Consider the following 115343-nt stretch of genomic DNA (forward strand, 5'->3'; position numbering starts at 1 on the left):
TCACGATATTGTAGACAGCTGGTGGGGGCTCAGTTATTCCACCCCATCTATCGCCTCGGCTGACTGGGTCACCGTGGCTCTGCTGGTGCTGGTGATGATCCCCTTCATTGTGGTAATGGGACTTAAGCACGCACGTCCTCTGGCGCTGCAGTTCAGCTGTCTTCGTGATGCGGCCAAAGATGTGGCCGATGGACAGTTTGGCCGACAGGCAGAGCTGGTGAAAGATGCGCCCGCAGAAATGATCAGCTTTGCGGCTGACTTTAATACCATGACCGGACAACTGGCTCGCTATGAAAAGGAGCTGCGCGCCTCGCACGTTGCCATGGCACATGAGCTGCGCTCTCCCCTGACGGCAGCCATTGGGCGTTTGCAGGGTATGATGGACGGCGTGTTTGACGCCACCCCGGAGCAGTTGGGGATGGTGATGAAACAGCTCCAGCACCTCAACCGGCTGACCGATGAATTGCACCTTCTCTCTTTGGCTGATGCGGGAAATCTTGTGCTTGAAGACAGGCAATTCCGTCTGGATGAGCTGATTCAGGAGCGGGCAGACTGGATAACCCCGCAGGCCGATGCGCATAATTTTACGATAACGTTGCGTAACCCGCGCGCATGCCCCTTCAGAGGCGATGCGTTCCGTATGGGACAGGTATTTACGATCCTCATGGAGAATTCACTCCGCTACGGATGCGAGGGAGGCCATCTGGAGGTGGCCCTGCATTATGCCCAGGGGCAGTACACCCTCGAATTCGCCGATGACGGTCCGGGTGTATCAAAGCACTTTTTACCGGACATGTTTAAGCGATTTAGCCGCGAGGAACAATCACGCGCCCGGCACTCCGGTGGCAGCGGCCTCGGTTTATCAATTGCGCAGGCGATTTGTCAGGCGCATGGGGGAAGTATTAGCGCGTCATTACCAGAAACCGGAGGGCTTCTGGTGCGCATCCAACTGCCCTGGCGCGCTTGTGACGAGGAAAATTCCCGCTCTTGATAAACCCTTGACACAACATCGAATCTTTCTCGATGAACAGCCGATTAAATAACGCCATCCCTTTTCTGGAGCGGCGTTATGTCAGACGAATTCATTCTCTCCCTCCGCCACAGCCTGCATCATGTATACAGCGTGGCGCGCACCCTTTCCTGGCTACACTTTATTCCCCTGGTGATACTTGCCCTGGCTATCTTCCCGCTAACCGGTTGCGGCGATAAACACGAAAACACGCCGCCCCCCGTGCGGGCGGTACGCTACAGTGTGGTGGGTTCAGCGAAAACGCTGCCAGCACTGGAAAGAACCGGTGAGATCCATGCCCATGATGAGACGACGCTGAGTTTCCGTACCGGGGGCAGGATCCTCACGCGCGTCGTCGATATTGGCGATCGGGTTACCGCCGGGCAACTGCTGGCGACCCTCGACAATACCACCGGACAAAATCAGCTCGACGCGGCCACCGCTGACTATGAGGGTGCCAAAGCCTCAGCGCAGATTGCCGCGCTCAACGTCAACAGAATGCAAACGCTGATGTCCACCGGCGCTATAGCCCGCACACAACTCGACACAGCCCGTGCAGACTGGCTTGTCGCCAGCGCGCGTCTGAAAAGTAGCGAGGCGGCACTGCGCAACGCCCGGGAAAGCCTGGGCTGGACCCGCCTTCTCTCGCCGAAGGAAGGCATCATTACCGCGGTCAGCGCCTCTGCGGGCCAGATTGTCAGCGCAGGCCAGTCGGTGCTGACGCTGGCGACCGGTGAAGCCCGCGATGTGGTGTTTGATGTTGCCGCGCCTGATGAGATCCCCTCACCGGATAAGGCCGAATTCCGCGTCGCCTTGCTCAGCGACCCGACGGTCAATGCTTCAGCTCTGTTACGCGATATCACGCCTCAGGCCGATCCCCTGACCCGTACCTGGCGGGTCAGAGCCACCCTGAACAACTCGCCCGCCGCCATGGCACTGGGTGCCAGCGTCACCGTAACCCTGCCCTCCAGTGCCGCGTGCGGTTACGTCCTTCCTGCGTCGGCACTGAGTCGTTACGCAGTCAAGCCCGCTGTGTTTGTAATCAACCGGCAATCTCAGGCGCAACTGCGCGTGGTTGTGCCTGCACGTTACACGGCCTCCTCCGTCATCATCGCCTCCGGTCTTGCGCCCGGTGACAGGGTGATTACGGCTGGCGTGAGCAAATTACGCTCAGGAGAACAGGTGATTGCCGGGGAGGAGCAGCCATGAACATGAGAAGCACAAAAGAGACATTTAACCTCTCCGCCTGGGCGCTTAAAAATCAGCAGATGGTCAGTTTCTTTATGCTGCTAGTGATGGCGATGGGCGTGTTCTGTTACGAGCGCCTGCCGCGCAACGAAGATCCGGCGTTTACCATCAAAACGGCCGTGGTCTCCGCGCAATGGCCGGGGGCATCGGTAGCGGACACGACTCGCCTACTGACGGATACGCTTGAGAAAAAGTTACAGGAGATCCCCTGGCTTGATTATATCGAAAGCGAAACCCGGGCAGGACGCACCGTTATTCATGTCAACCTGCGCGATGATACGCCGCCGCAAACGGTGCCGGATATCTGGTACCAGGTGCGGAAGAAAATGCAGGATATCGCCCCGTCCCTGCCAGAAGGCGTTCAGGGCCCTGATGTCAACGACGAATTTGACGACACGTTCGGCACAATTTATGGCTTCATCCCCGAAGGCTATACCCTGCGGGAGGTTCGGGATCGGGTGGAGACACTGCGTCGGGAGCTGATGTCCCTGCCGGATATCGGCAAAACCACCCTGCTGGGTGAACAGCAGGAACAGATGGTTCTGACCTTTTCCCCGGCCCGTCTGGCGGGGATGGGTCTGGATATTCAGCAGGTGGCGGAGGCGCTCAGGGCGCAGAATGCAGTCGTCCCGGCGGGCATCATACGCACGGGGCAGGAGAACATCGCACTCCACGTCAGCGGTGCGCTCAGCTCAGAGGAGAGTTTACGCGCGGTCACGCTGCATATTAACAATCGTTATATCCCCCTGACTGACATTGCCACCCTCACCCGGAAAAGCGCCGAACCGCCCTCACCGGCGTTCCGGGTTAACGGAAAACCGGCTATCGGGCTGGCGATTTCAATGGCGCCGACAGGCAATATGCTGCGCTTTGGCGCCGCGTTGAATCAAAGAGTGGCCGCCCTCAGCGCCGGGCTGCCGCACGGTATCGAGATGGTGAAGGTCGCCGATCAATCCGCGGTAGTCAGCGACGCGGTGAGTGGTTTTATCAGGGTTCTTATTGAAGCGGTGGTTATCGTCCTGGCCGTTTCATTTGTCTCTCTGGGGCTACGGGCGGGGCTGGTTGTGGCTGCGGCAATCCCGCTGGTTCTGGCCATGACCTTCGCCGGAATGATGCTGGCCGGGATTGGCTTGCAGCGCATCTCGCTCGGGGCACTGATTATTGCGCTGGGTCTGCTGGTGGATGACGCCATGATCACCGTGGAAACCATGGTTTCTCGTCTGGAAGCTGGCGATTCCCGTCGGCAAGCGGCAACCCGGGCGTTCACCACGACGGCATTCCCGATGCTCACCGGCACACTGGTGATGATCGCCGGATTTATTCCGGTCGGCTTTGCGGCATCCAGCGCGGGTGAATACTGCTTTTCTCTGTTTGCGGTCGTGCTGATTGCCCTGCTGTGTTCATGGGTGGTCGCGATCCTGTTTTCACCGCTGACCGGAACATGGCTGCTGCCGGAGAACGTCAGGCATCATGCCTCCGGCCCGGGGCGGCTCGCACGCGGGTATCACTGGCTGCTGCGTAAGGTATTGCGCCACCGACTCACCACCGTGCTTTGTGCCCTTGCCGCACTGGGTTTGTCCCTGTACGGGACGACGTTTATGCAAGGCGAGTTTTTTCCCGCTTCCGACAGACCAGAGCTGCTGGTGAGCCTGACGCTTCCGGCCAACGCCTCACAGTCGGAAACGCAAAGAGAGGCCGAAAAGCTGGAGAAGGCGCTGGCAGGCAATAGCAATATCGATCATTACTCAACATACGTGGGATCGGGCGCCATCCGTTTTTATCTGCCAATGGATGTGCTGCTGGAGAATGAAAACAGTGCCCAGTTGGTGGTGGTCGCGAAAAACCTCGCCGCCCGCGACCGTCTGCACGCACAGCTGAACAAGATACTGGCGACGCAATTTAGCGACATCATCACACGCGTATCGCCCCTGGAGCTCGGCCCCCCGGTCGGCTGGCCAATCAAATACCGGGTTAGCGGGCCGGACTATGTGAAGGTTCGGGCGCTGGCGAATCACCTGACGGAAGTGATTGGCCAGTCACCGCTCTCCCGTGAAGTCAACCAGACCGCCGGTGAACCGGAGAGAGTGATTACCCTTGAGGTGAATCAGACGGCAGCCCGGGCTGCGGGCGTGTCGTCAGAAAGTCTGGCCCGGACGCTGAATACGGTCTGGTCCGGCAGCGTCGTGACCTCAATACGGGATAATGACCGGCTGGTGGATGTGGTGCTCCGCGCCAGAGACAGTGAACGTCTTAATCTGGCCACACTGTCGTCACTGACCGTTGAGGGGAACGATGGCAAAAAAATTCCGCTCAGTGCTGTCGCAACGCCGGTCTGGGGTGTGGACGATCCGGTTGTCTGGCGTCGTCAGCGCCTGCCGTTTATCACCGTGCAAACTGACCTTGCGCCGGGACTCAGAGCTGAGGTCGTCTCCGCCGCGCTGCGCCCGGCAGTGGATAAACTGCGTGCCCGCTTGCCTGCGGGCTACAGTATTGAGGAAGGCGGCGCGGTTGCGGAATCCGATAAAGGAAACCGCTCTGTCTTTACCGTTCTTCCGGTGACGCTGGTTATTATGTTGTTATTGCTGATGCTTCAGCTACGCCGCTATTCCCGGATGTTTCTGGCCCTGTTCATGGCCCCGTTTGGCTTACCGGGCATCGTTCTGGCGATGCTGCCGGGCGGAACACCGATGGGGTTCGTCGCCCTGCTGGGCGTGATCGCGCTGGCGGGCATGATCATTCGTAACGCGGTGATCCTGATTGGCGAAGCTGACAGCAATCTGGCTCAGGGGATGACGAACGATGCCGCCATTATCGCAGCCGCAGAGCACCGGGCCAGACCTATCTGTCTGACCGCCTGTGCCGCCATTCTGGGCATGATCCCCATCTCGCACCAGGTATTCTGGGGACCTATGGCGTATGCCATTATCGGGGGGTTGCTGGTCGCGACGCTGGTCACACTCACGGTACTGCCCGCGTCGTTCAGTCTGTTATTACAGTGGGGGGACGGTTTACGCAACCGGCACAGCGTATAAAACCCGGTCTGTGCTGTAAGCGAAATTGTCCCCCGATCCGTTACGCGGCCGTCAGCGCAAAATGGGTTCTCAGGACCTCAGCAATATCCTCTTCCGCCAGTTGCTGTGTCTTTGTGCCATTTGCGGTGATGGTCTTCAGCATATTGCCCAGCAGGATCTGGTGTCCTCCTTCGTTGCCAGGAGGCCGAAGGTCTGATCAATGCGCTGGATGTGCATCGTCGCGATTTATCACGGGCTGGCGGGTACCGCGTTCAGAGCGTCGATGCGTTAATGGTTAGTGACTGGCTGGATCGTCTCTGAATGCCGCATGGTGGCATTCAGAAATTGAAAACGGAAAGATCTTTAATATCGGCGTGTGGATTGGCGTTTTTTACCGCTATCAAAAAAGCAGAGAAATTATGATTAAACATCGTTACGTTCGGGTAAAACTGCACCTGTTTTTCCCTTCCGTTTTCAACATAGCTTACTGACCAGATCCGACGATTATTGACCATCGTCGATCCCGGCTTAATATTTACTATCCTGGCCAGTTCAATCTGAGTGGTTCTATCCTTCTGAATTTCATAAAAATATCGCTCATCATAAAAATAAACCTTGCGGGAAAAACAATCAAAAAACCACGGGTTAGTGGATATTTTCTTCTTGCCCTGGGCATCTGAAACGATGCGTTTTGGCTGGCGAAATGACCTCACTCCATTCCTTATCACCAGATATAACCCAATAACCGGCAGAGCCATTAATAAAACGCTGATTGCTTCCCGCATATTCACCAATCCCGTTGATCACAGTCATGAGCGAGTATAACGGGTTCGTTCCTGAGAACAACATCCCCCTGTCAGGGAATAATGTGTGCCGCCCTGAACTGTGCGAACAGGCTGAAAAACATCTCGTCGGTGGCCCGCATGGCGGTGAATCCGGCCCGACGCAGCTTGCTGCCATCGCCAAACATATCGTAATCCCAGCTAAACACGAAGTCGGCAAACTGGCCGTCGTTCAGCTGCAAAATATCGCTTTCCACCAGCCCGCGAGCTGCGGCGAGTTCATGCCATACCGTGCGGTAGTCCGTAAACAACTGCTTAAATGAGAGCCGGACCGGGGGGGCAGACTCCAGTTCAAACCAGTGTGCAATGCGTGGCCACAGCTCGCTCCAGCGCCAGATGTCACCGTTATTCACATTGAATGCCTGGTTCTCTGCTACCGGCGACGTGGCGGCCCACACGGTCGCCTCTGCCAGCAATTCACCGTCTGTATGATCAACAATGCTGTGCCAGGTCTGTTCGGCGCCGGGAAAACGCAGCGGTAAATTCAGCGCCTTACACAGCGATGCGTACAGCGCGATGCTCAGGGCAAGATTCATGGCGTTACCCGGCACCGTGCTGCCCACCACGCCCGGCCGGATGGCGCTCCAGTGCCACGCTTTTCCCCGCTGAAAATCGCTAAGCCACCTGAGCTGGGCCGCGTTAAACTCCGCGCCCGGTACGCCGGGATCGCTTTCACGTGCCGGGGTTTTGAACGGGCCAAGATGCGCGCCGTAGACTTTGTAGCCCTGCATCAGGCTGACCGTCTCAAGGGGCGCCGTGTTTTCGAGGTTACTGACCAGATGGCGCAGCATGGTGACGTTCGGTTCAACCATCTCTGTCCAGTTCGCGGCATTGACCCAGGCGCTGTAAAATACATGAGTGATCCCGCTGAGCGATGACAGTGCCCGCGCGCTGTCCTGTGCATCCAGTAAATCAACATTAACCATCGCAATGCCTTCAGGGTGAGATACCGCCTGGCGGCTCAGGCCAATGACCTCCCACTGATGGCGCAAAAGCGTTTTGACCAGCTGGTTGCCAACAATCCCGCTGGCGCCAGCGACCAGCGCGACCCTGTGTTGCTGCGTCGTATTCATGGTGTTTCTCCGAAAGGGGTGACAGACACAGTGTGATCTATTATTTTTTTCTGATATATCCCCCAAATCCGATGGCATTTATAAGCAGAATCACGAAATGAATAATAAGCTCAACGCCATTTCCACCTTTCTGCGCGTCGCCGAAGCGGGCTCCTTTTCCGCTGCCGCCCGCCTGGCCGGGATCAAGCAGTCCGCCGTCAGCCAGCAGATCGCCGCCCTTGAGGAAGAGCTCGGTGTGGTGTTGCTGCATCGTACAACGCGCAGGATGAAGCTCACCGCGCAGGGTGAGCGTTACCGGCGGGATATGCAGCTTGTGCTGGAGGCCATGCAGGAAGCAGAGCGACGCCTGAACCCGGTTGAGCATCAATATCAGGGGGCCGTACATGTGCAGTTGCCGAGCGGCCTGGGCCAGCTCGTGTTGCCGCGCCTGCTGACGCTACAGCGCATGAATCCTGAATTACATCTGCAGGTTTCGCTTGATGACCGCATCGCCGATCTGGTCACCGAAGGGGTGGATGTGGCGCTTCGGCTGAGCGCGGAGCCTCCACAAGCCCATGCCGCACGCGTACTGGCACGCATTGAAACGCCGCTCTTTGCCGCCCCGTCATTCCCGCCGGTAGAGTCCGTGTACGCGCTGGCGGCGCTTCCCCACGTACGATTCAGCGGCATCCCGCTGGACGCACCTCTTCGCCTGGTTTCTGATGACGAAACGATTGATATTGCAGTGAATACCGTTTTCCGCGCCAATACCAGCGACGCCCTGTTACAGGCGCTGGAGGCAGGCATGGGTATTGGCGGTATGCAACTACCGCTCGCGGCACGGGCGTTGCAAACCGGCACGCTGGTGCAGGTACTCCCCGCGTGGCGGTTACCCGACCGCTTTCTCTATGCGGTTTATCCGGACGCTCGCTTTATTCCACACAGGGTCAGAAGCGTTGTGAGGGCCATAGAACAGCTACTGCATGAAATAATTAAGAAAAATTAAACTTTCCAGGATGCATACTCGCCAGCGCGCCTTGTTGAACTAAAAATTTTCGACTTTCAACGAGTTCCGGAAAATTCCCCTCCCGTCTCTTGATCGTTCTGGTTAATCATGAATACTGTATATAAACACAGTAATATGAGTTAACCATTATGCAGTTGATCTCTCCTTTGGGGCCTGATGCCACGCTATTGCTTCCGTTGTTTATGGAGCGGGTGCCCTGTGGCTTCCCCAGCCCTGCTCAGGATTATGTCGAGGATAGCCTTGATCTGAACAAGCTGGTGATCAAACACCCCAGCGCGACCTATTTTGTCAGGGTGAGCGGTGATTCGATGATCGGCGCAGGCATCAGCCATGGTGACCTGCTGGTGGTTGACCGTTCGTTAACCGCCGTTCATGGCGATATTGTGATTGCGGCGGTCGCGGGCGAATTTACCGTGAAGGAGTTGCAAACGCATCCGCGTCTTCAGCTCATCCCCCATAATCCTGATTACGCGCCGGTCTTTTTTGCCGCAGAAGACGAACTGGAGATCTTCGGCGTTGTGACGTTTACCCTGAAAGCTAACCGCCATGTTCGCGCTCGTTGACGTAAACAGTTTTTACACCTCCTGCGAGACGGCGTTTCGGCCCGACCTTAAGGGGAAACCCGTGGTGGTCGTTTCAAACAACGATGGCTGTATCATTTCACGTTCAGCAGAAGCAAAAGCATTGGGGATCGGCATGGCCGGTCCCTACTTCAAGCTGAAGGATGAGCTGAGACGCCAGAAGGTACACGTCTTTAGCTCCAATTATGCGCTGTATGCGGATATGAGCCGCCGGGTGATGACCATTCTCGAAGAGATGGCCCCGAGAGTGGAGATCTACTCGATTGATGAAGCCTTTCTGGATCTGACGGGCGTCAGCCAGTGTATGTCTCTGGAGGCGTTCGGTCAGGCTATCCGCCAGCGCCTGTACAAAGAGACCGGCCTGCTGGTCGGGGTCGGTATCGCGCCCACCAAAACCTTAGCCAAGCTGGCTAACCATGCCGCCAAAACCTGGAAGAAAACCAACGGTGTGGTGGATTTATCGAATATCGATCGTCAGCGTAAATTGCTGTCACTGGTACCGGTCAGCGAAGTGTGGGGCGTCGGGCGCAGGATTAGCAAAAAACTGAATCTGATGGGGATCGAGACTGCCCTGCATCTGGCGGAATGTTCAAGCTGGGTGATCCGTAAACACTTTAATGTCGTGCTGGAAAGAACCGCCCGCGAGTTACGCGGTGAACCGTGTCTGGCGCTGGAAGAGTTTTCGCCAACAAAGCAACAAATCATCTGTAGCCGCTCCTTCGGCAGCCGTATCACCCGGTATGACGATATGCACCAGGCGATCTGCGCCTATGCCGAACGCGCCGCCGAGAAGCTGCGCGAAGAGAAACAGTTTTGCTGTTATATCAGCGTCTTTATTCGCACCAGCCCGCATGCAGAGGACGAGGTTTTTTATGGTAACCAGGCCTCCGGCAAGCTGACGATCCCCACCAACGATACGCGGGATATTATCAGGGTAGCTATCGAGTCATTGAACCGAATCTGGAAAGAGGGACATCGCTATATGAAAGCGGGCGTCATGCTCAGTGACTTTTTCAGTCAGGGCGTGGCGCAACTTAGCCTGTTCGATGAACACCCACCGCGGCCAGACAGTACAGCCCTGATGCAGGTTATCGACCGCCTTAACCGTTCAGGCCGGGGGGCTGTGTGGTTTGCGGGCCAGGGGGCGGTGAAATCCTGGGCGATGAAGCGGGATATGCTGTCGCCCTGCTACACCACGCGCTATTCCGATCTGCCGATCGTTAAATAACAAAGCCCGGATCCCTCCGGGCTCTGTTTATACGTGATTACACCAGCGCATTCAGCGTAGCCAGCGCGTCAGGCGGTAACACCAGCTCCCCTGCCGCGAGGTTTTGCCGCAGATGCGCCACGGAAGAGGTTCCCGGGATCAGCAGAATGTTCGGAGAACGTTGCAGCAGCCAGGCCAGCGCAACCTGCATCGGTGTCGCCCCCAGGTCGTCCGCCACCGCCTGCAGCCCGGAAGATTGCAGCGGCGTAAAACCGCCCAGCGGGAAGAACGGCACATAAGCAATCCCCTGCTGCGCAAGCGAATCCACCAGCGCATCGTCACTACGGTTCACGATGTTGTACATGTTTTGCACACACACCACGGGCACCATCTTCTGCGCCTCGGCAACCTGCGTGGCGGTGACATTGCTCAGACCAATATGTCGCACCAGCCCTTGCTGCTGTAGCTCTGCCAGGGTGGACAGCGGTTCAGCGATCGAGCCTTCCGCCGGTCCGTGTGCGCTAAACATAATCCGCAGGTTCACCACGTCCAGCACATCCAGCTGCAGATTGCGCAGGTTGTCGTGTACCGCCTGGGTCAGCTCCTGGGCGGAAAAGGCCGGCAACCAGGCGCCTTTATCATCGCGTCGCGCACCGATTTTGGTGACGAGGGTAAGATCGTCCCGGTACGGATGCAGCGCCTCGCGGATCAGCTGGTTAGTCACATGCGGACCATAAAAATCGCTGGTATCGATATGATTCACGCCCGCCGCCACGGCTTCCCGGAGCACCTCCAGCGCGGCATTTTTGTCCTTCGGTGGCCCAAAAACGCCCGGCCCGGCCAGCTGCATTGCGCCGTAACCCAGCCGTTTAACCGTGCGTGTGCCCAGCGCGTATGTCCCGCTTTTATCGATGCTGCTCATGTTCACCTTCCTCATAAAAAAGATCCGGATTTACAACAGGTTCCCGACCAGAACCCATAGTTAAGCGCGAGTTAAATTAAAGTTTAAATTTTAGACGACGATAGTATTTGTGTACCCCTGCACTTTCTTACGGACGACCGCTATGCTGAAAAATCTGCACGTGATTACCGGTATTATCTTTGCTCTCACCATATTCTGCCTGCTACAAGTTGTCACGGGAGGGTTGTTCTACTCTGCCGTCAGCAACGATCGCCATAACTTCCAGAACTCCGGGGTGCTTAATGCCCAGCAGGAGAGCCTGAGCGACAGCGTTAACACCCTCATCAAAACGCGCGTTACCGTGACGCGCGTGGCCATCCGCTATCTGAAAAATCAGCGCGATCCGGCGTCCCTTGAGGCGATCAACAAACTGCTTGGCACCGCGGGTAACTCTCTGGCTAAAGCAGAAGCCTATAACAAACAGTGGCAGGCCCTGCCGCAGGTTAACGGCCAGAGTGCGGCGCTAACCGACGAGATGCTGAAATCCTGGAACCAGATGCACGAAGTGATGCGTCTGTCGATTGAGTATCTGCGTGCCGACAACTATCAGGCCTATGGCGATCTGGATGCGCAGCAGGCACAGGACGATATGGAAGCGGTCTATAACCGCTGGCGCGCCGAAAACAACACGCTGCTGAAAGCCGCGGCCGAAGAGAACCAGAGCAGCTTTACCCAGATGCAATGGACGCTGGCGGCTATATTCCTGGCCGTTATCGCCGTGCTGGTGGTGATCTGGCAGGGATTACAGCACCTGCTGTTAAAACCGCTGCAAACCATTATGAACCATATTCGCACCATTGCGGCGGGCGACCTGACGCAGGATATTACCCTCTCTGGCCGCAATGAGATGGGCCAGCTGGCGGCCGGTCTGCATGAGATGCAGCAATCTCTGGTCACCACGGTCAGCGCCGTACGCGGCAGTACCGACTCCATCTACACCGGCGCAGGCGAAATTGCCGCCGGGAGCAACGATCTTTCCGCCCGTACGGAAGAACAGGCCGCCTCGCTGGAAGAGACCGCGGCCAGCATGGAAGAGCTGACCGCCACGGTGAAACAGAACTCCGACAACGCCCGTCAGGCGACCCTGCTGGCGAAGAACGCGTCTGAAACAGCGGCGCGCGGCGGTCATGTGGTGGATAACGTTGTCCGCACGATGACGGAAATTGCCGACAGTTCGCAGCAAATCGCCCACATCACCGGCGTGATTGACAGCATTGCCTTCCAGACCAACATTCTGGCACTGAATGCCGCGGTAGAAGCCGCACGCGCCGGGGAACAGGGCCGTGGCTTTGCGGTGGTTGCCGGGGAAGTACGTACCCTGGCGAGCCGCAGCGCGCAGGCGGCAAAAGAGATCAAGGGCCTTATCGAGAACTCTGTCAGCCGCGTGAATACCGGCTCTGAGCAGGTCAGCGAAGCCGGTGCAACGATGAAGGAAATTGTGGCGGCGGTCACCCGCGTGACCGATATCATGGGCGAGATTTCATCTGCGTCCGATGAGCAGAGTCGCGGTATTGAACAGGTGAGCCTGGCCGTTTCGCAGATGGACAGCGTCACCCAGCAAAACGCCGCGCTGGTGCAGCAGTCCGCCACGGCGGCAGCGGCGCTGGAAGATCAGTCCGAACAGCTGCGCCAGGCGGTGGCGGCATTTCGTCTGAACGGTAAACAACAGGCCACCGCGCCCCGTACAACGCATGTGAAAACACCACAGCTGTTGCGCCCGGCCACGGCAGGCACCGCCACCGACAGCAACTGGGAAACCTTCTGAGTTCAGCGCGGGCGAGCACCTCGCCCGCGCTAATCCCGTTAACGGCTGCGCTTGGCGTGCCGTTCCCAGTTCTCCTGTTTCGCGTCGTTGGATTTTCGCAGTGAAACATAACAGGCCCCGCTGCCGCCGTGATGCGGCAGCGCCACGCAGAAGGCCTGCACTTCCTCAAACTCTGTTAACCAGCGCGCCAGATAGCTACGTATCACGTTAGGATGAGCATTCTGTTCGCGCCCTTTTCCATGAATGATAATCAGATTGCGTAATCCGTCGCGTCCGGCCTGACGAATAAAGGCGTACAGCATCTGGCGGCAACGCTCGGCGGGCTGACGTAACAGGTTCAGGCTGGCCTCGCGGGAGTATTTCCCCGAGCGCAGTTTATCCATTACGCCCTGTTGTATCCCTTCACGCTGAAATGCCAGCGGCTCATCCAGGGGCAGAAGTTCCAGAAAGCCCAGGGTGAGGAAGTTATCCAGCTGCTCGGTATCAATCTCCTGGCGCGCCCGCGTGTTGCGGCTCGGCTGCCAGTGAATATCTGCGCAGCGCTTCAGGGGCTGGACATCCTCCATGGCGTCAAGAAACAGTGATTTGTCGTCAGGGTTCATGGAAATCCTCCGGCTACATCTGAGCCTGTACTATACCTTCGCGGGGGGTGTGCCTCAACAGCCGTTCCCCCGGGTAGGGTGGCGCTGAAAGCAAGCTGATGAATATCAATCGACAGCCGGGGAAAAATTAAACATTACTTAACTCAAACTTCAGCGTAAATAAAACACGAAATTTGGCTTAAACATCCATAAAATCAAACACTCAACCGCCTTTCATTTTGAGAGAAAGCTGTTATAACTTAATTAACCTGCCTCATGGATATAACATCCAGGATATGCGAAGGGATGCACTGCTGTGTGTACTGAAGGGTCTGTCTGATGTCGGACAGGCCCTGTTTTTTATGGATGATGTTTCACGCAGAGACGATTGCCCGCGCCTCTCGTCTGAATTGCGTAATTAACGACTCCGTAAGCGGGGTCTGGCGCGAATCCCGACGCTGAATTAAATAATACGTCGCTTTTGGAAGTGATTCGACAACCGGCAGCATAACCAGACGCCCCGCCAACAGGGGGTCACAACCCAGCTCCTGCGGCAATATGCTTAAAAAATCGCTTTGTGCGACAAGGCTGATACACGACGAAAATGTTTCGCAGACCACGCCAATGCGGGGTATTTGCGAGCGATGGCTAAATACATCCTCTAACTGCTTATAATAACTTCCCCGGGGCGTTGGCATGGTCCAGTTATAATGCAGCAGATCGTTAATGGAGGTTGTTCCCGTCGCCGGATGTCCCTCCCGGCAAAATACGGCAAACGGTTTTTCTAATAGCTTTTCAAACGTAAATTCATGATCGTAAGGACCCTGATAATAGGTATTGATGGTGAAGTCCAGTTCGCCCTGGCGTAATTCATTGATCATTGATACCAGCTGCCCTTCCATAATTCGCACCTTAACCTGCGGATGCTGCGCATGAAAGCGGGTGATAACCGCAGGCATAAGGCTTCGCGAAATACTCGCCCCCATCCCGATATTGATCTGCCCGGCCAGCTCGCCCTGCCGCTGGCGAATGTCATCCTGCGCCGCGCGCAGCTCTTCCAGAATCAGCCTGGCGCGCTGATAGAAGCCTTCACCACACTCGGTTAACGCCACGCCTTTGCTTCGGCGCACAAAGAGCTGCGCCGCCATGCCCTCTTCCAGCTCTTTGATCGATTTGGTCAACGCCGGTTGCGAAAGATTCAGCGTCCTGCTGGCGCCGCGAATGCTGCCCTGACGCGCCACTTCAACGAACGCCCGAATTTGATGAAATTTAATCTGAAATGACATAGCCCGACCGATAACCGTTGTTTATCAGAGTAAAGAAACTGTCATCTACTTTAATGGAAAGGGATGTGAGAGGGTAATTCCTGAACGGTTAAAACTGTGAAAAATCGGTTAGTGATAAGTAAAAACTATCACAGCGTGAAGCAGTTCACATATTTTAATGATGACAGGAACAGATATGGACTCACTGGCACAGTACATCCAAACCTTAGCCCCGCAACTGAGCGCATGGCGTCGCGATTTTCACCATTTTGCCGAATCCGGCTGGGTGGAATTTCGGACTGCCGCGAAGGTCGCGGAGATCCTGGATAGCCTGGGTTATGACCTGGCGATGGGCCGCGACGTGGTGGATGCCGAAAGCCGTATGGGGTTGCCGGATAACGCTACCCTGACGCGAGAATTTGCCCGCGCCCGTGCGCAGGGCGCGCCCGAAAAATGGCTCGCGCCGTTTGAAGGCGGCTTCACCGGCCTGGTTGCCACGCTTAACACCGGCCGTCCCGGCCCGACGCTGGCGTTTCGCGTGGACATGGACGCTCTCGACCTGAGCGAAGCGCTCGACGACAGCCACCGCCCGTTCCGCGACGGCTTTGCCTCCTGCAATCCGGGCATGATGCACGCCTGCGCGCACGACGGCCACACCACGATTGGCCTTGGGCTGGCGCACGTGCTCATGCACAACAAAGCGCAGCTGAACGGCACCATCAGGCTGATCTTCCAGCCTGCCGAAGAAGGCACTCGCGGCGCACGCGCCATGGTGGCCGCCGGGGCACTGGACGGGGTGGACTATTTCACCGCCATTCACATTGGTACCGGGGTGCCTGCCGGGACGGTGATCTGCGGCAGCGATAACTTTATGGCGACAACCAAGTTTGACGCGACGTTTACCGGCGTTGCCGCACACGCAGGCGGTAAACCGGAAGAAGGCCGTAACGCCCTGCTCGCCGCCGCCCAGGCCGCGCTCGCGCTGCACAGCATTGCGCCACACAGCGAAGGGGCTTCCCGGGTGAATGTGGGAGTAATGCAGGCCGGCAGCGGACGCAATGTGGTACCTGCCCATGCCCTGCTTAAGGTCGAAACCCGCGGCGAGAGCGAGGCGATCAATCAGTATGTGTTCGAACGCGCGCAATCCGTCATTACCGGTGCCGCCGCGCTGTACGGCGTGACGGCTGAGATGCGCCTGATGGGGGCTGCCACCGCCAGCGCTCCGACACCTGCCTGGGTGGATTATCTGCGCCAGCAGGCAAGCCAGGTGCCCGGTGTGGAACAGGCCATTGATAAGGTTAAAGCCCCGGCCGGTTCCGAAGACGCCACGCTGATGATGGCCCGGGTGCAAGAAAACGGCGGCATGGCCTCCTATATGGTGTTTGGCACAGATTTGAGCGCCGGACATCACAATGAAAAATTCGACTTTGATGAGCGCGTCATGACCGTCGCTATCGAAACGCTGGCGCGCACTGCGCTGAATTTTCCCTGGACGCGAGGTGTGTAATGCAGGAGAACTACGCTTTTATTGCCGATGCAATCGACACGCGATGTCAGACGTTCACCGACATTGCCGACGAAATCTGGGATCACCCGGAAACCCGCTTTGAAGAGTTCTGGTCCGCAGAGCGGCTGGCCGGCGCACTGGAAGCGGAAGGCTTCACCCTGACCCGTGAGGCTGGCGGCATTCCGAATGCCTTTATCGCCAGCTTCGGTAGCGGTAAACCGGTGATTGCCCTGCTCGGCGAATATGACGCGCTGGCCGGATTAAGCCAGCAGGCACACTGCGCGACGGCACACGCCACCACGCCCGGTGCTAACGGCCACGGCTGCGGGCATAACCTGCTCGGCACCGCGGCGTTTGCAGGTGCCGTTGCGGTGAAAAGCTGGCTGGAGCAGCACGGCGGGAGTGGAACCGTGCGTTTTTACGGTTGTCCCGGCGAAGAAGGCGGTTCCGGTAAAACGTTTATGGTCCGTGAGGGCTTGTTTGACGACGTTGATGCCGCGGTCACCTGGCACCCGGAAGCGTTTGCCGGCATGTTTAACGTCAGTACGCTGGCCAATATCCAGGCCGCCTGGCGCTTTAAGGGCGTGGCGGCGCACGCGGCAAACTCGCCGCATCTGGGGCGCAGCGCGCTGGATGCGGTGACGCTGATGACCACCGGCACCAACTTCCTCAACGAACATATCATCGAGAAAGCACGCGTCCATTACGCCATAACCGATACCGGCGGCATCTCCCCCAACGTGGTGCAGGCGCAGGCCGAAGTGCTGTACCTGATCCGCGCCCCGGAGATGGCCGACGCGCAGCAAATCTACGCGCGCATTGAGAAGATCGCGCAGGGTGCGGCGTTGATGACCGAAACCACCGTCGAGTGTCGCTTTGATAAAGCCTGCTCCAGCTACCTGCCAAACCGCACGCTCGAAGCGGCGATGTATCGCGCCCTGCAACATTACGGCACGCCAGCCTGGACGGAGGAAGAACGCGCCTTTGCCCGGGAGATCCGCGCCACCCTGACGGCAAACGATCTGCAAAACAGCCTCAGAAACATTGCTGCAACCGGGGGGAACGAAGGAAAAGCCTTTGCCCGCCGCCACCAGGAGACCCTGCTGGTGGACGAGGTCGCGCCTTACGCTATCACCGATAACGTGCTGGCTGGCTCCACGGACGTGGGTGATGTTAGCTGGAAGATGCCCGTCGCCCAGTGTTTCAGCCCCTGCTTTACCGTCGGCACGCCGCTGCACACCTGGCAACTGGTGGCTCAGGGGCGAACGTCCATTGCCCATAAAGGCATGCTGCTGGCCGGGAAAGTGATGGGCGCCACCGCGCTACATCTACTGCAGGACGCAGACCTGCTGAAAAAATGTCGTGAAGAGTTCGAACAACAAACACAAGAAAAACCGTACGTGTGTCCGATCCCTGCGGGCGTGACACCGTCACCTTTAAAATAAAAAACACAACACAACAACACAACAGTCCCGAGGAACGCCCATGAGTATGTCATCCATACCTTCGCATTCCCCATCCGGTAAGCTCTATGGCTGGGTTGAAAGGATCGGCAATAAAGTGCCACACCCTTTCCTGCTTTTTATCTGGTTGATCGTGGTTTTGATGGTGGCGACAGCCGTGCTGTCCGCCTTAGGGGTGAGCGTGCGCAGCCCGGCCGATGGCAGCATGGTAAGCGTAAAGAACCTGCTGAGCATTGAAGGGTTGCACTGGTTTTTACCGAATGTGATTAAAAACTTCAGCGGTTTTGCGCCGCTGGGCGCCATTCTGGCGCTGGTGCTGGGGGCCGGACTGGCTGAGCGCGTTGGCCTGCTCCCCGCGCTGATGGTGAAAATGGCTTCTCACGTCAGCGCACGCTACGCCAGCTATATGGTGCTGTTTATTGCGTTTTTCAGCCACATCTCTTCCGATGCCGCGCTGGTAATCATGCCGCCGATGGGGGCGCTGATCTTCCTTGCCGTCGGGCGTCACCCCGTGGCGGGTCTGTTGTCGGCAATTGCCGGTGTGGGATGCGGTTTCACTGCCAATCTGCTGATCGTCACCACCGATGTCCTGCTTTCGGGGATTAGCACCGAGGCGGCGAAAACAATCGATGCGGCCATGCACGTCAGCGTGATCGACAACTGGTACTTTATGGCCAGTTCGGTCATCGTCCTGACGCTTGTTGGCGGGCTGATTACCGATAAGATCATCGAGCCGCGGTTAGGGAAATGGGAAGGCCGTAGTGACGAAAAGCTGGAAACGCTGAGCAAAGAGCAACGCTTTGGCCTGCGCGTCGCCGGGATAGTCTCGCTGGTATTTATCGCGATGGTGGCGCTGATGGTAGTGCCGGAGAACGGTATCCTGCGCGACCAGGTGAAACATACCGTCCTGCCCTCGCCGTTTATTCAGGGCATTGTGCCGCTGATCATTCTGTTTTTCTTTGTCGTGTCGCTCGCATATGGCATCGCCACCGGCAAAATCCGCCGCCAGGCCGATCTGCCGCAGCTGATGATTGAGCCGATGAAGGAGATGGCGGGCTTTATCGTGATGGTCTTCCCGCTGGCCCAGTTCGTCGCCATGTTTAACTGGAGCAACATGGGCAAATTTATGGCCGTTGGCCTGACCGATGCGCTGGAAGCCGCCGGGTTAAGCGGCGTCCCGGCGTTTGTGGGTCTGGCGCTGTTGTCGTCACTGCTGTGCATGTTTATCGCCAGCGGATCCGCCATCTGGTCGATTCTGGCCCCCATTTTCGTGCCGATGTTTATGATGCTGGGCTTCCATCCGGCCTTTGCGCAGATCCTGTTCCGTATCGCCGACTCCTCGGTGATCCCGCTGGCGCCGGTTTCGCCATTCGTACCGCTGTTTTTGGGCTTCCTGCAGCGCTATAAACCGGAGGCGAAGCTGGGTACCTACTATTCGCTGGTTTTACCCTATCCGCTTATCTTTTTAGGGGTATGGCTGGTGATGCTGGTGGCATGGTATCTTGTCGGCCTGCCGATAGGACCGGGTATCTACCCGAGGCTGAATTAAAGGAAAGAGGATGCTGAGATTACTCGAAGATAAAATTGCAACGCCACTTGGGCCGCTGTGGGTTATCGCCGACGAGCAGTTCCATCTGCGTGCCGTGGAATGGGAAGAGCACAGCGATCGCATGGAAGAGCTGCTCAACATCCATTACCGCGCCCAGGGTTTTGAGCGTATCAGTGCCACCAATCCAGGTGGGCTGAGCGACAAGCTGGCGGCGTACTTCGAGGGCGATCTCAGCATCATCAATGACCTGCCAACCGCCACGGCCGGTACGCCATTCCAGCGTGAAGTCTGGCAGGCGCTACGCGATATTCCGTGTGGTCAGGTTATGCACTACGGCCAGCTCGCAGAACAGTTAGGCCGCGCGGGCGCGGCGCGGGCGGTGGGTGCCGCGAACGGTTCTAACCCCGTGAGTATCGTGGTGCCCTGCCATCGTGTGATCGGCCGCAACGGCACCATGACCGGCTATGCCGGCGGTGTGCAGCGCAAGGAGTGGTTACTGCGTCACGAAGGGTATCTTTTGCTGTAGTTCCCAGGCTTTTTGTGCTTAATTTTCTACCGGTTAGGCTAAAAATCCATAATCAAGCTGTGGAATTTCAAGAAGATGGCAACACGTTGCCGTCTCTTGTCCTTATTGATGGTTTGCCAGGCTTACGTACTTACCAAAAAGATGTTAAAATTGACCAATATCAATTAAGGCTTGAGCAAACCTATGATCCCAGAAAAGCGAATTATACGACGCATTCAGTCTGGCGGTTGTGCTATCCATTGCCAGGATTGCAGCATCAGCCAGCTCTGTATCCCGTTTACCCTGAATGAGCATGAGCTTGACCAGCTTGATAACATCATCGAGCGCAAAAAGCCTATTCAGAAAGGGCAGACGCTGTTTAAAGCGGGAGACGAACTGAAATCGCTCTATGCTATCCGTTCTGGCACCATCAAAAGCTATACCATCACCGAACAGGGTGATGAGCAGATCACCGGCTTCCATCTGGCAGGCGATCTGGTCGGCTTTGACGCCATCGGTACTGGCCATCACCCGAGCTTTGCGCAGGCGCTGGAAACCTCAATGGTCTGCGAAATCCCGTTTGAAACGCTGGACGATCTGTCAGGCAAAATGCCAAACCTGCGTCAGCAGATGATGCGTCTGATGAGCGGTGAGATCAAAGGCGATCAGGACATGATCCTGCTGCTGTCCAAAAAGAATGCGGAAGAGCGCCTGGCTGCATTTATCTATAACCTCTCCCGCCGTTTCGCCGAACGTGGTTTCTCTCCACGTGAGTTCCGTCTCACCATGACCCGTGGCGATATTGGTAACTACCTGGGCCTGACCGTGGAAACCATCAGCCGTCTGCTGGGCCGTTTCCAGAAAAGCGGCATGCTGGCCGTTAAAGGTAAATATATCACCATCGAAAACGGTGAAGCGCTGGCTGTTCTTGCCGGCCACGCCCGCAACGTGGCATAAACTCCACGAATGATTGATGCCAGGCCGATAAATTTTTATGATTTATTGGTCTGGCAGGTAAGCACACCACTTCCCGCCCCTGCGACAGACATCCCCCGCTCCTGAAAGGTTCTCGTTGAGGTTAAATTGAGAGAAAGTTTATTTTTCGTTTCAGTTGTTATTGCCTCCGTGACCTTCCTTTTCATCTGGATCATGCTTGTCGGCCCAATGAAGGGAGAGGAAAAAACCTACGTTCAGGACTCCACCACGTTTGCCATCGTGGTGATGGTGCTGTTGTTGATTGCGTTTATCGCGGTGACAACGACGGTGCTATTCTTCTGAGATATTTTCATGAATTATTGATCTGGCAAAACCTTACCTCTGTTTCATTCAGGATATATAGGTTACTCTTTTAATTACAGACTGTGGTGACAGTAGTAAGGAGACCTGTATGGCAAAGTATCAAAACATGCTGGTAGCTATCGATCCTAATCAGGACGATCAGCCGGCATTACGACGTGCTGTGTATTTACATCAACGGATTGGTGGCAAAATCAAAGCGTTTTTGCCGATCTATGACTTCTCGTATGAGATGACCACCCTTCTGTCGCCTGACGAGCGTACCGCTATGCGTCAGGGAGTGATCAGCCAACGTACCGCGTGGATCCGCGAACAGGCGAAGTACTACCTTGAAGCGGGTGTGCCTATCGATATTAAAGTGGTCTGGCATAACCGCCCCTTTGAAGCGATTATCCAGGAGGTGGTCGCCGGTGGGCACGATCTGCTGCTGAAAATGGCGCACCAGCACGACAAACTGGAATCCGTGATCTTCACGCCGACAGACTGGCACTTGCTGCGTAAATGCCCTTGCCCGGTCTGGATGGTGAAAGATCAGCCGTGGCCTGAAGGCGGCAAAGCCGTCGTGGCAGTAAACCTGGCAAGCGAAGAGGATTATCACAATTCGCTGAATGAAAAGCTGGTCAAAGAGACGCTGCTGCTTGCCGAGCAGGTTAACCACACCGAAGTGCATCTGGTCGGCGCTTACCCGGTTACCCCTATCAATATTGCCATCGAACTGCCTGAATTTGACCCGAGCGTATATAACGACGCGATCCGCGGACAGCACCTGCTGGCCATGAAAGCGTTGCGCCAGAAGTTCAGCATTGATGAGAACATGACGCATGTCGAGAAAGGGTTGCCTGAAGAGGTGATCCCGGATTTAGCCGAACATCTGCAGGCAGGGATTGTGGTGCTGGGCACCATCGGACGGACCGGTATTTCTGCCGCGTTCCTGGGCAATACCGCGGAACAGGTGATTGACCATCTGCGCTGCGACCTGCTGGTCATTAAGCCGGATGAGTACCAGACACCGGTTGAGCTGGATGACCCGGAAGACGATTAACGTCAGTCTATTCGCCCGCCTCCCCGGCGGGCTTTTCTTATCAGCTCTCGATCGCTGTCTGTGTCTCTTCAGTTGATCGATCCTGCATCCACGGTGCGTGCAACACCATGCTGGGCAGCGCCAGCTTAATCTCCTGGGCGTTCAGCCCTTCGAGAATACGGATATTGATCTCCTGCTGGATATCCATGTATTTGTTGTAATCCGCCGTATTGACAATATGAACCACTTCAAACGTCAGGCGGTCACGGTCAAACCCGAGGAAATGGGCGCGATCGAACTTTGTCTCACCCACATCGGTGATGATCTGCCTGACCATATCCCCCACATAGCGCAGCTTTTCAGGCGGCGTGTCGCTGGCGACGCCAAACGTGAAGACGATGCGACGGGTCTGCATACGTTTATAGTTGTGGAGCGTCTGCTGAAGCAAAATGGCGTTACCGCAAACGATCTGCTCCCCACTCAGGCTACGAATACGGGTCGTTTTTAAGCCTATGTGTTCCACCGTTCCCGCCACGTCGTTGAACACCACGAAATCACCAATTTCAAACGGTTTATCAAAGCCGATAGAAAGCGAAGCGAAGACGTCGCTCAGAATGGTTTGTACGGCGAGGGCGATAGCAATACCCCCTACCCCCAGGCTTGCTACCAGCGCGGTGATGTTGACGCCCGCGTTAGCGAGAATCGACAGCAGCATCACAGACCAGACGATAGCGCGAAGGATAAGGCCGGTGATCACCAGGGTAACCGGATTTTTATGACTGCCGGGGGCCAGCATAACGTGTCGCAGCCACGACACCACGCCCTGATCCAGCCAGAGCGCCACCTGTATCGCGAAGACAAGGAACCAGGCGTGGCTTACGGTGCTAAAGAGCCGGTCGGGTAAATCAACAAAACGCAGGCTGATGAGCAACGCCACGACAAAAAGCAGGAAGCGACTGGTGCGGTTAAGCATATCGGTCAGGATAAAACGCATCCTGTTTGTGGTTGGGTGCTTATCTCCCCAGGTTGTGATCCCTCTCTTAACGAATGCGATCAGGCGCGTCAGAAGCCAGTAGACCAGCAGCGTCACGACGATAACCGTGGCGACGCTTACCCAGAATGTCGGCGTCATCATCAGCTCCAGGATGTCGAAGCGGGACAAAAATTGCATTTCACCTCCTCGTAGTACACAAAGGGTAAAGTATAGACAGAGGAGAAACGCTGACCGCAGAAATAAGAAAACCGCCCCGAAGAGCGGTTTTTGAGGAGAACGCGAATTACAGTGCTTTCAGGATCGCATCCACGCTGGCTTTGGCATCGCCAAACAGCATGTGGGTGTTCTCTTTGAAGAACAGCGGGTTCTGAACGCCAGCGTAGCCGGTGTTCATGGAACGTTTGAAGACAATCACGTTCTGCGCCTTCCACACTTCCAGAACCGGCATCCCGGCGATTGGGCTGCGTGGATCGTCCTGCGCCGCCGGGTTAACGGTGTCGTTGGCGCCAATGACCAGCACGGTGTCGGTGTCGGCGAAATCATCGTTGATCTCGTCCATCTCCAGCACGATGTCGTAAGGCACTTTCGCTTCTGCCAGCAGCACGTTCATGTGGCCTGGCAGACGCCCCGCTACCGGGTGGATGCCAAAGCGCACCTTGATGCCGCGCGCGCGCAGCTTCTCGGTGATTTCAGCAACCGGATACTGCGCCTGCGCCACCGCCATGCCATAGCCTGGGGTGATGATGACCGAGTGCGAGTTTTTCAGCATCTCTGCCGTATCTTCTGCGCTGATCTCACGGTGCTCGCCGACTTCTTCGTCAGAACCGGTCGAGGAGCCGTCAGAGCCAAAACCACCGGCGATAACGCTGATGAATGAGCGGTTCATCGCCTTACACATGATGTAAGACAGAATCGCACCGGAAGAGCCCACCAGCGCACCGGTGACAATCAACAGGTCGTTGCTCAGCATAAAGCCAGCCGCTGCCGCCGCCCAACCGGAGTAGGAGTTCAGCATCGACACCACAACCGGCATATCTGCCCCACCGATGGAGGCCACCAGGTGCCAGCCGAACGCCAGCGCAATGATGGTCATCACCAGTAACGCCAGCACCTGCAGACCTACGCTTTCGGTACGCACAAAGACCACCAGCAGCACAAAGGAGACCACCAGCGCCGCCAGATTCAGCTTATGACGATTTGGCAGCATCAGCGGTTTGGAGGAGATCTTACCGCGCAGCTTACCGAACGCCACAATCGAGCCGGTGAAGGTCACTGCACCGATGAAGATGCCCAGGAACACTTCGGTCAGATGAATGTTGACCAGAATCGGCTCCATGCCCGGTTCGTGGTACAGATAGCTGTTGAAGCCCACCAGCACCGCCGCCAGACCGACGAAGCTGTGCAGGATCGCCACCAGTTCCGGCATTTCGGTCATTTCAACGCGTTTTGCCAGACGAATACCTATCGCCCCGCCGATGATCATCGCCACCAGGATCCAGGCAACGTTGCCGGTATCGGGTCCGAAAATAGTGGCAATCAGCGCAATCGCCATCCCGGCGATACCAAAGTTATTACCCTGCTGAGACGTTTCGTGTTTGGAAAGTCCCGCCAGACTGAAAATAAACAGGATTGCAGCAACAATGTATGCGGCTGTCACTAATCCTCCAGACATATGCTACCCCTTAGCCTTTACGAAACATTTTCAGCATGCGCTGAGTCACGGTGAAGCCACCGAAAATATTGATACTGGCAATCAGCACCGCGATAAAGCTCAGGAAGCTAATCCAGCCGCCGTGACCAATCTGCAGTAACGCCCCGACCACGATGATCCCGGAGATGGCGTTAGTGACCGACATCAATGGCGTGTGTAGTGCATGGGAGACATTCCAGACCACGTAGTAACCCACCACGCAGGAGAGCGCGAAGACGGTAAAGTGGCCGAGGAACTCTTTTGGCGCGACATCGGCCAGCCAGCCAAACAGAATAATCGCCAGCGCCATGAGCGCATATTTACGCCACGGAGACGCCGGTTTAGCAGGCTCTGTGGGTTCTGGCGCCGCTTTCGGTGCAGCCTGAGGCTGGGCGGAAACCTGAATTGGTGGCGCAGGCCAGGTGATTTCGCCTTCACGCACCACGGTCACGCCGCGCACAACCACATCGTCAAAATCAACGGTGATGTTGCCATCTTTCTCTTTGCAGAGCAGTTTCAGCAGGTTAACGAGGTTAGTACCGTACAGCTGGGACGACTGCGTGGGCAGACGGCCAGGCAGATCCGTATAACCAATCACCTTCACGCCGTTGGCGGTCGTGGATACCTGGTTCGGCACGGTATATTCACAGTTGCCGCCGTTTTGCGCGGCCAGGTCGACAATCACGCTGCCCGGCTTCATGGTGTCCACCATCTCACGGGTGATCAGCTTCGGTGCTGGTTTACCCGGGATCAGCGCGGTGGTGACAATAATGTCCACCTCTTTTGCCTGCGCGGCAAAGAGTTCCATTTCCGCTTTGATAAAAGCTTCGGACATCACCTTCGCATAACCATCACCGCTGCCCGCTTCTTCCTTGAAGTCCAGCTCAAGGAACTCGGCGCCCATACTCTGCACCTGCTCCTTCACTTCCGGGCGGGTGTCAAACGCGCGGACGATAGCGCCCAGGCTGTTTGCCGCACCGATAGCCGCCAGGCCTGCCACACCGGCACCAATCACCATCACTTTTGCCGGAGGCACTTTGCCTGCCGCCGTGATCTGACCGGTGAAGAAACGGCCGAATTCGTGGGCGGCTTCGACGATTGCACGGTAACCGGCGATGTTCGCCATTGAACTCAGGGCATCCAGAGACTGCGCGCGCGAAATACGCGGCACGGAGTCCATCGCCATTACCGTCACGCCACGTGCCGCCAGCTTCTCCATCAGCTCTGGGTTTTGGGCAGGCCAGATAAAACTCACCAGCGTGGTGCCCGGGTTCAGCAGCTCAATCTCGCTCTCTTGCGGCGCATTCACCTTCAGAATAACGGGTGATTGCCAGACTTCAGCACCGTCCACCACGTCCGCACCAGCCTGAATAAAGGCCTCGTCCTCGAAACTCGCCAGTTTGCCCGCGCCGCTTTCAATGGCGACGGTAAAACCCAGTTTAAGCAGTTGCTCCACCGTTTTTGGTGTCGCCGCTACGCGGGTTTCATTGGCAAACCGTTCTTTTGGTACCCCAATACGCATAGTTTTCCCTTCCATCGGTTTTTGATGATGGTTTATCGATAAATGCCCGCAGTTGCATCAAATTTCGCCATCCTTAGAGCGGCGGCAAATGAGTAACCCCGGAAAATAAAACAGTAACAAACTTTCTATAACCTACTGAAAATAGCGCCTGCGATCTACCGCCTGAAAACACTATTTCTTACATTATCTGTGAAAAATAAGCGAACGGCCTCGCTGACAGAGATATTTACCTTAAATTCATCCTCAGAACCGATAAATCGCGCAAGCGAAGCGGTAAAAACATGATATAGCGCCATATGAGATCAACTTATTAACATTAAATTAACTTGTAAAAGTCATATGCTTTATCACTTTTGCTTGTCAAACGCCTGTTTTTTCAACATATCACTAAATGTTATCGAATCAGATCCTTCGGTGAGCACAGGCTGTGAAAAATGGCGCAGACAGCAACAGGTTTTAAATGCCATAATCGGGACCGTCTCAAATTAACAACAATACCAGTACATGGTTTGCGCAAGGCGAAGGATTATTTTTATGAAGCTTAAGAACACACTCCTGGCGTCCGCACTTCTTTCCGCGACCGCCCTGTCTGCGAATGCCGCGACAGAGTTAACGCCGGAGCAAGCGGCAGCGTTAAAACCTTTTGACCATACGGTCATTGTGGGTCGTTACAACTCTATTGGCGATGCCGTCACCGCTGCATCAAAAGCCGCTGATAAAAACGGCGCAGCGTCGTTTTACGTGCTTGACCAGTCCGATCAAGGCAATAGCGGCAACCAGCGCGTGACCATTGCGCTGTACAAAGAGAATGCGCCAAAAGCTGACGCGCCGAAAAACCGCGTGATCAACGGCGTCGTTGAACTGCCTAAAGATCAGGCGATTGAGCTGGAACCGTATGACACCGTTACCGTTCAGGGCTTCTACCGCAGCCAGCCAGAAGTGAACGATGCCATCACCAAAGCCGCGAAACAGAAAGGGGCTTACTCGTTCTACATCGTGCGTCAGGTAGATGCTAACCAGGGTGGCAACCAGCGTATTACCGCGTTCATCTATAAAGAAGATGCGAAAAAACGCGTTCTGCAAAGCCCGGATGCCATCCCTGCTGATTCAGAAGCCGGTCGCGCAGCGTTAGCGAAAGGCGGCGAAGAAGCGAAAAAAGTCGAAATTCCAGGCGTAGCAACCTCCGCAGCGCCAAGCGCTGAAGTGGGCCGTTTCTTTGAGACGCAATCCACGAAAGGTGGCCGTTACTCCGTTACCCTGCCAGACGGCACCAAAGTTGAAGAGCTGAACAACGCCACGGCTGCGCAGATGGTGCCGTTCGATAGCATCAAGTTTACCGGCAACTATGGCAACGGTACGGAAGTCTCTTATCAGGTCGCGAAGCGTGCGGCGAAGAAAGGGGCGAAGTACTACCACATCACCCGCCAGTGGCAGGAACGTGGTAACAACATGACCATCAGCGCCGATCTGTACAAGTAACAAAACCCTTCATTAAAGGCGGCTCAGTGCCGCCTTTTTTTGTTACTTTTTTTGAATTTCTGCTACACATCATTGCATGCGTTCGTGACACTCCGTAAAATCCCGCGCCTTAGTGTGATCCACCATTTTTATGCGCCTGTGCGAAATAATTATTCTGGATTTGGACCTTTCATAACAGGAAGCCAATGGAAAAGAAACTTGGCCTGAGTGCTTTAACTGCACTCGTTTTAAGCTCAATGCTGGGTGCGGGGGTATTCAGTTTACCGCAGAATATGGCGGCCGTCGCAAGCCCTGCCGCGCTACTGATTGGCTGGGGGATTACCGGCGTTGGCATTTTGCTGCTGGCCTTCGCCATGCTGCTGCTGACCCGTATTCGTCCCGATCTCGATGGCGGTATTTTCACCTACGCGCGGGCCGGTTTTGGGGAACTGATTGGCTTCTGTTCCGCGTGGGGTTACTGGCTGTGTGCGGTGATCGCTAACGTCTCCTATCTGGTTATTGTCTTCTCGGCGCTCAGTTTCTTTACCGATACGCCCGAGCTGCGTCTCTTTGGTGACGGCAACACCTGGCAGTCGATTGTCGGGGCGTCGGTGCTGCTGTGGGTCGTACACTGGCTCATTTTGCGCGGCGTCCAGACAGCGGCAAGCATTAACCTGGTGGCGACGCTGGCCAAACTGGTTCCGCTCGGGCTGTTTATCGTGCTGGCGTTTATGGCATTCCGTCTGGATGTATTTAAACTCGATTTCACTGGCCTTGCGCTGGGCGTCCCCGTCTGGGAGCAGGTGAAAAACACCATGCTGATCACCCTGTGGGTTTTCATTGGTGTTGAAGGTGCGGTGGTGGTCTCTGCCCGCGCGCGCAATAAGCGCGACGTCGGACGCGCCACGCTGCTGGCGGTGCTGGCGGCCCTCGGTGTCTATCTGCTGGTGACGCTGCTGTCGCTGGGTGTGGTGGCTCGTCCTGAACTGGCCGAAATGCGTAACCCATCCATGGCCGGTCTGATGGTCAAAATGCTCGGTAGCTGGGGCGATGTGGTCATTGCCGCGGGGCTGATTATCTCCGTCTGCGGGGCTTATCTGAGCTGGACCATCATGGCGGCAGAAGTGCCTTTCCTGGCTGCCACGCACAAAGCGTTTCCGCGTCTGTTTGCCCGGCAGAATAAAAACAGTGCGCCGTCAGCGTCACTCTGGCTGACGAATATCAGCGTTCAGGTCTGCCTGGTGCTGATCTGGCTCACAGGTTCGGACTATAACACCCTGCTGACCATCGCCTCGGAGATGATTCTGGTACCCTATTTCTTAGTGGGTGCGTATCTGTTAAAAATCGCCACCCGCCCGGCGCATTATGCGGTAGGGATCGGCGCCTGTATTTACGGTTTGTGGTTGTTGTATGCTTCCGGGCCTATGCATCTGCTGCTGTCGGTGGTGTTGTATGCGCCGGGCCTGCTGGTGTTTATCTATGCCCGCCGTACTCATCAGCTGGAGAACGCGCTTAAACGCCGTGAAATGGCCCTCATCGGGCTGTTACTGGTTGCTGCCGTACCGGCAACCTGGATGTTAATGGGATAACCCTGCGTTTCCCATTGTTGAACTGAAAAGGAGAATACGATGGGAACTGCGCAGCATCGCCCAATACTGATCACCGGCGGAGGCCGTCGTATCGGCCTCGCCCTCGCCCATCACTTTCTCAACCTTCGCCACCCGGTCATTGTCAGTTACCGCACGGAATACCCCTCGATAGACGGGCTACGAAAAGCGGGGGCAACCTGTATACAGGCTGATTTCTCCACCGACGATGGCATTCTTGCCTTTGCGGATAAGGTCAAATCAACGACCCACGGTCTGCGGGCGATTATCCATAACGCCAGCGCATGGCTTGCAGAAAAACCCGGTACGTCGCTCAGCGAAACGCTCGCCTGTATGCTGCAGATCCACGTCAATGCCCCCTATTTGCTTAACCATGCCCTGCAGGATCTGCTGCGCGGCCACGGCCATGCCGCGGGTGACATTATTCATTTCACCGATTATGTGGTGGAGCGCGGGAGCGACAAACACATCGCTTATGCGGCGAGTAAAGCCGCACTGGATAACATGACGCGTTCATTTGCCCGTAAGCTGGCACCAGAGGTCAAGGTGAACGCCATCGCCCCGGCGATGATTTTATTCAACGAGGGCGATGATGCCGAGTATCGTCAGCAGGCGCTGAATAAATCCCTGATGAAAATCGCCCCTGGCGAGAAAGAGGTGATCGACCTTATCGATTATCTGCTCACCAGCTGTTACGTCACCGGCAGAACCTTTGCCGTGGACGGCGGGCGACCGCTGCGCTAGTGATAGCGGCTCCAGAAGAAAATCAGCACCCAGGCGCTGAGCCCCCAGCAGACCACCGCCCCGCCCAGCGCCAGGGGAAGCCGCAGAAAGCCCGTGAAATACCACAAGGACAACAGGTAGAGAAAGTAAGGGATGATTGACCACATGCCAAACACAATGGTGGTGCGCAGCGCCTCAGTGCCGCGTTCCGAGGCGACAATGTAGTGTGCAATGAGCGCAAACGTCGGGAAGAGCGGAATCAGCCCGGCAATGTAGTAATTTTTGGTTTTTGCCAGTACGCCAATCAATAACACCACCAGCGCGCCCAGCGCGGCTTTTATCGCCAGCCCCATGCTTTTTCCTATAACAATCAAGTAACAATAACAGCCAGAATAACGGAACTGACGTTAATTTTGAAAGATTAATGGAAGGTTAAGGTTACGCGGAGTATGTTGGCATTTTTCGCGATAACAGACGTTGTATGAATAAGATTGTTTATGTAGAAGATGAGCCCGAAGTGGGGCAATTGATCGCCGCTTATCTGGGTAAACATGATATGGACGTTATTGTTGAGCCACGTGGCGATCGCGCCGAAGAGGTCGTGGTGCGTGAAAACCCGGATCTGGTGCTGCTGGATATCATGTTGCCCGGCAAAGACGGGATGACGCTGTGCCGCGACCTGCGCGCTCAGTGGGATGGCCCTATCGTGCTGCTGACCTCACTGGACAGCGACATGAACCATATTCTGTCGCTGGAGATGGGGGCCAATGACTACATTCTTAAAACCACGCCGCCTGCCGTTCTGCTCGCCCGTCTGCGCCTGCATTTGCGCCAGCATGCCAGCAGTGAACGCGAGGTGCCGGCGCAGTCCCTGATGCCGCATAAAGCGATGCGGTTTGGCACGTTATCCATCGATCCGGTTAACCGCCAGGTCCTGCTCTCCGGTGAGCTTATCGCGCTCTCTACCGCCGATTTTGACCTGCTCTGGGAGCTGGCCACCCATGCGGGGCAAATTATGGACCGTGACGCGTTGCTGAAAAACCTGCGCGGCGTAAGTTACGATGGAATGGATCGCAGTGTTGACGTGGCTATTTCGCGACTGCGTAAGAAACTGCAGGACAACGCCACCGAGCCGTACCGCATCAAAACCGTGCGTAACAAGGGTTATCTGTTCGCCCCGCACGCCTGGGAAACCTGATCGCGTTAGCAAAATAGCATAGCCTGCGCGAAATGAAGGCATTACATGACAATGCCCTTTCTTTCGCGCGTTAATTTGCCCGTTGGCGCAACAATTAACTTGCTAAGCCAGCGAACTCATCCATAATTACTTTTCCTGCATTCCTTCTTGAGCTCGCACCGGGCCCGCCACATAAACGTTTTTATCGCGACGCTTTCGCTACCTCTCTCCCATAAAATCTTGAAATGAGGATTTAAGCCTATGACATATGTATAGCTACCATGACGTAGAAGCCATCAAAACCAATCTTGAATGGATTGTTAATCAGGCAACGCTTAACCAAGCCTCCCCCACGCGTGCCGACCAAAAAGCCCTCTTTGATCTTCTGGAACTGATTCAGTCTTACGAAATATTGTTGGATTTAATTAACGAATTCGGAAGCGCCGTGATTGATGCGGAGAACGCGGAAGGCCTGAGCGTGACAGAAAAACTCATCGCCAAAATCAAAAGAAGTACTCACGCCATGTAACAAACCTCGGCACGGCTCAGATAATACGTTTGTCGTGCATGATGGTGGTGAAAACACCGGAAGGTTTTTCATGTATATTCTGCATGTATCGTTTTTTCGGTGAGATTTAATGAAAAAGCTTTTTGTGCAGTTTTATCTTTTGCTGTTTGTCTGCTTCCTGGTGATGACCATGCTGGTCGGGCTGGTCTATAAGTTCACTGCCGAACGAGCGGGCAGGCAGTCGCTGGACGATCTGATGAAAAGCTCTCTTTATCTGATGCGCAGCGAACTGCGTGAAATTCCGCCACATGACTGGGCAAGAACCTTAAAAGAGCTGGATTTGAACCTGTCGTTCGATCTGCGCATTGAACCGCTGAAGGATTTCGATTTAGATCCGCCTGCCATGCAGCGCCTGCGTGACGGGGATATCGTGGCACTGGATGAGAAATACACGTTTATCCAGCGCATTCCGCGCAGTCATTATGTGCTGGCCGTAGGGCCGGTGCCTTATCTCTATTATCTGCACCAGATGCGCCTGCTGGATATGGCCCTGATGGCCTTTATCGCCATTTCACTCGCCTTCCCGGTCTTTATCTGGATGCGCCCACACTGGCAGGACATGCTCAAACTGGAATCCGCCGCACAGCGCTTTGGCGAGGGGCATCTTACCGAGCGTATTCACTTTGACAGCGGGTCCAGCTTTGAACGTCTGGGGGTGGCATTTAACCAGATGGCCGATAACATCAACGCCCTGATTGCCAGTAAAAAACAACTGATCGACGGGATTGCTCATGAGCTGCGCACGCCGCTGGTGCGTCTGCGCTATCGGCTGGAGATGAGCGAAAACCTTACGGCGGCAGAGTCTCAGGCGTTAAACCGCGACATCGGCCAGCTTGAAGCGCTCATTGAGGAGCTGCTCACCTATGCTCGTCTTGACCGTCCACAAAATGAACTGCACCTCAGTACCCCGGATCTGCCGACGTGGATCCAAACCCATATTGATGACGTCCAGAGCGTCAATCCGCAACGCACCCTGTTAACGCGCGTCACGCCGGGTGATTACGGCGCGCTGGACATGCGCCTGATGGAACGCGTGCTGGATAATCTGATGAACAACGCCATGCGCTACAGCGAGAGCACGCTGCGGATTGGCCTGGACTTGCAGGACAATCAGGCCCGTCTGACGGTGGAAGACGATGGCCCCGGCATCGCCCCGGATGCGCGTGAAACCGTGTTCGAGCCGTTTGTGCGTCTCGACCCGAGCCGCGACCGTGCGACGGGAGGGTGTGGTCTGGGGCTGGCGATTGTCCACTCTATCGCGCAGGCGATGGGCGGCACGGTGCAGTGCGGGGAGAGTGAACTCGGCGGCGCATGCTTCTGCTTTAGCTGGCCGGTGTACCATAACATCGCCCTTCCCGTTCCTGCCTGACCTTAACCGCACGCTGGCCTGACCCGGCGTGCTGTGCTATACCATGAGTATGTTGTAACTAATGGGGATTCACATGGCGACATACGATCTTATCGAAAGGCTGAACAGCACCTTTCGGGAGATGGAGCATGAGCTGTTAACGCTGACCGAGCGCCTGCAGGCCTGCCGCCTGTTGGCTGCGCGGGTCTTTACCCTGCCGGAGGTGGCAAAAGGCGCAGAGCACGATCCGCTGCAAACCATCGACGTCAAACAGCATATCGGCCAATCCGCGCGGGATCTGGCGCTACAGCACTATCGTCGCCTGTTTATTCAGCAGCAGTCAGAAAACCGCAGCAGCAAGGCGGCCGTTCGCCTGCCGGGGGTGATCTGTCTGCAAACGGACGCCGAAACCCGTGAGGCGCTGGAAACCCAGATTACGCACATCAATACCCTGAAAGCGGCATTTGAAAAGATCATTACCGAAGAGTCAGGCCTGGCGCCAGCCGCCCGCTTTGAGTGGGTGCACCGCCAGCTTCCGGGTTTAATCACCCTGAATGCCTACCGTACGCTGACGGTACTGCGTCAGCCCGCCACGCTGCGCTTCGGCTGGGCCAACAAGCACATTATCAAAAACTTTACCCGGGATGAGATCCTGGCCCAGCTGGAAAAGAGCCTGAAAGCGCCGCGCACCGTGGCTCCGTGGTCGCGCGAGCAGTGGATTGAGCGCCTGGAGCAGGAGTATCACAGCATCGCGTCATTGCCCGTTGAAACGCGCCTTAAGATTAAACGCCCGGTGAAGGTGCAGCCTATCGCCCGCGTCTGGTATTCAGGCCAGCAAAAGCAAATCCAGTACGCCTGCCCAACGCCGTTGATTGCGCTCTATGATGCCGATCAGGGCGCTGTGGTACCGGACATTGGCGAACTGCTGAATTACGATGCGGAAAACGTTCAGCATCGCTATAAACCTCAGGCGCAGCCGCTGCAGCTGATTATTCCCCGGCTGCACCTGTATGTGGCGACGTGACTATTTCAGGCTGCCGACCATCGCTTCAGGGCGGACCCAGGCATCAAACTCGTCTTCCGTGAGGTAGCCAAGCGCCAGCGCAGAGGCTTTCAGCGTCAGCCCCTCTTTATGCGCCTTTTTGGCGATCTCAGCGGCTTTGTCGTAGCCGATATGGGTATTGAGGGCGGTCACCAGCATCAGCGACTCATTGAGCAACTGACTGATTCGCTCGCGGTTCGGCTCAATGCCGGAGGCGCAATGCGCGTTGAAACTCTCCATGCCGTCCGCCAGCAGACGTACAGACTGAAGCACATTGTGGATAACCATCGGACGATAGACGTTCAGCTCGAAATTGCCTGACGCACCGCCCATATTGACGGCCACGTCATTTCCCAGCACCTGACAGCAGAGCATAGTCATGGCTTCACACTGCGTCGGGTTCACTTTGCCCGGCATAATGGAGCTACCCGGTTCATTTTCCGGGATGCTGATTTCACCAATGCCGCAGCGCGGGCCAGAGGCCAGCCAGCGCACATCGTTGGCGATTTTCATCAGTGATGCCGCCAGCCCTTTCAGCGCACCATGGGTGTGAACCAGCGCGTCGCAGGTTGCCAGCGCCTCAAACTTATTGGGCGCGGTAACAAACGGTTGCCCGGTAATCGCGGCCAGCTCTTCCGCCACGCGCACCGCGTACTCCGGATGGGTATTTAACCCCGTCCCCACCGCCGTGCCGCCCAGCGCCAGCTCAGAGAGATGCGGCAGGCTGTACTCAATGTGTTTGAGATTGTGTTCCAGCATCGCCACCCAGCCGGATATCTCCTGTCCAAGGGTCAGCGGCGTGGCATCCTGCAGGTGGGTACGCCCGATTTTGACGATATCACTGAAGGCCTGGGCTTTCTCGTTAAGGGTGCTTTTAAGCACATTTAGCTGCGGGATCAGCTGTTCACGGATGGCAATCACCGCCGCCACGTGCATTGCCGTCGGGAAGACATCGTTGGAGCTCTGGCTCTTGTTAACGTCATCGTTCGGGTGAACCTTACGCTCCATACCGCGCACGCCGCCCAGCAACTCGCTTGCACGGTTGGCCAGCACTTCATTCATGTTCATGTTGCTCTGCGTGCCAGAGCCGGTCTGCCAGATGGCCAGGGGGAATTCGTCGGGATGCTTGCCCGCCAGCACTTCGTCGGCGGCACTGATGATGGCGTTGGCTTTGTCAGCCGCCAGCAGGCCCAGATCCAGATTCACTTTGGCGGCGGCACGTTTGGTTAGCGCCAGCGCCTGAATCAGCGAAACGGGCATTTTCTCTGTCGAGATACGGAAATGTTCCAGCGAGCGCTGGGTTTGCGCCCCCCAGAGTTTGTCGGCCGGAACGTCGATCGCGCCCATCGAATCTTTCTCACGGCGATGCGTTGTCATTACTTTCTCCTTGATAATTAAAGATGGGATTGCTCACATGCTTAAGAGATAAGTATTGATGACTTCTGAGAAACGTTATGGCGCTTTGTGCGCTCTTTTTGGTGTCGGGTGGCGTAGCCGCCACCCGGCTTTTTAGCTTACTTCACACATGCCGAACACTGAGAGGACTGGATCTGCTTGAAGAAGTCATTGCCTTTGTCATCCACCAGGATAAACGCCGGGAAATCTTCCACTTCAATTTTCCAGATCGCTTCCATACCCAGTTCCGGGTATTCCACGCACTCCAGGCTCTTGATGCTGCCCTGCGCCAGTACGGCCGCCGGACCACCGATACTGCCCAGGTAGAACCCACCGTGCTTGTGGCACGCGTCCGTCACCTGCTGGCTGCGGTTGCCTTTCGCCAGCATGATCATGCTGCCGCCGTTGGCCTGGAGCTGGTCTACATAGGAGTCCATGCGGCCTGCGGTGGTTGGGCCTAATGAGCCGGAGGCATAACCCTCTGGCGTTTTCGCCGGGCCCGCGTAGTAGATCGGATGATCTTTGATGTACTGCGGCAACCCTTCGCCGTTGTCCAGGCGCTCTTTCAGCTTCGCATGGGCGATGTCGCGGCCGACGATGATCGTGCCGTTCAGGGAGAGACGCGTCGAGACCGGGTACTGAGACAGCTGCGCCAGAATCTCTTTCATCGGACGGTTCAGATCAACGCGAACCGCTTCACCTTCACCGGCTTTACGCAGCGCTTCCGGAATGTATTTACCCGGATTGTTCTCCAGTTTTTCGATCCACACGCCTTCACGGTTGATCTTCGCTTTGATATTACGATCCGCCGAGCATGAGACGCCCATACCCACCGGGCAGGATGCGCCGTGGCGCGGCAGACGGATCACACGCACGTCGTGAGCAAAGTATTTACCGCCGAACTGTGCGCCGAGCCCCAGATTACGCGCTTCTTCCAGCAGCTCCTGCTCAAGCTGAACATCACGGAACGCCTGGCCGTGTTCGTTCCCTTCGGTTGGCAGGCCGTCGTAGTATTTGGTCGATGCCAGCTTCACGGTTTTCAGCGTCGCTTCCGCCGACGTGCCGCCAATGACAAAGGCGATATGGTATGGCGGGCAGGCTGCAGTCCCCAGAGTACGCATTTTTTCCACCAGGTAGTTCTTCAGCTTGCCCGGTGTGAGCAGCGCTTTCGTTTCCTGGTAGAGGTAGGTTTTATTGGCTGAACCGCCGCCTTTCGCGATGCAAAGGAATTTGTACTCATCGCCGTCCACGCTGTAGAGGTCAATTTGCGCAGGCAGGTTGGTGCCGGTGTTGACCTCTTTATACATATCCAGCGCCGCGTTTTGCGAGTAGCGCAGGTTGTCTTCGGTGTAAGTGTTGTAGACACCGTGCGCCAGCGCGGCTTCATCGCCGCCTCCGGTCCAGACACGCTGGCCTTTTTTACCCACGATGATGGCCGTACCGGTGTCCTGGCAGGTCGGCAGAATGCCTTTTGCCGCGATATCGGAGTTACGCAGGAACTGCAGCGCGACATACTTATCGTTTTCGCTGGCCTCCGGGTCGCTGAGAATATCGGCCACCTGCTGCTGATGCGCAGGACGGAGCATAAACGAGGCGTCGTGGAAGGCGTGCTGCGCCAGCAAGGTCAGCGCCTGCGGATCGACCTTGAGGATCTCCTGCCCTTCAAACTCAGAGACAGAGACGTGATCGCGGGTTAACAGGTAATATTCGGTCTGATCCTTACCGAGCGGGAAAGGATCCTGGTAATGAAAGGGTTTGTTCGACATTGTTCTCTCACTTACTGCGTCGGTCTGATTATTCAGGGCAGATGTTCCGCTGCCCGGCTTAAAAGCGAGTCAGCTTATCCTACACAATTTTTTAACAAAAACTGAGACTAGTACGACTTTTTACATCCGCAGGTTACTTCCAGGTGGTTTATTGCTTTAATACCCGGAGTTTATTCCACATTTGAATCAGGGCTTGATAATGCAAAAACTCATCAACTCAGTGCAAAACTACGCCTGGGGAAGTAAAACTGCGTTAACGGAACTCTACGGTATCGCGAACCCGGACAACCTGCCGATGGCAGAACTGTGGATGGGTGCCCACCCGAAGAGCAGCTCAAAAGTTGAAGATGCCAGCGGCCAGGTGCGCGCGCTGCGCGACGTAATTGATGCCGATAAAGCCACGCTGCTGGGTAACAGCGTGGCCAACCGTTTTGGCGAGCTGCCGTTCCTGTTTAAGGTGCTGTGTGCCGATCAACCTCTCTCCATCCAGGTTCACCCGAACAAGAAAGCCTCTGAAATTGGCTTTGCAAAAGAGAATGCGGCCGGTATCCCGTTAGATGCCGCCGAGCGTAACTATAAAGATCCGAACCACAAGCCGGAGCTGGTCTTTGCGCTGACCCCTTTCCTGGCGATGAACGCGTTTCGCGAGTTCTCCGAGATCATCTCTCTGCTGCAGCCGGTCGCAGGAGCGCATAACGCTATCGCACATTTCCTGGCAAATCCGAACGCGGAAAGCCTGAGCCAGCTGTTCGCCAGCCTGCTCAACATGCAGGGCGACGAGAAATCCCACGCCCTGGCGGTGCTGAAAGCGGCGCTGGACGGCCAGCAGGGCGAACCATGGGACACCATCCGTCTGATTTCTGCGTTTTACCCGGACGACAGCGGCCTGTTCTCCCCGCTGCTGCTGAACGTGGTGAAGCTAAACCCGGGCGAAGCCATGTTCCTGTTCGCAGAAACGCCGCATGCCTATCTGCAGGGTGTGGCGCTGGAGGTAATGGCCAACTCCGACAACGTGCTGCGCGCGGGTCTGACGCCGAAATATATCGACATCCCTGAACTGGTGGCTAACGTGAAGTTTGTGGCAAAACCTGCTGCCGAGCTGCTTACTCAGCCCGTCAAAAATGGCGCAGAGCTGGACTTCCCTATTCCGGTTGACGATTTTGCTTTCTCCCTGCACGACCTCAGCCAGACCGAAACGACCATCGCGCAGGAGAGCGCGGCGATCCTGTTCTGCGTTGAGGGTGAAGCGACACTGCATAAAGGCGAACAGCGTCTGGTGCTTAAGCCGGGTGAGTCAGCATTCGTTGCTGCTAATGAGTCCCCGGTCAGCGTGAGCGGTACCGGTCGCCTGGCGCGCGTATTTAATAAGCTTTAGACAATACTGAATTTTTTAACAACTCTTGCTAAGCTAGTGGCAGGCTTTATATCTCCGGGCGGTTTCTACCGCCTGGTTTCATTTTAGGGATAGTCGCAATGAAAAAATCGGTCGTAGCGGTAGGCGTGATTGTAGCGTTAGGCGTAGTCTGGACGGGAGCATCCTGGTTTACCGGGAAGCAGCTGGAGAGCCGTCTGGCTGAGATGGTGGCACAGGCTAACAGCCAAATTAAGCGTGGCGCACCGGAAGCGGGTGTAGAGCTGAGCTATCAGAATTATGAGCGCGGGGTATTCACCAGCCATATGCAGCTTGTGGTGAAGCCCGTTGCCGGAAATGAAAATGGCTGGCTGAAGCCGGGCCAGACGGTGGTGCTGGATGAGGTGGTAAGTCACGGTCCGTTCCCGCTGGCGCAGCTGAAGTCCTTTAACCTGATCCCATCAATGGCGTCCGTTCACACCGTGCTGGTGAATAACGACTTAACTAAGCCGCTGTTCGATCTGGCAAAAAATGAATCTCCTTTCGCGGTTGATACCCGCATCAGCTATGCCGGTGACACCCGCTCGAATATCGCGCTGAAGGCGCTGAACTACGAGAAAGAGAACGAGAAAGTCACCTTCAGCGGTGGCAACTTCACCGTAGATGCTGACCGCGAAGGGAACGTGCTTTCCCTGACAGGGGAAGCGCAAAGCGGTCTGGTCAACGCCGTTAACGAATACGATCAGAAGGTACAGATTACCTTCAACAATTTGAAAGCAGACGGCAACAGCCGCATGACCGACTTCAAAGAGCGTATCGGCGATCAGAAACTCTCGATTGATAAGATTGCCATTGCGATTGAAGGTAAAGAGATGGCCGTGCTGGAAGGCATGGACGTTGATGGTAAATCGGATGTCTCCAAAGACGGTAAGAGCATCAATACTCAGCTGGATTACACCCTGAAGAGCCTGAAAGTGCAGAATCAGGACCTGGGTACCGGCAAGCTTTCGCTGAAGATCGGCAATATTGACGGTCAGGCGTGGCATGAATTCAGCCAGAAATACAGCAAAGAGAGCCAGGCGCTGCTGACCGATGCCGCGCTGCAGCAGAACCCGGAAGTGTATCAGCAGCAGGCGATGGCCGTGCTGTTCAACAACCTGCCTATTCTGCTCAAAGGTGAACCGGTGATCACCGTCGCTCCGCTGAGCTGGAAAAACAGCAAAGGCGAAACCAGCTTTAACCTGTCTCTGTTCCTGAAAGATCCGGCAACCGCAACGGGCGAACCGCAAACGCTGGCGCAGGAAGTGGATCGCAGCGTGAAGTCTCTGGACAGCAAGCTGACGATCCCAATGGATATGGCAACCGAGTTTATGACTCAGATTGCGAAGCTTGAAGGGTACGGCGATGACGATGCCGGCAAGCTGGCAAACCAGCAGGTGAAAGGCCTGGCGGCGATGGGCCAGATGTTCCGCATCACAAAGGTGGACGACAACACGATTTCCACCAGCCTGCAGTATGCCAACGGCCAGGTGACGCTCAACGGTGACAAAATGCCGCTGGAGGACTTTGTCGGCATGTTTGGTATGCCTGCCCTGGGCATGCCGGAACCGGCTGAACCAGCAGCGCCAGCCGAACCTGCGGCGCCGCAGCAGTAAACGACAAAACCCCTCGCATGAGGGGTTTTTTATTGCCGGGGGGCGGCGATGCCTTATCTGGCCTACGCTCCGCAACGTGCTCTGGATTATTTCACCGTTACCAAACGCGCCGCCACAATCTGGTGCCCGGCCTGCACGTCTGTTTTTTCGATGCGCTGCATGATCCTGTCCGCCAGCGTGTAGCCCATCTCCCGTGCGGGCGTGGTGGCCCAGACGATGGGCAGATCGTCCAGCGCATTTTCGCCAACGTCGGCAAATGCCCCTAACGCCACCTGATGGCCGAAGAAGGTTTCAACGCTCCCCTCACCGCTCTGACGCCCGGCGCGGATCAGACCAAACCAGGCCCCCATCGCAATCACATCGTTGTAGCAAATCACGGCGCTTATCGTCGGGCTGCTGCTTAACAGCGCACCGATAGCTTCTGCGGCTTTTTTCTGACTGGATTCACACTCTACCACCCACTCGCTGTGGAACGGTAAACCGTATTTAATCAGCGTCGCGCAATAACCGCCCACCCGTTCGGCGCGGGTCAGCGACGAGCTTTTTCCGCCGAGCCAGGCAATCCGCTGATGTCCGCGACGAATAAGATGCTCGGTCAACATTTGAGCCGCCTGCATGTTGTCTGGCCGCAGGGTATCGGCTTCATCCAGATAACTGGCGCGCGACGCAAAGACCAGCGGCACCCCTTTAGCGGCCGCGCGCTCGCATAATTCACTGCTCACGCCCGATGCTCCGGCAACAATCACACCGTCAACGCCCTGGGTGAGCAGCATGTCGAGCCGGGAAAGAAGCTGGTCCGGCTCGCGTCCACCGTGGAGCAGAAACACCATTCGTCCCTGCGCCTCCAGCGCTTCGGTTAACCCGGCGGTCAGTTCGGCGTAAAAGGGTGAAGTCAGGTCACGCACGATCAGGCCAATCACGCCGCTTTGTCCCCCGCGCAGGGCCGACGCCTGACGGTTACGCACAAAACCCAGTTGTTCAACGGCGTCGTTAACCCGCTGACCGGTCGCGGGAGAGATGCGCCCTTTTCCACTCAGGACCAGTGAAACGGTGCTGACGGAAACCCCCGCCGCCAGCGCGACATCGTTGATGGTGATCTTTTTCGCTACAGCCATGTGTTGGCGTGACTCCCTGATAATGAGATCGGTAAAACGTTTTATCAATACGTTATCTTTATACTACCAGTGAAAGGCTGAGAATGTGATTCAGCGCGCACTAAACTTTGATAAAACGTTTTATCTTCTCGCAGCATTGAAGCAGACAAACTGATTTTAACAATAAAGGAGTCGTTTTATGACGGCGAAAACAGCACAAAAAATATCGCTGTGGGAATTTTTCCAGCAACTGGGTAAAACCTTTATGCTGCCCGTGGCGCTTCTCTCGTTCTGCGGGATCATGCTCGGGATCGGCAGCTCGCTCAGCAGTAAGGACGTCATTACGCTGATCCCGTTCCTCGGTACCCCTGTGCTGCAGGCGATCTTTATCTGGATGAGTAAGGTCGGCTCCTTTGCCTTCAGCTTCCTGCCCGTGATGTTCTGTATCGCCATCCCGCTGGGCCTGGCGCGTGAGAATAAAGGCGTGGCGGCGTTCGCCGGTTTTGTGGGCTACGCGGTGATGAACCTTGCGGTGAACTTCTGGCTGACCGCCAAAGGCATCCTGCCCACTACCGATGCTGCGGTGCTGAAAGCCAACAACATTCAGAGCGTGATTGGTATTCAGTCCATCGACACTGGGATCCTCGGCGCGGTGATCGCGGGGGTCATTATCTGGATGCTGCATGAGCGCTTCCACAATATCCGCCTCCCCGATGCCCTGGCATTCTTCGGCGGCACCCGCTTCGTGCCAATTATTACTCTCGTGGTCATGGGGCTGTTTGGTCTGGTCATCCCGCTGATCTGGCCGGTCTTTGCTCTTGGTATCAACGGTATTGGCCGTATCATTAACGGCGCGGGCGATTTCGGACCGATGATCTTCGGTACCGGCGAACGTCTGCTGCTGCCGTTTGGCCTGCAACATATCCTGGTGGCACTGATTCGCTTCACCGAAGCAGGCGGCACCATGGAAGTGTGCGGTCATGATGTAAGCGGTGCGCTGACCATCTTCCAGGCGCAGCTGAGCTGCCCAACCACTCATGGCTTCTCTGAGAGTGCGACCCGCTTCCTGTCACAGGGTAAAATGCCGGCCTTCCTCGGCGGTCTGCCAGGCGCGGCGCTGGCGATGTACCACTGCGCCCGACCTGAAAATCGTCACAAAATTAAAGGGCTGTTGATTTCCGGGGTAATCGCCTGCGTTGTAGGCGGTACGACTGAGCCTATCGAATTCCTGTTCCTGTTTGTCGCGCCGGTGCTGTATTTCATCCACGCGGTGCTGACCGGTCTGGGCTTTACCGTGATGGCGGTGCTGGGCGTCACCATCGGTAACACTAAAGTAAAATACACCTCATTAAGAATTGAGGCGTAAAAACAGCTATACCTGTCGCCCCAATGGATTACCAAGGAGGTGATGACCAATGTCTGCACATGTTACAATCTTAAGAAATACAGTACTTCCAGTGAAATTCAATACCATGAATCGTCCACGCTTATATTCATATATCCGTTACTCCAGCGAACGACAAGGTAAAGGTAGTTCGATTGAGCGTCAGAAGAGCTACATTGCTGAAATGGCAAAACAGATTGCTACTGAGTACGATCTGGAGATTTTCGAGGAATACCAAGATTTAGGGGTATCCGCGTACAAGGGTAAAAACGTTCAGGAAGGAGCTTTATCGGATTTCATAGACCAAGTTGAATCCGGTTTGATCCCAAAGGGGTCTTTCCTCTTGATTGAATCCCTTGATCGCTTCTCACGCCAGAACGCCATGCAAGCGGTTAACCTTTTCACCAGCTTATTACTTAATGGCATCACGGTAATTACCGGGATTGATAAACAGGTTTACAGACAGACTGAAGTAAACACCGAGACATTGCAGCAACTGATGTTTAGCGTGATGTTGTTCAGCCGTGCAAACGAAGAAAGTTCAACCAAATCACACCGCACCATTGCAAGTGCTCTGTCCAAGATCAGACGTCACCAGGAACGGAAACCAGGTGATCCTGTAGTCGCAATTAAAGAGTTAGGCTCGGATAAATGGTGGACAGATTCAAGTACTGGATATGTCAATCCGCATCCAGTCCTGTTCCCCATAGCAAAAAAAATTATCCAGTTAAAACAAGACGGTTGGTCAAATCGGATGATCCTTCAACATCTGAAAAACAACTACGATGGACCGGTTATTGGCAACAAAAAATCAAAAGGTATATGGAATATGCAGCATTGTTCCAGAATCCTTGAACCTGCCATTTATGGACGAAAAGTAATCACTGTAAACAATGCAGAATACGTTCTGGATGATTATTACCCTGCGATCATCAGCAAAGATGAATATGAAGCGTTAAAGCTCCAAGTTGGAAACAAAGGATTTGCCCCGAATCGCGAGAGTAATCCAGAAATACCATTACTTTCCGGTATTGGTATTTTGCACTGTGCGCACTGCTCATGTTACATGGTTAAGGCTAAATCAACCCTTAAAAACCATCCACATGCTTACCGTTACCAATGTGCATCCAGAGATTTACATCAAGATTGTAATAAGTGGGGATTCAGGGCAAGCACCCTTGAAAGGACGATTTTACAACTAATAGCCGATAGAATATTCTTACAGACGAAATATCAACCATCTGGTTTAGAAGGGAAAATAGCGGACATACAATCGCAAATTGAGAACTATGTATTGGCTATAGGTTCAGCTAAAAGCCCTGAGATCATTAATAGCCTCACTTCGCAAATTGATCAACTAGAACAAGAAAAACAAAGTCTGATAGTGGAAAAAAGACTATACGATGAATCAATCGTGCAAATGAACACTGAAGGTTGGGACAAGTTCAGGAAGTTTGACATTGATGACGCACTTAACCCTTTACGCACAAAAATAAGAGCAAACATTAAGACCGTTATTATGCGCGTAGATTGCTCCAGAATAGATAAGAAACACAACTTGTTTACCATCACATACCGCGATCAGCATAAACAGCGTATCGTTATCGAAAACAACTCAGGCTGGAAGAAGGGTAAGATTTATGTTGAAGCGCAGACTATCAACGATATTCAAATTCTTGAATCTGAAGGTTTGATACTGCATGACCATATTGACATATTGATCAACCGAGACAAGTTCATGACGGAAGCGAAAAAACGACTAGATCATCCCCGAACACTGATCGATGAACTGACGGAATAAAGGTAAGTGTTAGTGCCATTGTAAAATTGCCCCACAGAAATGTTAGCGTAATCCATCGCTATATAGCCATGAATCGCTCTGTATCTTGTCAGAGCGATTAAAGCAGACTTCTGAAGTGGTCAACAAAAACTGGCCACCGCGTTAGAGTTTTTCCAGTATCGGTTTTCTGATTCGTTTGGCGGTAACCCACCATTATATTCGTGCGGTCTTAGTGCGCTGTAATATCCAACGATATAGTCCGTTATTGCGTGAGCTGCATCGCTGAAGCTTACATAGCCCGTCGCCGGCACCCATTCGTTCTTCAGACTCCTGAAGAAGCGCTCCATTGGGCTGTTATCCCAGCAGTTTCCACGCCGACTCATACTCTGCCTGATCCGGTATCGCCACAGTAACTGCCGGAACTGCCTGCTCGTATAATGGCTGCCTTGATCGCTGTGGAACATCACCCCGACGGGCTTACCACGGGTTTCCCATGCCATTTCCAGTGCTTTCATGGTGAGCCTGCTGTCCGGCGAGAACGACATGGCCCAGCCCACTGGTTTTCTTGCGAACAGGTCGAGAACAACGGCGAGGTACGCCCAGCGCTTACCCGTCCAGATATAGGTCACATCACCGCACCACACCTGATTTGGTTCCGTTACGGCGAACTGTCGCTCAAGATGATTCGGGATAGCAACGTGCTCATGACCGCCACGCTTATACCGGTGAGTCGGCTGCTGGCAACTGACCAGCCCCAGCTCTTTCATGAGTCTGCCAGCAAGCCAGCGCCCCATCTGGTAACCTCTCTGGGTTGCCATTGTGGCGATGCTTCTTGCTCCGGCAGAGCCGTGGCTGATGCCATGCAGTTCAAGTACCTGACTGCGTAATACAGCCCGTCTGCCGTCTGGCTTTTCAGGACGGTTTTTCCAGTATTTGTAGCTGCTGCGATGAACCCCGAACACATGGCAGAGAGTGGCCACAGGATAACGCGCCCTGAGTTTCCCGATTATCGAGAACTGTTCAGGGAGTCTGACATCAAGAGCGCGGTAGCCTTTTTTAATATTTCATTTTCCATTTCAATACGTTGTAGCTTTTTCCTGAGCTCACGGATTTCAATTTGTTCCGGGGTAATGGGGGAGGCTTTTGGTGTTTTGCCCTGCCGTTCATCACGTAATTGTTTCACCCATCGCGTCATTGTGGAAAGGCCGACATCCATAGCGCTGGCTGCATCTGCCACGGTGTAGTTCTGGTCAACGACCAGTTGAGCGGATTCGCGTTTAAACTCTGCGCTGAAATTTCTTTTTTTCATTATGACACCTGTGTTGTTCTGAGGTGAGCATATCACCTCTGTTCAGGTGGCCAAATTCAGTAAACCACTTCACTTCAGGCATCGTTCAATATAAAACCCCCGTAAAACTTGATACAGAGCGTTGTAGAGCAAGGGTTCAAAATTACATCGTATTCATTCTGTCTACGAACTGTACTTATTGCACCGCTCCTTATCGAAACACCTCTATGGTTGCCGGAAACCCCGCACAAAGTAGATTGTTATGTCTTTCAATCGCAGTATTCAAGACTAACCGCTGCCCGCCGCCCGACGTTAACACCAAGCATATGAACCATTTTAAAACCCTTTAAAAACAATACCCTTCGCATCTTCCCCCTCTTCTCCCCATGTTAATCGATCGTTTTTACAGATCAATTATACGATATTGATAGATTTCATAGATCAATGTAAGATCATGATTCTTCGGTTAGTGTTTCTCGTAAACAAGACTCACGGAATGAATACTCTGTCCACGATGGAGTGCGAAAGAAAGAAGGTATCCAGAATGACAATTCTTATTAAAACGTTAAAAATCATGGCGTCAGGTGTTGTTTTCGTTTCAGGTTTAACCACCGCCTCCAGTACCGTGTATTTCTTGCCAGAGGCAAAATCAGTGGGTGTCGCCAGCAGCGACAAAAACGCACTGATGTTTCTCGGGATGGACAGGGATGTAAATCTGAAGGGAATATGCTTCGCGATGACAAAGCAATCATCATCAATCGTTCCGCTGGTAGATATCACTGCTACAACTGATAACGGCAGATTCACGATGCACGGGTTACGCCCTAATGTCAGTGATTCTAAAGAAGTCGCTTGTTCCTTCGGGTCCGAAGCTGGTGATTTCTTGACTGCCATTTCGAAGTCAACAACCGTTAACGTGAAGCTGGACTTCAATGGCGAGATCCGCAATTACAGTTTCGACACTACAGAGTTCGGAAAGGTATTGACTGCGAATGGGCAAGCCGTGGGGGAAAAAGCAGCTAAAGACTACGCTCAGGGAGTACGTGCACCCGTTTTCTATAGCAGCGGTAGCGAAGCTCCCAAAAACAATGCAGTAACCTCAAACGTCGATACACACAGTTATAAAGCAAGCGATGAGAAACTTAATTCGGTCTGGAAAAGCCTTAGCCCTGAAACCCGAAAACGATTGCTTCCTTCTCAAAGAGAATGGATAAAGCACAAATCCGGCTGCAATAATGAACAGAAATGTCTTACCGACATGACGAACAATCGCATTCGTGAACTGGAGTCTGAATATGGAAAATAATGCACTGACTTTGGTTTTAAAAAACGATTGGGTAGCATCGTCTTCTGGTAATACCTATACCGGAAAATACACAGTTGGACGGTTTCACCTGACAGATGCGTTCATCGTTGTGTATATGAAGCTGATACATGGAATTGAAATACCCGATTTATGGGTCAGTAGCAGTTTCACTAACATACCAGATACCGATACCCGTAGGGTTATGTATATGGAAGGCTGTGATATGTTATCGAAAGATACAATGAACGAAATCCGTAATGCAGTGAAGTCCCCGCCTGACAAGCTGAAAATATATCGTAATGGAGAGCGTATTGTTAAGATAGAAGTTATGGAAGAACGAAATGAAATCACCCTATGAACGTTATATTAAAATAGCAGTCATAACCGTCGCAATAGCCTACGGCATCAATCTCCTTTACGGGCTGACGCCCCCCCCATATCAGCCTAAAACCCCCGAAGTGAAGGCCAAGGTAAATGCTGATACCGTAACTCAGCAACAACCTGAGCAACCATCCAAACCATCGATAATCGATATACTTCCGCGAATGTATACAACAGGGGAAGTTTATGCGCGGTTTGAACAACATGAATTCAGGGCAACAAATGACTTCAAAAAATGTCAGTTAATGGTAACAGGAAAAATAACTGGTATCGGTACTGTTACTTTCAGAAAAAATCCTGTAGTAACATTGGGTATTCCCGGTTCAGATGAAGGCCTGAAGTTCATATTTGAAGATACGAATTACAATAACGATAAAGTTGCTGCATTGAATATTGGGGATCTGATTATAATCGCCGGGAAGAATGCACGACCTGGAACCTTTGGTGGTATCTTTCTTGATGACTCGAAGATAATGACTGATATGATTTCAAAGAAGAAACGACAAATTTTGGTTGTCAATGGTGGCGTTTACGACCGGGAAATTTGCCAGAAGTAGCGTTGTCCTTGCCCTTGAAATGGAGGGGGAGAATCCCCTCCATCACCCCTTCAACAGGTATTGGCGCAAGCAGGAATCGAGTTTGAAGGGAGCTGCATTGCAAATTGTTTTGCGAAGCATCGCCAGTAAGATGGTACTCGAATTGTGCTTCATAACATTAAAGCAGGGCCTGCCCTGCAAAATGACCAATCCCCATAGACAAAAGCATAGCCATGGTACTCCAGAACGTAATTCTTATGATCGCCCTGACAGGAGAGGCTTTACTCAAAACCGAAGATATATAGCCAAGGACCGCCAGTGAAAAAAGGGTGGAAAGGATTATCAACAAAAAAGCCAGTTTCAGAGGGGAGAGCCATGCCACGATTAAGGGTAACACCGCACCAGCGGAAAAACTCAGGGCAGAAAAGACAGCTGCCTGTAGGGGCTGTGCAGAATTTATATCCGTCAACCCCAGTTCTTCACGGGCATGAGCATCCAGGGCATCTTTGACCATAAGTTGCTCCGCAACCTGCCGGGCAAGCTCTGGCTCCAGTCCACGTTGCATATAAAGTGAAGTCAGTTCCCGCACCTCTCCCTGATAATCAGTTTCCAGCTCCCTTTTTTCCTGGGCAAGTGCTGCGTTTTCGGTATCCGCCTGAGATGAGACGGAAACATATTCCCCTGTGGCCATTGACATAGCTCCGGCAACCAGTCCTGCAACACCTGCAAGTAAAACACCGGAAGGACTGCTATTTGCAGATGCAACCCCAAGAACAAGGCTCGCTGTCGAAACAATTCCGTCATTTGCCCCCAGTACAGCTGCCCTCAGCCATCCCACTTTTTCGATACTATGTCGTTCAAGATGCATATATTTTTTCCTTCAAATACGCATACTCATCGGAATTACGGATAAATAGAAAATGCATTGACGGATAAATGCGCGGTTATAGTCTGTTTTAGCCAACCATTACAGGGCATCTTATCCATCATAAACCTACAGCACTATTCGGTAACGGGATTTTTCCTTTGGCTACGAACGGTGAGGAAGATATGCAGCAACCCCATCGCACCATGTGCCCAGAAATAGGTTTCAATAAATACAGTCAGAAACTTATGCACATGCAGGACGGTTTCTGTCAGCACAGGTGACGTGCCAAGAGCAGTATTGAGAGCAAACCAGAATCCACCACATAATGCAACGCCCAATAGTGCAAGTACACCAAGCCCCTGAACCAGAGCAGCAATCCCACCAGCATGAGCTTCAGGAAGACGGAATGATATCAGCATTTTGATATCTTCAACCACACCTCGAAAATCAAGGACCACCCAGGCAAAATAGTAACGAAATCCTCGTTGTGTCAGCATCCATGCAAGCATGACAAACCCAAGGACAATCAGTGATAACCCAGTGATAACATGGAACTGATCTTGACCCGCCATTTCCGGACAGCTTTTGTATCTTAAGTTAACGATGCCCGCTGCCGCCGGTATTCTCTCGGAGAGTGATATCCCAGCGCACTATGCGGGTGATTTTCATTGTAATGCGTGAACGCCGCTGCAAGGTTTCGCAGGGCTGTTCTCACATCCGGTTTCGGCATGAACGCGATATAGTCTTCCTTCATCGTCTTCACGAACCGTTCGGCCATGCCATTGCTCTGCGGGCTGCTCACCGCTGTTGTACATGGCTCCAGATTCAGCTCTTTGGCGAACCTCCGCGTTTCATGCGCGGTATATGCTGAACCGTTGTCCGTCAGCCACTGCACCGCTGTGTCGGGCAGCCTGTCGCCGAAGCGCTTTTCCACCGACCTCAGCATCACATCCTGCACGGTCGAACTGTCATAGCCTCCCGTGCTTGCTGCCCAGTCTATGGCCTCACGGTCGCAGCAGTCCAGCGCGAACGTTACCCGCAGTTTTTCGCCGTTGTCGCAGCCGAACTCGAAGCCATCTGAACACCAGCGCATATCGCTTTCTGCCACCGCTATCTTGCCCTTATGTTCACGCTTCGGTCGCTCTGGTTTGTGATGCAACAACAACAGGTTATGCTCGCTCATTATCCTGTAAAGCCGTTTGGCATTCACAGGTGGCTGTCCCTCTGTGCGACGTTGCTTGCGCAGGATGCCCCACACGCGTCGATAACCATAACTCGGCATATCGCTGATAATGTTGAGGATAGCCGACAGTATTTCTGCGTCTGCTTCTTCATTACGCCGGTTACAGCGCCTGTCCTGCCAGTCGGCAGAACGGTTAATCCGCAGTGACAGTTGCGCACGCGACACGCCCCATGGTCCGGCTGACCATGGCTATTCCCCGTCCTTTGGCAACAAGGGCGCGTGCGCTATCCATTTTCGCGACTGACCGTACTCCACGGCTTCTTTCAGGATCTCAACTTCCATCGTCTTCTTGCCCAGAAGGCGCTGAAGCTCCCGGACCTGCTTCAGAGCAGCAGTAAGCTCAGAAGCAGGAACGACTTCCTCTCCAGCCGCAACGGCGGTGAGGCTGCCTTCCTGATATTGCTTCTTCCACTTAAACAGCAGGCTGGGCTGGATACCATGCAGGCGGGCGACATGGGAGACATTCATACCCGGCTCCATCGTCTGCTGGATAATGGCGATCTTCTCCTGAGGAGTTTTACGTTTACGGACTTCTTGCCCTAACAGGATCCCGGTCATCTCAAAATTGGTGTTAGTGTTAGACATATATTCAAGCCTATCTCTTATCTGGAGATACAGCTACTGTCTGGTGTTTCAGGGGGCTACATCAGTGATAACATGGAACCATGTTACGAACCCAGTGAGAGTATAGTCACTAAGCGCATCGCTTTCGGTAAGGTTTGAATTAATAATCTGCAATAAAATCAATACAGCTACGATGATATGCAGCACACGTAGAAATGGTGTGTTTTTGTGAGGAAGAGCATTACGTAAATTTTCGTTCATAATTTAGCCACTTTTTTAAGGTTGGTTGACCACTCAATATTATGCCTTTTTATTAATGATAACCTTAACTTCTCAAAACCAAGATGCACTCAGTAATATCCAAACCATGTTCAAAGGCCCAGTACTCGACAGGTAAATTCAGGTTCCTGAGTGGTTCTTATCGTCGCCAGATAGCCACGAAACAACGCAATGCTGTACAGAATGCTTATATCTGAACGCTTGAAATTCCAAAAGCGACGTGGATCGTACGGCACTTAATCCGACGACCGATGAAGAGTGCAGCCATGACAAAATCCATTCACCAAGCCACATTAGGTGACGTCGGAAATGATCTTCTTACGGCAAAGCACATGGCTTAGAATCCCTGTTCCAGCCTCGAAGAGGATACTGATGATTTATTTGCCGGAAAAAAGCATCTTAATGAGGGTCTCATACCGATGATGAAGACATTACGGGCATCAGTGTGTTAATCAACGGGGAGCAGGTCATCATGACCAACAAACAAAACACAGACTGACGCGTGACCACCAAATATAATTTGGCCCCCTGAATCCACCCCGCGCAACACCAATAGGTACTTAACTTATGTTGAGGCAACAAACTAAAATATGTAGCATTGATAATGCATGTTTGTTACCCCAACATTTTTATATGTATTTTGCAGATAAGATAACGTTGTGAAATTTCCTCACCAGTGCATAGCTATCTGCTTGATTACAGGCACGTGTATCATGTCAGTTCAGGGATATCTTTCCAGCATATCTACCTTCACCGAATAATTCCCGGTCTTAGTCAACACCTAGTTTATTGTGGTATTTTCTCATCAGACTGCCTAGTTTCTGTGCTGCAATTTTCCCGGCGTCAAGACCTTCCTTCTCAGCGGTACTTTCAACGGCAGTTACCTCATCAATTAGAAGTGACATGCCTGCAACATACGTTTCCCTGTCATACCCTTCTACAGGGCTGTTCAGGATGGACTCTGCTGTTGCTTTCAGTTCCCGCATATCTTTCCTGAAGGATGTAACGTCCTCCTCCTTAAGTGCTGCGCGGTAGCTTTTATTCATCATCTTCATGGCATGTTCAACACCGTCAGAACCAGCCATTACACAGGGGGATAAAAGAAGGGTGGCTCCTATCACAACAGTACGCATAATTTTTCTCATAATAGCCTCCATATTGTTTACTCTCGTTTTCACAGTCAGAAGGGGTAATATTGCGCAAAAAAATAATCCCTTCCCAATCTTCTCAAAAAACAGCAGCATTCATATTATTTTTCAGGATTATTTGCCCCCGCAACCAGGACTATTATCACCTTTAAAATAAGGGTCAACATGTGTCATAACATTTAAAACATGATGATTATCTAAAACTGATTTCCTGGCCAAAACAGCAATGTCATGTCCTACTTTCACTGATAAATCACCATCAATTTCCAGATGAACATCAACCACAACAAGGTCCCCCATTTTTCTGGTCTTGAGGTCATGGATGCCTTCGACCCCAGGCGTGGACAATAATGTTGTTTTTATACTATTTTCAGTTTCAATATCCACGGCCCTGTCCATCAAGTCATGAAGCGAATCTGACATAAATGAATATCCCATTCTGGTCACAATCAGTCCCACAACCAGTGCAGCTACCGGATCAAGCAATTTAAACCCTGATAAACTACCAATAATACCAATAGCCACCACCAAAGATGAGGCGGCATCAGAGCGGGCATGCCAGGCATTGGCAACCAGCATAGTGGATTTTACTCGGGTTGCTACTGCCAGCATATAGCGAAAAAGAAGCTCTTTGATAACCAGTGCGGCTAAGGCCACCCACAGAGCAACAATATGTACCTGAGGAATATCATCTGGTTGTTGCATTTTATTTGCTGCTGACCATAACATCCCGATGCCAACAATGAATAAAATTGTCCCCAGAATTAATGATGCACCATTTTCATAACGATGATGCCCGTAGTGATGGTCATCATCGGGATTTTTTTTACTTTTATGATTAGCAATAAGCACCACAAAGTCTGAAACTAAATCAGACAGAGAATGGATACCATCCGCAATAAGCCCCTGAGATCCGGAAAATACGCCAGTAATCACTTGCCCGGATGTCAGAAAACAATTAACAAGCACACTAACCCATGTGCTTTTACGGGCCGCGAGGAAACGCTCATGAGAACTAATATCAATATCATCCGTAAGTTTGTTTACCTGCACCTGAAACTCCTAATAACAGCATCTACAGTTAATACTAAGCAGCCAATACTACCCGGCCAAGTTCAGTTTTGGTATATGAAATTTTGAGGTACTGTGGTGAAAATATAAAAATGGTGAGATTTATTCCTGTAAAGACCGCGCCATGGTGGCGATAACATCTATTTATCATAACGCCTGAACATTAATTTATTCTGAACAGAAGAGAGAAGAAAAGTTGACAGTTATCACAACTATACACTTACGCCCAGTGTGGATGGGTTCAACAAACTAAAATTGCAAACCCGATTAACTGAGGAATTGAGCGCTCTCGAAGAGGAGTTGCTTTCGGGTAGCTGTCAACCATTGCAAAATGGTAAACAACATCCTTTGGGTCCCCAACTGTGTGGCCACTGTAGTGACTGTGGTGGGTGATAGAACTGGTCACATTGATGCCAGACTTTTTCGTGCCGCATGTATGGCACACTGAATTTGATTAAGACCTGCTGAAATGAAACCGGAGTGCTTCAGCTACAGAAACTGACCAAATCGTATACCCCAAGCAAGATCTGAATACCATCCGAACAATATCTCTTTTAGGTATACCTGATAAAGACCATGACACACAGTATCAATAGGGTTAAATTTGACTCTATTGACAATAAAAACACGCACTGTATCATATGGGTATCAATTTAATACTCAAAAGAGAATGCATAATGAATGTCCGTATCTATTGCCGTGCATCTACCGAAGGCCAACATGCTGATCGTGCATTAGTTAGCCTGCGCGAATTTGCGCAAAGCAAAAACTGGCAAGTAGCCGGAGAATACATTGAGAATGCCAGCGGTGCGAAGCTGGAACGTGTGGAACTGATGCACCTACTTGCCGAAGCACGGCCTGGCGATTTGCTTCTAATTGAAGCGATTGACCGTCTCAGTCGTCTTCAACATGAAGAATGGGCTGAACTCAAAGCTACGCTGAACAGTAAAGGACTGGTTATTGTTTCGATGGATTTGCCAACAAGCTGGCAGATGGTTGAAATGTCTGGTAACGACCTTACTAGCGGCATTCTTCGGGCAGTCAATGCTATGCTGATCGATATCCTTGCGACAATGGCACGACAAGATTATGAAACCCGCCGTAAACGCCAGGCACAGGGGATCGAGAGAGCAAAACTGGCAGGTTTGTATACGGGGAAAGAAAAAGATATGGAAGCCCGTGAAACTGTTCGCGAAATGCTGGCGCAGAATGTTAAACCAGCCCACATCATGAAAGCGGCAGGTATCAGCCGCGCCACCTTTTACCGAATCAAGAAAGAGCTTTTGTGTTAAAAACGGACTTGATAACAGTATTTGCTGCCCTGACCTGCCCCCACGATTAGATACAACACTCAGTTAGTAACGTCGGAATCTTCATTCTCAGAATGACCCTTTCTCCAGCCCGCTGCAAATTCAGACGGTGTCTGATAATTCAGCGTGGAGTGCGGGCGGCATTCGTTATAATCCTGCCGCCAGTCATTAATAATTTTCCTGGCATGAACGATATCGCTGAACCAGTGCTCATTCAAACATTCATCGCGAAATCGTCCGTTAAAAGCTCTCAATAAATCCGTTCTGCGTTGGCTTGCCCGGCTGGATTAAGCGCAACTCAACACCATGCTCAAAGGCCCATTGATCCAGTGCACGGCAAGTGAACTCCGGCCCCTGGTCAGTTCTTATCGTCGCCGGATAGCCTCGAAACAGTGCAATGCTGTCCAGAATACGCGTGACCTGAACGCCTGAAATCCCAAAGGCAACAGTGACCGTCAGGCATTCCTTTGTGAAATCATCGACGCAGGTAAGACACTTGATCCTGCGACCGGTGGAAAGTGCGTCCATGAGGAAATCCATCGACCAGGTCAGATTGGGCGCCGCCGGACGGAGCAGCGGCAGACGTTCTGTTGCCAGCCCTTTACGACGTCTTCTGCGTTTTACGCCCAGGCCACTGAGGTGATAAAGCCGGTACACGCGCTTATGATTAACATGAAGCCCTTCACGGCGCAGCAAATGCCAAATACGACGGTAGCCAAAACGCCTGCGCTCCAGTGCCAGCTCAGTGATGCGCCCTGATAAATGCGCATCAGCAGCCGGACGGTGAGCCTCATAGCGGCAGGTCGACAGGGATAAACCTGTAAGCCTGCAGGCACGACGTTGCGACAGACCGGTCGCATCACACATCAACATCACGGCTTCCCGCTTCTGGTCTGTCGTCAGTACTTTCGCCCAAGAGCCACCTGAAGCGCCTCTTTATCCAGCATGGCTTCGGCAAGCAGCTTCTTGAGTCTGGTGTTCTCTTCCTCAAGCGACTTCAGGCGCTTAACTTCAGGCACCTCCATACCGCCATACTTCTTACGCCAGGTGTAAAAACGTGGCATCGGAAATGGCATGCTTGCGGCAGAGTTCACGGGCGGGTACCCCAGCTTCGGCTTCGCGGAGAATACTGATGATCTGTTCGTCGGAAAAACGACTTCTTCATGGGGATGTCCTCATGTGGCTTATGAAGACATTACTAACATCGGGGTGTACTAATCAACGGGGAGCAGGTCAACGGAGGCTAATGCTAATACAAAAAGTGTGTTTTTCATCCTTTTTCACACAATTACATAACCTCGAATAAAATACTAATTATATCAATAGACTACACATTGCATAGAGAACTAAAGAAGGTCTTGACCGAGCAAGGAAGGTAGGTAAAAGTTAGGCGGTTGCAACAGATATTCGTAAGCGACTTCTGGAAGCCAATATGAAGAGGTCTCAGCCAAGCAAAAAGTGGGATTAAGTCTTCCTACGATTAAAGGGAACTGGAACATGCATCAAGAATGACGGGCACGTTCCAACAACCCAAAAACAAGACCGCGAGCGAAGCGAGTTCCGTCAAGCGAAGCGAAGACGGATAGTTAGCGTTGATTAAAAAACATACGGAAATGTACTGTTTTTTCTATATATAAAATATAAATATTATAAACAGTACATAGTACACAGACACTCACTACGTTCGTGTCCCTCGCTGCGCTCGGAATTTTGAAGTAATATATGAATGTATCAGCATAGCAACTATAGTTGAACTATCATGCATCTGACCGAAGCATAAAGTTAACCAGGAACAAATCATGCCTTAAAACGCTCTGATCGAGGCTGTAAGCGATTTTCATGATATGGGTAATGCGATTGCATACCTTGGAAAGAAAAACGCGCTACGGGCTTCCTGTGCGATATTTACGAATTCAGTACTTTGCTACTCAATTTTGATGTTGAGTACATGCGCGTTCCCTTCCCTGTTTGCGCTTTACCGCGTTCTTTTGCCAGGTAAGAAAGCCAGAATACCGGACCTTCGAGTGATGAAGGATGTTCACGATGAATGACGTAGTGATCGGGATAGTCTTTAGTGGCTTTAGCCAAGTTTACCAGCGTTGCTTTACCACCTGTCAGTTTCATCCAGATTTCCGTAATAATACCAGCGATCCCTCTTTCTGGCGTTCCAAACCATCTTACCGAACGATGTGGAAGTGCAATCCAGCAATGGTAATGGGGTTGTGAAGCCTTTTCCTGTTCGCAAACCCAACCGTAAGCAAAATCGATAATAGGTTCCGATAAACCGTTATTCCCAGACCCTAGGCGGTCACGTAATCGTTTGAACAAGTTGCGTATGTATTTGTTACCTGCTTCAACAGAAGTGAACTCAGGGAGGTGGAGATCAAAACGGGTAAGGAACACTCGACTGTAGAGCTTCAGGATTGCGTTCAGTTCGTTGATTGTTGAAATAAGTATGTCATGACGAACACCAGAGCCGATTCTTGTGTTAATCCGGTATGCATGACCATCATGAACAAAGGAGTTGCCATTAATTGTTTTGTAACGTCCGTGTTCATGGTAGACGGTACGAAAACTTGTTGCCGATAAAACCGACGATTCGAATAGGGTTTGTGATTGTTGCATCATTGTTAAATTAACCTTTTTGTACTCAGAAACAGATCACACCCCCTACATAGTTACTACCTAAAACCACGGTAAAACGATGGCATTTGCGATAGCGCAAAGCCGCCTTGCATCTGACGTTGGGGATGTTTTCGAGGAGAGAAATACTACGGAACAAAGTTTACGGAAATATTTATAATAACTCATTATCATATCAGAAGGAGTGAAAGGGGGCAACGGAAATCATGCCTTGATAAAAGAGGGATGATGATTGTGTGGGGTGTTGGTAACAACGGAGAAATTCAAAGGGATTTACAATCTTGTCTTTGGCTTCCTTCCGGCATACACAGTTGAGTGGGAGCTGTAATTTTCAACATTGCAGTAACCTGATTGTTCACAGTGTACATCGGCAAATATCAATTATACCCATTACACTTCAGTGAACACCGACGGCAACGTAATTGATTTCGTGGTGTTCGGCATCCTGCATGGTTTGTCCACCAAGTGGTATCTCGTGCCGGTCGTGGCGGCGATCTGGTTCGTGGTGTACTACGGTATCTTCCGCTTCGCCATCACCCGCTTTAACCTGAAAACGCCAGGCCGCGATGCCGAAACCGCCACCAGCGTGGAACAGGCCGTTGCCGGTACAGTGGGTAAATCGGGTTATAACACGCCGGCAATTCTGGCGGCGCTGGGCGGTGCGGATAACATTACCTCTCTGGATAACTGCATTACCCGTCTGCGTCTGTCGGTGGCGGATATGTCGAAAGTGGATACCAATGCCCTGAAAGCCAACCGGGCAATCGGCGTGGTACAGTTGAATCAGCACAATTTGCAGGTGGTTATCGGCCCGCAGGTGCAGTCGGTCAAAGATGAGCTGGCCACCCTGATGCGCACAGTCGAAGCCTGATGCCTCACCCCCTCACGCTGAGGGGGTTTTACTTTAAGGACATACGTCATGTTTGATTTCTCGACCGTTGTCGATCGCCACGGCACCTGGTGTACACAGTGGGATTATGTTGCCGACCGTTTTGGTGCCGCCGACCTGCTGCCCTTTACGATCTCTGATATGGATTTCGCCACCGCCCCCTGCATTATCGATGCGCTACATCAACGTATTGATCACCGCGTGTTTGGCTACAGCCGCTGGAAAAACGAAGAATTCCTGGCCGCGGTGGCGCACTGGTTCCAGCAACGTTTTAACAGCCGGATTGATACTGAAACCGTTGTTTATGGCCCTTCCGTGATCTATATGGTCTCTGAGCTGATTCGCCTGTGGTCGATGCCGGGAGACGGTGTGGTGGTGCATACCCCGGCTTATGACGCGTTTTATAAAGCCATTGAAGGCAATGCGCGCCACGTAGTGCCAGTGACGATGGAGAAACAGGCGACGGGCTGGCAGGGAAATATGGCCGCGCTTGAGGCCGCCCTGGCGAAACCGGAAAACAAAATATTGCTGCTGTGCAGCCCGCAAAACCCGACCGGCAAGGTCTGGACGCAGGAGGAGCTGGCGCAGATGGCTGAACTGTGCGCACGCTATGACGTGGCGGTGATAAGCGATGAAATTCATATGGACATGGTATGGGGAGAACATCGCCACACGCCATGGAACAAGGTCGCGCGCGGTAAATGGGCACTGCTGACCTCAGGCTCCAAGAGCTTTAATATCCCGGCACTGACCGGCGCATATGGGTTAATAGGCGATGAGGAGAGCCGTAATGCGTATCTGAGCGCGCTAAAAGGCCGTGACGGCCTCTCCTCTCCCTCCGTGCTGGCACTGACGGCGCATATTGCCGCCTATCAGCAGGGTGAGCCGTGGCTTGCCGCGCTGCGCGACTATCTGGAAGAGAACCTGAAATTTATCGCACGTGAAATGAACAGCGCTTTTCCGGTACTAAACTGGACGCCACCCGAGGCGACCTATCTCGCCTGGATTGACCTGCGCCCGTTAAATATTGACGATCGCGCCCTGCAAAACGTACTGATTGAGCAGCAAAAAGTCGCCATTATGCCGGGATATACCTATGGAAACGAAGGCATCGGTTTTATCCGCCTGAATGCCGGCTGCCCGCGCAGCAAGCTGGAACAAGGGGTGCAGCGGCTGATTGCGGGTATCAACACGCTCCTGTAGTTTGTTTGCGCAACGGAATATTCCCTTGCGCAAATAGCTTTTTACCTCGTTTTGTTTTTATAATGTGGCGCACTTTAACCAGAAAAGAGTGCGACCATGATTGATACACGCCTGCCTTTAACAGATATTCATCGTCACCTTGACGGTAACATTCGTGCCCAAACCATCCTCGATCTTGGCCGCCAGTACAATTTAACGCTCCCTGCTCAATCGCTTGAAACCCTGATCCCGCACGTTCAGGTCACCTCTAATGAACCGGATCTGGTCAGTTTTTTGAGCAAACTCGACTGGGGCGTAAAGATGCTGGCCTCACTGGATGCCTGTCGCCGTGTCGCTTTTGAGAATATCGAAGATGCCGCCCGTAACGGCCTGCATTATGTCGAACTGCGCTTTTCGCCAGGCTATATGGCGATGACCCACAGCCTGCCCGTTGCAGGCGTGGTTGAAGCCGTTATTGAAGGTGTCCGTGAAGGGTGTAAAGCCTTCGATGTGCAGGCCCGTTTGATTGGCATCATGAGCCGTACCTTCGGCGAAGCGGCCTGTCTGCAGGAACTGGAAGCGCTGCTGGCGCATCGTGACGCGATCACCGCCGTCGACCTGGCCGGGGATGAACTGGGCTTCCCGGGCAGCCTGTTCCTTTCACATTTCAACCGCGCACGTGATGCCGGCTGGCATGTAACCGTTCACGCCGGTGAAGCGGCGGGGCCGGAGAGCATCTGGCAGGCCATCCGTGAACTGGGTGCCGAGCGTATCGGTCACGGTGTAAAAGCGGTGGAAGATCGCGCCCTGATGGACTTCCTGGCCGAGCAACGTATCGGGATTGAATCCTGCCTGACCTCCAATATTCAGACCAGCACCGTGCCCGCGCTGGATAAGCACCCGCTGAAAACCTTCCTTGAGCACGGCGTGCTGGCCTCGCTGAATACCGATGACCCGGCGGTACAGGGCGTGGACATTATCCACGAGTACACTGTCGCCGCACCGCAGGCGGGCCTGAGCCGCGAACAGATCCGCCAGGCGCAGATTAATGGGCTGGAGATGGCCTTCCTCACGCCAGAAGAGAAGCAGGCGCTTCGTGATAAGGTGGCAAACGCGTAACCCCTTTGCCGGGTGGCGGCTACGCCCTACCCGGCCAACAAAACTTATGCCAGACAGAGCGTGGCGCGATGTTTGGCAGATTCAATGCCCAGTTCAATCAACTCCATAATCTGAATCGCCTGACTGGCTGGTACCGGGTTTTCCCCCGTGCCGTTCAGCGCATCACGCACGGCCGCATAATATGCCGGGTAGTTCCCCGGGCTCGTCAGCAAGGTTTCTTCCACCAGCGTCTCCCCCTCCACTTTGGTCACTACCCCGTCTCGCATATCATATCCCCAGTCTTCCTGAGGCAAACGCTCGCCGTTTTTCAGCCGGTCTTCCTGCGGATCCAGACCAAACTTCACATAGCTCCCCCGCGTGCCGTGAATGATATAACGCGCAGATTCCGCAGCCGCAACCATCGTTCCGTGCAGCACTATCCGCCGTTGCGGGTAGCTCAGGATGGCATGAAAATAATCGGTCGTTTGCGCGCCGGGTCTGAGCTGGGCCAGATCGACCGTCATACTCACCGGCAGGCCAAACAGATTCACGGCCTGGTCGAGCAGGTGTGGGGCTAAATCGTACCAGATGCCGCTGCCTGGCCCGGCTTGCTCACGCCAGCGGTTTCGCACCTGCGGCCGGAAACGATCAAAGTGCGATTCAAAGAAGGTTATCTCCCCGAGCGTTCCCTCGCTGAGCAGCGCTTTTACCGTGAGAAAATCGCTGTCCCAGCGGCGGTTATGAAACACCGACAGCAGTCTGCCAAGGCTTTTCGCCAGCGCATCCAGCTCGCGTGCCTGAGACAACGTCACGGTAAAGGGTTTATCGACGACGACATGCTTACCGGCTTCCAGCGCCGCCTTCGCCAGCGGGAAATGGGTGTCGTTCGGCGTGGGGATCACAATTAAATCGATATTCGGATCATTGAAAAGGTGCTTAGGCTCAGAGACAACCGGAACGGTGGGCCAGTCGGCATGCACCTTGGTGGCATCGCTGCTCGACACCGCCGCCAGCGCCATTCCCGGCGTACCGGCAATTAACGGCGCATGGAATGTTTTGCTCGCATACCCGTAACCAATAAGCCCGACACGGATGCTATCACTCATAGTGTTGCCCTCTCCTGTGATGTTCTTATTTCACACTGGCTAACCTGGCCTCATGACAGATTAAGCATGTGCCATATGACTTAAAATAGCATCCTGCTCCGGTTGTTTTTGTTATATGGGGTTAACCCGCTGATTGTGCTTAAGGGAACCGTTCCCAAAGCACTTGCTGTCTCCCCCCTGGCGCTGTAACATTTGCAACCGGTATTTATGGATAAATTACAAACACGAATTATGACGTCAATTATTAATCGAATCATTGAATTAGCGGGATGGATTGTTCTTGGGGTATCGGTCATTTTGCTTGGCGTTGCCAGCCACATCGATAACTACCAACCGCCGGAGCCTGTCACTGTCGCCCAACCTAAGTAACCGGTTACGGTAATAAAGAGTGACATAATATGTCAGTTACTTATTGCCACTCCTGGGCTTTGTTGAATAAATCAGATTTCGGGTAAGTCTCCCCCGTAGCGGGTTGTGTTTTCAGGCAATACGCACGCTTTCAGGTATACCTGCTTTCGTCATTTTGTTCAGCGCTCGTACCAGGGCCATAGCCTCCGCAACCTGACCATCGTAGTCACGCAGCGTCAGTGAACCCCCGAACAGCTGTTTTACCCGGTACATCGCCGTTTCCGCTATCGAGCGACGGTTGTAATCTGTTGTCCATTTCCACCGCGCATTACTCCCGGTCATTCGCTGATTAGCCACTGCACGGTTACGGTCTGCATATTCACCGGGCCAGTAACCCGCACCTTTTCGGGGAGGGATAAGCGCGCTGATTTTCTTACGCCGCAGTTCATCGTGACATAGCCGGGTATCGTAAGCGCCATCGGCGGCGGCTGACCTGATTTTCCGGTGGGTTTGCCGGATTAACCCGGGGAAGGCCTCTGAGTCCGTAACGTTGTTCAGCGACAGGTCAGCGCAGATGATTTCATGTGTTTTACTGTCAACGGCGAGATGCAGCTTACGCCAGATACGGCGGCGTTCCTGGCCATGCTTTTTGACTTTCCACTCGCCTTCACCGAAGACCTTCAGCCCGGTGGAATCAATTACCAGGTGTGCGATTTCACCCCGGGTGGGCGTTTTGAAACTGACATTAACCGACTTTGCCCGCCTGCTGACACAGCTGTAATCCGGGCAGCGTAGCGGAACGTTCATCAGAGAAAAAATGGAATCAATAAAGCCCTGCGCAGCCCGCAGGGTCAGCCTGAATACGCGTTTAATGACCAGCACAGTAGTGATGGCAAGGTCAGAATAGCGCTGAGGTCTGCCTCGTGAAGAAGGTGTTGCTGACTCATACCAGGCCTGAATAGCTTCATCATCCAGCCAGAAAGTTATGGAGCCACGGTTGATGAGGGCTTTATTGTAGGTGGGCCAGTTGGTGATTTTGAACTTTTGCTTTGCCACGGAACGGTCTGCGTTGTCGGGAAGATACGTGATCTGATCCTTCAACTCAGCAAAAGTTCGATTTATTCAACAAAGCCCCACTCCTGGTGAACACGGTTAACCTTCTCTTCCAGGCATCATCAGATGCCTGAATCTTTCGCAAAGAAAACTCCTAATTTAGTCGCGTTACCTGAGTGGGCAGTTTACGTCTTTATTAATCCGTTTATTATTCAAACGAATTACCTTAACGGGTATGACTCACTTTTATATGGAAACTTATTAATATGACAGTTCAGGACTATTTATTAAAATTTCGCAAGATCAATTCCCTTGAGAGCCTGGAAAAACTGTTTGACCACCTGAACTACACGCTGTCGGATAATCAGGACATCATCAATATGTATCGTGCAGCGGATCATCGCCGTGCGGAGCTGGTCTCCGGTGGCCGTTTGTTTAACGTCGGCGAAGTGCCTAAGTCCGTATGGCGTTACGTTTTATAAGAAAGTAGCCATCCGCGCGAAATGTTATATACTCTCCGCCCTGCAAACTGGCTGTACAACATTTCGCGCAGATTTATGGGAGAGTTCATGACCGCAACGCCTGGAGAAAGAATTGGAGGCTGGTTAATCGCCCCACTGGCATGGCTGCTGGTTGCCTTATTAAGCGCATCACTTGCGCTGCTGCTTTATACCACCGCGCTGGTTACCCCTCATGCAATCCAGACCCTGATGTCGCAAAGTGTGCTGAATATTACGCTGTGGTTCGTGTCGTTCGTCTTCGCCATTGGCATGTGGTACTACACGCTGTGGCTAACCATTGCGTTCTTTAAACGCCGCAAAAATGTGCCTAAGCACTACATCATCTGGCTGCTCGTTTCCGTACTGCTGGCGGTGAAAGCCTTTGCTTTTTCACCGGTTTCGGACGCGCTGGCCGTTCGTCAGCTGCTTTTCCCGTTACTGGCGGCGGCGCTTCTGGTGCCCTATTTCAAGCGTTCGACGCGGGTGAAGAACACCTTCGTGAATCCGTAATAACCTTACAGATAACCTGTTGTCGCCTGTTGTGGTTTATCCGATAATAGGCGGCTTTTTTATTTCAGGCTGAATAATGACCGATTACTTACTGCTCTTTGTCGGCACAGTGCTGGTTAACAACTTCGTTCTGGTGAAGTTCCTTGGCCTGTGTCCGTTTATGGGCGTGTCCAAAAAGCTGGAAACGGCAATGGGCATGGGGCTGGCAACCACCTTCGTGATGACGATGGCGTCCATCTGCGCCTGGTTGATTGATACCTGGATCCTCATCCCGCTGGGTTTAGTCTATCTCCGTACGCTGGCCTTCATTCTGGTCATTGCCGTGGTGGTGCAATTTACCGAAATGGTGGTGCGTAAAACCAGTCCGGCGCTCTATCGTCTGCTGGGTATCTTTCTGCCGTTGATCACCACCAACTGTGCCGTTCTTGGCGTAGCGCTGTTGAACATTAATCTCGGGCATAATTTCATGCAGTCGGCGCTGTACGGTTTTTCTGCCGCCGTCGGTTTCTCGCTGGTGATGGTGCTGTTTGCCTCTATTCGTGAGCGCCTCGCCGCAGCGGATATCCCTGCGCCCTTTCGCGGAAACGCGATTGCGCTGGTGACCGCAGGTTTAATGTCTCTGGCCTTTATGGGCTTTAGTGGTCTGGTGAAGTTGTAATGAATACCATCTGGATTGCCATCGCCTCCATCAGCGTGCTGGGGTTGGTGTTTGGCCTGATTCTGGGTTACGCCTCCCGCCGATTCGCGGTGGAGGACGATCCTGTTGTTGAAAAAATCGATGAGCTTTTGCCGCAAAGCCAGTGTGGGCAGTGCGGCTATCCTGGCTGTCGTCCCTATGCAGAAGCCGTGGGTATTCAGGGTGAGAAAATCAACCGCTGTGCGCCAGGTGGCGAAGCGGTAATGCTGAAAATTGCAGCGCTGCTAAACGTCGACCCGCAACCCATTGACGGCGATGCACAGGTGCAGGAGCCCGTGCGCGCCCTCGCGGTGATTGACGAAGCGAACTGCATTGGCTGCACCAAGTGTATTCAGGCATGCCCTGTCGACGCCATTGTTGGCGCCACCCGCGCCATGCACACCGTTGTGGCGGATCTGTGCACCGGCTGTAACCTCTGCGTGGCACCCTGCCCGACGCAATGTATTGAGTTGCGCCCGGTTGAAACGACTACCGAAAGCTGGAAGTGGGATCTTCAAACCATTCCGGTTCGCAATATTCCTGTGGAACAACATGCTTAAGTTATTTTCTGCTTTCAGAAAAGAGAAGATTTGGGACTTTGACGGCGGGATCCATCCGCCAGAGATGAAAACCCAGTCCAGCGGCACGCCGCTGCGTCAAATTCCGCTGGCGACCCGTTTCGTCATGCCGCTGAAGCAGCACATTGGCGCTGAGGGTGAGTTGTGCGTTAAAGAAGGCGATACCGTCCTTCGCGGCCAGCCCTTGACCTTTGGTCGTGGGCGTATGCTGCCGATCCACGCCCCGACATCCGGTAAAGTGGTGGCGATTACCCCTCACACCGTTGCACATCCGTCAGCCCTCTCCGAACTGAGCGTCATTATTGAAGCCGACGGCGAAGACCGCTGGATCGAGCGTGATGGCTGGAGCGACTACCGCGCCCGCAGACGGGAAGCGCTTATCGACCGTATTCATCAGTTCGGCGTTGCCGGGCTGGGTGGCGCAGGGTTCCCGACCGGCGTCAAACTGCGCGGTGGCGGCGATAAAATTCAGACCCTGATTATCAACGCCGCCGAATGCGAACCCTATATCACCGCCGATGACCGTCTGATGCAGGACTGCGCCGCGCAGGTCGTGGAGGGGATCCGTATCCTCGCCCATGTGCTGCAGCCTCGTGAAGTGCTGATTGGCATTGAGGATAACAAACCGCAGGCCATTTCCATGCTGCGCGCGGTGCTCGCCGGTAGCCACGATATCAGCCTGCGCGTCATTCCGACCAAGTACCCGTCGGGCGGGGCAAAACAGCTGACGCAAATACTCACCGGAAAGCAGGTTCCCCATGGCGGCCGCTCGTCGGATATTGGCGTGCTGATGCAAAACGTGGGTACCGCCTACGCCGTGAAACGCGCGGTGATAGACGGTGAACCCCTGACCGAACGCGTGGTGACGCTGACGGGCGAGTCAGTGTCTCGTCCGGGGAACGTCTGGGCGCGTCTGGGCACGCCGGTTCGTCATCTTCTGGAGCAGGCCGGATTCTGTCCCGGCAGCGATCAGATGGTGATCATGGGCGGCCCATTGATGGGCTTTACCCTGCCGTGGCTGGACGTTCCGGTCGTAAAAATCACTAACTGCCTGCTCGCCCCCTCCCCCACCGAAATGGGTGAAGAGCAGGAAGAGAAAGGCTGCATCCGCTGCAGCGCCTGTGCCGATGCCTGCCCGGCCGATCTGCTTCCTCAGCAGTTGTACTGGTACAGCAAAGGTCAGTTGCACGATAAAGCGCAAGCGCATAATCTGGCTGACTGCATCGAATGCGGCGCGTGCGCCTGGGTCTGCCCTAGCAACATTCCGCTGGTGCAGTACTTCCGTCAGGAGAAGGCCGAGATTTATGCCATCTCGATGGAAGAAAAACGCGCTGCCGAAGCGAAAGCCCGCTTTGAAGCCCGCCAGGCTCGTCTGGAGCGTGAAAAACTGGCCCGTCAGGAGCGTCATAAGCAGGCTGCCGTTCAGCCAGGCGAGAAAGATCAGGATGCCATTAACGCGGCGCTGGCTCGCGTGCGCGAGAAAAAAGCGACCGCAGCGCAACCTGTGGTGATCTCCGCCGGTGAGAAGCCAGATAACAGCGAAGCCATTGCCGCACGTGAAGCGCGTAAGGCCGCGGCGCGCGCGCGTCAGGCGGAAAAAGCGCAAACAGGGCAACCGGAAGAAACCCGTGTCGATCCGCGTAAAGCGGCCGTTGAAGCGGCCATCGCCCGCGCCAAAGCACGGAAAGCGGGAGAGCAGCAGGTGGTCGTTGAGCAAGAGGCCACAGATCCTGGTGAAGCGCTCGTTGAGGTTTGGATCGAGCGATGGCCGCTTCGTAAGCGGCGTTGCCACCGATAAACAGGCGCATCTGATGCGCCTGTCTATCCTTGCAGAGCGGCTGTCGAAGCGGCGATCGCCCGCGTTCAAGCAAAGAAAGCCGCACAGCAACCACTTAAAGCTGCACAATAGGCACCAGTCGATCCGCGCAAAGCCGCTGTCGAAGCGGCCATCGCTCGGGCCAAAGCGCGTAAAGCGGCTCAGCAGGAAGTACAACAGCCTGCCGCGAACGACGATCCACGCAAAGCCGCCGTCGCCGCCGCGATTGCACGCGTTCAGGCGAAGAAAGCCGCACAGCAAGCAGTTAACGAGGATTAAATGGTTTTCAGAATCGCAAGTTCCCCTTACACCCATAACCAGCGCCAGACGTCGCGCATTATGATGCTGGTCTGCCTGGCTGCACTGCCGGGTATTGCCGTTCAGTTCTGGTTTTTCGGCTGGGGAACCCTGTTCCAGTTAGCACTGGGCTGTGCCAGCGCCGTAGCGGCCGAAGCGCTGGTGCTGAAGCTGCGTAAGATGAACATCTCCCGTATTCTCAGCGATAACTCCGCTCTGCTGACGGGCCTGCTGCTGGCCATCAGTATTCCGCCGTTTGCGCCGTGGTGGATGATCGTGCTCGGTACGGTGTTTGCGGTGATTATTGCCAAACAGCTGTACGGTGGGCTGGGCCACAATCCCTTTAACCCGGCGATGGTCGGCTACGTGGTACTGCTTATCTCCTTCCCGGTACAAATGACCAGCTGGCTGCCGCCGCACGATATCGCCGCCACGGTGCCGGGTTTTATGGATGCCCTTCAGGTGATCTTTTCCGGCCATACGGCGTCCGGTGCCGATATGAATGCGTTGCGTATGGGCGTGGATGGTGTCAGCCAGGCCACACCGCTCGATACGTTTAAAACGTCCCTGCGTGCCGGGCACAGCGTTGAGCAGATCATGCAATCAGCCATCTACAGCGGCGTGCTGGCCGGTGCAGGCTGGCAGTGGGTTAACCTGGCATATCTGTTGGGCGGCCTGTTCCTGCTGCAGCAGAAAGCGATCCGCTGGCATATTCCGGTGAGCTTTCTGGTCACGCTCGCGGTCTGCTCCACGCTGGGCTGGCTCTTCTCCCCTGAATCCCTGGCGAGCCCGCAGATGCATCTGCTCTCTGGTGCCACCATGCTGGGCGCGTTCTTTATTCTGACCGATCCGGTGACCGCCTCGACCACCAATCGCGGTCGTCTGATCTTCGGTGCGCTGGCCGGTCTGCTGGTGTGGCTGATCCGCAGTTTCGGCGGATACCCGGATGGCGTAGCGTTCGCCGTCCTGCTTGCCAACATCACCGTTCCGCTCATTGACTACTACACGCGCCCGCGCGTGTACGGCCATCGGTAAGGGTTTCGCGATGCTGAAAACAATGCAAAAACATGGCGTCACGCTGGCCATTTTCGCTGCTGTCCTCACCGGGATGACGGCACTGGTGAACGAACTGACCAAAACGACCATTGATGAACAGGCCGCGAAGCAGCAACGCGCGCTGTTCGATCAGGTGATGCCGTCTGATTTCTACGATAATGACCTGCAGAAAAGCTGTTACGTGGTACAGGCGCCGCAGTTAGGTAAAGGCCCGCATCGTCTCTATATCGCCCGTAAAGGCGATAACGCGGTGGGCGTGGTGATGGAGGCCACGGCACCAGACGGGTATTCCGGTGCCATTCAGCTCCTTGTGGGTACCGATTTTTCCGGTACCGTGTTGGGTACCCGCGTGACTCAACACCACGAAACGCCGGGCCTTGGGGATAAAATTGAGACACGCCTGAGCGACTGGATTTTGCATTTTGCCGGTAAGGTGATCCACGGCGAAGCGGACCCGGCATTTGCCGTCAAGAAAGATGGCGGCGAGTTTGACCAGTTCACCGGGGCCACTATTACGCCGCGTGCCGTCGTGAATGCCGTAAAACGTGCCGGGTTGTATGCAGAAACGCTGCCTGCACAGATTAACAATCTTCCGGCCTGTGAGGAGTGAGCATGAGCCAGGTTAAAGAGGTTATTGTCCAGGGGTTGTGGAAGAACAACTCCGCGCTGGTACAGTTGCTGGGATTGTGCCCGCTGCTGGCGGTGACATCCACCGCTACCAACGCATTGGGGCTGGGGCTTGCCACCACGCTGGTGCTGACCCTGACCAACCTCTCCATTTCCACCCTGCGCCGCTGGACGCCGTCGGAAATCCGTATTCCGATTTACGTCATGATCATCGCGTCAGTGGTGAGCATCGTTCAAATGCTGATTAACGCCTACGCGTTCGGTCTGTATCAGTCACTGGGGATTTTTATTCCGCTGATCGTTACCAACTGTATCGTGGTGGGGCGTGCAGAAGCCTTTGCCGTGAAGAACACCCCGGCGATGTCGGCCCTGGATGGTTTCTCCATCGGAATGGGAGCCACCTGCGCGATGTTCGTTCTGGGCTCACTGCGTGAAATTCTTGGCAACGGTACCCTCTTCGACGGCGCAGACGCGCTGCTGGGAAGCTGGGCTAAAGTTTTACGCATCGAGGTGTTTCATACGGATACGCCGTTCCTGCTGGCTATGCTGCCACCGGGTGCGTTTATTGGCCTTGGCATGATGCTGGCGATAAAATACCTGATTGATGAAAAACGTAAGCGCCGCGCGGCTGAGCGCAGCGTGCAGGAAGGGATACCCGGGAAAGCCTCATGAACAAAGAAAAGCGCATTGCGATCCTCACCCGTCTTCGGGACGCAAACCCGCACCCGACGACTGAGCTGAATTTCACTTCGCCGTTTGAGCTGCTGATCGCAGTGCTGCTTTCGGCTCAGGCCACTGACGTGAGCGTGAATAAGGCCACCGCCCTGCTCTATCCGATGGCCAATACCCCGAAAGCCATGCTGGAGCTGGGCGTGGAAGGGGTGAAGTCTTATATCAAAACCATCGGGCTGTTTAACAGCAAAGCGGAGAACGTCATTAAGACCTGCCGCATTTTGCTGGAGCGTCACGGTGGTGAAGTGCCGGAAGATCGCGAGGCGCTGGAAGCGTTGCCGGGTGTGGGACGTAAAACGGCGAATGTGGTACTGAACACCGCGTTTGGCTGGCCGACCATCGCGGTTGATACCCATATTTTCCGTGTCGCTAACCGAACCAACTTCGCTCCGGGTAAAAATGTCGAACAGGTGGAGGAGAAGCTGTTAAAAGTGGTTCCCGCTGAATTCAAAGTCGACTGTCATCACTGGCTTATCCTGCATGGCCGTTATACCTGCATTGCCAGAAAGCCTCGCTGCGGCTCATGTATCATTGAAGATCTCTGCGAATATAAAGAAAAAGTGTATCCCTGAACGGCGCTATTTATTTACTTTCGCATCATCAAGACCTTACTAAAGGAAGGCTTAACTAAAAACCTTCCTTTAGGCCGCAAGTTGTCCGCTTGTGTTCTCTTACGCCCTGTCAATTGTTCGGTCATTTAACGCTCAAACAGGTTAATAGTTTTTTCACTACCGAAAATTTCTATACATTTGTGATCGCGATCACTCTGATAACTTCATGTTGATTTTTTGTTGTCAGATCCCACCTAAACCCTCTGCCAGACAAGATGTAATCCTTCAATAGCCGCAGATAAGACCACTCATTTTTCAGAATATGGGCTATATGACTACATTTAACGGTAAATAGCAGAACATATCGCCACACAACCCTCTCCGCCGGTTTTTCGCAGTCAAAAAAACCAACAAAACCCATTGTGTGAAATTTAACGCTGAATAACATTTGCAGAAACCGAGGATTATAGCGGCTCAGTTATATGTAACAGATTATTACAAACGTATTGCCAGACGGGTCAGGATAGTGAACATTACCCGCCGTTTCTCCTCCCAATATAACTATAAAGCGGATGGACTCCGACCATCACGCTATGAACACCCCCGTTAATATGGGATGTAAAAAAAGAGGTATATGTGTCAACTGCAAACAATAAACCAACAGATGAAAGCGTGAGTTTGAACGCTTTTAAACAGCCAAAAGCGTTCTATCTCATCTTCTCTATCGAGTTATGGGAGCGTTTTGGTTATTACGGCCTGCAAGGGATCATGGCGGTTTACCTGGTAAAACAGCTGGGTATGTCCGAAGCCGATTCCATCACGCTGTTCTCTTCATTCAGTGCCCTCGTTTACGGTCTGGTCGCGATTGGCGGCTGGCTTGGTGATAAAGTTCTGGGTACGAAGCGTGTCATTATGCTGGGCGCCATTGTTCTGGCAATCGGCTATGGTCTGGTTGCCTGGTCTGGTCATGACGCAGCCGTAGTCTATATGGGTATGGCAACCATCGCCGTCGGTAACGGATTGTTCAAAGCGAACCCGTCTTCCCTGCTCTCTACCTGCTACAGCAAAGATGACCCACGTCTGGACGGTGCATTCACCATGTACTACATGTCCATCAACATTGGTTCATTCTTCTCCATGCTGGCAACCCCATGGCTCGCCGCAAAATTCGGCTGGAGCGTGGCGTTTGCGCTGAGCTTTGTCGGTATGCTGATTACCGTTGTGAACTTCCTGTTCTGCCGTAGCTGGGTTAAGGACTACGGTTCAAAACCTGATTTCGAACCGGTGCATATGGGCAAACTGCTGGCCACCATCGTGGGTGTTGTTATCCTCGCGGCCATCGCCACCTGGTTGCTGCATAACCAGGGTGTTGCACGTGCCGTTCTGGGCGTGGTGGCACTGGGTATCGTCATCATCTTCGCGAAAGAAGCCTTCGCGATGCAAGGTGCGGCCCGTCGCAAGATGATTGTGGCCTTCATTCTGATGCTGGAAGCGATTATCTTCTTCGTGCTCTACAGCCAGATGCCAACCTCGCTGAACTTCTTCGCTATTCGCAACGTTGAGCACTCCATCCTGGGTATCGCGTTCGAGCCGGAGCAGTATCAGGCGCTGAACCCGTTCTGGATCATGATTGGTAGCCCAATTCTGGCGGCTATCTATAACAAGATGGGTGACCGTCTGCCAATGCCGCACAAGTTCGCCATCGGTATGGTGCTGTGCTCTGGTGCGTTCCTCGTGCTGCCACTGGGTACCAAATTTGCGACTGACGCCGGTATCGTCTCCGTTAACTGGCTGATCCTGAGCTATGCCCTGCAGTCTATCGGTGAACTGATGATCTCCGGTCTGGGTCTGGCGATGGTTGCACAGCTGGTGCCACAGCGTCTGATGGGCTTCATCATGGGTAGCTGGTTCCTGACCACTGCCGGTGCAGCCATCATCGCAGGTAAGATCGCAAACCTGATGGCGGTGCCTGAGAACGTGACTGACCCGCTGGTTTCACTGAATGTGTACGGCACCGTCTTCCTGCAGATTGGTATCGCAACGGCGGTTATCGCGGCTTTGATGCTGCTGACGGCACCGAAGCTGAACCGTATGACTCAGGACGACGACAAAGCGACGAAAGCGACCGAAACCGCTACCGCGTAACGTTATTGAGAAACGATGAGCCGCTAATTTATTAGCGGCTTTTTTTTTGTTTGCTTGCGCACTAACATAGCTGAAACCTCAGCAAAAAGGAGTTACCGATGAAACTGTTCTACAAACCGGGCGCGTGCTCTCTTGCTTCCCATATTACCCTGCGCGAGAGCGGCAAAGATTTCACGCTGGACGGCGTTGACCTGATGAAAAAGCGCCTGGAAAACGGCGACGATTTTTTTGCGATTAACCCGAAGGGACAAGTTCCGGCCCTGCTTCTGGATGACGGTACCCTGCTGACAGAAGGCGTCGCCATTATGCAGTACCTGGCAGACAGCGTGCCCGATCGCCAGCTGCTGGCCCCGGTAAGTACGGTTTCACGCTATAAAACGCTCGAGTGGCTGAACTACATTGCAACCGAACTGCATAAAGGATTTACGCCGTTGTTCCGCCCGGATACACCGGAAGAGTACAAACCGACCGTTCGCGCCCTGCTGGAGAAAAAGCTGCAGTACGTCAATGAGTCATTGAAGGACGACCAGTATATCTGCGGGGCACGCTTCACCATTGCCGATGCGTATCTCTTTACCGTGCTGCGCTGGGCGCGTGCGGTTAAGCTGAATCTGGACGGGTTAGACCATATCGCAGCATATATGACGCGTATGGCGGAGCGCCCTGCGGTGGCCGCGGCGCTGAAAGCGGAAGGATTGAATTAACCGGTCGTTATTGCCCGGCGGCGCTTCGCTTGCACGAGCCTACGGGATTTGTAGGCCGGGTAAGCGCAGCGCCACCCGGCATAGTTTAGAGCTGTGTTGCGCTGAAATAGTGCTCCGGCTGCGCAATACGATCCTGTGCCGCGACCACCTGCAGTTCATATTCCTGCATCTCTTTCGTCGCAATCATAATTTCGTACACCGCTGCAGTCACATGCTCAAGCGCTTCGCGCAGCGTCGCCCCCTGTAGCAGTTTCACCAGCAACAATCCGCTGGTCACATCTCCCACGCCCACTGGCTGACGCAGGCCAAAATCCACCAGCGGACGGCTGATGTGCCAGGCTTCGTCTTTGGTCACCAGCAGCATCTCAAAGCGGTCTCTGCTCAGCCCTGCACGGGCGAGATGTTTCACCAGCACAATCTCAGGCCCCTGGGCTATCAGTTCACGAGACGCGCTTACCGCCTCTGCTACGCTGTTAACCGGATGCTCGCAAAGGATCTCCAGCTCAATCAGGTTGGGCGCGATGATATCGCTGGCAGGTAACGCATGGCGAACATGGAATTCAGCCACACCAGGCGCCACAATGCAGCCCTTTTCCGGATGACCCATAACCGGGTCGCAGAAGTACTTTGCTGCGGGATTGGCTGCTTTCACCTGGCGAACGATGCCGAGGATATGCTCCCCCTGCTCTGCGGAGCCCAGGTAACCACTCAGAACCGCGTCACAGCGTTTGAGCTGGTCGATATCGGCAATGCCCTGCACGATCTCCGTGAGATGCGAAGGCGGCATCACGCAGCCGGTCCATTTGCCGTATTGTGTATGGTTTGAGAACTGTACGGTATTGAGGGGCCAGACGTTAGCCCCGAGGCGGCGCATCGGGAATTCCGCCGCGCTATTGCCAGCATGTCCAAAAACAACGTGGGACTGAATGGCGAGGATGTTCTTCATTTTATGCTTACCAAACCCTGAAAAACAAAAAGGGCGTGGTTTCCCACGCCCCTGGAGATTTTTATTTATTTCCAGCAGACCAGACAGTAATTTTTCTTACCGCGACGCAGCAGCGTGTAGCGGCCATACAAGCGATCGCTGTCGGCGAAGGTGTATTCCGGGTCAGCCTGTTTTTCACCGTTGATGGTGATGGCGTTAGACGCAATGGTTTTACGCGCCTGCCCGCGAGACGGCTGCAGCTCTGAGTCCACCAGCGCCTGCATCAGGTCAGCCCCTTTCTCCATCTCAACCATCGGTACGCCATCCTGCGCCAGCTGCTCGAAGTCAGCTTCGCTCAAATCGCTCAGCGTACCGTTGAACAGGCTTGCGGTAATGCGTTTCGCCGCAGCCAGACCTTCTTCACCGTGAACCAGTTTGGTCACTTCATCCGCCAGCACATACTGCGCGCGTGGTGCTTTACCGCTGTTTTTATCTTCTTCTTCCAGGGCGTTGATGGTTTCAATGTCCATGAAGGTGAAGAACTTCAGGAAGCGGTAAACATCGGCATCCGCGGTGTTGATCCAGAATTGATAGAATTTGTACGGGCTGGTTTTCTTCGGATCGAGCCATACCGCACCGCCTTCGGTTTTACCGAATTTAGTCCCGTCGGCTTTGGTGATCAGCGGAACGGTCAGACCAAACACCTGGTTTTGATGCAGGCGACGGGTCAGATCGATACCGGAAGTAATGTTACCCCACTGGTCAGAACCGCCAATCTGCAGGCAGACGCCGTGCAGTTTGTTCAGACAGGCGAAGTCGTAGCCCTGCAGCAGGTTATAAGAGAATTCAGTAAAGGAGATACCCTGATCGTCACGGTTCAGGCGCTGTTTTACCGCTTCTTTGTTAATCATCTGGTTAACAGAGAAGTGTTTGCCGATGTCACGCAGGAAGGTCAGCACGTTCATGCTGCCAAACCAGTCGTAGTTATTGGCGGCAATCGCGGCGTTATCACCACAGTTGAAGTCGAGGAACGGTGCAACCTGTTTGCGGATCTTATCCACCCACTCCTGCACGGTGTCTTCGGTGTTCAGTTTACGCTCAGCGGCTTTAAAGCTTGGGTCGCCGATCAGACCGGTCGCGCCGCCCACCAGGGCCACAGGCTTATGGCCTGCCATCTGGAAGCGTTTCAGGCATAACAATGGAACAAGATGCCCCAAATGCAAGCTGTCAGCGGTGGGATCAAAGCCGCAATAGAGCGCGATCGGGCCTTGCGCCAGTCGCTCTGCTAACGCTTCCTCGTCCGTCACCTGGGCCACGAGGCCCCGCTCTTGCAATTGTTTAATCAAGTTACTGCTTGCCATCAAATTCTCCATGTATAAACGACTGCACCTTTGCCGGTACACGACTTTTCGCCTGATGCGAAAGGACCATAGAATAAAGCGCTAGCGCGGCGTGCGCTAGCGCTTAAATCAACAAATTTCGGGGATTACGGTGCCAGCCTGTCGATTTTCCAGCCGCCGTTGTCGCGCTGGTATAAAAAGCGGTCGTGCAGGCGATGTTCGCCCCCCTGCCAGAACTCAATCTGCTCGATCGGGATGCGGAAACCGCCCCAGAAGCTGGGCAGTGGAATTTCGCCCTGCTGGAATTTCTGCTTCAGTTCAAGGAATTTGCTTTCCAGCACGCCGCGGGCAGAAATTCGGCTGGACTGTTTTGAGACCCAGGCGCCAATCTGGCTGTCACGCGGGCGGCTGTGGAAGTACTTCACCACTTCCAGTGTGGAAAGGCGCTCCGCTTTGCCTGTGACCATGACCTGGCGTTCCAGCATATGCCAGGGGAACAGGAGACTGATTCGGGGATTGTTCTCTAAATGGTGTGCTTTGCGGCTGCCCAGGTTGGTGTAAAACACCAGCCCTTTCTCGTCATAATGCTTAAGCAGCACGATACGTTGATACGGTTGACCATTTTCATCCACCGTGGCAACCACCATGGCCGTTGGGTCGGCCAGTTTTGCTTCACAGGCCTGTTTCAGCCAGCGTTCAAAAAGCACCAGAGGTTCAGCGGGAAGATCCTGGCGACGCAGGCCGCCTTTGGTGTATTCACGGCGCAGATGCGCAATTTGCTGCAGTTCGTCGTTATCAGACATGGCATTAGGTGACGTTGAGATTGGGTGGCGCTATTGTGCGCCGCCCCTGTGAAAATCTCAACGCTTCGGATTTTCGAGCTGGCAATTGTTCAGCACGATGCGGTCTCGTTTGTAGACGGTGGCGCTGTCACCTTTCGACCAGAAGACGTAAATACCGTCGCTGTAGCGCGCGCCGGAGGCGGAGATCCCCTGCTTGAGCGTCAGCAATTTATTGTCATAGACAAAGCTGGCTTCCTGGCGTGGGTTATTAAGCTTGACGGTCAGCGGCTTTTCATCACAGCGATATTCCAGCGTGTCGGTCTGCATGCGCTCAACGAGCTGGTTATAGACGCTGCAGCCTGACAGCAAGACAGGTACAGCAATAAGAAGAAGTTTTTTCATGAGCGTATTCCGAAGACTATCCTGGTCCTGGAGGGCTAACGGGCCCTCCTGTTCCCTTTTATTTTACCGGCGACGCGCTGCGCTGAATTTCAGTTAACTCTGATTATGGCGGGGATTGGCCGGGAAAATGGCACCGAGAACGCTGGCTTCGCGTGCGCCGGTGACTGAGGGCAAATTCCCCGGTAGCCCGGCAACGGTACGCCAGGCAAGCCAGGCGAAGGCCAGCGCTTCCATGTCGTCTCCGCTGATGCCTGCTTCATCGGTGGTTGTCACTTCGGTGCCCGGCAACAACCCGGCAAGGCGCGCCATCACCAGCGGGTTGCGGCTTCCGCCCCCGCAGACCAGCAGACGTTCGCAGCCACCGCTCAAAAGTACCTGTTCTGATATGGAGACCGCCGTGAGCTCGGCCAGCGTCGCCTGAACATCCTGCGGTGCCAGCGCCGGGAACTGAGCCAGCTGACGTTCAAGCCAGCCATAGTTAAAGTACTCGCGCCCCGTGCTTTTTGGTGCCGGCAGGGCAAACCAGGGATCGCTAAGCATGGACTGCAGCAGCGGGATAATGACTTTGCCTTCGCTCGCCCACTCCGCGTCTTTATCATACGGTTTACCGCACTGACGCCAGATCCAGGCATCCATCAGCATGTTACCCGGGCCAGTATCATATCCCCGTACCGGCTGGCCCGGGATCAGCATCGACAGGTTGGCAATACCGCCAATGTTAAGCACCATACGGCGCTCTGACGGGTGCCCCAGCAACGCCTGGTGGAAGGCCGGCACCAGCGGCGCACCTTGCCCGCCCAGCGCGATGTCGCGACGCCGGAAATCACCCACGACCGTGACGCCCGTTTTTGCCACAATCTGATTATTATCGCCAATTTGCAGGGTATGCGGCGCATCGCCAGTGGGTTCGTGCCAGACGGTCTGCCCGTGACAGCCAATCGCGACCACATCCTGCGGCCGAAGGTTCTCTTTATGCATCAGCGCCAGCACCGCATCGGCAAACAGCGCCCCCAGCCTGACATCAAGCTGTCCAAGCTGCGAAAGCGTCAGCTGTTGCCCCTGGCAGATGCTCAGGATCTCCTCTTTCAGCGAAACAGGGATAGGCCAGGTCAGACTTGCCTGTTGTGCCACCATGTTTTCGTCTATGGCGGCCAGAACGACATCTACCCCATCCAGACTGGTGCCAGACATCACACCAATATAGCGACCCGATTTCATGCGCTTTCCTTACGTTGCGTGGGCTAAGGATAACCACTCAACCATAAACAGCCCCGCTTTGCCATCAGGCGATAATATTTTTTAACACTCTCAGTGAGGTAACGCGTCGAAATTTTGTTTATCTCTCGTTAAGTCAAATTCAAGTACAATTTTCCGATTGTTAGTGCAAAGATAGGAACGATGGCCCTTTATGCCATATAATTTAGCCATAACGGATGCCCGGATTGGGCGTTTTTGGTGAACAGGAGATTCAAATGATTTTACGTGTACTGGGCGTTTCGCTGATTGGTTTAACTCTGGCTGGCTGTGTGAATGACAGTTCACTTTCTGGCGACGTTTATAGCGCTTCTGAAGCGAAACAGGTTCAGAACGTGACTTACGGTACGATTGTTAACGCACGTCCTGTTCAAATTCAGGGTGGTGACGAGAACAACGTCATGGGTGCCATCGGCGGTGCGGTTCTGGGTGGCTTCCTGGGTAACACCGTAGGCGGTGGTACAGGCCGTTCTCTGGCGACTGCGGCAGGTGCCGTTGCAGGTGGCGTAGCAGGCCAGGGCGTTCAGGGTGCGATGAATAAAACCCAGGGCGTAGAGCTGGAAATCCGTAAAGACGACGGCAGCACCATTATGGTTGTGCAGAAACAGGGCAGCACCCGCTTCTCTGCCGGTCAGCGCGTCGTGCTGGCAAGCAACGGTAGCCAGGTTACCGTTTCTCCGCGTTAATTCATAAAAATGGATGTGGCTGCCAGGCCGCATCCTTTTACAAATAGCATCATTATAATAAATAGTTTTACAAAATTTATTCAGGCAATGAATAATTAACCACGCCGTATCTTGTTCCTGCGCAAAGTATTCTCCTCTCTTTTGCATTAGGCTAATCTCAATTAACTTTTTATTTATTATTTTCGTTGAAACATACTTATGCTTGCGATCTCCCGGTACGTGAAAAAGCCCTATATTCCATTCTGTTTAGGGTGCATTGTCGTCATTGGAATATTACAAATTTTATTTTTAAAACTGGTCGAATGGGTTCCCTCTTTCTCACCGCTTTTATTCCCTACACTCACCATTTTTTTACTGGTATTCCATCTGTTTATTGCCTGCTTTATGGCCATGAAATACTGGTGTGACAGAAGACGGTTGTACCTGATTGCTATCGCTTTTGCCTTTGCCGGTTCGGCCATACTGATGGTGGGTACGCTTACCAGTTTCCCGGCCTGGCTTGATCTCTACCAGCTCAACGTCGTGGACTATAACGATACGATGATCTTCTTTATGTACCGCCATCTGTTAATGGCGGTGCTGATGATTGCGTCGGCCCTGCTGTATATCGTCAGGGATAATCCGCTTTCACGTGCGGCGCATATCACCATTGTTGCCGGTACATTTCTGTTTATGGTGGGCATGGTGCTGTTGGCCTGGCTTAGCTCCAGCCACTCATCATTAATGTCGTTAGACCTGGTGGATAATGAAACCCATCAATTTATGGTTCTCTGGAGCCATGCAATAAATATCGTCTTGATTATTCTTTGGGTGGTGACATTAGCAACGCTAATGGTTATTACCCGCGTACGCAATATTTTTTGGGTGGGCGGTAATTTTTTATGTGTCTGTTATATCGTGACGCTCGCGATGCTATTAGCAGGCGGACACGCGGAGGATATTTCCTGGTATCGAGCGCGCTTATTTGAAACTGTGCGACGTTATTGATTATTTTTGTTCTGCTTTATGATGTCTTTAGACTCTATCGCGACTCGCATTTGAAATATCAACAGTCGTATCAAAACTCGATTCGCGATCCTTTGACCCGCCTCTACAATCGCAGCTATTTTTACGACTCGCTAAACCAGGCACTCGGTGCCTGTAAAGCCAGCCGTCCGGTTTCGGTTATCGTCAGCGATCTCGACCGCTTCAAGCGCATCAACGACTGCTACGGCCATCTGCAGGGCGACAAAGTGTTGCAGTTTGTGGCGCATCTGCTGATGGATTCCGTACGGCCTCAGGATATTGCCGCGCGTATTGGCGGTGAGGAATTTGTGTTGATGTTAACCAACACCTCTTCAGAAGCCGCGTACCAGGTGGCGGAACGCATCCGCCTGAAGCTGAGCAGCTTTGATAAGACCAGCAGCGGGGGACAGCTTCCGGAGCCCATTACCATCAGCATGGGCGTCTTTACGGCAACGTCCGTGGAGACGACGGCTGAAGAGTGTGTGGAAAAGGCTGATAAAGCAATGTATGAGGCGAAAGAGACGGGTCGCAACCGGGTGATCGTCTCCAGATGATAAAAGGCCTTGCGAATGCAAGGCCTGATAAGGTCAGGCGTCGCGTGCCTGCAGGTCGTGAATGTTCTGCTCAAGGCGTCCAATCAGACTGATGAGCATTTCAAGCTCCGCAGGGGAAACCCCGGACAGGATCTCACCGCGCGTTTTGGTAATCACTGCTTCCATTTCAGTGATAATGGGAGCCGCTTTCTCAGTGAGTTTAATTCGCTTGGCGCGACGGTCGCTGGCACAGGTTTGTCGGGAGATCAGCCCCTTCTCTTCCAGTTGGTCAAGCGTACGCACCAGCGACGGCTGCTCAATACCAATCGCCTTTGCCAGTTGAATTTGTGACTGGTCGGGCGGCAGCTGATGAATGTTGTGCAGCGTGACCCAATGCGTCTGTGTCAATTCCAGAGGTTTCAGGCGATGGTCAATCAGAGCACGCCAGACGCGTACCAACCTTGCCAGATCAGAACCTAATGGCGATTCCAATTTCATCTCCTTATAATTAGCTTGCTAAGTTATTATACTGATTTTAGAATAGTGTGCAGCATTTGTATTGCCAAAACAAATGCATTACGACATTCATCAAATTTAAAAGTATGACTTACACTGAAAAGTGATGTTCCATCTCATTAAGACAAGCCATCCCGGCATTCTGTTCACTGCAAAGGATCTCTGCTCGTGACGTTTTTTCATCGCTCAGAGGGGCTGCCCCTTCAGGACCTGATCTTCGGTGCATCAGTCTACTTTCCTCCCCTGTTTAAAGCCGTTCTGGTGGGTTTTGTGATCTGGCTTGTCGCGCATCGTCTGCTCCGCGACTGGATGTATTCTGGCGAGATCTGGCACCCCATGCTGATGGATCTCTCCCTGTTCGCTCTCTCCGTGTCTCTTGGCCTTGCTGTGCTGATTGTGTGGTGATTATGCCCCTGAAAACGCTGAAGTACTTTTCCACCCTCTTTGTCCTGGCTCTGGCCCTGGTTGCCGGCTGGTGGCTGTGGAATTTTTATATGCAGTCACCCTGGACACGCGACGGTAAAATTCGCGCTGAGCAGGTGAGTATCACCCCGCAGGTATCTGGCAGTATCACGGCGCTTCTGGTTAAGGATAACCAGTTCGTTAAAAAGGGAGATGTTTTATTCCGCATTGACGACACCCCTTACCATATCGCGATCCTAAACGCCCAGGCGCAGCTGGCTAAGGCCCAGACAGAGTTGGCGAAAGCAAACAACGAAGCCACGCGTCGTCGGCATTTATCACAAAACTATATTTCTGCCGAAGACCTGGATACCGCCAACATCAACGTCAAGGCGATGCAGGCCAACGTCAATGTGGCAGAGGCAACGCTCAAACAGGCGCAATGGGAACTGACGCAAACCGTGGTACAGGCCCCTGTCGATGGCTGGGTGACGAACCTCTCTGCCCGCGTGGGTAATTATGCCACCACCGGCCAACCGATTTTCGCGCTGGTCGACAGCCACTCGTTTTACGTCGTGGGCTATTTTGAAGAGACCAAACTTCGCCATATTCGGGAAGGTGCCCCTGCCACAATAACGCTTTATAGCGGCTCGCAAAGGTTACAGGGTCACGTTTCCAGCATTGGCCGTGCCATTTACGATCAGAGCGTTGAAACCGATTCAGGCCTGGTTCCCGACATCAAACCTAATGTCCCCTGGGTGCGCCTGGCCCAGCGCGTGCCGGTTCGGGTTGAATTTGACCGCTTACCGCAGGGGTTAACGCTGGTCTCCGGCACAACCTGTACTGTCTCGATCGGAACACCCTGATGAATGCCTTCTCCTGGCGAAATCTGCCGTGGATGAAAGCAACGCGCCCTCAGTGGCGCTACGCCCTGCGCAATGGCATTGCCATGTGCCTTGCGCTGACCGTCGCCTACTATCTGAACCTTGACGAGCCTTACTGGGCCATGACCTCCGCGGCGGTCGTGAGCTTCCCGACCGTTGGCGGAGTGATCAGTAAAAGCCTTGGGCGCATCGCGGGCAGCCTGCTCGGTGCCACTGCGGCGCTGATCATTGCAGGCCATACCCTGAACGATCCGTGGCTTTTTTTACTGAGCATGGCGGCATGGCTGGGATGCTGTACCTGGGCCTGCGCCCATTTTACCAACAACGTCGCCTACGCCTTCCAGCTGGCGGGCTATACCGCCGCAATTATTGCCTTTCCGGTAGTTAACGTTCTCGATACCACCGAGTTATGGGATATCGCCCAGGCGCGCGTCTGTGAAGTTATTGTCGGTATTCTGAGCGGCGGGTTTATGATGATGATCCTGCCCAGCACCTCCGACGGCACCGCGCTTATCACGGCGCTGAAGACCATGCATACCCGCTTGCTGGAACATGCGAGCCTGCTCTGGCAGCCGGATACTAACGATGAGATTCGCCTGGCGCATGAAAAGGTGATTGGTCAGATCCTGACCATGAATCTGTTACGCATTCAGGCCTTCTGGAGCCATTATCGTTTTCGCCGCCAGAATACCCTGCTGAACTACCTGCTTCACCAGCAGCTACGGATGACCAGTGCGATCTCCAGCCTGCGCCGGATGTTACTCAACTGGTCAACGCCACCAGAAAACACCCGCGCCATCATTGAAACGCTGCTCGCAGCCCTTGCCCGCCCGGATGCCGACATCTACATGGTGGCCCGCATTATCGCCCCGCTCGCGCCGAAAGATGAGTACGATTATCGCCACCGCGCCTTCTGGCAGCGTCTGAACTACTTTTGCCGCCTGTATCTGCGCAGCAGTCGCTGGATCAAGGCCGTTGAAAATGCCACGCCGATAACGGAATTCGCCGTTCCCAGTAGCCCGGCGCTGGCGCGGCACACTGACTATCTGGAAGCGCTGTGGAGCGGTTTTCGAACCTTTTGCGCCCTGACGCTGGTGGGGGCATGGAGCATTACCACGCAGTGGGAATCTGGCTCCGCCGCGCTCACGCTGGCCGCCATCAGTTGCGTGCTCTACTCCGTCGCCGCCTCGCCGTTCAACTCGCTTACGCTGCTGCTGCGCACGCTGGTGTTGTTATCGCTGTTCAGCTTTGTGGTCAAGTTCGGCCTGATGGTGCAGATAAGCGACCTGTGGCAGTTCCTGCTGTTTCTGTTTCCGCTATTAACCACGATGCAGCTTCTGAAGCTGCAAATGCCAAAACTGGCGGGGCTCTGGGGTCAGTTGATTGTCTTTATGGGCTCGTTTATCTCAGTCACAAACCCGCCGGTTTATGATTACGCCGATTTTCTCAATGATAATCTGGCAAAAATCCTGGGCGTGGGTCTGGCGTGGCTGGCTTTTGCCGTATTACGCCCCGGCTCAGACGCGCGTAAAAGCCGACGCCATATCCGCGAGCTTCGTCGGGGGTTTGTCGATCAGCTCAGCCGTAAACCGCATCTGCGTGAAAGTGAGTATGAATCGTTGGTGTACCACCATGTCAGCCAGCTCAATAACAGCCAGGACTCGCTTTCCCGCCGCTGGCTGCTGCGCTGGGGAGTGGTCCTGTTGAACTGTTCCCACGTGGTCTGGCAACTTCGCGCATGGGAGACACGCTCCGATCCGCTGTCGCAGGTGCGCGACGTGTGCATCTCTCTGCTACGCGATGTGATGAGTGAACGCGGCGTTCAGCAACGCCCGCTGGAAGCGACGCTGACTGAACTGCAGCGGATCTGCGACAGTCTTGCTCACCACCATCAGCCCGCCGCGCGTGATTTAGCGTCGATAATCTGGCGGCTGCACTGTTCCCTGTCGCAGCTGGAACAAGCGCCACCGCCGGGGACGATTGGGGATCAGATCACCCCGCAGGCATAGCGTGCCCCACCACCGCCAAGCGGTTTCGGCTGATCGGACATATTGTCGCCGCCGACGTGAATCATTAGCGCCTTGCCTTTGACCTCATCCAGCTTTTTGAGGCGTGGCGCAACAACCGGATCCGTGGCTTTGCCGTCATTATTTACCACGAGCACGGGCAGATCGCCCAGATGGCCCATTCCGTTTGGGCCCTCATGCTTACCGGAATGTTGTGGGTCAAGGTGGCCGCCTGCCGCCTCTGCTGCCGAGGGTTTACCCTCTTTTAACGCTGGCTGACAACTCCCCTTAGCATGAACATGAAAACCATGTTCGCCGGGAGGCAGGGCCTTGAGATCGGGCGCAAATTCCAGTCCTTTGTCGGTTTCAGTGATTTTCACTGTGCCGATGGACTGACCTACGCCCTGCGAGGTGACGAGATTCATTTCTACTTCATCGCTGGCTGCCTGCGCCCCTGCGCAAACAACCAGCGTGACCAGTGCCAGAGCAAAACGCTTCATATGACCTCCGCTGGTTATTTTTTGCCTCTTAAGTGTATACCAGAGGCAAAGATTTCACCGGAAAGTCACATTTTTACCGGTTTACGGAACGTCGTAACCGAGCGCAGCTTTGCGGATGCGGAACCACTGCTGACGGCTCATCTGCAGCTCTTCAGCAGCCAGGGCAGAACGGACGCGTTCAATTTTACCGGAACCAATGATCGGTAGCGGTTTCGACGGCAGACGCAGGATCCACGCGTAAACCACCTGTTCGATGTTCTCAGCGTTCAGTTCACGGGCAATGGTTTCCAGCTCATTGCGCAGCGGCTGGAATTCATCGTCATTGAACAGACGACCGCCACCAAGGCAAGACCACGCCATAGGACGGATGCGCAGCTGTTGCAGCTGATCGAGCGTACCATCCAGCAACAATGGCTGATGCACCGGGGAGATTTCCACCTGGTTGGTGGCCAGGGTAAAGGGCAGACGAGACTGCAGCAGCGCAAACTGCGCCGGGGTAAAGTTTGAGACGCCAAAATGACGCACTTTGCCGCTTTGATGCAGCGCCAGGAAGGCTTCGGCGACCTCATCGGCATCCATTAACGGGTCGGGACGGTGGATCAGCAGCAGGTCGATATGATCCGTTGCCAGGTTCACCAGCGACTGCTCGGCGCTTTTGATGATATGTGCGCTATCGGTAATGTAATGACCAAGGGTATGTTCAGGTTTTGCCGTCGTGGCAATACCGCATTTGGTGACAATTTCCATCCGCTCACGCAGCGCCGGAACCAGCTTGAGGGCTTCTCCGAACGCCGCTTCACACGCATAGCCGCCATAAATGTCAGCATGATCGACGGTGGTGATCCCTAAATCGAGGTGCTCCTCAATGAAGCTCGCCAGTTGCAGGGGGGACATATTCCAGTCCATCAGGCGCCAGTAACCCATCACAAAGCGGGAGAATTCTGGCCCCTGGGGGGCAAGGGTAATACGCTGAACCATAACATTTTCCTCAAGGAAGTGATGTCATGAGTATACGCAATAAGCGTGTTAAAACAGTGAAGGTTGCTGGGGTTCTTCGGTTTCACCCGGCTTGTTTGCACGTATTTTGCGCAGAAACCGCTGGCGGCAGAGGCGAAGCACCTCCTGCTTTTGCGTGTCGCTGAAATTTTGCCAGTTAAACCGCTCGTCGCGGGTACGCATACACCCACGGCAATAACCGCGTTCATCCACCTGACAAATCCCCCGGCACGGGCTCTGGATGGGGAAAAACTCCAGCTGCTCTGCCACGTTCACCTCCGAATACCGACACTCACCTACAGTGAAGACGTTAAACGCCCCACGTGCAAGGGCTTTACCACAGTTTTGTGGCATTAAGGTTTCACTAATCTTCCCTCTCTATACTCGCCTCATCAATATGATGACAGGTTTCTTTTCGATGTGGTTAACGAAGAAGTTACAGTGTAACGATATAAAATTCACTCTGGGTTGTGCGCTTTTCTTTACGCTGATAAACGCACTGTTTATTCAACGTAGCTGGGCCATTATTGCCCCGGCAAGGCTTCACGATATCCTTTTTGCCGCGTCCGTGCCGCTGGTGCTGTTCTGCGGCTGGGTGATTGTCTTCAGCCTGCTCAATATCCCCTTTATCCGTAAGCCGCTGCTGATCGTCTTAACCGTCGGCTGTGCCGCGGCAACGTACTTTATGTATACCTATGGCGCGGTGATCGATCAGAACATGATTGTTAACGTGTTCGAAACCAACTCTCAGGAAGCCACAGCGCTGGTCACGCCGCAGATGATTCTGTGGATTGTCATAGCAGGACTGGTTCCTTCCGTGGTGTTGGCGATGACGCGTATTCAAACCGGAAAATGGTGGTATGCGCTGCTGATGCGCGTTGCCGCCATGCTTGGCGCCCTGCTGGTGATCATCCTCGTCGCCGCCGTGTTTTATAAAGATTATGCGTCGCTGTTTCGCAACAATAAGAGCATCGTCAAGATGGTCACCCCTGCTAACTACGTCAGCGCCATGATGAAATACAGCAAAATGCGCTGGTTCGAAGGTGACCAAACGCTGGTGCGTATAGGTGAAGATGCGCATAAAGGCTCGCTGATTGCAGGTCAGAACAAGAAAACGGTTCTGGTGCTGGTTGTCGGTGAGGCCTCACGTGCCGCGAACTACTCGCTGAATGGTTATGGCCGTGAAACGAACCCGGAACTGAAAAAGCAGGATGTCATCAACTTCCCGCAGGCCACGTCATGCGGTACCGAAACGGCCGTTTCCGTTCCCTGCATGTTCTCCGGGATGACGCGCAGCAAATACGATGCCGACCTGGCGCATCACCAGGAAGGGTTGCTCGATGTGCTCAAACACGCGGGAATCAACCTGCTGTGGCGCGACAATGACGGCGGCTGTAAAGGTGCCTGCGACCGCGTACCCCATACCGATATGACCCAGTGGAACCTGGATCAGTTCTGCAAAGACAAGTCCTGTATTGATGATGTGAACTTCTACCGTCTCGACAACGTGCTGGACGGCCTGAAACAGGACACCGTACTGGTTATCCACCTGATGGGCAGCCACGGCCCGGCTTACTATCACCGTTACCCGGACAATTTCCGCAAATTCACCCCAACCTGCGAAACCAATGAGATTCAGGATTGCGATCACCAGGCGCTGATGAATACCTATGACAACACCATTCTGTATACCGACAGCGTGGTCAGCAAAACCATCGATGCGTTGAAGTCACGTCAGGCGAATATGAACACCGCGCTGATTTACCTTTCCGACCACGGCGAATCGCTGGGCGAAAGCGGAATTTATCTGCACGGCACGCCGTACATGCTGGCGCCAGAGCAACAAACGCACATTCCGTTTATGTTCTGGTTATCACCGGACTACGCGAAAAACTTTGGTATCAACGCGCAGTGCCTGCGCGACTATGCAGCAAAAAATGCGGTTTCGCAGGATAATCTGTTCTCTACTGTACTGGGTATGATGGATGTGAAATCAACGGTTTATCAGCAGCAACTGGATATCCTGCGCGCATGTCGTCAGTAAACGCCCTTGCAATAGACCGAACGGTCTATTAGAGTTTGGCCATGAGCAGAAATACTGAACACGATACACGCGAACATTTACTGGCGACCGGCGAGCGGCTTTGCATGCATCGCGGGTTTACCGGTATGGGGTTAAGCGAGTTACTTAAAACCGCTGAAGTGCCAAAGGGGTCGTTTTATCACTACTTCCGATCCAAAGAGGCGTTTGGCGTGGCGATGCTGGAGCGGCACTATGCCAGCTACCATCAACGCCTGGCCACCCATTTCGCCAGTGGTGAAGGAAACTATCGGGATCGTGTTCTCAACTACTATCAGGAAACGCTGAACCAGTTCTGTCAGCAGGGCATTATCAGCGGTTGCCTGACGGTAAAACTCTCTGCAGAAGTGTGCGATCTCTCCGAAGATATGCGCGCGGCAATGGATAAAGGTGCCAGCGGCGTGATCGCCCTGCTGGCGCAGGCGCTTGAGAATGGCCGCCGTGAAAAAACGCTGGCCTTCGCCGGTGAGGCGTTAACCCAGGCGCAGGTTTTATATTCGCTCTGGTTAGGGGCGAACCTGCAGGCCAAAATTTCCCGCAGTGCCGTGCCGCTGGAAAGCGCACTGGCACATGTTAATAGCAGCATTACTGCGCCTGGCGTGTAGCAGGCGTTTTTATTTACTTAATTACTAGTCGACTGGTCTACTCAGGAGTCGTTATGTCAGCTGAAAAACTTTTCACCCCACTGAAAGTGGGCGCCGTCACCGCACCAAACCGCGTGTTTATGGCCCCACTCACCCGTCTGCGCAGCATAGAGCCGGGTGATATCCCAACCCCACTGATGGGTGAATATTATCGTCAGCGCGCCAGCTCTGGTCTCATCATCACTGAAGCCACGCAGATTTCCGCACAGGCGAAGGGATATGCCGGCGCACCAGGCCTGCACAGCCCGGAGCAGATTGCCGCCTGGAAGAAAATCACCGCTGGCGTTCACGCCGAAGAGGGTCGCATTGCGGTTCAGCTGTGGCACACCGGTCGTATCTCTCACAGCAGCATTCAGCCTGGCGGTCAGGCGCCGGTTTCCGCGTCGGCCCTGAATGCGAATACCCGCACTTCCCTGCGCGATGAAAACGGTAACGCGATCCGCGTCGATACCTCAACGCCACGCGCCCTTGAGCTGGATGAGATCCCGGGTATCGTGAACGATTTCCGTCAGGCGGTGGCTAACGCCCGCGAAGCCGGTTTTGATCTGGTTGAACTGCACTCCGCGCACGGATACCTCCTGCACCAGTTCCTTTCACCGTCGTCCAACCACCGCACCGACCAGTACGGCGGTAACGTCGAAAACCGCGCCCGTCTGGTGCTGGAAGTGGTTGATGCCGTTTGTCAGGAGTGGAGCCCGGACCGTATTGGTATTCGCGTCTCCCCAATCGGTACGTTCCAGAACGTCGACAACGGTCCGAACGAAGAAGCGGACGCGCTGTATCTGATTGAAGAACTGGCGAAACGCGGTATCGCGTATCTGCACATGTCCGAGCCGGACTGGGCCGGTGGTCAGCCTTACTCTGAGGCTTTCCGCCAGAAAGTGCGCGAGCGTTTCCACGGGGTGATCATCGGTGCGGGGGCCTATACGCCTGAGAAAGCCGAAGATCTGATTAATAAAGGGTTGATCGACGCCGTGGCCTTTGGTCGTGATTACATTGCCAACCCGGACCTGGTTGCCCGTCTGCAGCAGAAAGCAGCGCTGAACCCACAGCGCCCGGAAAGCTTCTACGGCGGCGGCGCGGAAGGCTATACCGACTACCCTACGCTGTAATCTCTCCGTTGTGCATTGATAGCGGCGGCCTTTCGCCGCTATACTAAAACTTCGTTTCTGTTCAAAAAGATACTCTACTCCATTGGTTAATGAGGAAATTATGCGCCTACTTCACACCATGCTGCGCGTTGGCGATCTGCAACGTTCCATCGATTTCTACACTAACGTACTGGGTATGAAGCTGCTGCGCACCAGCGAAAACCCGGAATACAAATACTCGCTGGCATTCGTGGGTTACGGCCCGGAAACGGATGAAGCGGTTATCGAGCTGACCTATAACTGGGGCGTCGACAGCTATGAGCTGGGCACGGCGTATGGCCACATCGCGCTGGAAGTGGACAACGCGGCAGAAGCCTGTGAACGCATTCGCAGCAACGGTGGCAACGTCACGCGTGAAGCGGGCCCGGTAAAAGGCGGCACCACCGTGATTGCGTTTGTTGAAGATCCAGACGGTTATAAAATCGAGCTGATTGAAGCCAAAGACGCCGGTCGCGGTCTGGGCAACTGATCCCTCAGGGCGCACTATGCGCCCGTTGTTTTACTGCATCCCACGCCAAAATTTGCCATAATGCGCTCTGCTTTTTTCCCCTTGTAAGAGACCCTGATGTCCGATAACGCTCAACTTACCGGTCTGTGCGACCGTTTTCGTGGTTTTTATCCTGTTGTCATTGATGTCGAAACAGCCGGATTTAACGCTAAAACCGATGCGCTGCTTGAAATTGCCGCCATCACGCTGAAGATGGATGAAGAGGGCTGGCTTACACCGGACACCACGCTGCATTTCCACGTTGAGCCCTTTGAAGGCGCAAACCTGCAGCCAGAGGCGCTGGCGTTTAATGGCATCGATCCGCATAACCCGCTGCGCGGTGCGGTGAGCGAATATGACGCGCTGCACGCCATTTTCAAAATGGTGCGTAAAGGCATGAAAGAGAGCAACTGCAGCCGTGCCATTATGGTGGCGCATAACGCCACGTTCGATCACAGCTTTACGATGGCCGCCGCCGAGCGAGCCTCTCTTAAGCGTAACCCCTTCCACCCGTTTGTGACCTTTGACACCGCCGCACTGAGTGGCCTGGCGCTGGGACAAACGGTCTTGTCAAAAGCCTGTATTACGGCCGGGATTGAGTTTGACGGCACGCAGGCGCACTCCGCGCTGTATGATACGGAGCGCACCGCAGAGCTGTTCTGTGAAATAGTCAACCGCTGGAAGCGTCTGGGCGGCTGGCCGCTGGCGATGGGCGACAGCGAAGAATAAAAAAAGCGACCTCTTAAGGTCGCTTTTTTATTTGCGCAGAAAATTACTCTGCGTCCGGCTCTTCGGTTTTGTACTTCGCCGCCGTCTCTTTGATTAGCTGCTGCAGTTCGCCGCGCTGATACATTTCAATCAGGATATCGCAACCGCCAACCAGTTCACCGTCGACCCAAAGCTGCGGGAACGTCGGCCAGTTCGCGTATTTTGGCAGCTCAGCGCGGATGTCCGGGTTCTGCAGGATATCAACGTAAGCAAAACGTTCACCACAGGCAGAAAGCGCCTGAACCGCTTGCGCGGAGAAGCCACAGCTTGGCAGCTTCGGAGAACCTTTCATATACAGCAGAATCGGGTTTTCAGCGATCTGGCGCTGGATTTTTTCAATAGTGGTGCTCATGTCTTGCTTCCTTTAACTTCTGTTACGGCATTAGTCTGACATTGTAGCGGTTCAGACTGGCATCGGAAAATAACATTTTTGTCACGTATAGCTATTTTATCGCGAGTGGCGAAAAGTTGCATTGTAAATGGTGCTTAACCCTGCGGCAGGCAGGGTTTTGCTTAGGGCGTGAACAATTGTGCGACAAATCGATGAATTTTTTTGCACTTGCTAACGAAACAGGTTTTTAGATTGAAAAATGCTATTAACTTCTCGGGTTTTTATGGATTAGAATCGACGGGCTTTGTAAATCACACGCGGGTATTATTGATGACCTGCATTTATCAGGGGACTGCCCAGTGGCGCGGATAAATAAAATCTCGATCACGCTCTGTGCTTTACTGTTTACATCACTCTCTTTCACGCCAGCGGCAAACGCCTCTCAACAGGCGCGGCACTCTGCTGTGCAAAAAACGCATCTGGCAAAAACCACAGAACGTAAAAAAAAGACTACCACTAAGAACGAAAAGAAAAAAACAACCGCTCAAACGAAAAAGACCGCCTCCAGCAAATCGAAATCAACATCTTCCCGCACTGCCCTCGCATCGAAACGTAAAGCCTCAAAAACTGCTGCCAACCTCGTAACGGAAAAATGCACCACGCGCAAAGGGCATAAAGCCAAATGCACGAAAGTGACAAAAATTGCCGACGCGCATAAGGTTCGGGTACAGAAAGCGCAAAAAACGGCGATGAATAAGCTGATGGGGCAAATTGGCAAACCGTATCGCTGGGGTGGCACCTCTCCCCGCACCGGTTTTGACTGCAGCGGGCTGGTGTATTACGCCTATAAAGATCTGGTGAAATTCCGCATTCCGCGTACCGCCAATGAAATGTACCACCTGCGCGACGCCGCCCCCGTTAACCGTGGCGAGCTGCAAAATGGCGATCTGGTCTTCTTCCGCACCCAGGGTCGCGGTACGGCTGATCACGTCGGCGTGTATGTGGGTAACGGGAAGTTTATTCAGTCCCCACGAAGCGGTCAGGACATTCAGATCACCTCGCTTAGCGAAGACTACTGGGTGCGTCACTACGTCGGCGCACGCCGCGTCATGACGCCGAAAACCATCCGCTAAACCCTGCCCTGCCGTCACTACGGCAGGGTAAGTTCCTCTTTTGCATACCCTTTCAATTTGCTATCCTGTCCTTGTTGTCTGTGTGGTTATTGGCAACGCAAAATACAATAAGGAGAGAAGCAATGTCGTTCGAATTACCTGCACTACCGTATGCAAAAGACGCCCTGGCACCGCACATTTCTGCGGAAACCCTGGAATATCATTACGGCAAACATCACCAGACCTATGTCACCAACCTGAACAACCTGATCAAGGGCACCGATTTTGAAGGCAAAACGCTGGAAGAGATCGTCCGCAGTTCAGACGGTGGCGTATTCAACAACGCTGCTCAGGTGTGGAACCACACCTTCTACTGGCACTGCCTGGCACCAAATGCTGGCGGCGAGCCGACCGGCGAACTGGCTACTGCGATTAACGCCGCCTTTGGCAGCTTTGCGGAGTTCAAAGCGAAATTTACCGATGCCGCAATCAAAAACTTCGGTTCTGGCTGGACATGGCTGGTAAAAGAGGCCGATGGCAAACTGGCTATCGTCTCCACGTCTAACGCGGGTACACCACTGACCACCAGCGCGACTCCGCTGATGACCGTGGATGTCTGGGAACACGCGTACTACATTGATTACCGTAACGCGCGTCCTAACTACCTGGAGCACTTCTGGGCACTGGTTAACTGGGACTTTGTGGCGAAGAACTTCGCCGCGTAAGAGAGACGCAGAAGGGTTTCCCCTTCTGCGTTTTTTTATTCGGCAGCACAGGCCGCTTCAGGCTGTTTACGACCCGACATCATCACTAACAGCAGGCCAAGCGCGGCAATAATGGCCCCCATCACCGGCACAAAGCTGTATCCCAGACCACCCGAAATCACAGTACCGCCCGCTGCAGCACCGAGCGCATTGCCCAGATTGAACGCGCCAATATTCACCGACGATGAAAGACCCGGCGCCTCATGCGCGACGCGCATTACGCGCATCTGCAGCGGCGGAACCACGGCAAAGGTGGCCGCACCCCAGACGACCATCGCAATGGCCGCGCCATACTCATTACGCGCCAGCCAGGGAATGGCAATCATGATGACAATCAGCAGGGTCAGAAAACCCTTCAGCGTTCCGCTTACGGAGCGGTCAGCAAATTTCCCACCCAGATAGTTACCAATCGAGAAGCCCACGCCAATCAGCACCAGCATCGCGGTGATAAAGATCGGCGTCGCGTGAGTGATGTCATGCAGCACCGGCGAAATATAGGTGTAAAGGGTAAACATCGCCCCGGCACCCAGCACGGTGGTGAGCAGCGCCGAGAGCACCTGCGGGCGCATCAGTACCGACAGCTCTTTACGAACTTCAGGACGCTCACCAGCGCTGCCTTTCGGCAGAGAGAAGAACAACGCCACCATCGCGACAACACCCAGTACGGCGGTTGCGAGGAACGACATACGCCAGCCAATGACCTCACCCAGCCAGGTGGCCGCAGGAACGCCGCCAATGTTGGCGATGGTCAGGCCCATAAACATGGTTGCCACGGCACTCGCCTGCTTGTGTTTGGGCACCACGCTTGCCGCCACCACCGACCCCAACCCAAAGAAAGCGCCGTGGTTAAGGCTTGTCAGGATACGTGACAGCATCAGCGTGGTGTAATCAGGCGAAATGGCGGAGAGCACGTTGCCAAGGGTAAAGATAGCCATCAGGAAAATCAGCGCATTGCGGCGCGCTCGGTGGGAAAGCAACAGCGTCATCAGCGGTGCCCCTACCATCACACCAATGGCATAGGCGCTGATTAACATCCCGGCTGCAGGGATAGAGACGTCCACACCGCGGGCGATAACCGGTAAGAGTCCCATAGGGGAAAATTCAGTGGTGCCAATCCCAAAAGCGCCAATCGCCAGGGCCAGCAGGGGAAAATTGATTTTCATGCGTCAACTCCGGATGCCGTGTCATGTGTTGACACAGAACAAAGAAGCCGAAAGCATGACATCAATCACAAAAAATGAGAAGTTAACAAATTGGCAAAAGATTTTTGCCGGAGATGTAACAATGAGGGCAAGCGGGAGAGAGCGAACGCCCCCTCCGCGTAAATCAGTGCAGTGCAGCCGTCAGACCTGCAGCAACAATCAGCGCCAGCACAATAACGGTGGTGAACAGCGAAAACTTCAGATCGGAACTCATCAATTTTTCTCCTTTTAATCCCCCCACGAAAAGTGAGCTTGCTCATTTTTACACAATTTACGTCAAAAATCTTCCAGGATTTAAACGGATAACCACTTTAGCTCTTCCCCTTTTCATCAAGATAGGACAAAATTCCACGCTAAATTTATTAGCGTACCGGCCATTGACCCCCTCCTGACGTCCCGTGTCGTTTTCCTGGCGTGCCGCAATTCAAAATTGCGTGATAAGGGTGAGAGAAGGCAAACGTTTACCTTCAAGGTTTTCAGGAGTTTAGGATATGGTCTGGAGTGACATTTAATGGCAACAATTAAAGACGTAGCAAAACGCGCAAACGTTTCCACTACAACCGTATCACATGTAATTAACAAAACCCGCTTCGTGGCGGAAGAGACGCGCAACGCCGTCTGGGCGGCAATCAAAGAGCTGCACTACTCGCCGAGTGCCGTTGCGCGTAGCCTTAAAGTTAATCACACCAAATCCATTGGTTTGCTGGCGACCAGCAGTGAAGCGGCCTATTTTGCCGAAATCATCGAAGCGGTTGAGAAAAACTGCTTCCAGAAAGGCTATACCCTTATCCTCGGCAACGCGTGGAACAATATTGAAAAACAGCGCGCCTATCTGTCGATGATGGCGCAAAAGCGTGTGGATGGCCTGCTGGTGATGTGTTCCGAATACCCGGAATCTGTCCTTTCCATGCTGGAAGAGTATCGTCATATCCCGATGGTGGTGATGGACTGGGGCGAAGCGCGCGCCGACTTTACCGACTCCGTCATCGATAACGCCTTCGAAGGCGGTTATATGGCGGGCCGCTATCTGATTGAACGCGGTCACCGTGAAATTGGCGTGATCCCGGGGCCGCTCGAGCGCAACACCGGTGCTGGCCGTCTGGCCGGGTTTATGAAGGCGATGGAAGAAGCGCTGATCACCGTGCCGGAAAACTGGATCGTGCAGGGCGACTTTGAGCCGGAGTCTGGCTACCGCGCCATGCAGCAGATCGTTTCTCAGCCGCATCGTCCAACGGCGGTGTTCTGCGGCGGGGACATCATGGCGATGGGGGCCCTGTGTGCAGCCGATGAGCTGGGCCTGCGCGTGCCGCAGGATATATCCGTGATCGGCTATGACAACGTGCGCAACGCGCGCTTCTTTACGCCTGCGCTGACCACCATCCACCAGCCGAAGGATTCTCTCGGTGAAACGGCCTTCAATATGCTGATGGACAGGATCGTCAACAAACGTGAAGAGTCGCAGTCCATTGAAGTTCACCCGCGCCTTATCGAGCGCCGTTCCGTTGCGGATGGTCCATTCCGCGACTACCGTCGTTAATCTCGTGTGGAGCCAGCTAAGCTGGCTCCCGTAGCCATTCCCGGTTAAGCGTTTCGCTGTCTCCCAGATAATCCAGTAGCCATGCCATGGCGGGCGACACATCATTTTGTTGCCACGTCAGGCAGCAGGCCGCATCCGGGAACGGATTCTCCAGCGTCAGCTCGACCCATTCACCGGTATCGATTCTCGGCTTAGCGAAATGGACGGGAACCATCGCGACGCACAGCCCGGCGCTGAGGCAGGTCGCGGAGGATTCCCAGTCCGGCGCTACCACCCGCCGCTGGTTATCAAGAAGCCAGGTAATACGTTTTGGCAACGAGCGCGAGGTATCCTCCAGCACCAGCGACGGCCAGTTGCGCAGCGTGTCGTCACTCAGCGGTCCCTCCAGGGCAGCCAGCGGATGATCGTGTGCCACGACACATTTCCAGCTCAACATGCCCATATCGCGAAACGCATAGCGCCCCCCGACGGGGATCGCCTGGGTTGCGCCAATCGCCATCTCTGCCCTGCCGTCCGCCAGCGCGTCCCAGACCCCGTTGAATACCTCCTGCGAGACACGAAGTTCAACGTCTGAAAAATGGCGATAGAAATCCACGATCATCTGCCGGGTACGCTCCGGCTTAACGATATTGTCCACGGCGATGGAAAGATGTCCGCGCCAGCCGTTGGCGATCTGCTGGCACTGTTCGCGGGTGATCTGCATTTTTTTGATAACAGAACGCCCTTCTTTCAAAAACCACGCGCCAGCAGGCGTTAATTCCACATCGCGATGCCGCCGTTCGAACAGCGGAACCGCCAGCCACTCTTCAAGCTGCCGCACCGTGTAGCTGATAGCCGAAGGGACGCGGTGCAACTCCTGTGCCGCACCGCTAAAGCTGCCGTTACGCGCGACAGCATCCACCACTTCAAGAGAATAATCTGACCACATTTTCTGCCTGCAAAAAATTTGAATGCAACCGCCAAATATTAGCGTTTCACAACCCGCTTTGCACTCCCTACACTCTGCGCCAGTGTCTACCTGCCTCCTCAAGGAGAATAAAACAATGCAACCCAGGAATGGATTTTTAGTCTGGCTCGGCGGTTTGAGCGTGCTGGGCTTTTTGGCCACCGATATGTACCTGCCCGCGTTTGCGGCGATGCAGGAAGATCTGCAAACGCCAGCCGCGGCCATCAGCGCCAGCCTGAGTTTGTTCCTCGCCGGTTTTGCCATCGCACAGCTGCTCTGGGGCCCGCTCTCCGATCGCTTCGGGCGTAAACCGGTGTTGTTGCTGGGCCTGGCCATTTTTGCCGCAGGCTGTCTGGGAATGTTGTGGGTACGCGATGCGACCTGGCTGCTGGTGCTGCGCTTTGTGCAGGCCGTCGGCGTCTGTGCCGCGGCGGTAACCTGGCAGGCTCTCGTGACCGACTACTACCCGGCCAACCGTACCAACCGAATTTTCGCCACCATTATGCCGCTGGTTGGCCTGTCACCCGCCCTCGCTCCCCTGCTGGGCAGCTGGATCCTCGCGCACTTTGACTGGCAGGCCATTTTTGCCACGCTGTTTGCCATCACCCTGGTACTGATGCTGCCAGCGTTTGCCCTCAAGCCCGCGCATAAAAAAGAGGCGCATGCTGACGCTAAACCGATCACGTTCCTCTTCCTGCTGAGCGCCAAAGCGTATCGTGGTAACGTCCTGGTCTATGCCGCCTGCTCGGCGAGCTTCTTCGCCTGGCTCACCGGCTCGCCGTTTATTCTGCACGATATGGGGTACAGCCCGGCCGCCATTGGTCTGAGCTATGTCCCACAGACCATCGCCTTCCTGCTGGGCGGATACGGCTGCCGTGCGGCGCTGCAGAAATGGGAAGGCCAGCAGATGCTGCCCTGGCTGCTGGCGCTGTTTGCGTTGAGCGTGGGCGCCACCTGGGCCGTTGGGTTTATTCCAGGCGTCGGTCTGACGGAGATTTTGATTCCGTTCTGCGTGATGGCGGTGGCTAACGGTGCCATTTACCCTATCGTGGTCGCACAGGCGTTACGTCCTTTCCCGCAGGCGACAGGACGCGCCGCGGCGCTGCAAAATACCCTGCAGCTCGGCCTGTGCTTCCTGGCAAGCCTGGTGGTGTCAGCGCTGATTGCCACCCCGCTGTTAACTACCACCAGCGTGATGCTGGTCACCGTTGCGCTGGCAGTAATGGGTTATCGCATGCAATCCGCCGCACAGCGCGAGCTTGAGAACCATGCTCAGGCGGAAACGTCGCACGCGTAATCACTGGGGAAAATATGTAACATTTCAGTGATTAGGTTGCTAAGAATTTTCTATTGAATCACCAAATTTTGAGGCCTATACTAAATTTGGTTCGATTAAATACGATAAATATTAAGTGTTAACGGGAGCCGGAGTGCTCCCGTTTTACCATGGAAGGCATTTCGGCAAGGGTTATCTCCCTTCCTCTGTTCTACGTCGGATACTAGCCTCGCGGTATTTACCGTGAGATTTCTCACAAACCATAAAAAGCGTCTACGCTGTTTGAAGGTTCTGATCACAGTAAGGTGATGGAGAAGCTATGAGTTCATCGTGTATAGAAGAAGTCAGCGTTCCGGACGATAACTGGTCCCGGATCGTCAGTGAACTGTTAGGTCGTGCAGGCATCACTATCAACGGATCTTCACCCTCCGATCCGCAGGTCAAACATCCCGATTTTTTTAAACGCGTGCTGCGCGAGGGATCGTTAGGGCTGGGCGAAAGCTATATGGATGGCTGGTGGGATTGCGAGCGGCTGGATATTTTCTTTGCCAGCGTGTTGCGCGCCGGTCTGGAGAACCAGCTCCCCCGCAATATAAAAGATACGTTGCGCGTCGCCTCCGCCCGTTTGTTCAATCTGCAAAGCAAAAAGCGGGCGTGGATCGTGGGCAAAGAGCACTACGACCTCGGTAACGATTTGTTCAGCCGCATGCTGGATCCCTTCATGCAATACTCCTGCGCCTACTGGAAAAAGGCGACAACCCTCGAAGAAGCCCAGCAGGATAAACTGCGTCTGATTAGCGAGAAACTGCAGCTGCAGCCCGGCATGCGTGTGCTGGATATCGGCTGCGGCTGGGGCGGTCTGGCGTATTTTATGGCGAAGCACTACGGCGTCAGCGTGGTCGGCGTAACCATTTCAGCCGAACAGCAAAAAATGGCCCGGGAGCGCTGCCAGGGTCTCGACGTTGATATCCGTCTGCAGGATTACCGCGACCTCAACGAGCAGTTTGATCGCATTGTTTCCGTGGGCATGTTTGAGCACGTGGGGCCGAAAAATTACGACACCTATTTTGAGGTGGTGGATCGTAATTTAAAACCCGACGGCATTTTCCTGCTGCACACCATAGGCTCTAAGCGCACGGACAATAACGTTGACCCGTGGATCAATAAATACATCTTTCCGAATGGCTGTTTGCCTTCCGTTCGCCAGATTGCCAACGCCAGCGAAAGCCACTTCATTATGGAAGACTGGCATAACTTTGGCGCGGATTACGACACCACGCTTATGGCGTGGCATGAACGTTTCCAGCAAGCGTGGCCTGAGATTGCAGACAACTATTCTGAGCGATTTAAACGGATGTTCAGCTATTATCTGAATGCCTGCGCAGGTGCGTTCCGCGCGCGTGATATTCAGCTCTGGCAGGTGGTCTTCAGTCGTGGCATTGAACATGGCTTACGTGTGCCGCGCTAAAAAATAACCCCGGGTATCCGGGGTTATTTTTTATTCTTCTTCGGTGGCCTTTATTATGGCCGCCTCTTTCGCCGCCAGCACACGCTCGACGGTATCCACGACCGCCTGGGTTTGTGGATCGATTTCGATATTCACACGCTGCCCCAGTTTTTTCGCCCCCAGCGTCGTACGCTGCAGCGTTTCCGGAATTAAATGCACGCAAAAACGCGTCGGCGTCACTTCTCCGACCGTCAGGCTAATCCCATCAATACCAATAAATCCTTTATACAGGATGTATTTCATTAATGACGGATCCTGCACTTTAAACCAGATTTGACGGTTATTTTCAGAGGTGACAATTTTCGCCACTTCGGCGGTGGTCATGATATGGCCCGACATCAGGTGGCCGCCAATTTCATCGCTGAACTTCGCCGCACGCTCTACGTTTACGGTATCGCCCACCACCAGTTCGCCCAGGTTGGTGATACGCAGCGTTTCTTTCATTAAATCAAAGCTAATCTGGTTGCCGTTAATTTCGGTCACCGTCAGGCAGCAGCCGTTATGCGCAACCGAGGCACCGGTTTCGATGCCATCCAGCATATATTCTGGCAGCTCAACGACGTGGGTACGGAAATTAGGTTTTTCATCAATGGACACCACTTTAGCGGTGCCCTGCACAATACCAGTAAACATGCTTACAACTCCTGTATTTTCCGGACGGTGGTGACACCGTTTAATCCCACCACAATAACAGTTGGAAATACAGGTTGCCAGAGCAGCGCATTTTCTGGCGATTTTTTCACTAGATTAATAGCTAAAGCCCGCTACAATAGCTGGCTCCCCCTCTGCTTTTTCTTCTTGCTGCCAGTTACGGCGGCTTTTTTAGTCTCTCATATAACTACAAAATAAAGGTGTTCACGTGCAGAAGTACATGAATGAAGCGCGGCAGTTATTGGCACTGGCTATCCCGGTGATCATCGCGCAGGTGGCCCAGACCGCAATGGGATTTGTGGATACGGTGATGGCCGGTGGCTACAGCGCCACCGATATGGCCGCCGTGGCAATCGGAACCTCTATCTGGCTTCCGGCCATTCTCTTCGGTCACGGCCTGCTGCTGGCACTCACGCCGGTTATCGCCCAGCTGAATGGTTCCGGCCGACGTGAACGTATCGCCCATCAGGTGCGCCAGGGCTTTTGGCTGGCTGGATTTGTCTCCGTACTGATTATGATCGTGCTCTGGAACGCCGGGCATATCATTCGCGCCATGCATAATATCGACCCGGCTCTGGCAGACAAAGCCGTGGGGTATCTGCGCGCCCTGCTCTGGGGTGTACCGGGTTATCTCTTCTTCCAGGTAGCGCGTAACCAGTGCGAAGGCCTGGCAAAAACCAAGCCGGGGATGGTCATGGGCTTTATCGGTTTACTGGTCAACATTCCGGTGAACTATATCTTTATTTACGGCCATTTTGGTATGCCGGAGCTTGGCGGCGTAGGCTGCGGCGTGGCAACAGCGGCGGTGTACTGGGTGATGTTCTTTAGCATACTCACCTTTGTTAAACACGCCCGCTCCCTGCGTGATATCCGCAATGAGCGTTCATTCAGCACGCCGGACTGGCACATTATGATGCGTCTGGTACAGCTGGGGCTGCCCATTGCGCTGGCACTGTTCTTCGAAGTGACTCTGTTTGCCGTGGTCGCCCTGCTGGTCTCGCCACTGGGCATTGTGAACGTGGCCGGACACCAGATTGCGCTGAACTTCAGCTCGCTGATGTTCGTCCTGCCGATGTCGCTGGCGGCCGCGGTCACCATCCGCGTCGGCTTCCGTCTGGGGCAAGGTTCAACCCTTGATGCACAAACGGCTGCGCGTACCGGGCTGGGCGTGGGTGTCTGTATGGCGGTCTGCACCGCGCTTTTCACCGTCGCACTCCGGGAGCAAATTGCCCTGCTCTACAATGACAATCCGGAAGTGGTGATGCTGGCATCGCATCTGATGCTGCTGGCAGCGGTATACCAGATCTCTGACTCCATCCAGGTGATCGGCAGCGGCGTACTGCGTGGTTATAAAGATACCCGCTCCATCTTCTTTATTACCTTCATCGCCTACTGGGTGTTGGGTCTGCCGAGCGGTTACATTCTCGCGCTCACCGATCTGGTGGTGGATCGTATGGGGCCCGCAGGGTTCTGGATCGGCTTTATTATCGGTCTGACCTCTGCGGCTATCATGATGATGCTGCGTATGCGCTTCCTGCAACGTCAGCCATCCACGGTAATTTTGCAACGCGCCGCACGTTAAATACACAGTAGCCGCCTGCTGGCGGCTACTTTCTCTTCACTTTGCGCGGTAATGAAGCAATCGCGTGAAATCAGAGAGAAAAATGCATTTTGCCTCTTGCCACTGCGGTGCTGTGCCGCTAATATTCGTCCCCGTTGTCACCGACAACACGTTGCGTTCATAGCTCAGTTGGTTAGAGCACCACCTTGACATGGTGGGGGTCGTTGGTTCGAGTCCAATTGAACGCACCATTCTGCGTCCGTAGCTCAGTTGGTTAGAGCACCACCTTGACATGGTGGGGGTCGGTGGTTCGAGTCCACTCGGACGCACCATTTCAGTCCTGAAATGGTGCAAATCCTCTTCTTGTAGTCTGAATAATCCCAATCGCCTGATTTTTTACGCTTTCTCCTGCTACGCTTTTCATATGACAAAAAAAGCAGGAACAGTGTCGATGAAAAAAATCGCCATTATCGGCTCCGGCCCCACAGGGATTTACACCTTTTACGCGCTCCTGAAGCATAAAACGCCACTGGCCGTTTCCATTTTCGAAAAAGCCGAGGAAGCGGGCGTGGGCATGCCCTATCGAATTGATGAAAACTCGCGTCTGATGCTGGCGAATATTGCCAGCGTTGAAATCCCGCCCGTTTTTATGACCTACCTCGACTGGTTAAAAGAGCAGAGTGCAGCCCATCTCGCCCGCTATCACGTCGATAAAGCTTCCCTGCACGATCGGCAGTTTCTGCCCCGAATCCTGCTGGGGGAATATTTTCGTGACAGTTTTCTGAGGGTGGTCAAAGAGGCCCGCAGGCTGGGATTTCATGTCGATATCCATGAATCCGCCGAGGTGACGGATATCGCCACCGACAAAGACGGCGTTACGCTTTCGGTAAATAACAGCCGCTTACCTGAACGCTTCAATCTTGCCGTCATCGCCACCGGCCACGTCTGGCCTGATGAGGATGAGGCCACGCGCACCTTCTTCCCAAGCCCCTGGTCCGGGTTGATGGACGCCGATATCCCAGCCTGTCGGGTGGGGATTATGGGGACCTCATTAAGCGGACTGGACGCCGCCATGGCGGTTGTTATGCAGCATGGCGCCTTTGTTGATGACAAATTCGTTCTGGATAAGGGCAGCGAGGCGTTAAAAATAGTTCTCATGTCCCGGACAGGCATTCTGCCTGAGGCCGATTTTTACTGCCCTATTCCTTACGAGCCGCTGTCGGTATTAACTGAATTTGTCGTTGAGAATGAAATCGCCAAAGGGTCTGACGGCCTGCTGGATCGTATTTTTGCCCTGATGGTAAAAGAGCTGGAACTCGCCGACCCGGCATGGTGTGAGAAAATCGGGCTGCGCGCCCTGGATGCGGACACCCTTCGCGATGCCTGGTTTGAGGACCGCAAACAGCATGGCCCGTTTAGCTGGGCAGAAGCCAATCTGAATGAGGTCGAACGCAACAAACGTGAGCGGCGAACGGTGCCCTGGCGCTACACCGTGCTTCGGTTGCACGAGGTGGTTCAGGAGATCGTGCCGCATCTTAATGAGCAGGACCGGGAACGTTTCAAACAGGGACTGGCGCGGGTGTTTATCGACAACTACGCCGCCATTCCACCGCAGTCTATCCGTCGGCTGCTTGCGCTGCGCGAGGCCGGGATCATCAGCGTTGTCGCATTAGGTGATGATTACACGCTGGATGTCGGTCGTGCCCAGACGGCGATCGCGACTGAAGACAACACCTATCTCTTTGACGTGTTTATTGATGCCCGCGGGCAAAAACCGCTGAAAACAGAGGATCTGCCTTTCCCGACACTGCGCAAACAGCTGCAGGCGACAGGCGACGAGATCCCTGATATTGGCGAGGATTACACGCTTAAAGCACCAGAAACGGTGCGCGGGAGAATCGCGTTTGGCGCGATACCGTGGCTGATGCACGATCATCCCTTCGTTCAGGGACTGGCCGAGTGCGCGGAGATTGCCGGGTCGATGGCGAAAGCGGCGGAAAAACCCGCTTCTGGGTTACGCAGGAGATTGCCGTATTTCGATAGCTGACAGGGCTTCCATGCCCTGATCGTCATTATTCGAAGAACACTTCCGGGTTCTCAGACAGAGAAACGAAGGTTTTCGTCGCTTTATCCAGCGCACGAATTTCACCGCTCTCAATGTCATACACCCAGCCGTGCAGGCGAAGGGCGTTATTGCGCAGACCCACAGCAACGGATGGATGGGTCTTGATGTTGCTCAGCTGCGCAAAGACATTCTCCTGCACCATTGCATTCACTTTGTCGATCGGCTGATCCCAGCTTTTCTTCTCCACCACCGCTTTAGCGGCATCAGAATAACGCAGCCAGTGGGAGACGGCAGGCATCGGTTCGAGGTTCGCGTTATCCGCAATCGCCTTCATCGCCCCGCAGTTGGAGTGACCGCAAATCACAATATCCGTCACGCCAAGCGCCACAACGGCATATTCGATGGTTGCGGAGACACCGCCCGGCTCTGGCCCGAACGGCGGCACAATGTTGCCAGCATTTCGAATGACAAAGAGCTGTCCTGGCTCTTGCTGAGTGACCAGTTCTGGTACCAGACGGCTGTCGGAGCATGAGATGAACAGCGCTTTGGGATTCTGGCTGGACGCTAAACTGCGGAAGAGCTCTTTACGTTGCGGGAAAATCTCTTTTTGAAAGTTGAGGAAACCTTCAATGATATGTTGCATAGCAATTTCTCTTTTATCTGTTGTAGTTTAGGTATGATCGGGATCACACTCGTGAAGTTTACCCATCGTGCTTTACCTGAGACAAGCAATATATTTCTGGCCCGACCGCTGCACAATCTCGTCCGCGTTTGCCGGGATGTTTTGTCCCTCAAAGGCACCGTACAGGCGGGCAAATTTTTTGCCTTCCAGAAGACCGGTAATCCGCTCAACAGTGCGGGCAGGCAGCGGCAGCATATTCGGGTAGCTCCACATAAACGAAACGGCGTCTTTTCCGGGCGTGACCTGAAGAATATCCCCCGCCAGCAATACGCCTTCGCCCTCCTGCCAGTGCAGCACCGTACCGCCTGCAAAATGTCCCCCCAGACGCAGTAAGGTGACCGACGGGAATAGTTCCAGCGCATCCCCTTCCCAGAACTGAATGGCGGGACTGCCGCGCATGACCCACTCTCTGTCGCTGGCGTGCAGGTACACCGGCGCATTAAATGCCGCAGCCCATGTCTGCATGGTGGTGTAATAGTGTGGGTGCGAGATCGCAATCGCGCTGATGCCGCCGAGCGCGGTAATGAGCGTTTTGGTTGCCGGGTCGAGGTTGGCAATACAGTCCCAGAGAATATTGCCGTGCGGGGTACGCAAAAGCAGCGCGCGCTGGTTAATCGCAAAGGCAGGCACCGTTTTGATACTCAACAGCTGTGGCTCCAGCTGCTGCCATTTGTTGCTGTGGGTGGAAGTCACGGTAGCAAAGTCAATCCACGCCTGGCCGCTGTGCGGAACATACTGGCGTTCATCCTCGCAAATCGGGCATGTTTCCGGCGTGGTGTCATACGCAGTACCGCAGGTTTTGCAGAGTGTCATCATATGCATTCCTCAGCCATAAAGCAGAGAGTATGGCAGGGATTGTCCATATGTGCTGCGAGGTACATTGCTGGCCTTTTTTGCCCTATACTATGCCAGTATCAAAAACTGAACAAAGCAGGTGCCACATGGAAATTGATCTCGAAAACCTGGTCTTTAACGGACTGGATGAAGCAGAAGAGCGTAATGCGGAACGTCTGGACGACGCAGATAAAAAAGCCCAGGCGATTGTTGCAGATGACGACTGCGGCGATGCCTGCAAGATCTGATGAAAAAGCACCGGTTAACCCGGTGCTTTTTTTTATGTTACTTTTTCAGCCCGTCAATGGCCGCCTGTGCGCAGGCTTCATCAAGATGACCACCCGGCGCACCGCCGATGCCAATCGCCCCGATCACCTCATCGCCCTCTTTCACCGGCAGGCCGCCCGCCTGCAGCAGGAAGCCCGGAATATCACGCATGTTTTGCGCGCCAGCGTTGCTCTGCGCCGCTTCCATCACTTTGCCTGAGGCATTCTTTGCGCTGAGCGCCGTCCAGGCTTTCATTTCGCTGGCTTTAACCGTATGAGGACCGGCATTGTCCGTACGCTGCACGGCTTTCACCACGCCCGCACGGTCAACCACGGTGACCGTCACCTGATAATTCTTTGCCGTACACGCCTGAATGGCGGACGTGGCCAGCGCATTCGCCTGCGCCAGCGAGAGACTCTTTTGGTTTAACGTATCGGCCTGTGCCGTCAGACTTACGCTACCTGCGGCCAGTGCCGCAACCATTATTAATTTTTTCATCGCACTTCCTCGCGTGTTGGGATACGTGGCAGAGCGTACCCTGCCGGGCGATGAAACATAATTCGGTTGAATACGAACTCAACCTGGTAGTTATACGGATTGCAATTTATCGTATTCGCGTATTGCCTGAACCAGACTGCCGACGCCAAGCTTGGTAAACGCCGCCGCGCGGTGCGCTTCCACCGTCCGTGGCGAGAGATTCAGCCGGGCGGCCACCTCTTTGTTGCTGAGCCCTTTCATCAACTCCCCCAGCACCTCATGCTCCCGCGCGGTTAATTGTGCGAAGCGCGCTTTCACCCGGGAGGTTTCCTGCCAGCCGGCAAACCGGCGCTGACTCTCCTCAAAGGCTAACCCTACCGTTTCGATAAGCTTATCGGCATCCAGTGGCTTGGTGAAAAACTCAAACACGCCGTTACGAAATGCCCGACGACAGGCATCTACGGTCCCGTGCCCGGTCATGATGATCACCGGCAGCAGGGGCCAGGGCCATTTCCCCTCCTCAAGCCAGGTGAGCCCGCCTTTGCCCGGCATCCGCATATCCAGCAGCATGCAGCCTACCAGCTCTGTGTCCCGTGCATGGGCCGCGGTAAAGGCATCAACGCTTTCAAACGTCCTGACCGGCCACCCCATGCCCGAAAGCAAAAACGCCATCGACTCTCTGATGGATTCATCATCATCAATCAGCCAGATTGTGTTATCCAACTGTAGCCTCCTTTCCGTTTGCCAGTTGTAGCCGGATCTGTGCCCCGCCCTGCGGCGCATTGCCCAGCGTAATCGATCCATTCATACGCGTCATTAATGATTCCGTTAAGGTCATTCCCAGTCCAATGCCCTCTTCCCGGCCGCTGTAAAACGGCATAAAGGCATTTTGTAACGCCTCCAGGCTAAAGCCTGGCCCGCCGTCCGTCACGGTAATCTGAATGCCGCTCTCGGTTTTGTGGCTTTCAATCTTTACCCAGCCAGCAGGACTCGCCTGTTGGGCCTGAATCGCATTGCTGAGCAGATTATGCAGCACCTGCTCCAGCCAGAGCGGGTCGGCCAGCACGGTGGTGGCCCCGGGGGCAAACGCATGACTGACCGAGATATGTTCAGCCCTGCGCTCATGCTCAAGTAAGTTCACCACCTGCAGCCAGCATGCTGCCAGATCGGTTTCCCGCAGGGTGACTTTCTCCTTCACAACGTGCTCGCGAAAACGGGTTAATAATGCGCTAATACGCTGCGTTTGCGTCAGCGCAGCCGACAGCGCCTGCGACACGGCCTGGCCGTTTTCCTGCTGTAACTGACGCTGTGCGCCCTGGATCCACGTCTGGACGGCGGTCAGCGGCTGGTTTATCTCATGCACAATACCGGCGGTGATCTCCCCCAGGGTATTGAGCCTGGCGTGCTGGTAATAGCGCGCCCTTTGCTCGGCGTCTTTACGTGCTTTACGCTGCCAGAGCACCACGTTTGCCAGCGCAATCACTATCCCCCAGCCGATAAACAGTAAAGAGTAAACAGACCAGCGGACGCCAAACCAGTCCGGCCGGGAATCCGCTTCAAGCGTAAAAGGTTGCGTATGTTGCGGGAAGGTGCGTTGCCAGTGCCAGAATGCGTCAGAGGGCCGTTCTTCTCCGGTCGGTATGAAGCGGATCCCCAGATGGGTAAACGGATGATGTGCATTCAGAATCGGGCCGAGATCTACCCGCACGCGGATCTGACGCCAGGGGTTATAAAGCCAGTACTGCATCTCGTGGGCAGGCTCCACCCGCGCCGCATCCAGTGGGCGTCCCGTCGTTTTTTCCAGGGCGAGCAGATGGGGGAATTTTTTGCGCAAGGCGGCAATGTCTTCATCGCCATTCAGAAGCGGTAAGACCGATTCATTTTGCGTCAGGACCGCGCTTAATTCGGAGAATAACGCCGAGAACTCACGGTCTCGCTCCCAGAACTGACGGCGAATTTGTTCGGCGTAGAGCAGTACGCCGCTGAGCGTGCACGCTATCGCCCAAAAAACGATAGCGCGTTTCATCATGCTGTTGGTGGTCATTGCGTTAACAGGGGCAGTGGCGAATGCCGAGACCTTACCAGCTAACCCTGTTAAGAACAAAAAAACGTGGGGTCAGACCTCCGGCGTATGTTTAAAGCCAGTCAGCATGAGCATTAACCCGTCTGGTGATGAGGCTGGTTCAAACTGATAATGATTCCCCTGGCGATCGCCACCGATATACCACGAGATCTCGGTTTTCCCTTCCGCCAGCGCCTTACGCACGGCTTTATCCACGTCGACCATCCGGTATTCACGAACATGGTTCAGATAAAGCACGGCATCGGAACGGTAATTACAGGCCGGACGCGACGACCACTTCACGGTCGCAGGATCCCAGTCATTACTGGCCGGATAAAAGAAAATCTGATCGGCTCCATTGTTTTCTACCTTCCCACCGAAAATACGGATGCGATATTTAAACAAGGACGGATCCTGCCCGGCGGGCAGCGGCGGGATATGGAATTTTACCAGGCTTAGCGTCTCGCTATTTTTTGTGCGTCCACCGTTCTGCCAGTTATCCTCTACCAGTAACACCTGCGGTGAAGGCTGAGTGATGTTCGGTTCAAGACTGCTGAGCCAGACATTGGCCTTCGCCATAGAATAACCATAGGGCACGGTTGAACCACAATCCATACCGCGGTTCATGCAGCGTTCGGTCATAAAGCGGGCGGCATCGTCCGTCCAGCCGTTCATGAAATCGGCATGCGCCGTATAGAGGCTACCCCAGCGTTCTTCACGTTCAGCCCCCTGCATCACCGGATCGAGCGACAGTTGCGCCTGACGGGTGTCCAGGCGGGTAATACCATGCAGCACGTAAGCCACATTCATATTAACCGTTGGAATTTTTACCGGGAACGCGCTCGGGCACTGGCCGTTAACGTCATACGCCGCATTGGCCAGACCGTGGTCGGGCTTCAGATTCACACCGTCCCAGCAGTTCGGAAATTGAATGCCAATATTAAACTGGACGGCATCGTTAGCTTTACGCAGCCCGCACACCTCCCCGATTTTGTTGCTATAGCCATTCCCGTTCGCGCATAAAAAGCTGATATGGGGGTTGGGCGTGCTGCCGTGATGATCCCCGGCGAGCAGCGACAGCCCGGCCGGGAACGGGTGCAAGGGATAGGCATCAACCTTCGAGGCCTGATAATAGGTTTTTTGATAGGCCGGTTTGACCACCGTTCCGTCGGGTAATCTCTGAGAAGGCGCCCAGTAGGCAGAGCCGTCAGCCTTGTTATCACAGGTCGTCTCTTCATGCTGGCGCAAGGTTTCCCGGGTTGAAAAGGCATCGGTATGGGTATTGCCAAAGAAATCGTGCCACATGGCCTGGTTGGGCATACCAAACATCATGATGGCGTCATCGCCGAGGGTGTGGGAGTAACTGCAGACCACATGCGCCTGTGGCCCGGCATGGGCCGCCTGCATGGCAATCAGTAACGCTGTGGTTAAAAGGGCGGGCGTGAATACAGTCCGTTTCATCTTCATCTCCATCTGTGAAAGGAGATATTGGTAACAAAACGGCCTGCGTTAACCGAGGATTTCCCAGCGTATTTTTCCGCTCATCCACGCTTTACAGCATCGATGCACAGCTCATTCCAGTACATTTCGCGCGTGCGGCGCAGTTCAGCGTGACGTTTTATCATGGAACCACTCCGGGTCAATGTTGGCCACGTCCACGCCATACAGACTGGCGACAGGCAGTATCGACTCAAGAACACGTTGCGCGCTGTTCTCCGCATTCGCGGGACGGGTCGCAAAAAACCGCCGTAACGTGCTTATCCACTTTTTCATCGTCTTTACCCCTCTCGCTTTACCTGACTTCAGTAAAACACGCCTCCATCAGGAAGGGGAAATAACAATAACGACAGTTGATATACAGGATTTGAGTAACTCGCGAAACGCTGGTGCCTTACCCGGCCAGCGCCTTCACCACTGTCTCCATCGCCTGGGTGGTTAACTCGCTCCGTTTTACGCGCTGGTTCGCCAGCGCCGTACGCAGTACCCCGGCAATCACGATATGCTTGGGCTCCTGCCCTAAGTCACGCATCTCCAGAACGACCTTCCCTACCACCCGACACATCTCCTGGTACAGCTCTTCGTCTTTGGTCACATTGCCCATAGCGATCCACTCCGTTGCCCTAAACCGTCAGCTTAAATGATCCCTCGCCCGGATACAAAAAAGAAGCCCGGCGAGAAACTCACCGGGCTTCCTAAGCTAAATCAATTAATTAGTTATTTACCGGGATCACCGCACCTTTGTACTTGGTGCGGATCCAGTCCTGAATCTCTTTAGAGTGCAGCACATTCACCAGCGCAACGATATCTTTCTTCTTCTCGTCACCGCGATGCACGGTAATGATATTGGCATACGGGTTGTTTTCACCGCTCTCAACTGCAATCGGGTCGTGAACCGGATCCAGACCGGCGTCAATCGCGTAGTTGGCGTTGATCACAACCGCCGCGCCTTCATCGTTGTTATACATCTGCGGCAGCAGAGACGCTTCCACGTTAGGGGTGAACTGCAGCTTTTTCGGGTTCTCCACGATGTCGCTGATGCGCGCGGTCACTTTGTCGATGCCAGGCTTCAGCTTGATCACCCCTTCTTTTTCGAAGATAGAGAGAATACGCCCCTCTTCAGAAACGGCATCACGCATGATGATTTTGCCGCCTTCCGGCAGGTCTTTCAGCGACTTGTATTTTTTGGAGTAGATGCCGATGGGCTCGATGTGGATCGCGCCTGCGCTGACAAAATCATAATCCTTATCGCCTTCGTGATCTTTCAGCACGCTGTTCAGGTAAGGGATGTGCTGGAAGTAGTTCGCGTCAATGTCATGACCCGCCAGGGCAGTGTTGGGCAGAATGTAGTCCTGGAACGGTTTGATCTCCAGGTCGATACCCTGCTTCGCCAGAATCGGCTTCGCCTGTTCAAGAATTTCAGCATGTGGCGTATTGGACGCGCCCACGGTGAGGGTGTCAGCCCAGGAGGCAAAGCTCAGGGCGCTTAGGGTTGCTGCGGCGATCAGTGTCAGTGTCTTTTTCATGATGATGGTTCCTGTGTGTATTTATTAGCGTTTATCTAACAGTGAGGTAATGATGTCGCCGCAGAACTGGATAACAAAAACGATGATCAAAATGGTCACCGTTGCCACCAGCGTGACGTCACCATGGTTGCGCTGGAATCCTTCCAGATAAGCCAGATTTCCCAACCCACCGGCGCCAATCACCCCGGCCATTGCGCTGTAGCTCACCAGCGCAATCAGCGTCACCGTAATACCTGAAACCAGTGCGGGTGATGATTCCGGCAGTAAAACCCGAAACACTAAGGTGCTCAGTCGTGCCCCCATTGAGCGCGTTGCTTCTATGACCCCTTTGTCCACTTCACGCAGGGCGATCTCCACCAGACGGGCGTAGAACGGTGCGGCGCCCACAATCAGGGCAGGCAGTGCCGCGTTAGCTCCCAGGATGGTGCCAACAACGGTCTTGGTGAACGGGATCAGCAAAACAATCAGAATGATGAACGGGATAGAGCGGAACACGTTCACCACAATTGAAATGACGCTATAGACCGTGCGGTTGTGGAACAATCCGCCGCGGGCGGTTAAAAACAGCGCCAGACCCAGCACGATCCCCAGCACAAAGGTCGCCACACCGGAGAGCGCGGTCATGTACAGCGTCTCAAGCGTTGCCGCCCAGAGCTGATCCCACTTCAGATGCGGAAAGAGATTCTCAGCCATGTTTAATCACCTCGCCTTCAATATCGCTGTGCTTCAGGTCGGCGAGGATATTGTTCAGTTGTTCATCGGATGCCACCACGTGTACCCACAGCTGGCCAAACACGCCGTGCGCCGTCTGGGTCATTTTTCCGTGCAGAATGTTAAACGGCAGGCCGTAGCGCAGCGTCAATTCACCCACAATCGGTTTATGTGTGCTGTGCCCGGTGAAGGTCAGACGGATGACCGTCCCTTCCAGATCGTTTGCCAGCTCGGTATTAAAGGTCTCTTCCTCGGCGTACTGGCTCACCTGGCGGACAAACTGCTGCGTAATCGGCTGCTGCGGATGGGTAAAAACGCTCAGCACGTCGCCCTCTTCCACCACTTTACCGTTCTCCATCACCGCCACCCGGTCACAGATTTTGCGCACCACGTGCATCTCGTGGGTGATGAGGACGATGGTCAGCCTGAAACGACGGTTTATGTCCAGCAGCAGATCGAGGATCTGATCGGTGGTCTGTGGGTCGAGCGCAGAGGTGGCTTCGTCACAGAGCAGCACGTCCGGGTTGTTCGCCAGCGCACGCGCAATGCCCACGCGCTGCTTTTGCCCGCCGCTCAGCTGCGACGGATACGCATTTTCGCGGCCTTTCAGCCCGACCAGTTCCACCAGCTCGGCCACGCGGGCCTGAATCCTGGCCTTTGGCACCCCGGCGATCTGCATCGAAAAGGCAATGTTTTCCGCTACCGTTCGCGACCACAGCAGGTTGAAGTGCTGGAACACCATGCTGATCTTCAGACGCGCCTGTCGCAGCGCTTCCCCCTTTGCGGCAGAAATGTCCTGACCGTTAATGGTCACGCTGCCGTTGCTCGGTTTTTCCAGGCCATTTAACAGGCGGATAAGCGTACTTTTCCCCGCGCCGCTGTAGCCAATAATGCCGTATATCTGTCCCTGCTCAATCGTCAGATTGACGTTATCAACGGCCGTGAGCGCCACCTTGCCATTGTCAAAGACCTTCGAAATATTGCTGAGAACAATCATTCTTATTCGTTATCCGTCCGCCCTGGCGGTTTAGAAGTATGGATGTCCAAACGATAGTAATCAGCCGTTACTTGCTTTTAAATGAACAAAAAAGCATGTGTTATAACCAGAGGGAATAAACACTACCTGTCGCGGGCGGGACCCGTTTAGACCAATTTCAGCAATGTTTATCTGCACGATGCATATGTCAGAGACGACCCACGCCAAAAACGCGCATTTTTTCAACATATTCTGTTGATATAGCCATCCTCACATCCGGAGCACTTTACGTCTTGCTATCCTGACATCCAAAAACACCATTTATATTCTTTTCTGTTCTAAAAAGCAGAGATTCGTTCTTTCTTGCGAAATTTTCACCGCCCTATCATCCCGTCATGACCTCCTGAAAGGAAAAACCCATGACGATTTACCACTCCGTCACTGAACTGATTGGCCAAACACCGGTTATCCAGCTGCATAAACTGGACACCGGCCTCTGCTCGCTGTTTCTGAAACTCGAGAACCAGAACCCGGGTGGCTCTATAAAGGACCGCGTGGCGCTGTCGATGATTAATGAAGCGGAGCGCACCGGCCAGCTGCAGCCGGGCGGCACGATTATTGAGGCCACGGCGGGGAATACCGGCCTGGGTCTGGCCCTGATCGCCGCCCAGAAAGGCTATTCGCTGATCCTGGTGGTACCGGACAAAATGAGCCGCGAGAAAATCTTCCACCTTCGCGCGCTGGGTGCCCAGGTGGTACTTACGCGTTCGGACGTCAATAAGGGCCATCCCGCCTATTACCAGGATTACGCCCGGCGTCTGGCGAGTGAACTGCCCGGCGCGTTTTACATCGACCAGTTCAACAACGAAGCCAATCCGCTGGCGCACCGTACCACCACCGCGCCGGAGCTGTTTGAACAGCTTAACGGCAGGATCGACGCCATCGTGGTGGGCGTGGGATCAGGCGGCACGCTGGGTGGCCTGCAGGCGTGGTTCGCCGAACACTCGCCGCACACGGAGTTTGTCCTCGCAGACCCGGCAGGATCGGTTCTGGCCGACCAGGTGGAAACCGGACGCTACCGCGACGCGGGCTCCTGGCTGGTTGAGGGAATTGGCGAAGACTTTATTCCTCCACTGGCCCACATTGACGGGGTGAATCGCGCCTGGCGCATCACCGACCGCGACGCGTTCGCCACCGCGCGCGAGCTGCTGAAAACGGAAGGCATTCTGGCTGGCTCCTCCAGCGGAACCCTGCTGGCAGCCGCGCTGAAGTATTGCCAGGCACAGACCACGCCGAAACGCGTGGTGACCTTCGCCTGCGACAGCGGCAATAAATACCTCTCAAAGATGTTCAACGATGACTGGATGCGCCAGCAGGGGCTGATGTCCCGCCCGCAGGCAGGCGATCTCTCCGACTACATTGCGCTGCGCCACGACGAGGGCGCCACCGTCACCGCCGCCCCGGACGACACGCTTTCCACCGTACTGGCACGCATGCGTCTGTATGACATCTCGCAGCTGCCGGTGCTGGAGAACGGCAAGGTGGTAGGCATTATTGATGAGTGGGATCTGCTGCGCCACATTGGCGGCGACGGGGCTCGCTTTGCCCTCCCCGTCACGGCGGCCATGACGCAACAGGTGGAGATTCTTGATAAGCACGCGCCGGAAAGCGCCCTGCACGCCATCTTCGACCGCGGTCTGGTGGCGGTGATTAATGACAATGACCGTTTTCTGGGTCTGATCACCCGCAGCGACCTCCTCACCGCCTGGCGCAACCGTCTACAGCAATAAGGAAACAAGAATGAAAAATCTCGCCACGCTCAGCGTACACAGCGGCCAGGTTAACGATCAACACGGCGCGGTCATGCCGCCCATTTACGCCACCTCGACGTTTGCGCAACCTTCGCCGGGGGAGCATACCGGCTACGAATATTCCCGAAGCGGCAATCCTACCCGCCATGCGCTGGAAACCGCCATCGCCGAACTGGAAGGCGGCACGCGCGGCTATGCTTTTGCCTCCGGTCTGGCCGCCATTTCCACCGTACTGGAGCTGCTGGATAAAGACAGCCATATCGTCGCCATTGATGACGTGTATGGCGGCACCTACCGTCTGATTGAAAACGTGCGTAAGCGCAGCACCGGGCTGCGGGTCAGCTGGGTAAAGCCCGACGATCTGGCCGCGCTGGAAGCCGCCATTGGCCCCCAAACGCGCATGATCTGGGTGGAGACGCCGACTAACCCGCTGCTGAAACTGGCCGACCTGGCAGCCATCGGGGCCATTGCCCGCCGCCATAAGGTGATAAGCGTGGCGGATAACACCTTCGCCTCCCCGGTCATTCACCGTCCGCTGGAGCTGGGTTTTGATATCGTGGTGCACTCCGCCACCAAATACCTGAACGGCCATTCCGACGTGGTAGCCGGGCTGGCGGTGGTGGGCGATAACCCGGCGCTGGCGGAACGGTTGGGTTATCTGCAAAACGCCATCGGCGGCGTGCTCGATCCCTTCAGCAGTTTTCTGACGCTGCGCGGAATGCGTACCCTGGCTCTGCGGATGGAAAAGCACAGCAGCAACGCGCTGGCGATTGCGCAATGGCTTGCGCAGCAGCCGCAGGTCGAAAAGGTGTTCTATCCGGGGCTGGATTCGCACCCGCACTATCAGCTCGCCCGCAGGCAAATGGCGCTGCCGGGCGGGATGATTTCCGTCGTGGTGAAAGGCGATGCGCAACGTGCGACGGAGGTGATCCGCAAGCTGAAGCTGTTCACCCTCGCAGAAAGTCTCGGCGGTGTGGAAAGCCTGGTGAGTCAGCCCTACAGCATGACTCACGCCTCTATTCCGCGCGAGCAGCGTCTGGCTAACGGCATTGTGCCGCAGTTGATCCGCCTGTCCGTTGGGATCGAAGAGGCAGACGATCTGATTGCCGATCTGAGTCAGGCGCTGGAAAAATAAGTGAAAGGCGGCAGGCCCCTCGCCTGTCGCCATAAGTTGTCATTATGCCTTAACGCATTGATAACAATATTATGTGAAACTGCACAGATTATTTCTGAAACAC

105 protein-coding genes, 2 tRNA genes and 9 pseudogenes (2 of these 116 only partly in view) are annotated in these 115343 nt (G+C 54.1%); 67 read left to right on the forward strand and 49 right to left on the reverse strand.

What is annotated here, in order from left to right:
- The 3 genes from ECL_RS11000 to ECL_RS11010 form a co-directional block, all read left to right on the forward strand.
- On the forward strand, positions 1-991 hold the 3' portion of the coding sequence (locus tag ECL_RS11000) for a sensor histidine kinase (protein ID WP_013096848.1). The gene continues 206 nt to the left of window position 1, outside the view; 991 of the gene's 1197 nt are visible here — the last part of the coding sequence; its start codon lies off the left edge, out of view; the stop codon is at positions 989-991.
- A gap of 78 nt (positions 992-1069) precedes the next feature.
- Complete coding sequence (locus ECL_RS11005; RefSeq protein WP_013096849.1) at positions 1070-2218, forward strand: efflux RND transporter periplasmic adaptor subunit; 1149 nt, start codon at positions 1070-1072, stop codon at positions 2216-2218.
- Entirely contained in the window at positions 2215-5289 is a 3075-nt protein-coding gene (locus ECL_RS11010; RefSeq protein WP_013096850.1) for an efflux RND transporter permease subunit, read from the forward strand. Before ECL_RS11005 ends, ECL_RS11010 begins: the two co-directional genes overlap by 4 nt.
- Before the next feature lie 317 nt (positions 5290-5606).
- Here ECL_RS11010 and ECL_RS11020 read toward each other — a convergent pair whose 3' ends face one another.
- Both ECL_RS11020 and ECL_RS11025 read right to left on the reverse strand, forming a co-directional pair.
- Positions 5607-6053 carry a hypothetical protein gene (locus ECL_RS11020; protein ID WP_044158488.1) on the reverse strand — a complete coding sequence of 149 codons (447 nt, stop codon included), beginning with the start codon at positions 6051-6053 and terminating at the stop codon, positions 5607-5609.
- A 71-nt stretch (positions 6054-6124) separates the two neighbouring features.
- The gene (locus ECL_RS11025; protein WP_013096853.1) at positions 6125-7183 is read right to left on the reverse strand and encodes an SDR family oxidoreductase; all 1059 of its coding nucleotides are present in this window, start codon (positions 7181-7183) and stop codon (positions 6125-6127) included.
- Positions 7184-7280: 97 nt separating this feature from the next.
- Here ECL_RS11025 and ECL_RS11030 point away from each other — a divergent pair, with 97 nt between their 5' ends.
- The 3 genes from ECL_RS11030 to umuC all read left to right on the forward strand — a co-directional run bounded on the left by ECL_RS11030 (position 7281) and on the right by umuC (position 9998).
- Positions 7281-8168 (forward strand): LysR family transcriptional regulator, encoded by an 888-nt coding sequence (locus ECL_RS11030; RefSeq protein WP_013096854.1) that lies wholly within the window; start codon positions 7281-7283, stop codon positions 8166-8168.
- Positions 8169-8317: 149 nt separating this feature from the next.
- The gene (gene umuD / locus ECL_RS11035; RefSeq protein ID WP_044158486.1) at positions 8318-8752 is read left to right on the forward strand and encodes a translesion error-prone DNA polymerase V autoproteolytic subunit; all 435 of its coding nucleotides are present in this window, start codon (positions 8318-8320) and stop codon (positions 8750-8752) included.
- Complete coding sequence (gene umuC / locus ECL_RS11040; RefSeq protein WP_013096856.1) at positions 8736-9998, forward strand: translesion error-prone DNA polymerase V subunit UmuC; 1263 nt, start codon at positions 8736-8738, stop codon at positions 9996-9998. Before umuD ends, umuC begins: the two co-directional genes overlap by 17 nt.
- Positions 9999-10035: 37 nt before the next feature.
- Here the strand turns inward: umuC and ECL_RS11045 are convergent, their stop codons facing one another.
- The gene (locus ECL_RS11045; RefSeq protein WP_013096857.1) at positions 10036-10899 is read right to left on the reverse strand and encodes an aldo/keto reductase family oxidoreductase; all 864 of its coding nucleotides are present in this window, start codon (positions 10897-10899) and stop codon (positions 10036-10038) included.
- Between the two features lie 142 nt (positions 10900-11041).
- Between ECL_RS11045 and tcp the strand changes: the two genes are divergently transcribed.
- The gene (tcp, locus tag ECL_RS11050; RefSeq protein ID WP_013096858.1) at positions 11042-12703 is read left to right on the forward strand and encodes a methyl-accepting chemotaxis citrate transducer; all 1662 of its coding nucleotides are present in this window, start codon (positions 11042-11044) and stop codon (positions 12701-12703) included.
- Positions 12704-12741: 38 nt separating this feature from the next.
- On the opposite strand, the gene smrA is transcribed toward tcp, so the two are convergent.
- Both smrA and ECL_RS11060 read right to left on the reverse strand, forming a co-directional pair.
- Positions 12742-13305 (reverse strand): DNA endonuclease SmrA, encoded by a 564-nt coding sequence (gene smrA, locus ECL_RS11055; protein ID WP_013096859.1) that lies wholly within the window; start codon positions 13303-13305, stop codon positions 12742-12744.
- Positions 13306-13658: 353 nt separating this feature from the next.
- The gene (locus ECL_RS11060; RefSeq protein WP_013096860.1) at positions 13659-14570 is read right to left on the reverse strand and encodes a LysR family transcriptional regulator; all 912 of its coding nucleotides are present in this window, start codon (positions 14568-14570) and stop codon (positions 13659-13661) included.
- A 175-nt stretch (positions 14571-14745) separates the two neighbouring features.
- Here ECL_RS11060 and ECL_RS11065 point away from each other — a divergent pair, with 175 nt between their 5' ends.
- The 7 genes from ECL_RS11065 to uspE all read left to right on the forward strand — a co-directional run bounded on the left by ECL_RS11065 (position 14746) and on the right by uspE (position 21911).
- Complete coding sequence (locus ECL_RS11065) at positions 14746-16056, forward strand: M20 family metallo-hydrolase (RefSeq protein ID WP_013096861.1); 1311 nt, start codon at positions 14746-14748, stop codon at positions 16054-16056.
- On the forward strand, positions 16056-17501 hold the full coding sequence (locus tag ECL_RS11070) for a M20 family metallopeptidase (protein ID WP_013096862.1): 1446 nt from the start codon (positions 16056-16058) through the stop codon (positions 17499-17501). The genes ECL_RS11065 and ECL_RS11070 overlap by 1 nt, the downstream gene beginning before the upstream one ends.
- Before the next feature lie 40 nt (positions 17502-17541).
- Positions 17542-19068: a p-aminobenzoyl-glutamate transporter gene (gene abgT, locus ECL_RS11075; RefSeq protein WP_013096863.1), complete on the forward strand. Its 1527-nt coding sequence runs from the start codon at positions 17542-17544 to the stop codon at positions 19066-19068.
- A 10-nt stretch (positions 19069-19078) separates the two neighbouring features.
- The gene (gene ogt / locus ECL_RS11080; protein WP_013096864.1) at positions 19079-19594 is read left to right on the forward strand and encodes a methylated-DNA--[protein]-cysteine S-methyltransferase; all 516 of its coding nucleotides are present in this window, start codon (positions 19079-19081) and stop codon (positions 19592-19594) included.
- Between the two features lie 183 nt (positions 19595-19777).
- The gene (gene fnr, locus ECL_RS11085; protein WP_006174991.1) at positions 19778-20530 is read left to right on the forward strand and encodes a fumarate/nitrate reduction transcriptional regulator Fnr; all 753 of its coding nucleotides are present in this window, start codon (positions 19778-19780) and stop codon (positions 20528-20530) included.
- A gap of 168 nt (positions 20531-20698) precedes the next feature.
- Positions 20699-20851 (forward strand): hypothetical protein, encoded by a 153-nt coding sequence (locus tag ECL_RS11090; protein WP_023620353.1) that lies wholly within the window; start codon positions 20699-20701, stop codon positions 20849-20851.
- A gap of 109 nt (positions 20852-20960) precedes the next feature.
- Positions 20961-21911 carry a universal stress protein UspE gene (gene uspE / locus ECL_RS11095; RefSeq protein WP_013096866.1) on the forward strand — a complete coding sequence of 317 codons (951 nt, stop codon included), beginning with the start codon at positions 20961-20963 and terminating at the stop codon, positions 21909-21911.
- Between the two features lie 40 nt (positions 21912-21951).
- Here the strand turns inward: uspE and ECL_RS11100 are convergent, their stop codons facing one another.
- The 3 genes from ECL_RS11100 to pntA form a co-directional block, all read right to left on the reverse strand.
- Positions 21952-23061 carry a mechanosensitive ion channel family protein gene (locus ECL_RS11100; RefSeq protein ID WP_013096867.1) on the reverse strand — a complete coding sequence of 370 codons (1110 nt, stop codon included), beginning with the start codon at positions 23059-23061 and terminating at the stop codon, positions 21952-21954.
- Positions 23062-23167: 106 nt separating this feature from the next.
- Complete coding sequence (gene pntB, locus ECL_RS11105; protein ID WP_013096868.1) at positions 23168-24556, reverse strand: Re/Si-specific NAD(P)(+) transhydrogenase subunit beta; 1389 nt, start codon at positions 24554-24556, stop codon at positions 23168-23170.
- A 10-nt stretch (positions 24557-24566) separates the two neighbouring features.
- On the reverse strand, positions 24567-26096 hold the full coding sequence (gene pntA, locus ECL_RS11110) for a Re/Si-specific NAD(P)(+) transhydrogenase subunit alpha (RefSeq protein WP_013096869.1): 1530 nt from the start codon (positions 26094-26096) through the stop codon (positions 24567-24569).
- Between the two features lie 534 nt (positions 26097-26630).
- On the opposite strand from pntA, the gene ydgH reads away from it, so the two are divergent.
- The 3 genes from ydgH to folM all read left to right on the forward strand — a co-directional run bounded on the left by ydgH (position 26631) and on the right by folM (position 29905).
- Entirely contained in the window at positions 26631-27575 is a 945-nt protein-coding gene (gene ydgH / locus ECL_RS11115; protein WP_013096870.1) for a DUF1471 family protein YdgH, read from the forward strand.
- Positions 27576-27760: 185 nt separating this feature from the next.
- Positions 27761-29143: an amino acid permease gene (locus ECL_RS11120; protein ID WP_013096871.1), complete on the forward strand. Its 1383-nt coding sequence runs from the start codon at positions 27761-27763 to the stop codon at positions 29141-29143.
- A gap of 39 nt (positions 29144-29182) precedes the next feature.
- Positions 29183-29905 (forward strand): dihydromonapterin reductase, encoded by a 723-nt coding sequence (folM, locus tag ECL_RS11125; RefSeq protein WP_013096872.1) that lies wholly within the window; start codon positions 29183-29185, stop codon positions 29903-29905.
- On the opposite strand, the gene ECL_RS11130 is transcribed toward folM, so the two are convergent.
- Positions 29902-30237, reverse strand: a complete 336-nt coding sequence (locus ECL_RS11130; protein ID WP_013096873.1) for a GlpM family protein — start codon at positions 30235-30237, stop codon at positions 29902-29904. The two genes, folM and ECL_RS11130, sit on opposite strands and share 4 nt — an antisense overlap.
- A gap of 128 nt (positions 30238-30365) precedes the next feature.
- Between ECL_RS11130 and rstA the strand changes: the two genes are divergently transcribed.
- From rstA to tus, 4 genes are all read left to right on the forward strand, one after another.
- A complete protein-coding gene (gene rstA / locus ECL_RS11135; protein WP_013096874.1) occupies positions 30366-31082 on the forward strand; it encodes a two-component system response regulator RstA in 717 nt (238 codons plus the stop codon).
- 247 nt (positions 31083-31329) lie between these two features.
- Positions 31330-31590, forward strand: coding sequence for a hypothetical protein (locus ECL_RS11140; RefSeq protein ID WP_013096875.1), 261 nt, complete (start codon positions 31330-31332; stop codon positions 31588-31590).
- A gap of 109 nt (positions 31591-31699) precedes the next feature.
- Complete coding sequence (gene rstB, locus ECL_RS11145) at positions 31700-32998, forward strand: two-component system sensor histidine kinase RstB (protein WP_013096876.1); 1299 nt, start codon at positions 31700-31702, stop codon at positions 32996-32998.
- Positions 32999-33071: 73 nt separating this feature from the next.
- Entirely contained in the window at positions 33072-34001 is a 930-nt protein-coding gene (tus, locus tag ECL_RS11150; RefSeq protein ID WP_013096877.1) for a DNA replication terminus site-binding protein, read from the forward strand.
- Here the strand turns inward: tus and fumC are convergent, their stop codons facing one another.
- Together fumC and fumA are read right to left on the reverse strand one after the other, a co-directional pair.
- Complete coding sequence (gene fumC / locus ECL_RS11155; RefSeq protein WP_013096878.1) at positions 34002-35396, reverse strand: class II fumarate hydratase; 1395 nt, start codon at positions 35394-35396, stop codon at positions 34002-34004.
- A 137-nt stretch (positions 35397-35533) separates the two neighbouring features.
- A complete protein-coding gene (gene fumA / locus ECL_RS11160) occupies positions 35534-37180 on the reverse strand; it encodes a class I fumarate hydratase FumA (RefSeq protein ID WP_013096879.1) in 1647 nt (548 codons plus the stop codon).
- A 199-nt stretch (positions 37181-37379) separates the two neighbouring features.
- On the opposite strand from fumA, the gene manA reads away from it, so the two are divergent.
- Together manA and ECL_RS11170 are read left to right on the forward strand one after the other, a co-directional pair.
- Positions 37380-38555 (forward strand): mannose-6-phosphate isomerase, encoded by a 1176-nt coding sequence (gene manA, locus ECL_RS11165; protein ID WP_013096880.1) that lies wholly within the window; start codon positions 37380-37382, stop codon positions 38553-38555.
- Positions 38556-38653: 98 nt separating this feature from the next.
- Positions 38654-40186, forward strand: a complete 1533-nt coding sequence (locus ECL_RS11170) for a YdgA family protein (RefSeq protein ID WP_013096881.1) — start codon at positions 38654-38656, stop codon at positions 40184-40186.
- Positions 40187-40272: 86 nt separating this feature from the next.
- Here the strand turns inward: ECL_RS11170 and ECL_RS11175 are convergent, their stop codons facing one another.
- Positions 40273-41301 (reverse strand): Mal regulon transcriptional regulator MalI, encoded by a 1029-nt coding sequence (locus ECL_RS11175; protein WP_013096882.1) that lies wholly within the window; start codon positions 41299-41301, stop codon positions 40273-40275.
- A gap of 178 nt (positions 41302-41479) precedes the next feature.
- On the opposite strand from ECL_RS11175, the pseudogene malX reads away from it, so the two are divergent.
- Together malX and ECL_RS11185 are read left to right on the forward strand one after the other, a co-directional pair.
- A pseudogene (gene malX / locus ECL_RS11180) lies at positions 41480-42610 on the forward strand (PTS maltose transporter subunit IICB); the annotation flags it as partial.
- Positions 42611-42695: 85 nt separating this feature from the next.
- Complete coding sequence (locus ECL_RS11185) at positions 42696-44465, forward strand: recombinase family protein (protein ID WP_013096884.1); 1770 nt, start codon at positions 42696-42698, stop codon at positions 44463-44465.
- 119 nt (positions 44466-44584) lie between these two features.
- Here ECL_RS11185 and ECL_RS11190 read toward each other — a convergent pair.
- Positions 44585-45753, reverse strand: a protein-coding gene (locus ECL_RS11190) for an IS3-like element ISEc52 family transposase (protein WP_085929673.1) whose coding sequence is annotated in 2 segments (ribosomal slippage) — positions 44585-45504 and positions 45504-45753 — 1170 coding nt in all. Because the reading frame shifts where the segments join, the coding sequence is not laid out codon by codon here.
- 523 nt (positions 45754-46276) lie between these two features.
- Between ECL_RS11190 and ECL_RS11195 the strand changes: the two genes are divergently transcribed.
- The 3 genes from ECL_RS11195 to ECL_RS11205 are packed head-to-tail and all read left to right on the forward strand — an operon-like array spanning position 46277 to position 47976.
- Positions 46277-47038, forward strand: a complete 762-nt coding sequence (locus tag ECL_RS11195) for a lysozyme inhibitor LprI family protein (protein ID WP_176682066.1) — start codon at positions 46277-46279, stop codon at positions 47036-47038.
- Positions 47028-47396 carry a hypothetical protein gene (locus ECL_RS11200; RefSeq protein ID WP_023280004.1) on the forward strand — a complete coding sequence of 123 codons (369 nt, stop codon included), beginning with the start codon at positions 47028-47030 and terminating at the stop codon, positions 47394-47396. The genes ECL_RS11195 and ECL_RS11200 overlap by 11 nt, the downstream gene beginning before the upstream one ends.
- The gene (locus tag ECL_RS11205; RefSeq protein WP_016537359.1) at positions 47380-47976 is read left to right on the forward strand and encodes a hypothetical protein; all 597 of its coding nucleotides are present in this window, start codon (positions 47380-47382) and stop codon (positions 47974-47976) included. The genes ECL_RS11200 and ECL_RS11205 overlap by 17 nt, the downstream gene beginning before the upstream one ends.
- 157 nt (positions 47977-48133) lie before the next feature.
- Here the strand turns inward: ECL_RS11205 and ECL_RS11210 are convergent, their stop codons facing one another.
- From ECL_RS11210 to ECL_RS11235, 7 genes and pseudogenes are all read right to left on the reverse strand, one after another.
- Positions 48134-48823, reverse strand: a complete 690-nt coding sequence (locus ECL_RS11210) for a VIT1/CCC1 transporter family protein (RefSeq protein WP_000549951.1) — start codon at positions 48821-48823, stop codon at positions 48134-48136.
- Positions 48824-48957: 134 nt separating this feature from the next.
- Positions 48958-49377, reverse strand: a pseudogene (locus ECL_RS11215) (cytochrome b/b6 domain-containing protein); the annotation flags it as partial.
- A gap of 38 nt (positions 49378-49415) precedes the next feature.
- A pseudogene (locus tag ECL_RS11220) lies at positions 49416-50624 on the reverse strand (IS3 family transposase).
- Between the two features lie 81 nt (positions 50625-50705).
- A pseudogene (locus tag ECL_RS27740) lies at positions 50706-50891 on the reverse strand (cytochrome b/b6 domain-containing protein); the annotation flags it as partial.
- 94 nt (positions 50892-50985) lie between these two features.
- Positions 50986-51216, reverse strand: a pseudogene (locus ECL_RS27745) (IS3 family transposase); the annotation flags it as partial.
- A 463-nt stretch (positions 51217-51679) separates the two neighbouring features.
- Positions 51680-52054: a cytochrome b562 gene (locus ECL_RS11230; RefSeq protein WP_013096889.1), complete on the reverse strand. Its 375-nt coding sequence runs from the start codon at positions 52052-52054 to the stop codon at positions 51680-51682.
- A 117-nt stretch (positions 52055-52171) separates the two neighbouring features.
- A complete protein-coding gene (locus ECL_RS11235) occupies positions 52172-53110 on the reverse strand; it encodes a cation diffusion facilitator family transporter (RefSeq protein ID WP_001198019.1) in 939 nt (312 codons plus the stop codon).
- 695 nt (positions 53111-53805) lie between these two features.
- On the opposite strand from ECL_RS11235, the gene ECL_RS11240 reads away from it, so the two are divergent.
- Positions 53806-54420, forward strand: a complete 615-nt coding sequence (locus tag ECL_RS11240) for a recombinase family protein (RefSeq protein WP_007890845.1) — start codon at positions 53806-53808, stop codon at positions 54418-54420.
- Positions 54421-54479: 59 nt separating this feature from the next.
- Here ECL_RS11240 and ECL_RS11245 read toward each other — a convergent pair.
- A pseudogene (locus tag ECL_RS11245) lies at positions 54480-55575 on the reverse strand (IS3-like element ISSen4 family transposase).
- Between the two features lie 768 nt (positions 55576-56343).
- A complete protein-coding gene (locus tag ECL_RS11250; RefSeq protein ID WP_023280002.1) occupies positions 56344-57066 on the reverse strand; it encodes a YagK/YfjJ domain-containing protein in 723 nt (240 codons plus the stop codon).
- 418 nt (positions 57067-57484) lie between these two features.
- On the opposite strand from ECL_RS11250, the pseudogene ECL_RS11255 reads away from it, so the two are divergent.
- The 3 genes and pseudogenes from ECL_RS11255 to add all read left to right on the forward strand — a co-directional run.
- Positions 57485-57952 (forward strand): annotated as a pseudogene (locus ECL_RS11255) (glucose PTS transporter subunit EIIB); the annotation flags it as partial.
- A 48-nt stretch (positions 57953-58000) separates the two neighbouring features.
- On the forward strand, positions 58001-59173 hold the full coding sequence (locus tag ECL_RS11260) for a MalY/PatB family protein (RefSeq protein ID WP_013096892.1): 1173 nt from the start codon (positions 58001-58003) through the stop codon (positions 59171-59173).
- Between the two features lie 96 nt (positions 59174-59269).
- Complete coding sequence (gene add / locus ECL_RS11265; protein ID WP_013096893.1) at positions 59270-60271, forward strand: adenosine deaminase; 1002 nt, start codon at positions 59270-59272, stop codon at positions 60269-60271.
- 44 nt (positions 60272-60315) lie between these two features.
- On the opposite strand, the gene ECL_RS11270 is transcribed toward add, so the two are convergent.
- The gene (locus ECL_RS11270) at positions 60316-61356 is read right to left on the reverse strand and encodes an oxidoreductase (RefSeq protein ID WP_013096894.1); all 1041 of its coding nucleotides are present in this window, start codon (positions 61354-61356) and stop codon (positions 60316-60318) included.
- Between the two features lie 243 nt (positions 61357-61599).
- On the opposite strand from ECL_RS11270, the gene blr reads away from it, so the two are divergent.
- On the forward strand, positions 61600-61725 hold the full coding sequence (blr, locus tag ECL_RS11275) for a division septum protein Blr (protein ID WP_168112406.1): 126 nt from the start codon (positions 61600-61602) through the stop codon (positions 61723-61725).
- Between the two features lie 111 nt (positions 61726-61836).
- On the opposite strand, the gene ECL_RS11280 is transcribed toward blr, so the two are convergent.
- Positions 61837-62805 carry an IS5-like element IS903B family transposase gene (locus ECL_RS11280; protein WP_013087110.1) on the reverse strand — a complete coding sequence of 323 codons (969 nt, stop codon included), beginning with the start codon at positions 62803-62805 and terminating at the stop codon, positions 61837-61839.
- Positions 62806-63023: 218 nt separating this feature from the next.
- Between ECL_RS11280 and ydgT the strand changes: the two genes are divergently transcribed.
- The 11 genes and pseudogenes from ydgT to gstA all read left to right on the forward strand — a co-directional run bounded on the left by ydgT (position 63024) and on the right by gstA (position 72949).
- Positions 63024-63239, forward strand: coding sequence for a transcription modulator YdgT (gene ydgT / locus ECL_RS11285; RefSeq protein WP_013096896.1), 216 nt, complete (start codon positions 63024-63026; stop codon positions 63237-63239).
- An 87-nt stretch (positions 63240-63326) separates the two neighbouring features.
- A complete protein-coding gene (locus ECL_RS11290; protein WP_013096897.1) occupies positions 63327-63767 on the forward strand; it encodes a DUF2569 domain-containing protein in 441 nt (146 codons plus the stop codon).
- Between the two features lie 76 nt (positions 63768-63843).
- Entirely contained in the window at positions 63844-64425 is a 582-nt protein-coding gene (rsxA, locus tag ECL_RS11295; protein ID WP_013096898.1) for an electron transport complex subunit RsxA, read from the forward strand.
- Positions 64425-65003, forward strand: coding sequence for an electron transport complex subunit RsxB (gene rsxB / locus ECL_RS11300; protein ID WP_013096899.1), 579 nt, complete (start codon positions 64425-64427; stop codon positions 65001-65003). The genes rsxA and rsxB overlap by 1 nt, the downstream gene beginning before the upstream one ends.
- Positions 64996-67116: pseudogene (gene rsxC, locus ECL_RS11305) on the forward strand (electron transport complex subunit RsxC). The gene rsxB and the pseudogene rsxC overlap by 8 nt, the downstream one beginning before the upstream one ends.
- A complete protein-coding gene (gene rsxD / locus ECL_RS11310; RefSeq protein ID WP_044158702.1) occupies positions 67117-68169 on the forward strand; it encodes an electron transport complex subunit RsxD in 1053 nt (350 codons plus the stop codon).
- A 10-nt stretch (positions 68170-68179) separates the two neighbouring features.
- Positions 68180-68800 (forward strand): electron transport complex subunit RsxG, encoded by a 621-nt coding sequence (gene rsxG / locus ECL_RS11315; protein ID WP_013096902.1) that lies wholly within the window; start codon positions 68180-68182, stop codon positions 68798-68800.
- A 2-nt stretch (positions 68801-68802) separates the two neighbouring features.
- The gene (locus ECL_RS11320; RefSeq protein ID WP_013096903.1) at positions 68803-69489 is read left to right on the forward strand and encodes an electron transport complex subunit E; all 687 of its coding nucleotides are present in this window, start codon (positions 68803-68805) and stop codon (positions 69487-69489) included.
- Positions 69486-70121 carry an endonuclease III gene (gene nth / locus ECL_RS11325; protein ID WP_013096904.1) on the forward strand — a complete coding sequence of 212 codons (636 nt, stop codon included), beginning with the start codon at positions 69486-69488 and terminating at the stop codon, positions 70119-70121. Before ECL_RS11320 ends, nth begins: the two co-directional genes overlap by 4 nt.
- Before the next feature lie 615 nt (positions 70122-70736).
- A complete protein-coding gene (dtpA, locus tag ECL_RS11330; RefSeq protein ID WP_013096905.1) occupies positions 70737-72245 on the forward strand; it encodes a dipeptide/tripeptide permease DtpA in 1509 nt (502 codons plus the stop codon).
- A gap of 98 nt (positions 72246-72343) precedes the next feature.
- The gene (gene gstA / locus ECL_RS11335) at positions 72344-72949 is read left to right on the forward strand and encodes a glutathione transferase GstA (protein WP_013096906.1); all 606 of its coding nucleotides are present in this window, start codon (positions 72344-72346) and stop codon (positions 72947-72949) included.
- 85 nt (positions 72950-73034) lie between these two features.
- Here the strand turns inward: gstA and pdxY are convergent, their stop codons facing one another.
- From pdxY to anmK, 5 genes are all read right to left on the reverse strand, one after another.
- Positions 73035-73895, reverse strand: a complete 861-nt coding sequence (gene pdxY, locus ECL_RS11340; RefSeq protein ID WP_013096907.1) for a pyridoxal kinase PdxY — start codon at positions 73893-73895, stop codon at positions 73035-73037.
- Positions 73896-73960: 65 nt separating this feature from the next.
- The gene (gene tyrS, locus ECL_RS11345; RefSeq protein WP_014831636.1) at positions 73961-75235 is read right to left on the reverse strand and encodes a tyrosine--tRNA ligase; all 1275 of its coding nucleotides are present in this window, start codon (positions 75233-75235) and stop codon (positions 73961-73963) included.
- 125 nt (positions 75236-75360) lie between these two features.
- Positions 75361-76017, reverse strand: a complete 657-nt coding sequence (pdxH, locus tag ECL_RS11350) for a pyridoxamine 5'-phosphate oxidase (protein ID WP_013096909.1) — start codon at positions 76015-76017, stop codon at positions 75361-75363.
- 57 nt (positions 76018-76074) lie between these two features.
- Positions 76075-76398, reverse strand: a complete 324-nt coding sequence (mliC, locus tag ECL_RS11355) for a C-type lysozyme inhibitor (RefSeq protein WP_013096910.1) — start codon at positions 76396-76398, stop codon at positions 76075-76077.
- Between the two features lie 93 nt (positions 76399-76491).
- Complete coding sequence (gene anmK / locus ECL_RS11360) at positions 76492-77616, reverse strand: anhydro-N-acetylmuramic acid kinase (protein ID WP_013096911.1); 1125 nt, start codon at positions 77614-77616, stop codon at positions 76492-76494.
- A 254-nt stretch (positions 77617-77870) separates the two neighbouring features.
- On the opposite strand from anmK, the gene slyB reads away from it, so the two are divergent.
- A complete protein-coding gene (gene slyB, locus ECL_RS11365; protein ID WP_013096912.1) occupies positions 77871-78338 on the forward strand; it encodes an outer membrane lipoprotein SlyB in 468 nt (155 codons plus the stop codon).
- A gap of 198 nt (positions 78339-78536) precedes the next feature.
- A pseudogene (locus tag ECL_RS11370) lies at positions 78537-79897 on the forward strand (MASE4 domain-containing protein).
- Positions 79898-79930: 33 nt separating this feature from the next.
- Here ECL_RS11370 and slyA read toward each other — a convergent pair.
- Complete coding sequence (gene slyA / locus ECL_RS11375; protein WP_020688303.1) at positions 79931-80374, reverse strand: transcriptional regulator SlyA; 444 nt, start codon at positions 80372-80374, stop codon at positions 79931-79933.
- A gap of 186 nt (positions 80375-80560) precedes the next feature.
- Between slyA and ECL_RS11380 the strand changes: the two genes are divergently transcribed.
- Genes ECL_RS11380 through ECL_RS11390 form a run of 3 tightly spaced genes read left to right on the forward strand, consistent with a single transcriptional unit; the run spans position 80561 to position 83687 of the window.
- Positions 80561-80797 carry a DUF1656 domain-containing protein gene (locus tag ECL_RS11380; RefSeq protein WP_013096914.1) on the forward strand — a complete coding sequence of 79 codons (237 nt, stop codon included), beginning with the start codon at positions 80561-80563 and terminating at the stop codon, positions 80795-80797.
- A 2-nt stretch (positions 80798-80799) separates the two neighbouring features.
- Positions 80800-81660, forward strand: coding sequence for an efflux RND transporter periplasmic adaptor subunit (locus ECL_RS11385; RefSeq protein ID WP_013096915.1), 861 nt, complete (start codon positions 80800-80802; stop codon positions 81658-81660).
- Positions 81660-83687 carry an FUSC family protein gene (locus ECL_RS11390; protein WP_013096916.1) on the forward strand — a complete coding sequence of 676 codons (2028 nt, stop codon included), beginning with the start codon at positions 81660-81662 and terminating at the stop codon, positions 83685-83687. The genes ECL_RS11385 and ECL_RS11390 overlap by 1 nt, the downstream gene beginning before the upstream one ends.
- Here ECL_RS11390 and sodC read toward each other — a convergent pair.
- From sodC to ECL_RS11405, 3 genes are all read right to left on the reverse strand, one after another.
- Positions 83666-84184 carry a superoxide dismutase [Cu-Zn] SodC gene (gene sodC / locus ECL_RS11395; RefSeq protein ID WP_013096917.1) on the reverse strand — a complete coding sequence of 173 codons (519 nt, stop codon included), beginning with the start codon at positions 84182-84184 and terminating at the stop codon, positions 83666-83668. The two genes, ECL_RS11390 and sodC, sit on opposite strands and share 22 nt — an antisense overlap.
- Before the next feature lie 81 nt (positions 84185-84265).
- On the reverse strand, positions 84266-85162 hold the full coding sequence (locus ECL_RS11400; RefSeq protein WP_013096918.1) for an aldo/keto reductase: 897 nt from the start codon (positions 85160-85162) through the stop codon (positions 84266-84268).
- 48 nt (positions 85163-85210) lie between these two features.
- Positions 85211-85450 (reverse strand): DUF1289 domain-containing protein, encoded by a 240-nt coding sequence (locus ECL_RS11405; protein ID WP_013096919.1) that lies wholly within the window; start codon positions 85448-85450, stop codon positions 85211-85213.
- Positions 85451-85598: 148 nt separating this feature from the next.
- On the opposite strand from ECL_RS11405, the gene eptA reads away from it, so the two are divergent.
- From eptA to rnt, 5 genes are all read left to right on the forward strand, one after another.
- Positions 85599-87224 (forward strand): phosphoethanolamine transferase EptA, encoded by a 1626-nt coding sequence (gene eptA / locus ECL_RS11410; RefSeq protein ID WP_013096920.1) that lies wholly within the window; start codon positions 85599-85601, stop codon positions 87222-87224.
- A 41-nt stretch (positions 87225-87265) separates the two neighbouring features.
- Positions 87266-87865 (forward strand): TetR/AcrR family transcriptional regulator, encoded by a 600-nt coding sequence (locus ECL_RS11415; RefSeq protein WP_028028082.1) that lies wholly within the window; start codon positions 87266-87268, stop codon positions 87863-87865.
- Between the two features lie 53 nt (positions 87866-87918).
- A complete protein-coding gene (gene nemA / locus ECL_RS11420; protein ID WP_013096922.1) occupies positions 87919-89016 on the forward strand; it encodes an alkene reductase in 1098 nt (365 codons plus the stop codon).
- A gap of 100 nt (positions 89017-89116) precedes the next feature.
- Positions 89117-89524: a lactoylglutathione lyase gene (gene gloA, locus ECL_RS11425; protein ID WP_013096923.1), complete on the forward strand. Its 408-nt coding sequence runs from the start codon at positions 89117-89119 to the stop codon at positions 89522-89524.
- Positions 89525-89620: 96 nt separating this feature from the next.
- On the forward strand, positions 89621-90271 hold the full coding sequence (gene rnt, locus ECL_RS11430; protein WP_013096924.1) for a ribonuclease T: 651 nt from the start codon (positions 89621-89623) through the stop codon (positions 90269-90271).
- Between the two features lie 43 nt (positions 90272-90314).
- On the opposite strand, the gene grxD is transcribed toward rnt, so the two are convergent.
- The gene (gene grxD, locus ECL_RS11435) at positions 90315-90662 is read right to left on the reverse strand and encodes a monothiol glutaredoxin 4 (RefSeq protein WP_003832760.1); all 348 of its coding nucleotides are present in this window, start codon (positions 90660-90662) and stop codon (positions 90315-90317) included.
- 338 nt (positions 90663-91000) lie between these two features.
- Between grxD and ECL_RS11440 the strand changes: the two genes are divergently transcribed.
- Together ECL_RS11440 and sodB are read left to right on the forward strand one after the other, a co-directional pair.
- Positions 91001-91774 (forward strand): C40 family peptidase, encoded by a 774-nt coding sequence (locus ECL_RS11440; RefSeq protein WP_013096925.1) that lies wholly within the window; start codon positions 91001-91003, stop codon positions 91772-91774.
- A gap of 122 nt (positions 91775-91896) precedes the next feature.
- The gene (gene sodB, locus ECL_RS11445; RefSeq protein ID WP_013096926.1) at positions 91897-92478 is read left to right on the forward strand and encodes a superoxide dismutase [Fe]; all 582 of its coding nucleotides are present in this window, start codon (positions 91897-91899) and stop codon (positions 92476-92478) included.
- 35 nt (positions 92479-92513) lie between these two features.
- On the opposite strand, the gene ECL_RS11450 is transcribed toward sodB, so the two are convergent.
- On the reverse strand, positions 92514-93680 hold the full coding sequence (locus ECL_RS11450; RefSeq protein WP_013096927.1) for an MFS transporter: 1167 nt from the start codon (positions 93678-93680) through the stop codon (positions 92514-92516).
- A gap of 163 nt (positions 93681-93843) precedes the next feature.
- Positions 93844-93933: a cytochrome bd-I oxidase subunit CydH gene (cydH, locus tag ECL_RS11455; protein ID WP_020688313.1), complete on the reverse strand. Its 90-nt coding sequence runs from the start codon at positions 93931-93933 to the stop codon at positions 93844-93846.
- 297 nt (positions 93934-94230) lie between these two features.
- Between cydH and purR the strand changes: the two genes are divergently transcribed.
- Complete coding sequence (purR, locus tag ECL_RS11460) at positions 94231-95256, forward strand: HTH-type transcriptional repressor PurR (protein WP_013096929.1); 1026 nt, start codon at positions 94231-94233, stop codon at positions 95254-95256.
- A 16-nt stretch (positions 95257-95272) separates the two neighbouring features.
- Here the strand turns inward: purR and punR are convergent, their stop codons facing one another.
- Entirely contained in the window at positions 95273-96184 is a 912-nt protein-coding gene (punR, locus tag ECL_RS11465) for a DNA-binding transcriptional activator PunR (RefSeq protein WP_013096930.1), read from the reverse strand.
- Positions 96185-96299: 115 nt separating this feature from the next.
- Here punR and punC point away from each other — a divergent pair, with 115 nt between their 5' ends.
- Together punC and cfa are read left to right on the forward strand one after the other, a co-directional pair.
- A complete protein-coding gene (gene punC / locus ECL_RS11470) occupies positions 96300-97499 on the forward strand; it encodes a purine nucleoside transporter PunC (RefSeq protein ID WP_013096931.1) in 1200 nt (399 codons plus the stop codon).
- A gap of 298 nt (positions 97500-97797) precedes the next feature.
- Positions 97798-98946 (forward strand): cyclopropane fatty acyl phospholipid synthase, encoded by a 1149-nt coding sequence (cfa, locus tag ECL_RS11475; protein ID WP_013096932.1) that lies wholly within the window; start codon positions 97798-97800, stop codon positions 98944-98946.
- Positions 98947-98976: 30 nt separating this feature from the next.
- On the opposite strand, the gene ECL_RS11480 is transcribed toward cfa, so the two are convergent.
- Positions 98977-99618 carry a riboflavin synthase gene (locus ECL_RS11480; RefSeq protein WP_013096933.1) on the reverse strand — a complete coding sequence of 214 codons (642 nt, stop codon included), beginning with the start codon at positions 99616-99618 and terminating at the stop codon, positions 98977-98979.
- A 226-nt stretch (positions 99619-99844) separates the two neighbouring features.
- Between ECL_RS11480 and mdtK the strand changes: the two genes are divergently transcribed.
- The 4 genes from mdtK (at position 99845) to ECL_RS11500 (ending at position 103244) form a co-directional block, all read left to right on the forward strand.
- On the forward strand, positions 99845-101218 hold the full coding sequence (mdtK, locus tag ECL_RS11485) for an MdtK family multidrug efflux MATE transporter (protein ID WP_013096934.1): 1374 nt from the start codon (positions 99845-99847) through the stop codon (positions 101216-101218).
- Positions 101219-101371: 153 nt separating this feature from the next.
- A tRNA-Val gene (locus ECL_RS11490) sits at positions 101372-101448 on the forward strand.
- Between the two features lie 4 nt (positions 101449-101452).
- A tRNA-Val gene (locus ECL_RS11495) sits at positions 101453-101529 on the forward strand.
- Positions 101530-101648: 119 nt separating this feature from the next.
- Entirely contained in the window at positions 101649-103244 is a 1596-nt protein-coding gene (locus ECL_RS11500; RefSeq protein ID WP_013096935.1) for an FAD-NAD(P)-binding protein, read from the forward strand.
- Positions 103245-103269: 25 nt separating this feature from the next.
- On the opposite strand, the gene ECL_RS11505 is transcribed toward ECL_RS11500, so the two are convergent.
- Positions 103270-103905, reverse strand: a complete 636-nt coding sequence (locus ECL_RS11505) for a carbonic anhydrase (protein WP_013096936.1) — start codon at positions 103903-103905, stop codon at positions 103270-103272.
- Between the two features lie 72 nt (positions 103906-103977).
- The gene (locus ECL_RS11510) at positions 103978-104760 is read right to left on the reverse strand and encodes an MBL fold metallo-hydrolase (protein ID WP_013096937.1); all 783 of its coding nucleotides are present in this window, start codon (positions 104758-104760) and stop codon (positions 103978-103980) included.
- A gap of 125 nt (positions 104761-104885) precedes the next feature.
- Here ECL_RS11510 and ECL_RS11515 point away from each other — a divergent pair, with 125 nt between their 5' ends.
- Positions 104886-105026 carry a hypothetical protein gene (locus ECL_RS11515; RefSeq protein ID WP_013096938.1) on the forward strand — a complete coding sequence of 47 codons (141 nt, stop codon included), beginning with the start codon at positions 104886-104888 and terminating at the stop codon, positions 105024-105026.
- Positions 105027-105063: 37 nt separating this feature from the next.
- On the opposite strand, the gene ECL_RS11520 is transcribed toward ECL_RS11515, so the two are convergent.
- From ECL_RS11520 to ECL_RS11555, 9 genes are all read right to left on the reverse strand, one after another.
- On the reverse strand, positions 105064-105543 hold the full coding sequence (locus ECL_RS11520; RefSeq protein WP_013096939.1) for a GlcG/HbpS family heme-binding protein: 480 nt from the start codon (positions 105541-105543) through the stop codon (positions 105064-105066).
- Positions 105544-105633: 90 nt separating this feature from the next.
- The gene (locus ECL_RS11525) at positions 105634-106245 is read right to left on the reverse strand and encodes a response regulator transcription factor (RefSeq protein ID WP_013096940.1); all 612 of its coding nucleotides are present in this window, start codon (positions 106243-106245) and stop codon (positions 105634-105636) included.
- Positions 106238-107566, reverse strand: a complete 1329-nt coding sequence (locus ECL_RS11530; RefSeq protein WP_013096941.1) for a sensor histidine kinase — start codon at positions 107564-107566, stop codon at positions 106238-106240. The genes ECL_RS11525 and ECL_RS11530 overlap by 8 nt, the downstream gene beginning before the upstream one ends.
- 72 nt (positions 107567-107638) lie before the next feature.
- Complete coding sequence (locus ECL_RS11535; RefSeq protein ID WP_013096942.1) at positions 107639-109045, reverse strand: DUF1996 domain-containing protein; 1407 nt, start codon at positions 109043-109045, stop codon at positions 107639-107641.
- Between the two features lie 144 nt (positions 109046-109189).
- Entirely contained in the window at positions 109190-109357 is a 168-nt protein-coding gene (locus ECL_RS27490; RefSeq protein ID WP_013096943.1) for a hypothetical protein, read from the reverse strand.
- A 118-nt stretch (positions 109358-109475) separates the two neighbouring features.
- Positions 109476-109685 carry a fumarate hydratase FumD gene (fumD, locus tag ECL_RS11540; protein WP_013096944.1) on the reverse strand — a complete coding sequence of 70 codons (210 nt, stop codon included), beginning with the start codon at positions 109683-109685 and terminating at the stop codon, positions 109476-109478.
- Between the two features lie 109 nt (positions 109686-109794).
- On the reverse strand, positions 109795-110607 hold the full coding sequence (locus tag ECL_RS11545) for a MetQ/NlpA family ABC transporter substrate-binding protein (protein ID WP_013096945.1): 813 nt from the start codon (positions 110605-110607) through the stop codon (positions 109795-109797).
- A 24-nt stretch (positions 110608-110631) separates the two neighbouring features.
- Positions 110632-111300, reverse strand: coding sequence for a methionine ABC transporter permease (locus ECL_RS11550; protein WP_013096946.1), 669 nt, complete (start codon positions 111298-111300; stop codon positions 110632-110634).
- Positions 111293-112315, reverse strand: coding sequence for a methionine ABC transporter ATP-binding protein (locus ECL_RS11555; protein WP_013096947.1), 1023 nt, complete (start codon positions 112313-112315; stop codon positions 111293-111295). The genes ECL_RS11550 and ECL_RS11555 overlap by 8 nt, the downstream gene beginning before the upstream one ends.
- A 398-nt stretch (positions 112316-112713) precedes the next feature.
- On the opposite strand from ECL_RS11555, the gene ECL_RS11560 reads away from it, so the two are divergent.
- From ECL_RS11560 to ynhH, 3 genes are all read left to right on the forward strand, one after another.
- Positions 112714-114084: a pyridoxal-phosphate dependent enzyme gene (locus ECL_RS11560; protein WP_013096948.1), complete on the forward strand. Its 1371-nt coding sequence runs from the start codon at positions 112714-112716 to the stop codon at positions 114082-114084.
- A 10-nt stretch (positions 114085-114094) separates the two neighbouring features.
- Positions 114095-115240 (forward strand): trans-sulfuration enzyme family protein, encoded by a 1146-nt coding sequence (locus ECL_RS11565; protein WP_013096949.1) that lies wholly within the window; start codon positions 114095-114097, stop codon positions 115238-115240.
- A 73-nt stretch (positions 115241-115313) separates the two neighbouring features.
- Positions 115314-115343: the start of a protein YnhH gene (gene ynhH / locus ECL_RS27995; RefSeq protein WP_418250441.1), read on the forward strand. Its footprint extends 267 nt past the window's final position; only the first 30 of its 297 coding nucleotides appear in the window; its start codon is at positions 115314-115316; its stop codon lies off the right edge, out of view.

Source organism: Enterobacter cloacae subsp. cloacae ATCC 13047 (genome assembly GCF_000025565.1).
GTDB classification, from domain to species: Bacteria; Pseudomonadota; Gammaproteobacteria; order Enterobacterales; family Enterobacteriaceae; genus Enterobacter; species Enterobacter cloacae.

Bases quoted from the DNA above. Each gene is read 5' to 3' on its own strand.
- manA (WP_013096880.1), top strand. From the start codon at position 37,380: ATGCAAAAACTCATCAACTCAGTGCAAAACTACGCCTGGGGAAGTAAA.
- sodB (WP_013096926.1), top strand. From the start codon at position 91,897: ATGTCGTTCGAATTACCTGCACTACCGTATGCAAAAGACGCCCTGGCA.
- tcp (WP_013096858.1), top strand. From the start codon at position 11,042: ATGCTGAAAAATCTGCACGTGATTACCGGTATTATCTTTGCTCTCACC.
- pdxH (WP_013096909.1), bottom strand. From the start codon at position 76,017: ATGTCTGATAACGACGAACTGCAGCAAATTGCGCATCTGCGCCGTGAA.
- ECL_RS11100 (WP_013096867.1), bottom strand. From the start codon at position 23,061: ATGCAATTTTTGTCCCGCTTCGACATCCTGGAGCTGATGATGACGCCG.
- rstB (WP_013096876.1), top strand. From the start codon at position 31,700: ATGAAAAAGCTTTTTGTGCAGTTTTATCTTTTGCTGTTTGTCTGCTTC.
- punC (WP_013096931.1), top strand. From the start codon at position 96,300: ATGCAACCCAGGAATGGATTTTTAGTCTGGCTCGGCGGTTTGAGCGTG.
- ECL_RS11030 (WP_013096854.1), top strand. From the start codon at position 7,281: ATGAATAATAAGCTCAACGCCATTTCCACCTTTCTGCGCGTCGCCGAA.
- ECL_RS11385 (WP_013096915.1), top strand. From the start codon at position 80,800: ATGCCCCTGAAAACGCTGAAGTACTTTTCCACCCTCTTTGTCCTGGCT.
- ECL_RS11510 (WP_013096937.1), bottom strand. From the start codon at position 104,760: ATGATGACACTCTGCAAAACCTGCGGTACTGCGTATGACACCACGCCG.
- abgT (WP_013096863.1), top strand. From the start codon at position 17,542: ATGAGTATGTCATCCATACCTTCGCATTCCCCATCCGGTAAGCTCTAT.
- ECL_RS11065 (WP_013096861.1), top strand. From the start codon at position 14,746: ATGGACTCACTGGCACAGTACATCCAAACCTTAGCCCCGCAACTGAGC.
- punR (WP_013096930.1), bottom strand. From the start codon at position 96,184: ATGTGGTCAGATTATTCTCTTGAAGTGGTGGATGCTGTCGCGCGTAAC.
- ECL_RS11250 (WP_023280002.1), bottom strand. From the start codon at position 57,066: ATGATGCAACAATCACAAACCCTATTCGAATCGTCGGTTTTATCGGCA.
- ECL_RS11400 (WP_013096918.1), bottom strand. From the start codon at position 85,162: ATGGTTCAGCGTATTACCCTTGCCCCCCAGGGGCCAGAATTCTCCCGC.
- ECL_RS11530 (WP_013096941.1), bottom strand. From the start codon at position 107,566: ATGACCACCAACAGCATGATGAAACGCGCTATCGTTTTTTGGGCGATA.
- ECL_RS11060 (WP_013096860.1), bottom strand. From the start codon at position 14,570: ATGTCATTTCAGATTAAATTTCATCAAATTCGGGCGTTCGTTGAAGTG.
- ECL_RS11045 (WP_013096857.1), bottom strand. From the start codon at position 10,899: ATGAGCAGCATCGATAAAAGCGGGACATACGCGCTGGGCACACGCACG.
- rsxD (WP_044158702.1), top strand. From the start codon at position 67,117: ATGGTTTTCAGAATCGCAAGTTCCCCTTACACCCATAACCAGCGCCAG.
- tus (WP_013096877.1), top strand. From the start codon at position 33,072: ATGGCGACATACGATCTTATCGAAAGGCTGAACAGCACCTTTCGGGAG.
- ECL_RS11005 (WP_013096849.1), top strand. From the start codon at position 1,070: ATGTCAGACGAATTCATTCTCTCCCTCCGCCACAGCCTGCATCATGTA.
- anmK (WP_013096911.1), bottom strand. From the start codon at position 77,616: ATGAAATCGGGTCGCTATATTGGTGTGATGTCTGGCACCAGTCTGGAT.
- rsxA (WP_013096898.1), top strand. From the start codon at position 63,844: ATGACCGATTACTTACTGCTCTTTGTCGGCACAGTGCTGGTTAACAAC.
- rnt (WP_013096924.1), top strand. From the start codon at position 89,621: ATGTCCGATAACGCTCAACTTACCGGTCTGTGCGACCGTTTTCGTGGT.
- folM (WP_013096872.1), top strand. From the start codon at position 29,183: ATGGGAACTGCGCAGCATCGCCCAATACTGATCACCGGCGGAGGCCGT.
- slyB (WP_013096912.1), top strand. From the start codon at position 77,871: ATGATTTTACGTGTACTGGGCGTTTCGCTGATTGGTTTAACTCTGGCT.
- fnr (WP_006174991.1), top strand. From the start codon at position 19,778: ATGATCCCAGAAAAGCGAATTATACGACGCATTCAGTCTGGCGGTTGT.
- umuD (WP_044158486.1), top strand. From the start codon at position 8,318: ATGCAGTTGATCTCTCCTTTGGGGCCTGATGCCACGCTATTGCTTCCG.
- nth (WP_013096904.1), top strand. From the start codon at position 69,486: ATGAACAAAGAAAAGCGCATTGCGATCCTCACCCGTCTTCGGGACGCA.
- pntB (WP_013096868.1), bottom strand. From the start codon at position 24,556: ATGTCTGGAGGATTAGTGACAGCCGCATACATTGTTGCTGCAATCCTG.
- ECL_RS11195 (WP_176682066.1), top strand. From the start codon at position 46,277: ATGACAATTCTTATTAAAACGTTAAAAATCATGGCGTCAGGTGTTGTT.
- ECL_RS11120 (WP_013096871.1), top strand. From the start codon at position 27,761: ATGGAAAAGAAACTTGGCCTGAGTGCTTTAACTGCACTCGTTTTAAGC.
- ECL_RS11520 (WP_013096939.1), bottom strand. From the start codon at position 105,543: ATGAAAAAATTAATAATGGTTGCGGCACTGGCCGCAGGTAGCGTAAGT.
- ECL_RS11555 (WP_013096947.1), bottom strand. From the start codon at position 112,315: ATGATTGTTCTCAGCAATATTTCGAAGGTCTTTGACAATGGCAAGGTG.
- ECL_RS11500 (WP_013096935.1), top strand. From the start codon at position 101,649: ATGAAAAAAATCGCCATTATCGGCTCCGGCCCCACAGGGATTTACACC.
- ECL_RS11010 (WP_013096850.1), top strand. From the start codon at position 2,215: ATGAACATGAGAAGCACAAAAGAGACATTTAACCTCTCCGCCTGGGCG.
- ECL_RS11560 (WP_013096948.1), top strand. From the start codon at position 112,714: ATGACGATTTACCACTCCGTCACTGAACTGATTGGCCAAACACCGGTT.
- smrA (WP_013096859.1), bottom strand. From the start codon at position 13,305: ATGAACCCTGACGACAAATCACTGTTTCTTGACGCCATGGAGGATGTC.
- ogt (WP_013096864.1), top strand. From the start codon at position 19,079: ATGCTGAGATTACTCGAAGATAAAATTGCAACGCCACTTGGGCCGCTG.
- pntA (WP_013096869.1), bottom strand. From the start codon at position 26,096: ATGCGTATTGGGGTACCAAAAGAACGGTTTGCCAATGAAACCCGCGTA.
- ECL_RS11535 (WP_013096942.1), bottom strand. From the start codon at position 109,045: ATGAAACGGACTGTATTCACGCCCGCCCTTTTAACCACAGCGTTACTG.
- ECL_RS11240 (WP_007890845.1), top strand. From the start codon at position 53,806: ATGAATGTCCGTATCTATTGCCGTGCATCTACCGAAGGCCAACATGCT.
- fumD (WP_013096944.1), bottom strand. From the start codon at position 109,685: ATGGGCAATGTGACCAAAGACGAAGAGCTGTACCAGGAGATGTGTCGG.
- ECL_RS11260 (WP_013096892.1), top strand. From the start codon at position 58,001: ATGTTTGATTTCTCGACCGTTGTCGATCGCCACGGCACCTGGTGTACA.
- ECL_RS11200 (WP_023280004.1), top strand. From the start codon at position 47,028: ATGGAAAATAATGCACTGACTTTGGTTTTAAAAAACGATTGGGTAGCA.
- ECL_RS11505 (WP_013096936.1), bottom strand. From the start codon at position 103,905: ATGCAACATATCATTGAAGGTTTCCTCAACTTTCAAAAAGAGATTTTC.
- grxD (WP_003832760.1), bottom strand. From the start codon at position 90,662: ATGAGCACCACTATTGAAAAAATCCAGCGCCAGATCGCTGAAAACCCG.
- ECL_RS11230 (WP_013096889.1), bottom strand. From the start codon at position 52,054: ATGAGAAAAATTATGCGTACTGTTGTGATAGGAGCCACCCTTCTTTTA.
- ECL_RS11210 (WP_000549951.1), bottom strand. From the start codon at position 48,823: ATGCATCTTGAACGACATAGTATCGAAAAAGTGGGATGGCTGAGGGCA.
- cfa (WP_013096932.1), top strand. From the start codon at position 97,798: ATGAGTTCATCGTGTATAGAAGAAGTCAGCGTTCCGGACGATAACTGG.
- ECL_RS11480 (WP_013096933.1), bottom strand. From the start codon at position 99,618: ATGTTTACTGGTATTGTGCAGGGCACCGCTAAAGTGGTGTCCATTGAT.
- add (WP_013096893.1), top strand. From the start codon at position 59,270: ATGATTGATACACGCCTGCCTTTAACAGATATTCATCGTCACCTTGAC.
- purR (WP_013096929.1), top strand. From the start codon at position 94,231: ATGGCAACAATTAAAGACGTAGCAAAACGCGCAAACGTTTCCACTACA.
- ydgH (WP_013096870.1), top strand. From the start codon at position 26,631: ATGAAGCTTAAGAACACACTCCTGGCGTCCGCACTTCTTTCCGCGACC.
- fumA (WP_013096879.1), bottom strand. From the start codon at position 37,180: ATGTCGAACAAACCCTTTCATTACCAGGATCCTTTCCCGCTCGGTAAG.
- sodC (WP_013096917.1), bottom strand. From the start codon at position 84,184: ATGAAGCGTTTTGCTCTGGCACTGGTCACGCTGGTTGTTTGCGCAGGG.
- mliC (WP_013096910.1), bottom strand. From the start codon at position 76,398: ATGAAAAAACTTCTTCTTATTGCTGTACCTGTCTTGCTGTCAGGCTGC.
- rsxG (WP_013096902.1), top strand. From the start codon at position 68,180: ATGCTGAAAACAATGCAAAAACATGGCGTCACGCTGGCCATTTTCGCT.
- ECL_RS11175 (WP_013096882.1), bottom strand. From the start codon at position 41,301: ATGGCTGTAGCGAAAAAGATCACCATCAACGATGTCGCGCTGGCGGCG.
- fumC (WP_013096878.1), bottom strand. From the start codon at position 35,396: ATGACAACGCATCGCCGTGAGAAAGATTCGATGGGCGCGATCGACGTT.
- gstA (WP_013096906.1), top strand. From the start codon at position 72,344: ATGAAACTGTTCTACAAACCGGGCGCGTGCTCTCTTGCTTCCCATATT.
- rstA (WP_013096874.1), top strand. From the start codon at position 30,366: ATGAATAAGATTGTTTATGTAGAAGATGAGCCCGAAGTGGGGCAATTG.
- ECL_RS11025 (WP_013096853.1), bottom strand. From the start codon at position 7,183: ATGAATACGACGCAGCAACACAGGGTCGCGCTGGTCGCTGGCGCCAGC.
- cydH (WP_020688313.1), bottom strand. From the start codon at position 93,933: ATGAGTTCCGATCTGAAGTTTTCGCTGTTCACCACCGTTATTGTGCTG.
- ECL_RS11450 (WP_013096927.1), bottom strand. From the start codon at position 93,680: ATGAAAATCAATTTTCCCCTGCTGGCCCTGGCGATTGGCGCTTTTGGG.
- umuC (WP_013096856.1), top strand. From the start codon at position 8,736: ATGTTCGCGCTCGTTGACGTAAACAGTTTTTACACCTCCTGCGAGACG.
- pdxY (WP_013096907.1), bottom strand. From the start codon at position 73,895: ATGAAGAACATCCTCGCCATTCAGTCCCACGTTGTTTTTGGACATGCT.
- ECL_RS11185 (WP_013096884.1), top strand. From the start codon at position 42,696: ATGTCTGCACATGTTACAATCTTAAGAAATACAGTACTTCCAGTGAAA.
- ydgT (WP_013096896.1), top strand. From the start codon at position 63,024: ATGACAGTTCAGGACTATTTATTAAAATTTCGCAAGATCAATTCCCTT.
- ECL_RS11415 (WP_028028082.1), top strand. From the start codon at position 87,266: ATGAGCAGAAATACTGAACACGATACACGCGAACATTTACTGGCGACC.
- ECL_RS11170 (WP_013096881.1), top strand. From the start codon at position 38,654: ATGAAAAAATCGGTCGTAGCGGTAGGCGTGATTGTAGCGTTAGGCGTA.
- tyrS (WP_014831636.1), bottom strand. From the start codon at position 75,235: ATGGCAAGCAGTAACTTGATTAAACAATTGCAAGAGCGGGGCCTCGTG.
- ECL_RS11515 (WP_013096938.1), top strand. From the start codon at position 104,886: ATGGAAATTGATCTCGAAAACCTGGTCTTTAACGGACTGGATGAAGCA.
- ECL_RS11550 (WP_013096946.1), bottom strand. From the start codon at position 111,300: ATGGCTGAGAATCTCTTTCCGCATCTGAAGTGGGATCAGCTCTGGGCG.
- ECL_RS11320 (WP_013096903.1), top strand. From the start codon at position 68,803: ATGAGCCAGGTTAAAGAGGTTATTGTCCAGGGGTTGTGGAAGAACAAC.
- ECL_RS11205 (WP_016537359.1), top strand. From the start codon at position 47,380: ATGAAATCACCCTATGAACGTTATATTAAAATAGCAGTCATAACCGTC.
- eptA (WP_013096920.1), top strand. From the start codon at position 85,599: ATGTGGTTAACGAAGAAGTTACAGTGTAACGATATAAAATTCACTCTG.
- ECL_RS11390 (WP_013096916.1), top strand. From the start codon at position 81,660: ATGAATGCCTTCTCCTGGCGAAATCTGCCGTGGATGAAAGCAACGCGC.
- uspE (WP_013096866.1), top strand. From the start codon at position 20,961: ATGGCAAAGTATCAAAACATGCTGGTAGCTATCGATCCTAATCAGGAC.
- gloA (WP_013096923.1), top strand. From the start codon at position 89,117: ATGCGCCTACTTCACACCATGCTGCGCGTTGGCGATCTGCAACGTTCC.
- ECL_RS11020 (WP_044158488.1), bottom strand. From the start codon at position 6,053: ATGCGGGAAGCAATCAGCGTTTTATTAATGGCTCTGCCGGTTATTGGG.
- ECL_RS11130 (WP_013096873.1), bottom strand. From the start codon at position 30,237: ATGGGGCTGGCGATAAAAGCCGCGCTGGGCGCGCTGGTGGTGTTATTG.
- ECL_RS11565 (WP_013096949.1), top strand. From the start codon at position 114,095: ATGAAAAATCTCGCCACGCTCAGCGTACACAGCGGCCAGGTTAACGAT.
- slyA (WP_020688303.1), bottom strand. From the start codon at position 80,374: ATGAAATTGGAATCGCCATTAGGTTCTGATCTGGCAAGGTTGGTACGC.
- rsxB (WP_013096899.1), top strand. From the start codon at position 64,425: ATGAATACCATCTGGATTGCCATCGCCTCCATCAGCGTGCTGGGGTTG.
- ECL_RS11290 (WP_013096897.1), top strand. From the start codon at position 63,327: ATGACCGCAACGCCTGGAGAAAGAATTGGAGGCTGGTTAATCGCCCCA.
- ECL_RS11545 (WP_013096945.1), bottom strand. From the start codon at position 110,607: ATGAAAAAGACACTGACACTGATCGCCGCAGCAACCCTAAGCGCCCTG.
- ECL_RS11140 (WP_013096875.1), top strand. From the start codon at position 31,330: ATGTATAGCTACCATGACGTAGAAGCCATCAAAACCAATCTTGAATGG.
- ECL_RS11070 (WP_013096862.1), top strand. From the start codon at position 16,056: ATGCAGGAGAACTACGCTTTTATTGCCGATGCAATCGACACGCGATGT.
- ECL_RS27490 (WP_013096943.1), bottom strand. From the start codon at position 109,357: ATGAAAAAGTGGATAAGCACGTTACGGCGGTTTTTTGCGACCCGTCCC.
- ECL_RS11270 (WP_013096894.1), bottom strand. From the start codon at position 61,356: ATGAGTGATAGCATCCGTGTCGGGCTTATTGGTTACGGGTATGCGAGC.
- nemA (WP_013096922.1), top strand. From the start codon at position 87,919: ATGTCAGCTGAAAAACTTTTCACCCCACTGAAAGTGGGCGCCGTCACC.